Raw genomic sequence first — 115,343 nt, forward strand, 5'->3', positions numbered from 1 at the left:
TCTAGGGGATACGCACGGAAATGTCGTCCATCTATTTGAACGTGACTGCTCTGTTCAGCGCCGTCACCAAAAAGTAGTCGAAGTGGCACCTTGTGTGTCAATGACGACTGAACAACGGGAAAAAATTTGTCAAGCTGCCGTTCAATTGATGAAGCATGTTGGCTATATCAATGCCGGAACAGTGGAATTTTTAGTTGAAGGCGATAAATTTTACTTTATCGAAGTAAACCCTCGGGTCCAAGTGGAACATACAATCACTGAAATGATCACCAATTTAGATATCGTGACGACACAAATACTAATTGCACAAGGCAAGGATCTGCATAAAGAAATTGGGATTCCTGAACAAAAAGATATTCGCTTCGAAGGGGTTGCGATTCAATGTCGCGTGACAACGGAAGATCCAGCGAATAATTTTATGCCAGATACTGGTAAGATTGATACCTACCGTTCTCCAGGTGGATTTGGGGTTCGTTTGGATGTCGGAAATGCTTACGCAGGTGCGGTGGTAACCCCGTATTTCGACTCACTGCTTGTAAAAGTCTGTACACATGCGGCAACCTTTGATCAAGCGATTCAGAAAATGATGCGCTGTTTGAAAGAATTTCGTGTACGTGGGGTAAAAACAAACATTCTCTTCATGCGAAATGTCGTTTCTCATCCAGCCTTTCGTTCGGGTGAAGCCAAAACCACCTTTATCGACAATACGCCGGAACTATTCAATTTCCCTCGGATTCGTGATCGTGGAAACAAAACCATGAAGTATATCGGGGAAATTACCATCAATGGATTTCCGGGGATCGAAAAACAAAAGAAACCATTTTATAATGAGCCACGGATGCCACAACACATCCAAGCAACGCCTGATTTTGTCAGCGCCAAAAATATTTTAGATACGAAAGGTGCCGAGGGTGTCGTTGAATGGATCGGTCAACAAAACAATGTCTTACTGACGGATACAACCTTCCGAGATGCCCATCAAAGTTTGTTGGCAACTCGTGTAAGAACCCATGACTTTAAGAAAATTGCCGCGATGACGGAAGCTGGCCTGCCACAATTGTTCTCAAGTGAAATGTGGGGTGGAGCAACGTTCGACGTTGCCTACCGTTTCTTAACAGAAGATCCATGGGAAAGATTGCGGATGTTCCGGAAAAAAATGCCGAATACCTTGTTGCAAATGTTGTTTAGAGGCTCCAATGCTGTGGGATATTCCAATTATCCAGACAATGTATTGGAAGAATTCATCAAAGAATCTGCAGCGCAAGGAATTGATGTGTTCCGAATCTTTGATAGTTTAAACTGGGTTCCACAAATGGAGAAAAGTATTCAAGCCGTTCGCGATACAGGAAAAATTGCAGAAGCAACGATTTGTTATACCGGGGATATCAATGATCCGACCCGTCAAAAATATTCAGTACAATACTACAAAGATATGGCGAAAGAATTGCAAAACCTTGGTGCCCATATCATTGCTATCAAGGATATGGCTGGATTATTAAAACCGCAAGCGGCTTATCGTTTGATCAGTGAGCTAAAGGATACGATCGATGTGCCGATTCATCTGCATACCCATGATACGAGTGGAAATGGGATCATTACTTACTCAGCAGCTACTAAAGCCGGTGTTGACATCGTGGATGTCGCTATGTCAGCGGTCAGTGGCGCAACGAGTCAACCAAGTATGAGTAGTTTGTATTATGCACTATTGAACGGCGAACGCTGCCCAGAAATCAATGTAGACAACATCCAACAGTTGAACCACTACTGGGAAGATGTCCGCATGTACTATCATTCCTTTGAAAATGGCTTGAACGCACCTCAAACGGAAGTGTACAAGCATGAAATGCCGGGGGGACAATATACCAATCTCCAGCAGCAAGCCAAAGCCGTTGGTTTAGGCGAAAAATGGGATGAAATCAAAGAAATGTATCATGAAGTCAATATGATGTTTGGAGACATCGTGAAAGTGACGCCTTCTTCGAAAGTCGTTGGGGACATGGCACTCTTTATGGTTCAAAATGGCTTGTCTGAGAAAGATGTTTTTGAAAAAGGCGATACATTAAGCTTCCCTGAGTCAGTAATCACATTCTTCCAAGGTGAGTTAGGTCAGCCAGTTGGTGGCTTCCCGAAAGAATTACAGCGCATTATCTTGAAAGGACGCCCAGCCTTTACCGAACGTCCTGGAACATTCGCGAAGCCAGTTGATTTTGCTGATGTGAAGCAAGAACTAGCGGAGAAAATCGGCTATGAACCAAAACATGAAGAAGTCTTGAGCTACTTGATGTATCCGCAAGTCTTCCTTGATTATCGAAAAGCTTATGAACAGTTTGCAGATGTGAAAGTTCTTGATACTCCAACTTTCTTTAACGGCATGCGCTTAGGTGAAACGATCAATGTTGAATTAGAAAAAGGCAAAATCTTGATCATTCGTCTAGATGAGATCGGTGAGCCAGATATTGAAGGCAACCGAACACTCTTCTTTAACTTGAACGGACAACGCCGAGAAATCGTCGTTAAGGACAACTCAATCATCAGCTCTGTTCAAACGAAACGTAAAGCAGAGCCAACGAACAAAGAACAGATCGGTGCTTCGATGAGTGGCTCAGTTTTAGAAGTATTAGTCAAAAAAGGCGACCGGGTGGCACGTGGACAAACCTTGATGGTCACGGAAGCGATGAAAATGGAAACTTCGGTTGAAGCCCGCTTCTCAGGCGTAGTTGAACATGTGTATGTAACCGATGGGGAACCAATTCAGTCAGGAGATCTTTTGATTGAAGTCAAAGAGAAGTAAGGAGTCGATCCACAGATGAAGCGAAGAGGATTATTGTTTTGCGGCTTATTTGTCCTAGCCCTAATAATCGTGTATTTGCAGCCAGTTTTCATGCAAAACGCTTCAGATTCAAGAGTGACGATCGAAAACCCAATCAAAGCACCAACAAGCATGAATTACGAACCAATCGCAGCTCAAGGATTAGCTGAATTGATCGGGGAACCTGTTTCGGATTTCGAAGAAGTCTATGGTCTTCCAGTTCAAACATATCGATCAGGTTACGAGTTTGAAATTCGGGTCTACAATCAATTAGACGATCAACAGTATGTTGAGATCAATACCGATGGTGAAAGTGTGCAAGCAATCAAAGTAATCGGCGCCGGGGGCTCTTCCCTGGCACCTTTTACGATGGGCATGACCTTGACTGACTTGACGGAGTTGACCATGATCTATCCTAACTTTACCTTGACACAAAATGATCGTGCGATCAGTTTCGAATTGATGGAAGAAGATATGAACTACCGTCCATTAGTGGCTTTTGACAACGGGACATTTGCTGTTTTGTTCTTTGATCAGGAGACTGCCCAACTGCAAGCCGTCACTTACTTGGATCAGACCACATTACTTAAACTGGCACCTTATCCCTTGACGGAAGGGCAGCGACCGCTGTTTCAAGTTTCGCAAACAATTGACCAAGCCCAAGCCAACCTTGAAAAAGAGACCTTGGCGTTTGTTATCATCGATAAAATTCGCCAGCAAATCGGCTTAGACAGCTTCTCACAAGATACCCAAACACATCAAGAAGCAGCTGGACTTTTATTTAATTTGACGAATAACCTATCAGACTATTTGACTTCTCAACGAATCCATTCTTATCAACGAGCACTTTCTTCGGAAAAGACAAGTAATTTTGTCTTATCGAATGACGAATGGCGAGAGTTGTTAGCGGAAAAGGAATTGGAAGCATCTGCTTCAATCTTCGAAGCGCCTGTTTATGATCCAACTTTTACGATTTTGTCATGGTTCAGTAACCCAAGATTTACTGAGCGCCTTACCCATGAACAATCAGAAAAGATAGGAATTGCTTTTTCTGAAGCAAATATGGTAGTCTTAGTGCAAGAAGATGTGGAAGGGACCGAGGATAGTACGTCAGATGATTTACGATGAAGCCTTTTTTGAGATTGAAGATCAAATTGAAGCACTTGTGAAGGCAATCAGAGCAAGTGAAACGTGTAAAACCTATCAAAAAGCGAAACAGGTCATGCATCAAGACCCTGATGTTCAGACATTGATGCGATCGTTTTTAGAAAAAAAACTAGATTTTGAAAGAATTGAAGCTTTCGGTGAGTATGCGCCTGATTTCAAAGAAAAAAAACGGGCGTTGCGCACAGCCAAGCGGCAGTTGGATCTTAATGAACAAGTAAGTGAGTATCGCTGGAGTGAAACACAACTGCAGCGTTTGCTGGATGAACTGACTGTGGCGATCTCTACTTGTTTTTCTCCCTCTGTCAAAGTGGACGCTGGGAGTCCCTTTTTTCAATCAAAATCAAGTTGTGGAGGAAATTGTCATGCACGAGGATAAAGAGCCTTTTACGATGCAAAAGCGTCGAGGATTGATCGTATGGGTTTACAGCCTACGTCAACTAAAGAATTTGCGCCGTTTTGGTTTTGTTCATTATGTGTCACGCAAGATGAAATACGTGGTCATGTATTTGAACGAAGAAGAATACGAAAGCAAAAAAACAAAAATCGAGCAGTTTCACTTTGTTCGACAAGTTGAAGCTTCCTATCGACCAGATGTCGAAATGGATTTTGCTGAAAAAATTGGTACGTCAGCAGCCTATCCAGTGAAAGATGAAGGGTTTGATATCGAAGAAAAAAATACGATGATTCGATTGGCAGAAAACGTGTAATAAAAAAGTGGGGGTGCCTTGAGTCACCGCCATTTTTTTATTGCTATTTATAGAAACAGTGCTATATTTGTATTTACGAAGATCTTGGAGGGAAAAAAGCATGCGTGTAGTAGCCGGAGAATATGGTGGCCGCAGATTAAAAAGTCTCGCTGGAGACAACACTCGCCCCACGACAGACAAAGTAAAAGGGGCGATTTTTAACATGTTAGGGCAATATTTAGATGGAGGTGTTGTACTGGATTTATTCAGCGGAAGCGGGGGCTTAGCTATCGAAGCGGTCTCTCGGGGAGCTGATCATGCGGTTTGTGTCGACCGTAGTTTTCCAGCAACCAAAGTGATCCGCGAAAATATTGCTATAACCAAAGAACCCGAAAAGTTCACGGTGCTAAAAATGGATGCGAATCAAGCTTTACGGCAGTTTGCAGCTGAGGGACAAAGTTTTGACTATCTCTTTTTAGATCCACCTTACGCAAAGCAAGAGATTGTGCAACAAGTGGAATCAATGATGATAGACGGATTGATCCGCCCCTTTGCTTACGTAGTTTGCGAAACAGACAAGTCCATCGTCTTACCAGAACAAATCGGCTCGTTGCATTTGGTCCGTGCCCAAACCTATGGCATATCGGCAGTGACGATCTATAGAAATGAGGGATAACGTGAAAAAGATTGCTTTATTTCCAGGGAGTTTTGACCCATTGACATCCGGTCATGTTGATCTGATCGAGCGAGGAGCCACGCTTTTCGATGAATTGATCGTCGGCGTTTTTACAAACACCAATAAAAAAAGTTTTTTTACTAGTGAAGAAAAAGTTCATTTGATCGAAGAAGCCCTCGCCCATATTCCTAACGTCAAAATTCTGGCACAAGAAACAGAGCTAACAGTCACGATTGCGAAAAAATTAGGTGCCCAGTTTCTGCTTAGAGGCATTCGCAGTGTGAAAGACTATGAATATGAGCGGGACATTATGGAAATGAACCATCACCTAGAACCCTCATTAGAGACCGTCTTTCTTTTAGCAGACGCAAAACATAGTTTCATCAGTTCCAGTTTGTTGAAAGAGATCTTAACCTTTAACGGCGATGTTGCCGAATATTTACCTCAAAATATCTACGATGCTATAGTAAAGAAGCGTGATACCAATGAATCTTAAATCAACGATCAAATATGTTCTCTTGTTTGTTTTAGCGCTGATCATCGCCGCTTGTGCCTTTTTGCCGATTCCCTATTATATCGAGCAACCAGGAGCAACGATCGATTTAAAAGAGCTGATTACCGTCAATCAAAAAGAAGACACATCAGCCGGCTCCTTTTCTTTGACCAGTGTTGGAATTCGACAAGCTACCGTGTTCACAGCGATTGGAACGAAATTCAATGAATTCCAAGACTTGATCAGTGAGGAAGAACTTTTAGGCGGTGCGACAGATGAGGAGTACAACCGCATTCAACGCTACTATATGGAATCCTCGCAAAATAGTGCGATTGAGCAAGCATTAAAGCTGGCAGACTTACCTTATGAAATGACCTATAAAGGGGTCTATGTCATGGGGATCGATCCAAATTCCAGCTTTGCTGGGAAAATATCCGTTGGAGATACCGTCACCGCAGTCAATGGTAAAGAATTTAAAAGCAGTCAAGATTTTATAGACTACGTCCAAAGTCAAACCATTGGTGATGAAATCACCGTGACTTACTTGCAAGATGGCGAAGAAAAAGAAGCAACGGGCAAACTAATTGAACTGGAGAGCAATCAAAAAGCCGGTATTGGCATCTCCCTCGTCGATCATACAGAGATCACTTCTGATGAAGAGATCGTGATCGATTCTGGCAATATCGGAGGACCTTCCGCTGGTTTGATGTTCACCCTTGAAATCTATGAACAGTTGACCGGAGATAACCTACGTAAAGGTCACAACATAGCTGGGACAGGAACGATTTCAGCTGACGGAACCGTTGGTCGAATCGGTGGGATCGATAAAAAAGTAGCGAGTGCCAGTGAAAGTGGTGCAGAAATCTTCTTTGCCCCAGATGATGAAATCACTGACGAAGAGCGTGAAATAGATCCTTCCATCAAAACAAATTATGAAGAGGCAGTAGCAGCAGCGAAAAAGTTAGACACGGATATGAAAATCGTTCCGATCGCCAATGTCCAAGATGCCTTGGATTATCTAGCAACACTAAAAGAAGCAAATTAAAACGGCACTCGCCGTTTTTTTTTATTGTCTAAAGAATACAGTAGGCTCAAAGAAAAGGTTATGCTATACTTTTAGATAAGGAGTGTGAATCTAGTGGAATTAAAAAGACAACAACCGATCGTTGAAGCATATCATTTCGATATGAAACCGAAAGACAAAGAAATGGAAACCAAATTGAATGTCGGCTTTGCGCCGTTAAAAGTCAAAGATGAAGAATATATGGAAAAAAACAGTATTATTGGCGCCCGGCTAGAATTTCAATTAGTGTTCCCTGATTATGTTTTGTCAGGACGTGTCGGACAGGTCAATCATATTTTGAATCGTAAAGTCAATTCTGGAGAAGATCTAACAAAAGCTGAAACTGATCGTTTGGTTGAGCCATTGTTTGATATCGTCAAACGCCTGACGTATGAGGTGACAGAAATCGTGACCGACAAACCAGGACTCCAACTGAACTTCAATACCAACTCGAACCCCACACAAGAATCGACCGAAGAAGAAAAATAAGTTGAAATAGGAGGGATTTCCATTGTTTTCCAACCAAATGCAAGTGATGCTCTACGTTGATGATGTGACGAAAGCTGTCGAATTTTGGCAAGAATTAGGCTTTGTGATCATTGAACAGCAAACGATCGATGGAACATCCGTCGTCGAAATCGCTCCTTCAAAAGAGGCAGAGGTTCATTTTGTCTTATATGACCGTGAGTTCATCGAAACGCACTCACCTGAAGTCGCATTAAATTCCCCATCGATCATGTTTTTTGCTGAGGATATTACAGCTCTCTATAAAAAACTTTTAGAGATGGAAGCAGAAGTCGGCGAATTGATTCAGATGGAAGAACAGCTGGTTTTCAATTTTGCCGATCCGGATGGCAATTATTTTGCTGTTTCAGGAAAATAGGTTTTACCGATCGTAATCAATCATTCGTCTTTATGAACCCGACTCTATGCTGTCGAACCGTTCAAGACGAATGATTGTTTTTTGATTTTAATGCAAGACATTTTGCAGCCAAAGGGCTAAAATTGATAATAAGAGACTCAATTGCCTTTAAGGAGGGAATGACTATGCAAAACTATCTTTATGCAATCAGTGATATTCATGGAATGGCCGATCTTTTTAAAAGTCTTCTTGCGGAATATGATCCGAAAATCCATCAGTTGCTTTTGATTGGTGATCTAAATGACCGAGGACCAAAGTCCAAAGAGTGTTTAATGCTCGGAAAGAAATTAGTTGAAGAACATCAAGCGATTTATTTACGTGGCAATCACGAAGAGTATTTTCTGCAATTTCTAAATGCCCCAGAGGATTGGTTCGCCGCCTACGTACGCAATGGCGGCAAAGAAACGATTGAAAGTCTTTTACATTCAGGAGCTACTGAAGAGTATTCGCCAACGGAAATTGCCTTGATGATCCGAAGTAGATATGGAGACTTAATAGAGTTTTTGATGGAGCGGCCGCTTTATTACGAATGGGGGAAGTATCTTTTTGTCCATGCGGGCGTGGATTTAAGTAAAAAAGATTGGCGGAAGACCGCCGACCACGATTTTATCTGGATTCGCGAGCCATTTCATAAAGGAAAAAACCGTACAGGAAAAACGATCGTTTTTGGTCATACCATCACGCCAATGCTGCATGGAGATATGCAGACGACGGATCTTTGGCAACAAGACGACAAAATCGGCATCGATGGCGGGGCAGTATTTGGTGGATCGGTGCATGGCGTGATTTTTGATGACAAAGGGGTCCTTCAGGATATCGAATATCAAAATTTAGCAGGACCTTGGCAACCAGACTTTTAAAAGTCTTTTCTAAAAAGAGAAAAGCAGCCATTACAAGAGCCCCGAAGCAATGTTCCTTTCGTGCCTTCTTGTTTCCTCAATGGCTGACTTTTTTATGTTAAAATAGCAAAAGCAACAAAGGAAAGGTGAGAACGAATGGCAGAAATGAATCAAGAGGTACTTGATTTAGTGAAACAAGAACTAACCTCTTTTACCCAAAAACAAATCAGTACGGTGTTACAATTATTGCAAGAAGGAAATACCGTTCCGTTTATTGCCCGCTACCGTAAAGAAATGACGAATGGACTTGACGAAGTTCAGATTCGAGAAATCGAAGAGCGGTATCAGTACTTAGAAAACCTAGAGAAACGCAAGCAAGAAGTTTTGCGCTTGATAGAAGAACAAGAAAAGCTAACGCCTGAACTATCACAGGCGATTTTAGCTGCGACAAAAATGCAGGCCGTCGAAGACCTGTATCGTCCTTATAAACAAAAACGACGCACCAAAGCGACGATCGCCAAAGAAAATGGCTTGGAACCATTTGCTCAGTGGCTGTTAAGCTTCTCAAAAATAGGTGACGTACAAGAAAAAGCGACCGAATTTATGAGTGATGCTGTCCCTACTGTAGAAGATGTCTTGGCTGGCGCCCATGAGATCATTGCAGAAGGCGTTGGTGATACTGCAGAATTTCGAAGTTGGATTCGGAGCTATTATTCTAACAAAGGACTGTATAAGAGCACGGTCAAAAATGCTGAAAAAGATGAAAAAGGCATTTATGAAATGTATTACGATTTCCAACATCCTATCAATAAGATGGTTTCCCACCGGGTTTTAGCCACCAATCGTGGAGAAAAAGAAGACATTTTGAAGGTAACGCTTGTGGCAGATGAAGAAAAAATCATGGAGTACCTACGTCGGAAATTGATCACAAATAGTGATTCACCCGCAGCCAGTTTTGTCCAAACTGCTGCTGCTGACGCCTTGAAACGTTTTATCTTACCAGCGATCGAACGAGAGATCCGCAATGAGTTGACAGAAAAAGCCGACGAACAAGCAATTGCGATTTTTGGAGAAAATCTTCGCAATCTGCTGCTGCAGCCTCCGTTGAAGGGGAAAGTCGTTTTAGGGTTTGATCCAGCGTATCGAACGGGCTGTAAATTGGCCGTCGTTGATGAGACAGGAAAAGTATTAGCGATCGAAGTGATCTATCCCCATAAACCGGCGCCGATGAATAAACGAGAAGCGGCTGGACCAGCGTTTCGTCGCTTATTGCAAACCTATAAAGTTGAAATGGTCGCAATCGGTAATGGGACGGCGAGTCGAGAGTCAGAGCAATTCGTCGCTGAACAATTAAAATTGATCGATCAAGAGGTATATTATGTGATCGTGAATGAGGCAGGCGCTTCTGTTTATTCGGCCAGTCCGATCGCCCGGCATGAATTCCCTGATCTGCAAGTGGAAGAACGAAGTGCCATCAGTATTGGTCGCCGTCTCCAAGATCCCTTGGCAGAATTAGTTAAAATCGATCCACAATCGGTGGGCGTCGGGCAATACCAACATGACGTTTCGCAAAAGCGCTTAGCCGAACAATTGGATTTTGTCGTGGAAACGGTCGTCAACCAAGTAGGCGTTGATGTCAATACCGCAAGTGCGGCACTTTTACAGCACGTGGCGGGCTTAAATAAAACGACTGCCCAAAATATCGTGACCTATCGAGAAGAAAACGGGGTATTTACGCAGCGCAATCAACTGAAAAAAGTCCCTCGCTTAGGGCCAAAGGCCTATGAACAGGCGATCGGTTTTATGCGGATTCCTGGCGGAAAAGTCATTTTGGACAATACCGGGATTCATCCAGAAAGTTATGACACTGCCAAAGAAATTTTGGCGCTCGCGGATATTTCTCTAGCGGAGCTTGGGAAAGAACAATCGGAAGAAAATAAAGTGAAGTTGGCGCAAATGCGTCCAGCAGAACTTTCTGCTAAATTGTCTGTCGGGAAAGAAACCATCACAGATATCTTAAAAGCGTTAATGCAGCCAGGACGTGATATGCGGGATGAAATGCCAGCCCCATTATTGCGCAAAGATGTGTTGAGTATGGAGGATCTAAAACCGGGAATGGAATTGAAAGGAACTGTTCGAAATGTGATCGACTTTGGTGCTTTCGTCGATATCGGTGTCAAACAAGATGGACTGGTTCATTTGTCGAAGCTGAGCCGTTCGTTTGTAAAACATCCGAAAGACGTTGTTTCCGTTGGTGATGTCGTAACCGTTTGGATCGAGCAAGTAGATGTCAAAAAAGGCCGTATCAGTTTAACCATGATCGATCCAGGAAATGCTAAATGACCCAACAAGAATTGCAGCGTTTGGTGGAAGAGCTTTCGCTGTCTGTTTTCAATAAACCATTTACGCATCGAGCGGTATTTAATTCTCGCTTAAAAACAACCGGTGGCCGTTACCATCTAAGTGATCACCACTTGGATTTCAATCCAGTGATGCTCACAGAACACGGGATGGAGGTTTTTATCGGCATTATCAAGCATGAATTATGTCACTATCATTTGCATTTAGCAGGTCTTGGTCATCGTCACCAAGATCCTGCTTTTAAAGCATTGCTGGCAAAAACGGGAGGCCTGCGGTATGCACCTCCTGCCAAAAGGACAGCGAAACATCGCTATCGATGTCAAAATTGCGGCTGCGAGATTCGGCGGCAGCGGCGTGTGGATATCAAAAAATATGTTTGTGGAAAATGTCGTGGACGTTTGCTAGAAATAGGAAATGATGAGAAAAGTCAAGTCGAAAAATAAAACTCGTTGCTATTTTTTTCATTTTGTATGATAATGTAGGTCGTGTGACAACCTGATATTTGTCAATACACGCGTTTTTTTACGACGCGGATTTGAGAAAAGAGGATTATAATAATGGAAAATCAAAACAAAATACATCATTTTGTTGGAATCAAAGGTTCCGGTATGAGTTCATTGGCTTTGATTCTGCACGAAAAAGGCTACCAAGTACAAGGCTCTGATGTGGAAGAATATTTCTTCACTCAACGTGATCTAGAAAAAGCAGCAATCAAATTGTTGCCTTTCGATAAAGCAAACATTCAACCAGAAATGGTCATTATCCAAGGGAATGCTTTCCCTGACACCCACGAAGAAATCATACGGGCCAAAGAACTTGGTTTAGAAGTCACTCGTTATCATGACTTTATTGGCCAATTCATTCAGCCCTATACGAGTATTGCTGTGACTGGTTCTCACGGAAAAACCAGTACGACAGGATTGCTTTCTCATGTTTTAAGCGGCATCCGGCCAACAAGTTTCTTGATTGGCGATGGTACCGGTCATGGAGAGCCCGATGCGGAATTCTTCTCGTTTGAAGCTTGTGAATACCGCCGTCATTTCTTAGCTTATTCACCGGACTATGCAATTATGACCAACATCGATTTTGATCATCCGGACTATTTCCACTCGATTGACGATGTCTTCTCAGCCTTTCAATCGATGGCAAGTCAAGTAAAAAAAGGCATTTTTGCTTTTGGTGATGACGAGTACCTGCGTAAACTTGAAGCAGATGTCCCGATCTACTATTACGGCGTCAACGATAACGACGATGTTCAAGCAAAAAACATTGAACGCACCACCCAAGGTTCAGAGTTCGACGTCTTTATCCATGGTGAAAACATTGGCCATTTTGTCTTGCCAGCGTTTGGTCAACACAACATCAACAACGCACTCAGTGTGATCGCTGTGGCTTACAAAGAAGGATTGGACATGAAAGAAGTTGCCGCTGAGATGCTCTCATTCCCTGGAGTGAAACGTCGCTTCAGCGAAAAAATCGTAGCGGATATGACGATCGTAGACGATTACGCCCATCATCCTGCAGAAATCAAAGCAACGATTGATGGCGCTCGTCAAAAATATCCGGATAAAGAGATTATTGCTGTCTTCCAACCTCATACCTTTACCCGTACGATCGCTTTAATGGATGAATTTGCGGAAGCGTTAGATCTTGCAGACCATGTGTATCTATGTGATATTTTTGGATCTGCTCGTGAATCCCGAGGGGATGTTAAAATTGAAGATCTGGGCAATAAAATTCAAAGAGGCGGAACTGTGATCAAAGAAGAGAACGTTTCTCCGCTACTAGATCATCAAAATGCTGTCGTGATTTTTATGGGAGCAGGCGATGTGCAAAAATTTGAAACAGCCTATGAAAAACTACTAAGCAATACAACTCGTAACGTATTGTAATCAAAGACTCTTGTGGCGTGTTTGCTGCAAGAGTTTTTTACATCTGAAGTTTTTGCAAAAGCAGCACCGCGAACTTGCACTTTTGTCGGCATCTGATAGAATATACTCAGATGAAACTATTCTTTTTGGAGGAATTAAATTTTGAATATAGGAAAACCGCGAAAAATAGGGAAAAGTATTGAAGATATCGAGGAAGGCGATTCGTTATCCTTAACAGAATCGATCGAAGACAATCAACTGTTGTTATATTTAGGACTTACTAATGATGCAAACCCTTTGTATATTCAACATGACTACACGCAAAATACTGAGTATCAGCGTCCCATCGTACCATCCATCATGTTGATGGGGATCATCACCAGTGCCGTATCGAAACATTTGCCTGGTCCTGGCTCTCATGTAGTCAATTTTTCGGTGAACTTTATTGAACCTGTATATCATTATGAAACATTGACCTTTGAATTCGAAGTGATCAAAGTGGATAAAATGAAAGACGTGGTAACTATTTCGGTTGAAGCGATCAACACAGAAGATCATCGTATTTTAGATGCTGTGGTCATGGTCCAGCCGCCAAAAGCAGTAGCAGTAAATGAGGAGGAACAACAAGATGAATAATTTAAACAATGAAACCGTCCAAGCCCAAGGCTTAAATCGCTTTTATTCAAAAGTGTATTTATTCTTCGGCGTTGGGCTTGCGATCAGTGCGATTTCAGCCTATATTTTTGGGGAAGTCTTCAAAGCGCAAACCCTGCAATTTATCGACAATTTTCCGCTAGGATTTACCGGTCTTTGGATCTTACAGATCATTCTAGTTATTGTATTAGGGGTGAAGGCGCAGAAAAATCCGTCCTTGACCGTTGCTGGCTTTTTAGTCTATTCGCTCTTGAATGGATTGACCTTGTCTGTGACATTGATGATCTATGACTTTGGATCGATCGTGGGAGCATTTGTTTCAGCAGCCGTCACTTTTGGTGTCATGTCAGCATTTGGGATCATGACCAAACGTGATCTAAGTGTGGTTGGTCGTATCGGCTATGGTCTGTTGATCGGGATCATCATCTCAACGCTCTTGAATGTATTTATTTTACGCAGTCAACCGGTTGACTTTTTCTTATCGATCGTGACCGTCTTTGTCTTTATGGGAATCACCGCTTATGACAATCAGCAAATCCGCAATGTATACTTCGCAACGAATGGTGGCGCAAATACAGGAGTGGCCGTTTTCATGGCATTACAACTGTATTTAGACTTCATCAACTTATTCCTAGCGTTATTGCGAATCTTTGGCAAAAACAACTAAAAAAAGTGCGAGGAAACTCGCCTTTTTTTTTGTATAAAATGAGAGAGAAAACAAAGCAATTCATCGCTTTTGTGCCCGTTCTTTGATAGAATAAAGAAGAACTTTTTGAGAAAAGGAGTAATCAAATGCCAAAAAATAAATTACTACTCGTTGATGGGAATAGTGTGGCTTTTCGCGCGTTTTTTGCGTTGCATAATTCATTAGAACGGTTTAAAAATGCCAATGGGCTGCACACAAATGCCATCTATGCGTTTCATACTATGTTTGAAAATGTGATGGCAAAAGAACAGCCAACACATGTTTTAGTGGCTTTTGATGCTGGAAAAACCACCTTCAGGACAGCGATGTATGAAGATTATAAAGGTGGACGTTCAAAAACCCCTGGGGAATTTAAAGAACAAATGCCTTACATTCGCGAATTGATCAACGCGTTAGGTGTTCAATACTACGAATTAGATAACTATGAAGCCGATGATATCATTGGCACATTGGCAAATAAAGTCGATAAAGAGCTATTTGATGTCGTCGTTTTATCTGGCGATCGCGATTTGACCCAGCTGGCAACGGAGCACGTGAAAGTTGACATTACGGTCAAAGGCGTTAGCGAAATTGAAAGTTATACGCCCGCTCATGTGGCTGAAAAATATGACGGCCTAACGCCCTTACAAATCATCGACATGAAAGGACTAGCTGGCGATGCTTCCGATAATATTCCCGGCGTCACCAAAATTGGTGAGAAGACAGCCATTAAGCTTTTAAAGGAATATGGCTCCGTTGAGGGAATCTATGAACACATCGATGAAATGAAAAAAAGCAAGATGAAAGAAAACTTGATCAATGACCGTGAGATCGCCTTTCTTTCAAAACAATTAGCAACCATCGATGTGGATGCGCCCATTGAGGTCGATGTCGACAAACTGAAATATGAAGGCAAAGATTTAGAGAAATTGGTGCCATTCTACCAAGAAATGAACTTTAATAGCTTCTTAGATAAGCTGCAGATTACAGCTGAACCAGTTGAGATGGAAGACATTTTGTTTTCGGTCGTTGAAGAAGTAACGGAAGATATGTTCCAGGGAGACACAGCATTGTATGTCGAGATGATGGGGGATAACTATCATTTGGAAGACATTGTCGGTGTTGCTTGGGGCAATCAAGAAAAAATTTATGTCAGCAATCGTGAAGAATTGTTTGAAAGTCCAGCCTTTACCGATTGGTTAAAAGACGAGAAACGTAAAAAATTCGTCTATGATGCCAAACGCACGTACGTGGCGTTAAACCGGTACACGACAGCACCAAAGGGAATCGCTTTTGATGTTTTATTGGCAGCTTATCTTTTAGACACGAATGATACGAATAATGACATCGCAGGTGTTGCCGCTCACTATGGCTATGATGCGATCCAATCGGATGAAGCGATTTATGGAAAAGGAGCGAAAAAAGGGCTGCCGGCGGATGAGGAAGACTTCTTTGCTCATTTAGCCCGTAAAGTAGCGGCGATTACAAACCTAACACCAAAACTTACGGAAGAATTGGCAGCGAAAAATCAAACAGCGCTCTTTGAAGAAATGGAACTGCCTTTATCAATGATTTTAGCTGAGATGGAGATTACCGGCATCAAAGTTGATGCGTCTCGCTTGCATCAGATGAAGGGCGAATTTGCACAACGGTTGCATGAAATTGAAGAAAAAATCTACGCCGAAGCTGGAGAAACCTTCAACTTAAACTCGCCGAAACAACTGGGTGTGATTTTATTTGAAAAAATGGGCTTACCAGTTATCAAAAAAACCAAAACTGGCTATTCGACCGCAGTCGATGTGTTAGAACAACTAAAAGAGCAAGCACCAATCGTTGAAGACATTTTGACTTATCGTCAAATCGCTAAGATCCAATCAACCTATGTAGAAGGCTTATTAAAAGTGATCCAAGGAGATGGCAAAGTCCATACGCGATATGTACAAACCTTGACCCAAACTGGTCGTTTAAGTTCTGTCGATCCAAACTTACAAAACATTCCGATTCGTTTAGAAGAAGGTCGAAAGATCCGCGAAGCCTTTGTGCCACGAGAAACTGATTGGGTTATCTATTCCTCGGACTACTCTCAAATCGAACTACGGGTGTTGGCACATATTTCAGATGATACCCATTTGAAAGAAGCCTTTATCGAAGGTCAGGATATCCACTCAAGTACAGCGATGCGAGTCTTTGGTATCGAAAAAGCAGAAGATGTGACACCAAATATGCGTCGTCAAGCCAAAGCGGTCAACTTCGGTATCGTTTATGGTATTTCTGATTATGGATTATCACAGAATCTAGGAATCACCAGAAAAGCCGCCCAACAATACATCGATACGTATTTTGAAAAATATCCTGGTGTGAAAACGTATATGGAGGATGTGGTTCGTGAGGCGAAGGACAAAGGGTACGTTGAAACCTTGTATCATCGCCGTCGTTACCTACCTGATATCAATTCGCGCAATTTCAATATTCGGACTTTTGCTGAAAGAACCGCCATCAATACACCGATTCAAGGCAGTGCGGCGGATATCTTAAAGATTGCCATGATCGATTTGGCGAAACGTTTGAAAGAAGAAAAATTAGCAGCAACGATGCTGCTGCAAGTACACGATGAACTAGTCTTTGAAGTACCTGAATCTGAATTGCCTCGTCTTGACGCTTTGGTGAAAGAAGTGATGGAGCAAGCCGTTGCATTGCATGTCCCTTTACTGACAGACAGCAATTGGGGCAAAACATGGTACGATGCAAAATAAATGAGGTGAACAGAGGTGCCGGAATTACCAGAAGTTGAAACGGTCCGCAAAGGACTTGAAAAACTTGTTTTAAATAAAACGATCGAATCGGTTGAGATCCTTTGGCCGCGAATCATCGAAAGTCCTGAAGTACCGATCTTTTCGACACTTTTGAAAGGGCAACGTTTTGAAAAATTTGAACGACGTGGAAAATTTTTGATTTTTAAATTGACAGATTATGATCTGATCTCTCATCTACGAATGGAAGGCAAGTACGAGTATTTTGAGTCAGACCCGATTGTCGATAAACATACACATGTCATTTTCCATTTTACAGATGGCAGTCAGTTAAATTACCATGATGTAAGAAAATTTGGTCGTATGACCTTAGTGGATAAAGACCAAAGCGCAGCCTATAAAGGGATCATGCAATTAGGTCCTGAACCTAAGCCTGAATTGTTTTTATTAGAAGCATTTGAACAAGGATTGAAGCGTTCGAAAAAAGCCATCAAACCGTTATTGCTTGACCAAAAGCTCGTTACTGGTTTGGGCAATATTTATGTAGATGAGGCGCTGTGGCAAGCAAAAATCCATCCAGAGCAACCAGCGGATTCATTAATGCCAACTGAAGTAGATGTGCTGCATGAAGCAATCATCGATGTCTTAGAGCGAGCTGTTGAAGCAGGCGGAACTACCATTCGAACCTATCTCAATGCACTAGGAGAAGCCGGGAAATTCCAAATGTCATTAAATGTCTATGGCCAGACAGGCAATCCTTGTGGCCGATGTGGCACACCAATCGTCAAGATCAAAGTTGCCCAACGGGGGACGCATTTTTGTCCTCAGTGTCAAAAACTGCATGTGAGGTCCAACAAATGAGTTTTGTTTTAGGCGTCACCGGGGGAATCGCCACTGGAAAAAGTACTGCAGTCGCGCATTTTCGATCACTGGGTTTACCGATTATTGATGCCGATATCATCGCAAGAGAAGTCGTTGAACCGAATACGGAGGGCTTGCAGGCGGTGACGCAAGCCTTTGGTCCGCAGATTTTGACCGATGATGGGCACCTAGATCGACAAACCCTCGGTGCTTTGATTTTTAACGATCCAGAAAAACGCCGCATGCTGAATCAGACGTTATCTCCTTTTATTCGACAAGAGATTTTGTCTCAGATCGAAGAAAAAAAACAGGAAGTGCCATTGTTGATCGTTGACATTCCTTTGCTTTATGAAGCCGACTATGACCAATACATGGATCAAACCGCAGTCGTTTATGTGCCAGAAGCCATTCAAAAAGAGCGGTTGATGGCACGTAATCAGTTGAATGAGCAAGAAGCGCAACAACGAATCGACAGTCAGCTGTCAATTGAGAAAAAGAAACACCGGGCCGATATTGTCTTTGATAATCAAGGAACGATCGCCCAACTCAATCAGCAGATCGATGATTGGCTCGCATCTATAAATAAATAGGTAAGGCAGCAGGTTCCCTTTCACTAAAGGGAACCTGCTATTTTATCTTTCAATAGCAAACCTAGCCCTATCATTTCCAAAAACAACTGGCGCTGAAACATGTCGGAAACTGTTTGGTTTGGAAAGTAAGACGATCGTTTATGAATGGTTAAATATCAAAGTACCAGCCCTGATTTATTTTGGGGTCACGATCACGCGATTGCTGGAAAAGGGGTGAAGAACGATCGGCTGATCATAAAAAGAGGTGAGAACCTCCTCAGTAAAAATCGTCTCTCGTTGACCAGCGGCGTGGACTTTGCCGTTTTTTAACATCAGAAAATGAGTGAAAATCGGTAGTAGCTCTTCTGTATGATGGGTAACGTAAAGAAGAGTCGGCGTATTCGGCAGTTGTGAAAAAGCCTCCAGACGGGTTAGCAGTTCTTCTCGCGCAAATAGATCAAGGCCCGTACAAGGTTCGTCCAAAATCAGGATCTCTGGTTGTGCCATCATGGCCCGTGCGATCATGACAAATTGTTTTTCTCCTTGAGAAAGGACGTGATAGGAACGATGGATCAGATGAGTCAGCCTCAAGTCAGCCAAAAGTGCTTTTGCTTGGTCCAGTTGGTTTTCATCATAAGATTCATAAAGACCAATACTGGAATAAAGCCCGGATAGAACGATCTCTTCAGCCCGGTCTCGTCCATAAAACTTATTTTGTAAAGCAGAACTAACCCAACCGATGCGCCGTTGAAGATCCGGGACAGACGTTTTGCCGTATCGTTCACCTAGGACTGTTCGGTGACCAGAAGAAGGCCATAAAGTTCCTGTAATCAGCTGCAAAAGTAAACTTTTCCCCGCGCCATTCAGGCCTAAAACCGCCCAATGCTCATTTTTTTCCACTTGCCAATTGATGGTTTCTAATAAAAATTTTTGGTTGCGAATGATTGAAACCTGTTGAAAATCAAGGACTGTCATCGATAATCGAACCTAATCAGGTTCTTCACCTCCATTTATAAGAATATTCAGAAAATAATACCTACTATTATAACACATCAGTCCAAATTTCGCTGGTTGGTTGGTATCGCATTCATATCTTTTGTCAGAATTCAGAATGCTTGTTATGATGAAACTATACAGGAGGGATGATAACTATGGGTACTTTTAAAGACGAAAAAGATGTGATCGTTGGCAAGGCTAAAGAAAAAATCGGTGAGTGGACCAATAATGAAGAACTTGCCCATTCTGGGAAAGAACAAGCACACGAAGGTCAGATCAAGAAAGAGCACGATCAAAAAAGAGTCAATGAATTAGAAGATCAAAATGACGAGCGCGATGCCCGCAATGATCGAACTACCCCAGAAAATGTCAGCAGTGAAGAATTGTTGCGAGCTGAAAATCCTGATGCCAATAAAATTTCTTCTGCCGATCGTCGAGATGCAGACCAGCTGAAGCATTATACTGGAATTGAAGATAAATTATAACTGAACACGGATGCCTTCGTCTTCTAGACGAGGCATTTTTTTGTTAACCAGAGTGGATGAAGAGTCAAGAGACTACTGCTCAGTTGACAATTGCTCAACATCTCATTATAATCCATTAAGATCGCATAGAGAGAAGCAAAGAAATTGGGAGGTGGTCATCAAATGCTTATTTATGCATTGTGTACGACTGTCAAGAAAGTAGAACAGCCGCAATAGGAAACGGAAAATTAGAAAGAAGGCTTTTTTATGATCGAACCTTACCAATTTCATTCAATTAAACATCAAGTATACCAATTAGTTCGAACCTATCAATCGGTGAATGATCCTCGAACGATCAAAACGGTTGAAACGATGACCAAAGACGCCATAGAACATTTTTTTCCTGAAGAAGAAACAGCACCACGTGAAATTTTAGCTGCTTTCTTTCAACAGGGGATGACGATCAGTCGCAGCAATGAGCTGTTAACAGAACTCAGAGAGTACGTCCGACCCTTTCAGGTGCCGACAACAAAACAAATTGAAAAAATGTTTCAGAAAGTAAAAAAACTGAAAATACCTGATTTTGCTTCCGTTGATTTAAAAGAGACCACTTATCTTGCTTGGGATGATATCGGTAGTCAAAGCAAGTTTATGATCATAGCCACTGAGCAGGGATTTACAGGACTTCACGGTCATGTGTCAACCGAGGTCAAAAAAGGGATCTGTCCCTTGTGCCAGCATGAAGGAAATGTGTCGATGTTTCTTTCTTTGACCAAGAGCAACGGCGATGGAACATATACGAAACGCGGGAATTATATTTGCCGTGATAGCCAAAGGTGCAATCAGCAGTTGGAACAGCCAGCAAATTTGCATGATTTTGTTTCTTTGCTGCAAATGAAAGATAAATAACGAAATGAAACGGCAGAAATCTTTCTGCCGTTTTTTCTCATTGAAAAAAAACAACAGTTATAGCATTATTTAAATTTTGTATTAAATGAACAGAATAAACCACTTTGGCTATTGTACCAATGGATTTCATGTTATAATTAATCATATAAACCGATGACTTTACGTGAAAACGTAAGCGCATAAGAGAGAAAATGAGGTGGAACTATGCAATGTCCAAAATGTCATCATAACAATTCGAGGGTAGTTGATAGTCGACAAGCCGATGATGGACGTGTGATTCGCCGTCGTCGTGAGTGCGAAAATTGCGGCTATCGCTTTACAACATTTGAACGTATTGAAGAGGCACCCTTGCTTGTGATCAAGAAAAATGGTGCCCGTGAAGAATTCAACCGAGAAAAAATTTTACGGGGCTTGATTCGTTCTGCTGAAAAACGACCAGTGACAATGGATCAGATGGAAACAATCGTCGATCATGTGGAAAGTCGTGTCCGTGCTCTTGGTGAAAATGAAATATCTACGACACAAATTGGTGAGTATGTGATGGAAGATCTAGTTGATTTAGACGAGATCGCTTATATCCGTTTTGCCAGTGTATACCGTCAGTTTAAAGACATGTCAGTTTTCTTAAAAGAACTACAAGACATCGTCGAAAAAGCGAAAGAACCACAAGAATAGAGGGGGACAACAAGTGGGCAATAGTTTACCGAATCAATCGTACAAAGTGTTCAAAAGCCGTCCACTTACAACGGAAGGGAAAGACGCCCTCATTTATTTGTATCAACCAATTATTGAAAGTGATGCTTTAGCGTTGTATTTGACACTAGCAAGCGATGTCCAAGCCCAAAGCATTTCTGGCGAGGAGTCGATGACGACCGTGCATCTAGATATCTTGAATGCCATGAATGTCGGAATGTCTCGCTTCATAAAAGCCAAGCAAAACCTAGAAGGTATCGGCTTGCTGAAATCATATGAAAAAGCAGATTTGCAAAACGGATCCTCCTATCTGTATTGGCTGCAAGAACCGGTTCATCCGGCAGCGTTTTTTCAAGATGAATTGTATACCTATCTTTTGTTGGAAAGAGTCGGGGAGCGTAAATTTAATCAGCTGGTCAAGCTGTATCAACCAAAGCAATGTTCTTTAACCGATTATCAGGAAGTGACCCAATCCTTCTCAGTTGCCTATGGGTTAAATACCGCTCGTTTCGCCTCTCATGAAGAAACGTTACAGGCAGTCAGTAATTCTTTTCAAGAATCCAATGCAAACTTGGTGCTTGACGAAAAGCAATTGGATTGGGACTTTCTTTTATATGAAGCGCAACGTCGGTATATCCGTGCCGCTAATTTCACGCCGAGTTTTCGACAAAAGTTAGTTCTATATCATTCCTTATACGGCTATGATGTGTTGGAATTGTTGGATTTGATGGCGGACAATGTTTCTTTGACAACAGGAGAGGTCGATCAGAAGAAGTTGGAACAAGCGATCATGAAAAAATCGCGGCAGACCTTCACGAAAACATCGACAAGAGAAGATCCTCAAGCGGAAAGTCAGTTGCGCCGCTTCAATACCTTAAAACAGAATGGTTTTTCAGAAAATGATGTATTATTGATTCAAGAAAGTGAGAACAATGCACCGATCGCTTTTCTAAAGGCGATCAAAGCGGAGAAAAACAGTTTTATGACCGATTCAGAACAATGGTTGATCAAAAGCCTTGTCGAACGATCACCATTGCCGAATAGTGTGATCAATGTTCTGGTTCATTACGTTTTAGTAGTCCAAAACAATGCCGCTTTATCCGGAAATTATGTAAATAATATTGCCGCCCAGTGGTCAGAATTAAAAATCGGTACGGCAGAAGATGCGATCAAGCATGTTCGGAGCCTTGTTCGAAGTGCCAAGGAAAAACGCAGCCGACCACAAACAAGCGGCAAAAAAATCATTCGCGAAGAAAAGCTGCCTTCTTGGGCTGAAAAACCAGTGGAAGAGACAGCATTAACGCCAGAACGACAAGCAGAATTAGATAAAAAACTGCAAAACTACTTGCATAAGAAAGCTGGTGACAAGTAATGGAAGATGTTGGAAAAAACTTAGGGAAATTATTGGATAAACGCAATTACCGTGATCAGTTTTCATCAATGATGGCAGAAGTTTTGCAAGATCCTGATGTCAAAGCGTTTATTGCCGAAAATGAAGAAGCATTGACCGAAGCGGATATTCAAAAAAGCTATGCGAAACTGTATGAGTTCGTTCAAGAAAAGCGGAAATTCCGCATCAATGATCCATCCATGATCGCACCGGGCTATGAGCCGCGCTTAGCATTAAATTTTCATTTTATTGACGTCACCTATGTACCAACGAAAGAACTACTGGCATATCAAAAACAAGAAGAAATTCGCAGTCGCATCAAAGCGATGGATATGCCTAAAGATATACAAGAAGCAAGTTTTGCAGATTATCAGCAAACGCCTGGACGAATGGAGGCTATCGCAGCCGCCGTTGATTTTATTAGTGAGTTGACAGCGAATCCGCAAGAATTTCATAAAGGCCTTTACTTTGTAGGAAGTTTTGGGATTGGCAAGACTTACCTGCTTGGAGCAATCGCCAGAGATTTAGCAGAGGCGGGGTATACAACGACACTTGTCCACTTTCCAACATTTGCGGTAGAGATGAAACAAGCAATCGGCAAAGATCAAGTGGGGGACAAGCTGAATGCAGTGAAAAAAGCCCCAATTTTGATGATGGATGATATCGGTGCTGATGCGATGAGCAGCTGGATTCGCGACGAAGTCTTCGGTGTCATATTGCAATACCGCATGCAAGAACAACTGCCGACCTTTTTTACTTCGAATTTTACTATGCATGAGTTGGAACAGCATCTTTCGGTGACGCAACGAGGTGAATCCGAACCATTAAAAGCCAAGCGCATTATGGAACGTATCCGTTATTTGACACAAGAAATTCAAATGACTGGTAAAAACCGACGAAATGATGGCCAATAACTGACTATTACTGGAGGAAGAAGATGATGACAAAACAGGTAATAATAGGATTATCCTTTGCAGCAATGCTGCTTTTAACAGCTTGCGGCAATCAGGGAAACAGCGCTGCAAATGGGGAGACTGGAACTTCTGAAACTAGCGAGCAGACCAGTTCCGTATCAAATAGTACATCAGAAACGGAAACAGCCGCAATTTTTACTGGTGTTATCCAAGAAGATGCGATAGCAGGATCGGATGATACCTTTTCACTCTTTTTGAAAGAGGTGGCGGCAGTGGAAGATGACGATCAAGTCGTCCAAAGTTTTCAAAATGATGGGGTCATCCTACATGTCCCAGTCGAGGCTTATTCAGGAGATCTGGAGGAATTGACGGAAGGTGCTACCGTCCAGGTGACGTTGCAAGGCATACCGATCATGACGATGTCGATCCCGCCGCAAATTCCGGGCAACTCGATCCAAAAGGTTGAATTAGTGGAAGATTAATGCAATGTGCGCCTTGGCAATGGCACCACAGTCAAGACGCACATTTTTTTCTATTTTTGGAAAGCGTGATATACTACGAGAGAAGGAGTGACAATATGAACGAACATGCATTATCGGATCGTTTGGCTTGTGTGGGCGCACAAATTCCCGACCAAGCACGTTTCGCCGACATCGGTTCCGACCATGCTTACTTGCCTGTTGCATTGATGCTGCAGAACAAAATCTCTTATGCTGTAGCTGGAGAAGTTGTTCAAGGACCTTATGATTCTGCCAGCAAACAAGTGCGTAAGAACGGGTTAGCTGATAAAATCGTGGTTCGCTTGGCAGATGGACTGGACGCGATTCAACCTGAAGACAACATCGACACCGTTGTCATTGCTGGAATGGGCGGCACACTGATACGTTCGATTTTAGAAGAAGGTAGCCGGAAAAATCGCTTAGCGGGAGTCAAACGCTTGGTCTTACAACCGAATGTTGGGGAACGGACTTTGCGAGAATGGCTCGTTAGCAACAACTTTATAATCATTCATGAAGTACTTTTAGAAGAAAACGACAAAAACTATGAAATTATCGTTGCGGAAACTGGAAAAACGACGTATACGTCCCAGCAATTATTTTTTGGTCCTTGTTTATTAAAAGAAAAAAATCCAGTTTTCCTTAAAAAATGGCAACATGAATTAAAGCAACGACAACGCGTCATTAAAGAGTTAGAGAAAGCCAAAGAACCACCTGCTGAAAAAATCAATGAATTAAAGGATCAGATCGAATGGATCAAGGAGGTGTTGGCATGATTTCTGGTCAAGAATTTATCAAACGCTTTGAAGCATACTGCCCTTTATGGTTGGCAGAAGAAGGCGATCCTGTTGGTCTACATGTTGGCACATTAAACAAACCGCTCGAGCGAGTCATGATGACTCTTGATGTACGTCCAGAAGTGGTTGCAGAAGCCATCGAGAAAAAGATCGACTTGATCATTGCCAAACACCCACCGATCTTTCGGCCTTTGAACCGCTTACTGACAGATGATCCACAACAAAAGATGCTAATGGATCTCGTCAAGCATGATATTGCCGTTTACGCCGCCCACACCAATATGGATATTATTGAAGATGGTTTGAACGATTGGTTTTGTGAACTATTAGAAGTTGAACCCGACACGTATTTGAAGCAAACCCATCAAGTAAAAATGAAGAAGCTAGCTGTTTTTACCCCTGTTGAATCGGCACCAGCGTTACGAAAGGCATTAGGTAAAGCAGGTGCTGGTCAGCAAGGCAATTACCAAAATACCAGCTATTCCTTGATTGGCACCGGTCGCTTTACGCCACAGCAAGCGGCACATCCTGCCATTGGTGAGATCGGAAAAGAAGAACAGGTGCAAGAAGCGAAGACCGAAGTCATTTTTCCAGAAACGATCGAGAAAAAGGTGCTTTCGGCAATGATCGCTGCTCATCCTTACGAAGAGCCAGCTTATGATCTGTATGCCTTAGACAATTTGCCGAAAACCTATGGAATCGGACGGGTTGGCAACCTCGCTGAGCCTCTTTCCCTTGATCAGTTTGTCGAACGTGTCAAAGAGCGCTTTGGTTTGACTGCTTTACGCCTCGTCAGCTTTCCTGGTGCACCTGAAAAAATTCAGCGAATCGCCATTTGCGGCGGCAGTGGCCAATCGTTTTATTCGGATGCCTTACGCCATCAAGCGGATGTGTACATCACTGGCGATATCAGTTACCATTTCGCCCATGACATGCAAGCCAATGGGTTGATTGGGATCGATCCAGGGCACAATATCGAAAAGGAATGTATTCCTCGGTTTATTGAGAAATTCAACCAGTGGAAAGCAGAAGAGAACTGGGCTGTGACCTTTGTTCCTTCCACCACTTCAACAAATCCATTTGACTATAGATAGGAGAATCTTTTATGTACGAAAATTTATTGCCTCGCTTTTTGAATTATGTAAAAACAGAAACTCGCTCTGATGCGACAAGCACGACAACACCTTCTACCCAAACACAGGTCGCGTTTGCCAAAGAACTGCAAAAAGAACTTGAAGAATTAGGATTAAGCGATGTTCATTACAATGAATCAAATGGTTTTGTGATCGCAACATTACCAAGTAACGTGGATCATGACGTACGCTCCATCGGTTTTATCGCCCATATGGATACTGCCGATTTTAATGCAGAGAATGTTGATCCGCAGATCATCGAAAATTACGATGGCGAATCAACCATTAAATTAGATAAAGAAGGAAAATACACATTAAATACAAAAGATTTTCCGAATTTAGAAAATTATGCTGGGGAAACCTTGATCACTACTGATGGTACTACTTTATTAGGTTCTGATGATAAGTCAGGTATTGCAGAAATCATGACAGCCATGGAAATTTTACTTAAAAACCCAAAGATCAAACATGGGGAAATCAAAGTCGCATTTGGCCCTGATGAAGAAATTGGGGTTGGTGCAGATAAATTCGATGTTGAAGATTTCAATGTTGATTTTGCGTATACAATGGATGGCGGTCCAGTAGGAGAATTGCAATACGAGACCTTTAATGCGGCGCAAGCTGAAATTACGATCCAAGGAAAAAATGTCCACCCTGGAACTGCTAAAGACACCATGATCAACGCTTTGCAACTAGCAGTCGATTTTCAAAATGCGCTACCGGCTGATGAAGTTCCTGAGAAAACCGAAGGGACAGAAGGGTTCTTCCATTTGATGAGTCTCAGCGGCTCAGTAGAAGAAGCGAAAATGGCATACATTATTCGAGACCATGACCGGACCCGTTTTGAAGAAAGAAAAGCACAATTATTAGCGGTTCAAGAAAGCTTGAATGCCCGCTTTGATGAACCGAGAGTACACGTTCATCTATATGATCAATACTACAACATGAAAGAAATCATCGAAAAAGATATGAGTATCATTGATCTAGCAAAAGATGCGATGGAAGCAGTGGGAATCACTCCGATAACAGAACCTGTTCGTGGTGGAACCGATGGCTCGAAAATCTCCTATTTAGGGATTCCAACACCGAATATCTTTGCTGGTGGAGAAAATATGCACGGACGTTATGAGTTCGTCTCACTACAATCAATGATGAAAGCGACCGATGTGATTGTGAAAATCGCCGAACTGAATGCTCAAGCATAAACGTTGATTTTTGATTTGTTGGAATAAATGAAAAACTCTTGGGCTGGGAACTCTTCACGCAGGTCTTGCGTAAGACCCGGCCTTTTTAGGATGTGAATAGGATGAAAATTCTCGTTTTATACAATGATACAGCCGGGAAAAGTGAAGCAAAAGAAACAGCAGAAAAATTCCAAGCCTATGTGAAAGAACAAGGCGAAGAGCATCAAGCGTTCTTGCAGGCCTCAAATCCAGACGTGGATCCCAAAGACGTTCGAGAGGCTGCCGAAAAACACGCAGTCGATACGATTGTGATCATCGGTGGAGATGGGACGATCCATCATGGATTGCAAACCTTTAAAGAAAAGTTAGATGAGTTGAAGGTCGGCATCATTCCTGGTGGAACCGTAAATAATTTTGCCAGAATGTTGGGGATACCGGTGAAGCCCGAAGAGGCCTTCGAGACGATCTTAACGGGGGTTGAGCGATCGATCGACTACGGGACGGTCAATGATCAAGTCATGATCTCGACCATGACCATTGGTCTTCTGGCAGATACCGCCGCAGCCACTTCCCAAGAAGAAAAACAGCAATATGGGCCGTTAGCGTTTATGAAACGGTTCATTCATCTGTTGATCAAAAAGAAACAATACAAATTAGAAGTCATTGCTGACGAACGGAAATGGCAGGGGAAAACTCAATTACTGACGATCGTCATGTCGAATTCAGCAGGTGGGTTTAAGAACTTCGATGAAGAAGCAAAGCCTGATGACGGATTGTTTCATATCATTCTTTTGCCAAAACTGAATATTTTACGATTTATTTTGTATTTACCAAGAATTATTCGTGGTAGAATTGCCAAAGTACCAAGTGTTGAATATTTCACTGCCGCAAAGGTCTCAATAAAGGCCAAAGAAAAAACGGTTCATACTCGAACCGATGGCGACCCAACGGATGATCTACCGATTGAGATGAAAGTTATCAAACATGGTTTGACGATGCTGGTACCTGAAGAAGCACAAGAATCAAAATAATGATCCCTACGATCAATCATATGGAGGAAATGGATGAATGCACTGATTTACAATCCATTGTGGTTTTATTTAATTGCAGTCAATCTTTATCTTTTCTGTCTGATGGGGTATGATAAATATCAGGCAGTGAAACAAGGTTGGCGGGTTCCCGAAGCAAATCTCCTTTTTATGGGGGCGATTGGCGGAGGATTAGGCGGTTTAATTGCGCAACGCGTATTTCGCCACAAAACAAGAAAGAAGAAGTTTCACCTCTTTTTTGCTTTTGGCACCGTTTTTGCTATCCTGCTGATGGTCTTTTTTGCATAAATTCGGTATAACAAGCAAGGAGTTAATATGAAAACTAAAGTGAAGTTCGCCCTTAATTTACTTTTACTAGTAGGGATTCTGGGTGTGATGTATTTTTTTGTCCGTAACTCGATGATGGATATTTTGGCGGGGCTAAGAGAGACCAGCTTTCTCGTCGTCTTACTGGTTATGGGGCTTGGCACACTGTACCTAGTGATTGAAGGACGAACAGTCAAAGAGATTGCCGTGACTTTCCAACCGGAATTCACCACCAAGGCGGGGTTTCTGACCGTCTGTTACAGTGGTTTTTATCGGATTGTGACGTTTGGGGCAGGCACCTTAATCTCAGAGGTGAATTTTTACCGTAAAAATGGCTTGCAGTTGTCACAGGGCGTTGGGGTCACCACCTTACACATGGTGATGTATAAGTTCGCCATATTGACTTATGCAATCGCTGGGTTGATCATTCAATTTTCGCTATTCTATGACAATGCACCCAATATGATTTGGGTAATTTTAGCGGGGATCGTACTCGTTTTTTTGATCATTGCCGCTTTGTTAGCACTTTCGGTCAGCATCAACATTCAAGTCTTTTTCGTGATCGTCAGCAATAAGCTGTTCAAAAGTGCGACATTAAGAGGAATCGTTGACAAATGCAACACCCAAATTTATTCTTTACGAGAAACAGTCAATGCGATCATTACCGACCGCACCGCTTTCTTGCGTATCTATTTGTGGAATCTTTTGAAGATGCTGCCTTGGTATGTGATTCCTTATGTGATTCTTGTTGTGCAGCATCCAGAGATCGATTTCTTGTTGACGTTATCCTTCATCAGTTTTGCCGTCGTCTTGTCCGGGGTGATTCCAACACCGGCAGGGATCGGATCATTTGAATTTATTTATATGCTGCTTTTTGGTCCATTAGTTGGCACGGTCGATGCTGCGTCTTCCATGCTACTGTACCGTTTAGCAACATTCATTTGGCCCTTCATAATTGGTTTTGCTTATGTAATGAAAGAAAAACGCAAAGATATTAGCCAAGAGTTGACTGAATTAAGAAAAGAAAAAGTGGAAAGTTAAAAACACGCTTATCTTCGAATAGAGGATAAGCGTGTTTTTTTAGTCTTTCAAATCAATGATCCGATCAACAAAGGATTCATAAAACTCGCCTTCATGGGAAACGATCAAAACTGTTCCAGGAAAGGCCGCTAGGGTTTCTTCCAAATTGTTTTTCGTATCTTGATCGATATGGTTGGTCGGTTCATCAAGAATCAAGAAGTTACTTTTGATCAACATCATTTCGGCTAGTTTGACTTTTGTCTGTTCACCACCACTTAATAGCTTCAATTCTTCCTGGGCTAATTGGCTAGGTAAACCTGCCCGAGAAAGTTGCCGTCGCAATTCTTTGTTGGTGGCCTTCGGAAAAAGATCCTCAAGGTATTGAAGAGGGGTCTGCAATGGATATTCCCAGTCAAGGTCTTGAGAAAAGTAATTGAATTTTGTATGCTGTGGGTAAGAAACGGCCCCTTCAATTGCTGGGATCACACCAAGAATTGTTTTGATCAATGTTGATTTACCGATCCCATTAAATCCCCGTATAGCAATTTTTTCGCCATAGCGGATCGTTAGGTTGATCGGGGAGAGTAAGGGCTTTTGGTCGTATCCAATGACTAGATTGGTGGTTTCCAAGGCCAAGGTGGTAACGATTGGTGCCAAATCAAATCCTAAATGGGGTTTAGGGACATCTTGCGGTGGGGTCAAACGATCAATTTTTGCCAACTGCTTTTCACGACTCTTTGCCATCGTTGAACGAGAACCAGCTTTGTATTTACGAATATAGCTTTCGGTTTTCTTGATATGCTCTTGTTGTGCTTCGTATTGCTTCATATAGCTTTCATTTTGCAGCGTTTTTAGTTTTAATGCTTTGTCTAAATTCCCCGTATACTTAGAAAGCTTGCCAAATTCGATATCAATGATATGGGTTGTGATTTCGTTAAGGAATTGACGATCATGAGAAACGACTAAATAGGTACCAGTAAAGTCCTGTAAAAACTCAACTAGCCATTTGATGTGCTCATCATCTAAGTGGTTGGTCGGTTCATCTAAAATCAGCATGTCGGGTTTTTCTAGCAGCATTTTTGCCAAGATCAGTTTTGAGCGTTGACCACCACTTAAAGAAGCGAGGGGGGTATCCATTCCGAGAACAGAAATACCTAACCCTTCTGCTAAATCATCGATCAATGTATCCATTTGGTAGAAATTTCCTTGATCCAATTGATTTTGCAATTCGCCCGCTTTTTCTAAAAGCTTATCGTCGAGGCTTTCGCCATAAGAAGTATAAAGATCGGCAATCTGTTGCTCTTTTTCGAAGTCTTCTGCAAAGGCAGAGCGCAAAAAATCACGGATCGATTGCGTTTCATCAACATTGACGTATTGATCCAAATAGCCCATTTTCAAATTTTTCGGAAATTGGACGAAGCCATCATCGGGGAGAATTTCTCCTGTAATGATTTTGATTAAAGTACTTTTGCCAGCGCCGTTCCGTCCAATCAAACCGACTTTTTCACCACGGTTGATTTGAACGGAAACGTCTTCGTAAAGCAATTTGTCGCCAAATTGTTGGCTAATATTCGTTAATGTTAACATCATTTCCTCCATATAAAAAAGCTGTAAACAGTAGACGTTACAGCTAAGTAGATAATCTTACTGAATAAAAATCGCCAAAGAGCGATCAAAACGATCAGGAAAATCGATTGTTCCTGACCAATCAGGACCTAGCATACCATTGCTGCTTCCCATCTGTCAATTTTCATGAAAGAATACTGAAAAAAATCTTGATGTTCGAGGGAAATCTTTTGACCATTACTGACCAACGTTGTATAATAGAAGAGTAGAAAAAAGGATACTGCTTGCAGCGTACTTTTTTCTGACTACCATTTTGGGAGGGAAAAGTATGAACCCAGAAAAAATGACGACTACATTACAAAGTGCTATCGCTGAAGCCCAGCAGATTGCCATGACCCGTCACCATCAAGAAATTGATATTCCGCATTTATGGAAGATTTTATTGCAAGCCAATCAATTCGGCCGCAATTTTTACACGGACACAGGTCTCGATGTCGATGCTTTTGAAAAGGAAGTCGACCGACTATTAGATGAACTGCCTTCGGTTGAAGGAGGAAATGTTCGTTATGGTCAATCCATGAGTCAAAATCTGTTTCATCTTTTGTCTGAGGCAGATCAATTAAAAAATGAATTTCAAGACGAGTATCTTTCCACAGAAATCGTCCTTTATGCGTTGATGAAATTGAAAAATCATCCATTGACGGTGTATTTAAAGAAACAAGGAATCAGCGCGAAAGAAATCAAGCAAACGATCGAAACATTAAGAGGAGGGGATCGTGTGACCTCACAAAATCAAGAAGAACAATACAAAGCTTTAGAAAAATACGGCGTTGACCTGGTGCAACAAGTCCGCAGCGGAAAAATGGACCCAATTATCGGACGAGACGAAGAAATTCGCGATGTGATTCGCATCCTTTCTCGGAAGACAAAAAACAATCCCGTTTTGATTGGTGAACCAGGAGTTGGTAAAACAGCCATCGTTGAAGGATTGGCACAAAGGATCGTGCGAAAAGACGTCCCAGAAAACCTAAAAGACAAAACGATCTTTTCTCTGGATATGGGTGCCTTGATCGCAGGTGCTAAATTCAGAGGTGAATTTGAAGAGCGTTTGAAAGCTGTCTTACAAGAAGTGAAAAAAGCCGATGGACGCATCATTCTCTTTATTGATGAGATCCACAATATTGTAGGTGCTGGTAAGACGGAAGGCAGCATGGATGCTGGAAACTTACTGAAACCAATGCTGGCACGGGGAGAATTGCATACGATTGGCGCAACCACCCTTGATGAATACCGTCAATACATGGAAAAGGATAAAGCTTTGGAACGTCGTTTCCAAAAAGTGCTGGTACAGGAACCAACCGTTCAAGATACGATCTCAATTTTACGTGGGCTGAAAGAACGGTTCGAGATCCATCATGGCGTCAACATCCATGACAACGCGCTTGTTGCAGCGGCTACCTTATCTGACCGTTATATTACGGACCGCTTTTTACCAGACAAAGCCATCGATTTGATCGATGAAGCAAGTGCCACGATTCGGGTGGAAATGAATTCGATGCCTACTGAGCTCGACCAAGTTACCCGTCGTTTGATGCAACTTGAGATCGAAGAAGCCGCATTGAAAAAGGAATCCGATGATGCATCGAAAAAACGCTTAGGCATTTTACAAGAAGAATTGGCGGAATTGCGTGAAGAAGTCAATACCATGAAAATGCAGTGGGAAACGGAAAAAGAAGAAGTCAATGCAGTTTCCAACAAACGGGCAGAGATCGATAAAGCCAAGCATGAGTTGGAAGATGCTGAAAATAACTATGATTTGGAACGGGCAGCTGTTCTTCGTCATGGGACGATTCCACAACTGGAAAAAGAACTAGCTGAACTGGAAGAAAAAAATCAAGATGAAGGCATTCGGATGGTCCAAGAATCAGTGACCGAAAATGAGATTGCCCTAGTCGTTGGACGTTTGACAGGGATTCCTGTTGCGAAATTAGTGGAAGGCGAACGGGAAAAACTGTTGAAATTAAATGAGACCTTGCATCAACGAGTGATCGGACAAGACGAAGCCGTCGATGCCGTCAGTGATGCCGTCATTCGTTCACGAGCTGGCCTGCAAGATCCAAATCGACCATTAGGTTCCTTCTTGTTCTTAGGTCCGACCGGCGTCGGTAAGACCGAATTAGCGAAAGCGTTGGCGGTCAATCTCTTTGATTCAGAAGAGCATATGGTTCGGATCGATATGAGCGAATACATGGAAAAACATTCGGTGTCTCGCTTAGTCGGTGCCCCTCCAGGCTATGTAGGGTTTGAAGAAGGTGGCCAATTGACTGAAGCTGTTCGACGCAATCCATACACGATCGTCTTATTGGATGAGATCGAAAAAGCCCATCCTGATGTTTTCAATATCTTATTACAAGTGCTTGATGATGGCCGTTTGACAGATTCAAAAGGGCGAGTCGTTGATTTCAAAAATACAGTCTTGATCATGACTAGCAATATCGGCTCTCAAGTCTTGCTAGATGGCGTGACCGCAGAAGGGACGATCCCAGAAAACGTTGCTGAAAATGTCCGTAATCTCTTGAGAGGGCATTTTAAACCAGAATTCTTAAATCGGATCGACGACACGATTTTGTTCACACCGCTTAGTCTAAACGATGTGACAGGCATCGTCGACAAGATCATCGCACAGCTGTCACAACGACTGGAAGTCCAAGATATACTGTTGACGATCACTGAAGAAGCCAAACGCTGGATCGCTGAAAATGCTTATGAGCCAGCATATGGTGCGCGACCTCTCCGTCGGTTTATCACGAGAGAAGTCGAAACCCCATTGGCAAAAGAAATCGTTGCTGGCAGAGTCTTACCAAAGACCCAAGTCACGATTGAATTATTGAACGAACAGCTGGTTTTTGAAAATACGCCAATTACCGAGTAATAAAAAGATAAAAAATGGATAAATGCAAAACGATGGTTGCCGTTTCATTGGCAGCCGTCGTTTTTTTGCCGCTCAACATAAGACAAAAAAGTTCCCCTTGCTTGTTGTTTGGAGGAAATTCGCACTTCGATTATACTGTTCTTATGGAGTAGGAGAGGAATGAAAAGATGAATACTTTTTTTGAAACGTTGAATGAGCGAAAAGGGGAATTGCTGACAGCTGTCTTTGAGCATTTGTCATTGTCGATCATTGCGCTGCTGGTGGCGATCGTTATTGCTGTCCCGTTAGCCATTTGGCTGGTTAATCATAAACGGGCAGCGGAAGTCGGCCTACAAATAACGAGTGTGCTACAAACGATTCCATCACTGGCACTGTTAGGTTTATTGATTCCATTTGTGGGGATCGGAACGCCGCCTGCGTTGATCGCACTAGTTATTTATGCGTTATTGCCGATCTTTCAAAATACCTATATTGGCCTTTCGGAGATCGATCCATCAATCGAAGAAGCTGCGGCGGCATTTGGTATGTCTCGGATGCGCCGATTGATCAAAGTCGAATTGCCGATTGCCTTGCCTGTCATTATTTCGGGGATTCGCACGGCGTTGGTCTTGATCATCGGAACAGCGACTTTAGCCGCTCTGATTGGCGCTGGTGGGCTAGGTTCCTTTATTTTGTTGGGGATCGATCGGAATGCCCCTGAATTAACGTTGATCGGCGCGATCGGGTCTGCTTTACTGGCTATTATTTTCAGTACGTTGATCCGTTATCTACAACACCTGAAACCGCGCTATACCTTGATTACGCTGGCAGCGATCATCTTGCTGATTGGCGGCGTTTCTTTTTCACAGAGCGGATTTTTCGCGCCGAAAACCATTACCATAGCTGGGAAGTTAGGGTCTGAACCTGATATCTTGATCAACATGTACAAAGAATTGATTGAGCAAGAAGATCCTGATGCACAGGTTGAATTGGAACCTAACTTTGGGAAAACTTCTTTCTTATTCAGTGCTTTAGACAATGACCAAGTCGACATTTATCCAGAATTTACTGGAACTGTGTTGGAGAGTTTAGTGGATGTACCGGAAAAAACCGCTAGTCAAAAACTTGACTCTGACGAAACCTATACCGAAGCAGTCAATCTGTTAAAGGATCAGTTTGAGATGACCTTGCTTCAGCCGATGGCGTATCAAAATACCTATGCGTTGGCTGTGAAAAAAGAATTTGCTGAGGAAAATGGACTAACCACGATCTCTGATTTGAAGAAAATCGAAAATAAAATCAAAGCCGGCTTTACCCTCGAATTCATTGATCGGACGGACGGTTATGCGGGCATCCAAGAACTCTATGGGCTAGATTTTCCAAGTGTCCAAAGTATGGAACCAGCATTGCGTTATCAAGCCATCAATAATGGCGATATCAATCTACTGGATGCCTATTCCACGGACAGTGAATTGCGTCAATATGGCTTAGTTATTCTAGAAGACGATCAAGAACTATTTCCACCTTATCAAGGAGCGCCTTTGATGAAAGAAGCCTTTGCCAAGGAACATCCAGAAGTCGTCCGTGCATTGGAAAAGTTGGCAGGTAAAATCACCGAAGAACAAATGAGTGAAATGAATTATCAGGTCAATGTCGAAGGAAAAAATCCAGCAGAAGTCGCGCGTACCTTCCTGATAGATGAAGGATTAATTAAGGAGGGACAAGAATGACACCAATTATTGAATTTAAAAACGTCAGTAAAAAGTTTGATCAAAAAATAGTGATCGATCAATTAGATCTGAGCATCAATAAAGGGGAAATCTTTGTTTTGGTCGGTCCTTCTGGGAGTGGGAAAACGACGACTTTGAAGATGATCAACGCGTTGTCAGAACCAACGGATGGCGATATTTACTTCAAAGAAAAACGAATCAAAGAATACAATATCCAAAAAATGCGTTGGCAAATGGGGTATGTTCTCCAACAAATCGCCCTGTTTCCGACAATGGATGTGAAGCAAAATATTGAAGTGATCCCAGAGATGTTAGGGTGGTCGAAAAAAGATCGCTCAGAAGCCGTGGATCGTTTGCTGACACAGGTCAGACTTGACCCAGAGCAATACCGCCATCGAATGCCTAAAGAGTTGTCAGGAGGAGAACAGCAGCGGATAGGAATTTTAAGAGCGTTAGCTGCTAACCCAGAAATTATTCTGATGGACGAGCCCTTTAGTGCTCTTGATCCAATTTCTCGAAATTCCTTACAGGAGTTAGTCCTCGATTTGCACCAAGAGCTTGGGACGACGATTATTTTTGTCACGCATAACATGAAAGAAGCGGTAAAACTAGGTACGCGCATTGCTGTCATGAATCAAGGGAAGATCGTCCAATGTGATACACCGGAAGTGATTGTCTCGCAACCAAAAACTGCTTTTGTGAAAAGCTTTTTTGAAGAGACCGGTGAAGACGAAGCAAAACTGGTCACAGCAGGGGATTTGATGCGGATGAACTTTTTCAGCGATGAAGTCAACCCAGTGGCTCCTCAAATCGCTGCATCTACTACTTTAAATGAGTTGTATACCTTATTTGCAACTCATGACACGGTAGTGATTGAAGAAGAGCAGAAACTGGTAGGGAGTCTAAGTCGAAAAGATGTGTTTGCTTTCTTGAGTCGTGATCGAACGTAAAAGGTTCTTTATGGCTACTAGAAATGTCATATTTTTTTAAAAATCGATGATTTCTCTTGCTCAATGTAAAAATTCCACGTAAGATTGAGGAAGATATCTTTTGTCAGAATGCCAGAAACGAGCTTTGATAATGACAAAAGATGCAGTAAAGGAGCGAAAGAGCAGCTATGGTAAAAATCCTAAAAGAGAATTGGTTACTGCTTTTCTTTATCGTCGCCGTGGTTCTCATCCGTTTGTTTGTCCTGACGCCAGTTCAAGTCAGTGGCCATTCTATGGATCCAACTTTGGCCGATAAGCAGCGTTTGATTGCATCAAAAATTTCTTCATATGACCGCCAAGACATCGTGATATGTGTTGAACCAGATGATCCAAGCAAAATCGCTGTCAAGCGGCTGATTGGTTTACCCGGTGATACCATTGAAATGAAAGATGATGTCCTAACAATCAATGGAGAAGTATACGAAGAACCCTATTTAGATGATTTTAAAGAGAAATTTGCGGACGATCAATTACAAGACGAATATTCTTATCGCGAAATGTTTCAGCAAATCGCCGCTGGTGCCGAACACTTTACCGATGATTTCACGGTAACGGTTCCTGAAGGCAGCTATTTTGTGATGGGAGACAATCGTTTGATCTCTCGGGACAGTCGCAGTTTCGGGGTTGTAACAGAAGATCAAATGGAAGGGAAAGTGCTGCTGCGTTTTTGGCCTTTGAATCAAATCAAACTTTTCTAATCACAAAAAAACATTCTTGCCTATGCAGCGAAAACGCCGCAACTGGCAAGAATGTTTTTTTAGATGACCCAAGCGACAAATGCAACCATTGAAAAGAACATCGTCCAAACCGCAATAATAGCTGATGCGATAAAAATAATTTTGATTGATAAAGGTTGGACAAATTTTCGGGCATCTTTAGAGAACGCATAGGTGATCGATGAAAAAATCAAGCAGCATAAAATAAAAAACACTGTTAGAACCATAAGCCTCTCCTTTACTGACGCAATGTCAAATGAATAATGTAATTATAACAGACCATGGTTTTTTGGGGAAATAAAAATGATTAAACGAGGGAATTTTCTTGTAGTTGTAACCGTTTTATAGGGAAGTGTAAGGAAGGTCGAACCTTGTTAGACAGCGAATCCATAAAAATAAGATGTGTTATTTAAGTATTTTTATAAATTTTTCTTTATCAATAAAAGAACAAAAGAAAAAAGCTTGTTGAAAAACGATGGTTTCAACAAGCTTTTAAAGGTTGGTTATGATAATTTTTTAATCCGATAACTTTCAAAGTAATCAGGTTTGCCTCGTCCTTGAACATACGCGATCACGCCCATCAAAGCAGCACCAATCGTGTTGGTTAGTAAATCGCCCATCGTATCCATCAATGCTTCACGACCAATAAACGGGGTGCCATCTAAGGTTGCATAACGTTGGAGATTCATTCCACCAACAGAGTCGCAGATGAATTCCCAAAACTCCCAGAAAACACCACACAAGCCAGCAAAAGCAAAGCCCATCAGTAAAAATAACCAAGGCGAAACTTTTGAAACGGGCACTTCTTTTAGTAAGAGACAGATCAATCCATAGCCTACAGCCGTCAAGACCATTGGGCTTACCGCATGCAGAATTTTATCCCAGAAAGCAATGGTTTCGATCAAATGTAAGATCGTCCCCATGAATACGGAGATCAGCAAGAAAAACCAATAAAAGTAGACGGTGGCATTTGGTAGCTGGATTTTTAAGAACTTTTTACTCATTTCTGGGACAAAGATCAATAAAATCCCAAGTAAGGCTTGACCCAAGAAAATCAGTCCTTGTGTTTGCGGATAGACGCCACGGAAAAATTCCCACAAAGAAAAACAAAACACGAGAATACCGAAAATAGTGAATACCTTTTGCAGTCGCTGATAATTTTGCCCCATTTAGTTGTCCTCCGAAAGATAGTCTGCTAAGCCAGCTAAAAGGGCTGCTTCAGAGGAATAAATCTCACCGTTTAGCTTGATCAAACCCACCGTATAAAGATTGACATAGTGGAACTGATTTTCCGCAACGGTTTGTAATGCTGCCAGCTTTTGCTGATTATCGGCACCTTGTTGGCGATTATCTGTATAAAGCCCTAACACAGGAATGCCTTTTGCATAGGCGACACCGATCTCAGAGGCAACCCCAGCATCGATGGTCAAACCATCCAGCAAAGCGATCATCAAATCGCTTTCCAGTACTTTTTCGGTATCTGCCAACGCAATCATTTTGCTATCCGCGTAGGCGGACTTATCATTGATCGCGGCATTTTCTTGAGGTAAATAAATCTCCAGCTGCGGATACTGCTGACGAATCGACGCAACAAGTTCGGCGTTGTAGCGAAGGTCACTAGCAGCAAACAGGGGAGCAGCAAAATATAGTTTCATTAAAAAACACTCCTTAATCATTCATAGTTGTACGTTTTGTTGATTCGTTGTTTAGAAATAATCACTGAAATAGGCTTCCATATCAGGGATGATCGATTCTAGTAATGCCAGTGTTTCTGAATCGGTATTTAGCCGTTCCACACGCTCTAAGTAAGCTGGACGGCGGTAATTCATCAACAGACAAGACAATGTCTGAATATCCAGCTGGACAGCTTTTCCGATGGCTTCTCTTGAAACCACGATCTTTCCGTGATTGTATTGGACACCGAAGATTCCGTTGTTCCAATCGGCAACTGGGTCAGAAACAACAAAGTGAAAGGGTGTTTGAAAGGCTTCAAATGGGAAGTTTTTCAAAAACTGTTCAACATCGACGATCCGCGCCATGTAATAAGGCTCAATGGTTTCTTTGATTTGGCTATCATCCAGGTAGAAGGACAGGGGTTCATTTGAATAAATGTCTCCTTTGACCCAATAGACCATTGAGAAATGAGCAGAGATAAAATTCCAAAGACCATTGCGGGCTTCTTGATTTAAGTAGAACATTTCCTTTACATGGAAGACTTCTTCGGCTACCCAATAAAAAAGTACACCAGTCGGATGACCACTGGCATTGTAATAGACAGCCGCGGTGCGCTCTTCTTCATTTTCATAGCGCCAATACTCTTCCCAGTGAAAAGAGGTCCGCTGCAAGGCGCCATGGTTTTCCCGGGAGAATTGGTTATAGACAGTAAAGACATCAGGGTCATCTACTTCTTTGCGCTCTACGATCCCAGGGACTTCCTTGGTTTTCGGAAGCTGGGTATCACGAATTTTGAAGGTCAGCTTGTCGGACATGATCTCCCAGCCTTTGCGACGATAGTAGGGCACATTGTATGGATAAAGGTAGGAGATCCATTGCTGATCTTCCCGCATAGTTTCTAAGGCAAGCTTGATCAAGTCTTTCATCAGGCCATGTCCGGCATATTCAGGGTAGGTCCCAACACCGGTCACTCCGCCCATTTTGATCAATTTGCCGTGTATATTGACTTCACAAGGATAAACGGCGATTTGCGAGATCAACTTGTCTTCATTGAACCAGCCAAAGACCTTGGAAAGCTCTAAGATCGGGCGCTTAGATTTAATCATTTCCCGTTTGCTCTCATAGCCGCTTTCTTCAATATCCGATTCAGTGATCTGAAAAACGTAGCTTAACAGTTCATTGAACTGATCAACGTCTTTTTCATCCACCGCTCGAATATGTAGATTTTGATGAAAATTATTGTCCATTCTTTCAACTCCAATTTATTTACTAGCTCTAGTATAGCAAAACCTGAATGAATATGTCTAAATAACGGTTAAGAAAAATACTTTAACTATTGGCGTTTCGTTGGTATAATAGAAAAGCTGACTAAAAGAAATGAGGAACGTATCCATGAACATAGAAGAAATGAAAAAACGACAGGAGAAGATTCGTAATTTCTCCATTATCGCCCATATCGACCATGGGAAATCAACACTGGCGGACCGTATTTTGGAACAAACCCATACGGTGACGTCTCGGGAAATGCAAAACCAATTATTAGACTCCATGGATCTTGAACGTGAACGAGGAATCACGATCAAATTAAATGCTGTGGAACTTAACTATACCGCCAAAGATGGAGAAACCTACATCTTCCATTTGATCGACACCCCAGGGCACGTCGATTTCACCTATGAAGTTTCCCGCAGTTTGGCCGCTTGTGAAGGCGCCGTACTCGTCGTTGATGCGGCTCAAGGGATCGAAGCACAGACATTGGCAAACGTCTACTTGGCGTTAGACAATGATTTAGAGATCCTACCAGTTATTAACAAAATAGACTTGCCAGCTGCCGATCCTGAGCGAGTACGAACAGAGATCGAAGATGTTATCGGAATCGATGCCAGTGAAGCTGTTTTAGCTAGTGCCAAAGCAGGTATTGGGATCGAAGACATTTTGGAACAAATCGTTGAGTATGTCCCAGCTCCAGCAGGTGATATTGAAGCACCGTTAAAAGCGTTGATCTTTGACTCCGTGTACGATTCCTATCGTGGGGTGGTCTTAAACGTCCGCATTATGGACGGGATGGTCAAACCTGGAGATAAAATCAAAATGATGAGCAATGGCAAGACCTTTGACGTCACGGAAGTCGGTGTCTTTTCACCCAAAGCTATTCAACGAGATGCGTTGATGGTGGGCGATGTTGGGTATATCACTGCTGCCATCAAGACTGTTAAAGATACGCAAGTCGGAGATACGGTGACTTTAGCCAACAATCCAGCAGCCGAAGCATTGGAAGGCTACCGCCAAATGAATCCAATGGTTTATTGCGGATTGTACCCAATCGATACCTCACGCTACAACGACCTTCGAGAAGCATTGGAAAAATTACAACTGAATGATGCAGCATTGCAATTTGAGCCAGAAACCTCTCAAGCGTTAGGATTTGGGTTCCGCTGCGGCTTCTTAGGCCTATTACACATGGATGTCGTGCAAGAACGGCTAGAACGTGAATTTAACCTTGAGCTGATTACGACTGCACCATCCGTAATCTATCATGTCAACAAGACAGATGGCTCAATGGTCGTCGTTGATAATCCAGCAGAGTTTCCTGAACCAGTCACGATCGACAACGTGCAAGAGCCTTACGTTAAAGCACAAATCATGGTCCCTAACGATTACGTCGGTGCTGTAATGGAATTGTCCCAACGCAAACGGGGAGACTTTGTCACGATGGATTACTTGGATGATTATCGAGTAAACGTCGTTTATGAGATCCCACTATCGGAAATCGTCTTTGATTTCTTTGATAAATTGAAATCCAGCACCAAAGGGTACGCATCACTCGATTACGAAATGTCTGGTTACCGAACTAGCAAGCTAGTGAAGATGGACATCTTGCTGAATACTGAAAAAGTCGATGCGTTAAGCTTTATCGTTCACCGTGACTTTGCTTATGAACGCGGCAAAGCCATCGTTGAAAAACTGAAAAAACTGATCCCACGACAACAATTTGAAGTACCGATCCAAGCAGCCATCGGACAAAAAATCGTTGCGCGTTCCGACATCAAAGCCTTGCGTAAAAACGTATTGGCGAAATGTTACGGCGGTGACGTTTCTCGAAAACGCAAACTCCTAGAGAAACAAAAAGAAGGGAAGAAGCGGATGAAACAAATCGGCTCTGTCGAAGTACCGCAAGAAGCCTTCATGGCAGTTCTTAAGATGGATGAGGATGAACCGAAGAAATAGATTGTTTTAAATTGAAAAATCGATTAAAGGAATCTTTTCGTGTGGCAGAAAAAGTGTGACTAGTTGTTTATAACATTTGGCTCTTCGACATTTAGTGTTGGTAGAGAAAGATACAACTGAAAATTTAGTCATGACCAGTTAGGCAGAGTGCTTAACTGGTTTTTTTGGCTCTTTGTCAACAATGAAAATGGGACTGAAGAATCAATTGTGATTCATTAGTCCCAAAAATTATAGAGCCATGATTTCTTGCGAACAAATTGGAAATAAGCAAAAGGAAACAGGATGTAGAGACTATTTAGAAACGGTCTCATTCATTCTGTTTTTGTGTGTAGTTAGAACAGGTAGGTTAGCAGCATGATATCTTCATCCGTAAAATCAATGAATGAGAGATCAACTGCTTGATCAAGTTGCTTTTTGATTCGTTGAAATTTTTGATTTGCTAGTCTTTTATATGTGGATCGATCAATGGTAACTGACGAGTCGTGATCGTTCGCCATATACTTTTCTAAAAGACAGTTTCCTTGAAAAAGAAAGTCAAGAATGAGTTTATTTGAAAGCGTGATAGCTAAATCGCTGGCGATATGTTTTAAAAGCTTATATAAAACTTCATTGGTTTTAGCTGTATTTAGTCGTGAAAAAAGCTGATTAAAAAGTTCATAGTATTCGCTGTTTGTTCGTTCTGCACGATCATTCAAGGTATCGTCTGCCAAAAATTTCTTGTGCTCATTTTTTTTATTGATAATCGTTGAAGAAACGGAGACAACACTCATGATGTTTCCATTCAGAATACACAGAATATCATAGATATGGGCCATCGTCGGTGGGTAGGTAGTGAAGGTTAAGAGCCGGATTTCCAGGAGAATCTTATTGTCTATATCATTAGATGGGTCATAATCAGTGACTAGGACTGTTCCGCCACCGCGATCGATCGTTTTTAGATTTCTAGACATCTTTCTGACAAATGAATGAACCTCTCCCTTATCCATCGCCTCTGTTCGTCTGGAACTCATGGAAAAGATTGCTCTCTTTCCAATCAATTCGTTAAACCGCTGAGCCAAATGTTCCGCAATTCCATTGTCTCTGGCTGAAATCAGCATTGGGACTCTGACATCAGTTACTTTTTTGATCCCTAAAATAATCAGCTTCCGAATAAAAGTGGTTTTTGGCTCTGATATCCCTTTATGATACTTACGCAAGAAACGCTCGATTTTCTTGAGAATGCCAGTAATTCCTTTAAAATTATCGTCCTGTTTTGGAAAAATATAGTTCTCAATAGGGAAGCTTCCTCTAATAATTTCCGCGATCGTTTTGATAATGTAATTCTGTAAAATCGGATCTTTGATTAGCGGCGTCTCTGATAAAAAGTTGAATAAGCGTTTTTCCAAGGTATGCTGGTAGTCTTGCTCGCTATAAAAAACTAAATTTGTTGGCAAGGTATTAATCAAATGTTCGATCGTCTGCTTTTCAAAGATATGTGAGTCGATTAACCAATTCTCGGCTGGTGTACTGTTTAAGATTTCTAGTGTGGACAAGTTGGATTGAGTGGAAAAGGTAAGCCTTTCTGGAAATTTATCCCAAAAATGTTTCTCATCTCGTGGGCCTTCAACGTTTTGGTCAATTTTCTCAGATAAATGCCTGGTTGATACAAGAATTGTTGTACTGGCAGCACTCTCTATATTTCGATTGAAAAAAGCTTGAGAGATCGAATATAAGATCTCTTTTTTTATATAGGCAATGTTTGAACTGGCTGAAATAGCGGCAAGCGCTTGAATCACTTTTTTGGTAACCATAATTTCTCGTGAAATTTGTCTGCATTCTGTTAAATAAATGCTTGAAATAATTTCAACTTTTTCCTTTAAAAGACGTTCGCTAAATTTAGGGAAATATCCCACATAAGGACTGATTTCATAAAACTGTTCGATATTTTGCATATGAGGTGGTATCAGTAAAGCCACCAATGGTTGAGTGCCGCCTTCATTTTTATAATAAAAAGAGAGCTCATCGAGTTTTCTTGAAACATCTGATGCTGAAATGGAAGAATCTAGCTCGATGACCAAAAAAGAAGACAGACCTTCTTTTTTCCTTTTTAACTCTGGGAGAATATCAAGCTTGTTTTGTTCGGACCAAAGAGCATAGAAGATTTTTCTTGCAGATTTGGAAGTTTCTTTCCTTTTATTTTGCTCGATCAATTTTTCTAAAAAGAATTTTCTCCCGACGCCTTTTTCGCCTCTTAAAATAATTATTTTCAGCTCATTGCTTGGATAATAAAAGATCGGTAAAACATTTTGTACTACATTGTATAACGAACTCGTTTCACCAATGTCTAAAGCATCCAACTGAAATTCAGTCGCACTAAGAATTGATGTTTCATTTAGAAAAAGGTAGTTATTCAAGTGGTCATCTTTTTGAATTGTATGAGGCAAAGATAGATAGGGAAAATTCTTTGTCAAAACTTGAGTAGAAATGAATAAAGTTGGTCGTCCTTTTAGCTTGATCAGTTGTTTTTCTTGATGCAGCTTATTCAACATACGCGAAACATTGGAGCGATCAATTACTAAATCAACTGATAGAACCAATGCGCAACAGTCTGAAAAATCATAAGTACCCTGCATGATTTGCTCTTGAGTCATCTCTTCGATGCGATGGAGTAGTTTTTCCTGCTGAGTTGCCATAATTTCCTCCTAAATTTGTTGTATTTATCCAAGAATGCGCTTACACTGTTTTTCATAGAATTATACCACAAAATAATAGTTGGTGTTTCTATAGTGTAATATATTACTTTTAATGCTTTTATAAAGGTATTTTATTGTGGTACACAAAAGGTTTTTGGGAGATTTTGACTTGTGGTTTTGGATATGTGATAGTGAGGATGTTCTTAAAGGATGTAGTCTTAAATTTACCAGAGAGGAGCCGTTATTCAAGTAAGAGATTACAAACAATGCATAGGAGGAAACAGAAATGGAAAATTTAAAATTGACACGGATCGATTTTCGTTTGATCCATGGGCAGGTAATGACCAGATGGGTTAAGGAATACAACATTAAAGATATCGTGGTGATTGACGACAAATCAGCGAAGAGTCCCATCTTGAAAAAAATACTATTAAATGCGGCACCCTCATCGGTAAATGTTTTTGTAGAATCGATTGCAAGCGCTACCGAAAAATGGAAGCAGAATGATTTCCCTAAGAATAATTTACTTATTCTCTTCAAAGATACAAAAACAGCGGCCAAAGCATGGAAAGACGGAATTAAGTATACCTCGCTACAAATTGGCGGCATTGAAGGTTCCGGAAACAAAAAAAATATCAATAAAAATATTGTCATGTCAGAAGAGGATGTTCAGGACCTGGTTCCGCTACACGAAAGTGGGGTGCGAGTTTACGGACAACCTATTCCCGAAGATACGGAGTATGCATTTAAAAATATTTTAAGTAAGTTTTAAAAAAGGATTGTCTTTTCATTCAAGAAATTTCTTGAATGAACACTTTAATGAAATGATAGTAGGCATTTGAACAAGATTCATTAGTGCGAAGGAGGAAAAGAAATGGTTCAAGCATTATTTATGGGATTGTTAGCTCTGCTAAACGGGATTCAGTGGCCGCTAAGTTGGTGGCTGATCCGCGAACCGATTATGGCCGGGTTCTGGGTTGGGTTAATCTATGGCGATCCAGTTCAGGGAGTAATAATTGGAGCAACAATCAACGTGGCCTATCTAGGGTGGATTAGTGCAGGTGGGGCGAATGCTTCAGACCTATATTGGGCGGGATTACTTGGAACATTTGTTGCGATCCAAGGGGGGATGAGTATTGAGCAATCGGCTGCTTTCGCCATTCCGATTGGATTATTAGGAAATTATGTTCATGTAGCATACATGACTCTAGCGTCATTTTGGCCGACGCGAATGGATAAATTAGCCGACAAGGGTGATTGGAAAGGCATTCGCAAAATTCAAATGTTTGGTGGTCCGTTTATTGTGCTCTTCTTAAGAGCGTTACCGGTCTTCTTTATCGCCCTTTTTGGAAGCGAGTACATTCAGATTATTATTAATAGTTTGCCTGATTGGGCAATGAACGGTCTTGGAGCCGTCGGGAAAATTTTACCAGCTTTAGGGATGTCGATGTTGTTGAAATTTATGCTAAAAAAGGAACTTATCCCATTCTTTATCATTGGCTTCGCGATTGCGGCTTATACCGGCATGACAGACTTAATGATGTATGTCATCATCGCTGTGGCGATTGGTCTATTAATGTTAAAACTTGGCTTTGCGAAAGAAGAGGGGGAAACAGAGAATGGCTAAAGCATTAGAAAAAAAGGATATCAAAAAAGCAGCTGTCACTTGGTGGTTAACATCACATTTAACTTACAACTATCAACGATTACAGGCAGGCGCGATGACAACCGTTATGGGACCGCTTTTGAACAAGATGTACGAAGGAGACAAGGAAGAAATTACCGATGGATTGCAACGGCATATGCTGTATTTCAATACAGAACCTCGCTTGGGAGCCTTTCTACCAGGAATGGTGATCGCTTTGGAAGAAGGAATCGCTAATAATCCAACCGAAGAAATCGATAAATCGATGGTCACGGAAATTAAAACCGCGTTAATGGGCCCGTTAGCGGGAATCGGCGACACTGTTGTAGCCGGATTGTTGAAGCCAATCGTTCTAAGTGTGACATTAGGCTGGGCTTCACAGGGGCAGATTTGGGGAGCTTTTGCCTTTGGGATCATCTTTACGTTGATGGATTTTGCGATGACATACGGTATGTTTACACAAGGCTATAAGTTAGGGATGGACTCGATTGATCGTTTCTTAGAAGGACCATTCATCAAAAAAATGACTTCCTTTTTAGGAATCGTCGGCCTGTTCTGTCTAGGTGTAATGATCGTCAAATATGTCAGTGTTCAAGCAGTGTTAGAAGTGAAACTAGAGACGACAACTTTGTCAGTTGGTGAAACCTTGAATAAGATCATTCCAAGTTTCTTACCACTTGCCTTTACTTTTTTAGCTTATTGGTTGCAGGTCAAAGGACAAAGCGTCACTCGTGTGTTGTTGGTACTCTTCGCGATCGGTTTCCTAGGCGGTGCAATCGGGGTATTAGGATAAGGAGATAAACGTATGATTAAGTTGATTATTGTTACTCACGGACCTTTAGCTGATGCCTTCAAAGAAAGCGGTGCGATGTTTTTTGGAGATCAGGTAGATCAGGTAGCTACGATCGGATTGCTTCCAACAAAAAGCCCAGAGGTGTTAGAAGAAGAAATCAAAGCAGCTGTCGTCCAATCTGGAATGAAGGAATGTCTCATATTCGTTGACATTTTAGCTGGCACGCCATTTAATGTCGTAGCTCTCATGATTGAAGAGTTAAAAGAATATCATATTGAATGTTTTGCCGGGGTAAATATGCCAATAGTGATGGAAGCATTAGCTTCAAAGGAATCAATGAATGTAGCAGAACTAACAGAGCACATTGGAGAAATATCCGCTGCTACTATTGTTAATCTTCGACAGACATTAGAAATTTAAAAGGAGCGAATCGGAAAATGATAAAAGCAGAAAACACAATGCGAATTTTTAATACTGGTATAATGGCCGTTGTCCGCGTAGAAACGATTGAACGAGGGATCGAAGTTGCAAAAGGTTGTTTAGACGGTGGGGTTGATGTTATGGAAATCAGCTATACCAACAATAACGCTGGAGAAGTCATCCGAGCAATCAAAGCAACATTCGGTGATCAAATCTTGATCGGTGCCGGAACTGTTTTAGAAAGTACCACTGCACGCTTGGCAATCATGGATGGCGCGGAATTTGTTATTGCTCCAACTTATGATCAGGGCGTTCAAGAGCTGTGTAATTTGTATCAAATTCCTTACGCACCAGGGTGTACCTCTTATACAGAAATGATGGAGGCCTTGAAAAATGGTGCTTCATTTATTAAAGCCTTCCCAATTTCCAATTATTATGGCCCTAGTTTAGCGAAGGTAATAAAGGTTCCTGTGCCGCATACACCAATTTTAGCATCTGGCGGTGCAACTCTGGAAAACCTTCATGAATGGTTTGAAAATGGTGTGGATTGTATTGGTATTGGGGGACTCCTAACTAAAGGTACATCAGAAGAGATTGCACAAAATGCCCAGAAATTGACAGCTATAGTCAGTGAAGTTCGAGGAAAGTAAGAGGGGAATCAAATGAAAAAAACGGCGATCGTAAACGCGAATAGTTTTGGGAAATACTTTCCAGAATACATGGATCAGTTAAATAAACAAGTCGGGGAAACAAAACGTTTCAAATTTCCTTCAGACATCTCTCCTGAGGATTTAGCAGCTGAATTGAAGGATTTTTCCTTCATCATTATCGGGACCGAACCTAGATTGCCTAAAAGTTTTTTTGAAAAAATGCCTAAACTTCAATTGGTCGTACGCTTTGGGATCGGCTATGATAACGTGGATGTTATCGCGGCTAAAGAAAACAAGGTAATGGTCTCCAATATTCCGGCGTATATGGAAAGAGACGATGTTGCCGAATATGCCGTATCTTTGATTTTGACTGCAGCGAAATTAGTTACCTACACTGCTGAAAAAGTGAAAGAAGGTGAGTGGTCCAAAGATCGTGGACGATACTTAGGTCATCGCTTGAACAAGAAAACGATCGGCATTTGTGGTTTTGGAAACATTGGTACACGAGTTGCGGAGATTATGCAGGCATTTAACTGTAAGATAATTTGTTACGATCCGTATCTTTCTGTCGAAGAAGTGGAAAAACGCGGTGGAGAAAAGGTGGACTTTGACGAATTGTTGGCACAAGCAGATATCATCTCTCTGCACATGAACTGTACGGCTGAGAACAAAGGATTATTCAATAAGTCAGCCTTCAAGAAAATGAAAGCCAGCGCGGTTCTGGTTAATACTGCTCGAGGTGCTTTAGTAAATGAAGAAGATTTAGTGTTGGCATTAACGGCTGGCAAATTTGGTAGCTATGCCACTGATGTTTTAGAAAATGAACCTCCAACAGCTGATCATCCATTTATGAACCAAGAGAAAATTGTTTTGACACCTCATATTGGGGCTTATAATCATGAATGTAATGAAATGATGTGCGAAAGTGTCGTTGATGACATTGCTAGAGTTAATGCTGGTGGAGAGCCGAAACATTTGTTGGAAGGATAAAACTTAATTATTGAGCACGGAGATCTTAACTTATCAGTAATGATGGGAATAGAATAGATTCATTTGATTAGACATACATTATGGGATTAAAACTTGACCTAGAAATAGCAAGTGGAGAAATCGGTTTTAATCGTTCTGTATTTTCGGGCATAATAATCAAAGAATAAGGCCAACGATTGAGAAATAAATAAAAATAATCACTATCAGGAATGAATTGAATGGCAGACAAAAATTGATCTGCTCAGCCTATGAGATACATCCGGTTATCTAAGAGAAATAGTCAGAGCTGCAGAAAAAGCAAGTGAATGACAACGCTATTTCTTATGAGTGGTGTCGAAAGATGTGAAGACGTAGATCAATTTCATTTGTAACGAAAAAGCCCACTGAGATGTCAGTATCTCAATGGGTTTTTTGGTTTTATAAAAATGGCTCAAGAAAAGATTTGTTTTCCGGTCGTTTGCTTTCCTCTAAACTTGCAATACTTGTTAATAGAGAGAACAGATTGATTTTCGCCATTTTTTCTTCGACAGTTACTTGCAATTCATTATACGCACCATCCAGTACTTCTTGTATATTTGCACCAACAATGCAGTCTGGATTCGTTTTAGGATCGACTTGAATGAGATTTGTGTTTCCATGAATACTTTTATATATATCAAGTAGACTAATATCTTTGGGGTCCTTTGCTAAATAGGGCTTTGGTTTCCCAGTAGTTGTTCGAATCAGTCCAGATTTTTTTAAGTTTGCCATTATTTTTCTGACATTTGCAGCATTAGTTTCTACACTTTGAGCAATCATCTCACTTGAGAGCATATTAGTATCTTTATAGATGACGATATAACACATAATATGAATTGCATCACTGAGTTGAATAGAATATTTCAAGTGAATTCAGTCCTTTTTAGATTTTCTTCTTGACTTATCTTAACATACTATTTATTATATAGGTGTATCTTATAATTGTACAGCTGAATGTACGAACTAAAAAGGAGTGTTTTATATGACATATTTAGTAACAGGAGCTACTGGTGGTTTTGGAGGATATGCACTTGAATTCTTGAAAGATTTAGTTTCTAAAGATCAGATCTATGCTTTGGTACGATCTGAAGAAAAAGCAGCTACACTAAAAGAGAAAAGCTACAATGTAAGAGTAGGGGATTATTCTGACATCAATTCGTTGAGTAACGCTTTTGACGGCATTGACCGCTTGCTTTTTGTGTCTGGCGCACCAGGCAATCGTCAAGAAGAACATGCTAATGTGGTTAAGGCAGCCAAAGACGCTGGTGTTCAGTATATTGCTTATACAAGTTTTGCTGATGCAGATCACTCAACAAGTGCATTAGCTGCTGATCACATCTTTACTGAAAAACAAATCAAAGAAGCGGGAATTGCGCATACATTTTTACGTAATAACTGGTATTTAGAAAATGAAATGCCGATTATTGGCGGTGCTTTAGCTAGTGGGAAATTCGTTTACGCAGCTAAAGAAGGCAAAACCGGCTGGGCTTTGAAGCGCGAATATGCTGAGGTTGCTGCAAAAGCACTAGCAGGAACAGAATACCCTGAAATCCTTGAATTATCGGGCAGCCCTATTACTTATGCTGAATTAGCAGCAGCTTTAAAAGAAGCAACAAGGAAGGAAATCGAAGTAGTTTCATCTGATGATCAAACCTTTGTAGATAGTTTGACAGCAGGCGGTTTACCACAACCTGTTGCAGAAATGTTCTTGTCTTTCCAACATGATATTAAAAATAATCAATTAGATGTGACATCTAGTGACTTTGAACAAGCTTTGGGTAAGCCTTTGACGAGTCGCGTAGAAGCAATCAAAGAGTTGTTAAATTAGTCTTGCTATTTCCCGATTATCGAAAATAATCGGGAAATTTTTATAAAGAAGGTGTTGACGATGAACCATAGCGAAAAGAGGAAATGGCTGATTAACTATTTATTAGAGGAAAACAGTCACTTAAGTAAAATAGTAGATGCTAGCTCGGATGATCCGAAAGAACAAAATGATTTATTGCGATGCTTATTAAATATAAGAGAAGCGCGACCTATTCATAAGGACTTTATTGACATTCAAAATCAATTTCTTTTAGAAGAAAGAGCTGAAAATCAGATTTTTTCACTAAACGATGCGCAACAGTATACAAAAAACCTTTATCTCTGGCAAGGAGATATCACGAGGTTGGAAGTGGACGCCATCGTAAACGCTGCAAACGCACAGCTACTAGGATGTTTTGTTCCATTACACAGGTGCATCGACAATGCGATCCACTCTGCAGCAGGTATTCAATTAAGACTAGCATGCAAAGAAATCATGGACGCACAAGGGCATTTGGAAGAAACCGGCTATGCAAAAATCACCGACGGCTATAACTTGCCTGCCAAAAAAGTGATACATACTGTTGGGCCAATCATAAAAGATACCGTAACTAAAGAACACGTATCCTTATTGGCTGACTGTTATCGTCGCGTCTTGTTGCTTTGCGAAGAGTATCAATTGAAGAGCGTCGCTTTTTGTTGTATCTCAACAGGAGAATTTCGTTTTCCCAATGAGTTAGCTACAGAGATCGCTATCAAAACAACGCAAGAATATGTAACGCGTGTTCATTCACCTATAAAAATTATTTTCAATGTGTTTAAAGACATTGATAAGGAGTTGTACCATGAAAAACTACAACAATTATCAGAAAGTTTATCAAAAGATAACTGAAGCAGAGGCAATCGTTATCGGTGCTGGATCAGGCCTTTCTGCTGCTGCCGGGTTAACCTATTCTGGTGAACGGTTCAAAAAATATTTCAGAGACTATATTGATTATTATCATTTAACCGATATGTATTCTGCCGGATTTTATCCCTTCGATTCATTAGAGACGTATTGGGGTTATTGGAGTAAACATGTTTTTCATAATCGATATCAGCCTGAGGCTTTGCCGCTATATAAAGAGCTTCTATCTTTGGTAGAAGAAAAAAATTACTTTGTCATTACTACTAATGTAGATCATCAGTTCCAAAAGACGGGCTTTGATAAGAGACGATTATTTTATACACAAGGTGATTATGGGTTATTTCAATGTTCACGTGCCTGCCATAACAAGACGTACGAGAATGAATCATTGATTATGCAAATGGTCCATCAGCAGAATCAGTTCAAAATTCCCAAGCACCTCATACCATATTGCCCCAAATGTGGACAACCGATGCGGGTCAATTTACGGATAGATCAATTTTTTGTACAAGATGATGGTTGGGAAAGCGCAGCTAACCGATACAAAGAATTTCTAGAAAATTATTTAGGTACTAAAATCGTTTTTTGGGAGATCGGTATTGGTAACAACACGCCTTCCATTATAAAATATCCATTCCAAGAAATGACGAGGGCAACGAATCAGTCGACCTATATCGTCTGTAACCAACAAGCACAACGCATACCAGATGAACTCATGGATAAAACGATTATTCTACAAGGAAATATAGTTGAAACGATCAGAGAAATCGATAATTTTAGATAGGAGCGCATTCATGGACCATTCAAAAATGAAGACAGAAGATTATTTGAATTATTTAAAAAATGAGATTCATTCTACCGTTTTCGCCACAGTAGACGAAAACGGAAATCCGGTCACCAGAGTAATCGATATTATGTTGGTAAAAGAAACGAAGCTGTATTTTTTGACTGCAATATCCAAGCCGTTTTATAAACAGCTCAAAATGAACCCGGTCGTTTCCATCACAGGTATAGAAGGAGAAACATCAATGGAATCGTTTTCTATTACCTTACAAGGGAGAGTAAATGAAATAGGCTCTACCTATTTAGATGAAATTTTTGAGAAAAATCCTTACATGGCAAAAATATACCCCTCTGTAGAAGACCGAAATGTTTTACGAGTCTTTGAAATTTATAAAGGCGTTATGTCAATCTTTGATTTAAGCAAAAAGCCTATCTATCAAAACGCTAAATCTTTCGGATAACTCAAAGCAAAAGGAGACAATCACATGGCAAATAAAGTATCAGAAGAGGAAATGAACGAAGAAGAGTGGTTAAGCTGGTATAAGAAGCAGGAATTACCACAATATCCAAAACCAGCATTTACTGTTGACAATTTGATATTCAATGTCACGTCGGATGCAGTATACATTTTACTTGTCAAAAGAAAAAATCATCCTTTCAAAGGAAGGTTCGCTTTGCCAGGTGGCTTCGTTAACGAAGGAGAAAATATCATTAAGGCTGCCATCAGAGAGTTAAAGGAAGAAACGGGCGTGGAAGTGCAGGAAGTTTCTTTATTAGGTGTATATGGAGATAAAAATCGGGATTCCCGTGGATGGACTATTTCTGCTGTTTATATAACTGTTCTACAGCAGATGAAGACTCTTTATGCAGGAGATGATGCTTCTGAGGCTTTTTGGTATAGGGTTGATAAGGACAAAGTACTCTATCAATATGTTACGTCAAAAGAACGATCCTCTACGGAGAACTGGGAATCTCTTTTTGCTTTTGATCATGCGCAAATCATCCATGATGGATTTAAGTGGTTGAACGACGAATTAAGGCAAAGAGGCCTTTAACAAGTAGAAGCGATGTGGCTTAATTTTTTTCGAGTGGGGATAATTATTTATATGATAAAATTGATTGATCGCCGGGCGACTTACGCCATCTCTTTCCTGATATCCTCTAAAAACCATGGATAGTCAGTTTGGTTCCGATGTAATGAACTACTTCTGAGGATTTATCAGACTTAAAAGATGATGGCTTCAAATCCTCACTTCTTTCTCTTAGTAATAGTCAGCTTTGTTATAATCCTGTTTTACACAAAAGTAGTTGATTTATCTAGGAATAAGGTGGGTTAGACATAACTGGAATTGATAAGGAGGATCTGAACGAATAATCTACTTTGACGAATCTCATCTAGAAGAATAGAATGAAAGTATCTTCGTGAGAAGGTGCTTTTTTTATAGTAAAAAATGACCAAAAGAACTTAAATTATTTATTTTTATATGATTTCAATCTAATGATAGTTGGCTAAGTGATAGAGCTTTGGTTTCATAAAGAAAATCACACGATTTTGATTGGCAAAAGATAGGAGATGTTTTGTGCATGAAGGCATTGTACTTTAAAGAATTTGGCGATTCAGATGTGTTAACTTATGGTGAATTGCCTGATCCCGTCATTCAAGAAAATGAGCTAATGATAGAAATGATGTATATTGGGTTGAATTATGCAGATATTTATCGAAGAAAGGGCAGCTATCATATTGAATCCCGAGACCCTTTTATCAATGGCTATGAAGGAGTAGGGAAGATTGTTCAAAAAGGAACATCAGTCTCCAAATTTCAGCTAGGGGAAACGATTCTTTTTGTGGATGTTCCTTTTGCCAACGCAGAATTGGTGGCTGTTCCTGAGGAAAATGCCATCCGTATTCCATCTGGTATACCACCTAAATTAGCAGCCAGTATTGGTCTGCAAGGGTTGACAGCTGATTTTTTAGCTCATGATCTTGGCAATAATGTGAATAATAGTAAGGTCTTCGTCCATGGGATAAGTGGTGGTGTCGGACAAATTTTATCGCAACTATTAACCGCAGATGGTCTAGAAGTTTATGGCGTCACTTCTACGGAAGAAAAGCGACAACTGGCTTTAGACCAAGGAGCAAAACATGTCTTTTTAAGAAATACAGAATGGCAAGAAACCTATATTTCTTTCTTTGATACCGTTTATGATGGCATTGGGCATACATTAGCCGAAAGTGTCGACTTGCTCAAAAATAGAGGGAAGGTTATCTTTTTTGGCATGGCCGGCGGAAATCCGCCAGCGATCGACTTTATTCCCTTGTTATCAAAATCAAAAAGTATTTTGACAGGGGATCTGTGGGATTACTTGACAAGTTTTCAAGAGCGGGAGAGAAGAAGCACCCGACTGTTTACTTACTTTAGCAAGGATCAAATGAAAATCAGTCAACCAACCATTTTTTCCTTAGCTGACGGAAAAGCTGCCCATGATTATTTAGAATCTGGAAAAAGTGTCGGGAAAATTTTGCTGCAACCATAAGAAAGTAAAAAAGCTAAATGACTTTATCAGAAAAGATACACCGAATGTTTGCTAATTCACTAAATTATCTTTTTATATAATCGATACTTTTCTTATGATAAATCATTAAGGATAAAAATAAGTATAAAATGAGTAGAATATTGCAAGAATCTAATGTTTTCTGTTTCTTCAGTGAGAATCAGATAAAACTTTGTGATAAACAGTACATTTAATTTGAAAATATTTAATTACAGCAGTAAGATAAATATATCAAATACTTAAGGAGTGATATCTATGACAAACTATGAAGAAAAGGAAGCAAAAGCATTGGTAAAGATTGCCGAGGTTCTTGATAAGTTAGATGAGAATTTAGCTGAATTAGACACACTAGATGCTGACGCAAAAAAACATAGTATGAAGAAATGGATCGTTGAGAAAAAAGCGATTCACAAAATCAAAAAGATCGCACACGAAGCCGGTAAGTATGAAAAGTACGATGAAAAAGCACTACAAAAAGAAATTGATGAAGTTGAGAAGTATATGTAATTGAAGAAAAATAAGAAATTGTCTTCATTATTCAGCAATTGAAATCTGAATTGATAAAAGCCAGATTTTAATTGAAGATTTAGAATTGACGATGATCTCACTAAGCCCATGCTCTTATGAGTGTGGGCTTGTTTGCTGTACATATGATTAAACACGACAAGCTGAATAGGCATGGAAGATCATGTTCTACAACGACAAGATAAAACCTTAGTTAAAGGAAGACGGGGAAAAATCAAAAAAAACAAAGAAAGTCTGTTTTTTCGTTTTTTTCATCGACTTTCTCCATTTTTTTAGACAAGCTTTTCGCTTATTCTAAATTTATGAGCGGTATCAAAGTAAAAAGTTAACAAAACGTTTAGACCATTTGAAAATACCTTTGCAGAAAATAGTGACGAGAGATTTATGGCTGATAAGCAATTCGATTGCCTTTTACAACATAGTAGAAAGTTCTTTATTGAAGATAAAATAATAAACTATATAGATGAAACGGGTGATTACATGGAAACAACATTTTTCATTTCTAAAAATACTTCTGTTACGTCAAAACAGTTGGAAAATGAAGTGATTGGACATGCTTGCGAGATCTTGCAACGTGACATTTTAACCGTTGTGACAGACACGAGGAAGGCAAATAAAATTGAATTGGTTTTACTTGATGAAAAAAATGAAACGGATGCTTTTCATATACTTTTCGTATCGCCAGATAAAGTAAAAGTGTGTGCTGAAACACCGTTAGGATTAATGTATGGGGTTCTTGAAATCTCTCATAAAATTTTAGGTGTTCAACCCTTTTGGTATTTCATGGAGATTCCCCCAATAAAAAAGCCATTTATTGAATGGACAGGTTTTGACTTAACATTGCCTGATTTTGCAACGGACTATCGGGGCTGGTTCGTTAATGATGAGTTGCTGCTGGATCAATGGGAAGATAATGGTTCAAATGAATATGTATGGGAACGTATTTATGAAACATTGTTACGTTTAGGCGGAAATGTCATCATCCCTGGAACAGATAAGAACAGTCATAGACATCGAGAAAGTGCGCAAGCGATGGGGTTGATCTATACACATCATCATGCCGAGCCACTAGGCGCTGAGATGTTTGCTAGAAGGTATCCCAGTTTGAAGGCTTCATACGAGGAACATTTTGTGTTGTTTCAGGAATTATGGAAAAAAGCCTTACACGAGCAAAAAGGTACCAAGGTTATTTACACACTCGGTTTTCGTGGACAAGGGGATTGTCCTTTTTGGTCAGAAGATCTTGATCGACAGTGGTCTGCAGCGGAAAAAGCAGTAGTGATCAACGAAATCGTCCATCTACAATATCATATGGTTAAAGAAGTCGATCCTCATGCAGTATGCTCGATGAACATTTATGGGGAGATGACGGAATTATTTAATCTTGACTTACTTGAGCTTCCAGATGATGTGATTGAGATTTGGGCGGATAATGGTTATGGCAAAATGGTTTCTCGTAGACAAGGGAATCACGATCCACGAGATGAGGTGTTAACAAACACACCAAAACCAAATCAATCAAGAGGAATCTATTATCACGTTGCCTTTCATGATTTACAAGCATCTAATTTCTTGACGATCTTGCCTAATAGCCCAGAATTTGTTTCTAGAGAGTTAATGGCGGTTAGAGAAGTCAAGATGGATAAGTTTGTCTTAGTTAATACAGGTAACATAAAACCGCATATTTTGTTCTTACAAGAAATAGCGAATTTCTGGCGAGCAGATTATCAGTTACGAACCAATCAAGAGATAATTTTAGAGCATGTAACACAATACTATCAAAATCAGCAAGAAGAGATCCAAGCTGTCTATGAAGCTTACTTTGAAGCGGTTATCCGCTATGGAACACATGAGGATCAAACCGCTGGGGATGAGTTTGCCTGTTATTTGATTCGAAAAATTATTCAATCCTGGCTCAAGCAAGAAACAAAAATTCCGAGGTTAGAATGGTTGATGGGTGATCGGAAAATCAAGGAGCAAGTCACAGAAATTTTCTCTATGATAGGAGAAAAGATAGTAGCCTGGGAGAATCTATTGCTGAGATGCCAGCAGATTACATTATCCCTTCAGGATAAAAATCCGGAAAATGCTCGCTTTTTTAATGATATTTACCTCTCAGTAGCCGTTCAATGCAAAACATTAAAAGCACTGCTCCGTTTGTTAGACGCTTATCAGATGATTGATCGGGAAGAAATGGTTTTTGTATTTGTAAAAGTTTTCGATGCGTTAGAAGAAATCCATCAACTAATTCAAATACTGAAAGAAAATCCAAGTGATACATGGTATGATTTTTATGAAAACGATGGCTATACCAACCTAACATTGACAAAAGAGATGATTAAAAGTCTGTTGTCTTACATTCGCATCATTGGCGATGGTCCAGATCAAGACCAGTGGGAGAGAAAATATATTATGGACTCCACTGAATCAAGAGTTATGTTGCTTTCAAATACTAAAAAAGCGTTGACGGATGAAAAGTTAGCAAGAAAAATCAGAGTAAGTTTTAGAAAAGTTCGTAAATAATATTAATTTGAGATGAAACGCCATTCAAAAGTTAGACTTAATATCTTACTTTTGAATGGCGTTTCATCTAGTATGCAGTTTTTTATTAGAATTCATTAGGCGTGTTGGCCAATTCTAGCACCATATTATACCAAGCAACACCTGCATGTTGTGATTCTGACAGTCCTTCTAGTTGATAGCCATGCTTTTTGTAATATGGAATCAATGATTCTAAACAAGTTAAGGTGATTCCTTTTCTATTTTGAAGACGACATTGTTGTTCAAGAACTGACAGTAGTTTACTACCAATCTGGCAGTTTCTATAATCAGGAGCGACAGCTAAGCTAAGAATACTTTGGTAGCCACCAAAAGGCTGATTAGGACGAGTACTTTCAAAAAGATCGTCAGAGAGATAACGTTTAGAAATAATGGGTCCTACAACGTAGCCGATCGGATAATCCTTTTCATTTACTGCAACAATAAAACTGTCACTTATTGTAAGTATACGATCCATCATCGCAGATTTGGATGCTGCTTCATCCGCTGTAAATCCTGCATTTTCAATCTGCATGATTTGATCAATATCATCTTCTTTTGGTGGTCTGAAAAAAACGTTCATTCAATCACTCCTATAATATTTAGGAATAGTTTATCATATAATGATCCTATTAAAATCCATCTTACGCGCTTCTATTTTATTTTTGCTTGTCTAACGTTTTTTAACATAAATGCGTTGACTTTTTCGCCACATATTTGAGGAAAATCGAAAGATAAATGGAAAAGTCGTTAATAAATTATTGTTTACAACTTTCTTTCAAACTCTTTAATAAGCCTTAGAAATTTTATATGGAAAGATAATTAAAAAAAAGATTGGAGAGCCTTAGTGGTAAATCAACTTTATGATTTATTCAAAAATGAAGCTTTCTTCTTGTACCAGGAGTAATGCCATATGTTTCTTTAAATTTTTGGTAAAAGAAATTAATATTCTCAAATCCGACTTGTTGCGAAATATCAACGATATCCATGTCAGTTGAAAGTAAAAAACGATCAGCTGCCAAGATACGTTGATTGATTACAAGTTTTTTGTAAGAATAGCCGGTGTTTTTTTTTAAAAGATTGGACAGATAATTAGGATTAAGGTTGAATTGTTTCGATAATTCTGTCAAAGTCACATTTGCATAATTTTTCTCAATGTATTTCAAAATTGGAACAATCGGGCTCTTTCGATATCGATCAGAACGATCCGTATAAGAGTCTTGATAGATATTCACAAGATCCGAAATGATCAAACTCAACAACCCTTCACAAATGTCGGTATATGCTGTTGAACGATCGAACCATTCGCATAACAACTCTTTAAAAAAGAACTGTAGACGTGTCCTTGTTTCTGAAGCAAAATGAATAAATCGATCATGTTTCATTCCATGAGTGATGGCTTCAATAAAAAATGAAGTCAAAACGCTGTCCGAGGAAAAACGGTTGAAGAAATTTGCAGTTAAATAGTACTTGGGAATAATCAAATTAATGAGAATATCATTTTCGCCAAGCGGTTCAATCTTGTGAACAGTGTTTGCATCCATCAGCAAAATTTGCCCTTCATACAGAAAATGTGGCTCATTGTTAATGATCTGCTGACATTTTCCAGCATACATATAATTAAACTCGATCCAATCATGGCAGTGAATCGGATAATTTTGAAAACGAGAATGCCGTTTTATAAAAAAAGGCTGTTCTTGCGTAATCATCTGTGAATTTGTCAGTTCCATGCAAAGAACTTCTTGACCATTGACAACTACTTTTTTATAGTCGGAATAATCAGGTTTCAAATTTCCGTTTCGATACGCCTTTTCATGATTAGAAACCTTACGGATCAGCCTGTCTAGGGATAAATGGTCCATCGTTGCGCTCCTTTTTTATCGATTTTAACAATCAAGAATCAAGTAGTCAAATCTGTGTTTTTGTCAAAAACAAGTCAGGAATTGATATTCGCTTTCGCTAAAGAGTCTGTTATATTGATAACAAGTTGAAATTGAAGGCGCTATCAAATCAACAATAAATGATTGGAAGGAAATATTATGAAAGAAAAAATCACAGGTCATTTCGATAAATTAAGTCCTTTTTTTGACAAATTAGGCAACAATGCTTATTTAAAATCGATCTCCGGGGCGATGATGGGGACACTAGGTCCTATTTTGATCGGCTCGATCGCTGTTTTACTTCTAGTATTACCTAATAGTCTTCCAGCACTTTCATTTTTAGCTGGTTTCGCAAATGTTTTTAGCAAACTAAATCAAATAACTATTGGCTCGATGGCTGTTTATGTCGTGGTATTAATGGCTTATCATTTAGTGAAAAATCTACGTCCGACAGAAGATGGTATTTCTGCTGCTATTATCGCATTGCTTAGTTTCTTTATCATTACCCCTCTAGGTACAACGACGGATGAAGTCAGCGCAATTCCAGCTACTTGGCTAAGTGCACAAGGAGTATTTTCCGCAATGATCGTTGGTTTGGTAAGTGGAAGGGTATATATTTGGCTGAAAGACAAAGGTTGGACAATCAAAATGCCAGCAGGTGTACCTCCTATGGTAACAAAAGTGTTTGAATCAATTTTACCTACGATTCTTATCAGTGTGCTCTTCATTGTACTAAATTCACTCTTTGAAGCAACCAGCTTCGGCAACATGCATCAGTTTGTTTACAGTATCATACAAGAACCGCTTCAAGGGATCGGAGGATCAATCAGTGCAGTCATTCTGATCTCACTGATTCAACAGGTTTTGTGGTTTTTCGGTATTCATGGAACAAATGTCGTTATGCCGATCGTTCAAGCCCTGTGGATGGCAATGGACGTCGAGAACTTAAACGCTGTTGCGGCAGGCCAAACACCGCCAAACATTACTGGCTATGCATTCTTTATGATCATAACTTGGAGCGGTATGGGCTTAGGATTAGCATTATTAATGCTGCGAGCGAAAAGCAAGCAGTATCGAGAAACAGGGAAAGTCGCAATTGTTCCAGCTCTTTTCGGAATCACTGAACCATTGATTTTTGGTACGCCTTTGGTATTAAACTTTAAATTAGCGGTACCATTCATTACCAATAATAGCATTGCTTTAATTTTAGCTTATGTTTTAACACATTTTGGATTTGTCGCTCGTTTTACTGGTGTTACTGCCATTTTCGGTTTACCAATTGGGTTCCATGCTGCTGTTCAAGGGAAACTGTCGATTATCATCTTACAGTTGTTCATTCAACTGATTTTGTCCCCAATACTATGGTATCCGTGGTTTCGAAAGCTGGATAAAGAAACCTATCAATTGGAACAAGCCGCATTGAAGGAGCAAGTGTAAACCCGAAAAAGAAAGCGGCTAGTGTCGCTTTCTTTTTTCTATGTGGCAATACAAAGAGAAAAGAGGAGCACAATGAAGTATACCAATCCGGTTATCAAAGGATTTCATCCTGATCCGAGTATTTGTTTCGATGGAAAATCATACTATTTAGTCTGTTCAAGTTTCGAATATTTTCCTTGTCTGCCGATTTTTAAAAGCCAGGATCTACTCAATTGGCAATTTAAACAGTATGCGATTGATTGTCCAGATCATATCAATCTGAAAGAAATCAGCAACTCGATGGGACTTTTTGCCCCAACGATCCGCTTCTTTGAGGAAACATATTTTCTGATATGTACAAATGTCACTCAAGGGAATTTCATCTGCCATACGAAAAACCTTGACCATGGCTGGTCTGATCCAATCTGGATCAATTGTCCTTTTGGGATCGATCCCTCGCTTTCATTTATTGATGGCCGATTTTTCTTCCAACTTGCTGCATCAATGAAAGGGAAAAACAGCATTCTACAATTTGAAATCGATCCTTACAGCGGGAAAATGCTGACAGATCCGGTAGAAATCAGCCAAGGGTGCGGTGGACGCGACGCGGAAGCACCACATCTTTTCAAGAAAGACGAATGGTACTATCTTATATTGGCGGAAGGTGGCACAAGAGAAGGACATATGGTAACGATTCAAAGAAGTAAATCAATCAATGGTCCATATGAAGGAGCAAGTATGAATCCTATCCTCTCGAATAGAGATATCAAGTCGCCGCTTCAAGCCGTAGGGCATGCAGATTTCTTTCAAGATAAAGAAGGTTTTTGGTGGCTGACAGCTCTTGCGACTAGGCCCAAACGTCATTTTACCCTGCTTGGTCGTGAAACGATTCTATTACCTGTAGAGTGGATTGACGGTTGGCCAGTTGTCAACCAGACAGGGAACGCATCGGTTGAAGTTGAAACAGATCGTTTTTCAAAGAGCGTTAAGCAGCGGAATGAACCGGTACCTTTTCTCTGCAAGAAGTTGCAGAGTGTACGTTTGCCAATTGATTATACGTATGATACTGATTTGGTCATTGATAACTTACCGACCCGTTTAGGAACTTCTAAGGACGAGCCCATTGCCTTTTTGTCCTTAAGTCAAGCTGATACTGACTGCTGCTTTGAAACGACATTGATGGTTGACGAATGTCAGGAGGGAACTTTTGGCATAGCAATCTATAAGGATGACCTGCATTTTTGCCAATTCGGATTGCGAAAAACAAAACACCAAACAGAGCTTTTTTCCAGCAAAATCATCTTCGATTTACATCTGCATCGATCCAATAATTTAAAAGATAGAAACAGACTGACCCTGAAATTATCTGGAGACAGCAATAGCTACAATCTGCTGATTATAGATGGAACGAGTACTGTAGTGTTTAAAGATCAAATCGCTGTACGTCATTTTACAAACGAATGTTCTGACTCAAAATTTACCGGTGTCCAGTTAGGAGTTTTTGCAGAAGCAGCTACAGGAAAGACTCGCTTTATCACACCAGAACTAAGATATCAATAGAAAAAACTATGCGAGGAGTAATAATATGAAAAATCAAACACTGGTACAATTAGTCAACCAACTGACCTTAGATGAAAAAATCGGCCAATTGGTGCAGTTATCTGGAGAATTCTTTCACGGAAGCGATTTGTCTTTGGGTCCTCAGCAAAAACTTGGCATCGAACAACAAACCATCGATGTTGTCGGTTCAGTACTAAATGTCACAGGGGCTCAAGTAACTCGAAAGATTCAAACAGACTACTTAAGAAAAAGCCGACACAAAATCCCTCTATTGTTCATGGCAGATATCATTTATGGATACCGAACAGTCTTCCCGATTCCTCTAGGATTGGGAGCAACATGGAATCCGGCGTTGATTCAAAGCGCCTACCAAGCCGCAGCCCAAGAAGCAAGAGCGGCTGGCGCGCATGTAACTTATGCACCGATGGTCGACTTAGTACGCGATGCTCGCTGGGGCCGATGCTTGGAGTCGACAGGAGAGGATCCGCTGCTAAATGCTGATTTTGCGAAAGCGATGGTAGAAGGCATTCAGCAGGAAAAAGGGGGGGATCTGTTCGGAATCGCTGCCTGTGTTAAACATTTTGCTGCTTATGGAGCAGCAGAAGGCGGACGCGATTATAATACAGTTGATATGAGTGAACGCAAACTGCGTCAAGACTACTTAATCGGCTATAAAGCGGCTGTCGAGGCTGGATGCAAACTAGTCATGACTTCTTTTAACACGTATGATGGTATTCCCGCTACTGCTAATCAATTTCTGATCAAACAAATTCTAAGAGAAGAATGGCAGTTTGACGGAGTCGTTATTTCGGATTATGCAGCTGTTCAAGAATTGATTCCTCATGGGATTGCTGCGGATGATCGAGAAGCGGCCAAATTAGCGATCGAAGCAACAAATGACATCGATATGAAAACCCGCTGTTATGCGAAAGAGCTTCGTCCGCTGCTGGAAAGCGGTGCGATTGATCAGCGGTTGATCGATGACGCTGTGTATCGTGTCTTGAAACTTAAAGAGGATTTAGGGCTGTTTGAAGATCCTTTCCGTGGCAGTTCAGAAGAAGTAGAGGCTCAAATACTTTTATCCGAAGAGAACCGGCAACTTGCACGAAAAGTTGCCTCCGAAGCGATCGTTTTATTGCAGAATAAGCAAGAGGTACTTCCTCTTACTCCAAACAAAGAGAAAATATTACTCGTTGGTCCCTATGGTGACAACCAAGCAATGATTGGTTTATGGGCAGTACACGGAAAAACAGGGGATGTCACAACATTAAAAACGGCGCTCCAAAATGCAGTTACGGAAAAATATGTTCATTACGAACCAGGTTGTCCGCTTTTAGAAGATGATTCTATACTTGGAGACTTTGGCTATACTGCCAGCGGCAATTCCTCATCAGCTGCACAGCAAGATCTTTGGCTGAAAGAAGCGTTGAAATCTGGCACTGAGGCAGACATTATTCTTTTTGCTATGGGGGAACACAGTTTGCAAAGTGGGGAAGCTGGCAGTCGAACGGACCTTCATTTACCAGCTGTTCAAAGAGCTTTTATTAAAAAAATTACCGCTCTTGGTAAAAAAAATATCTTGATCAATTTCAGTGGTCGCCCACTGGTGCTAAAAGAAGAAACAAAACAAATGGATGCAATATTACAGGCATGGTTTCCTGGTACAGAAGGAGCACAAGCAATCGTTGATATACTTTTTGGGAAGGTCAATCCTTCTGGTCGTTTAAGTATGAGCTTCCCAGAAGATGTAGGGCAGCTGCCACTTTACTACAATCACTTCAATACTGGAAGACCATTGAACAGCAAGACACATACAGGACGTTTCGTTTCGAAGTATCTGGATTGCTCAAACGAGCCGCTCTTTCCATTTGGTTATGGGTTGAGTTTTGGGGAAGCATCATACCATTCGTTAAAATTGAGTGATTCAACCATGAATGAAACGTTGGAAGCTGAAATTACGATCCGCAACAATTCTGCTTACTCCAGATTGGAGACAGTCCAGCTTTATATCAGAGATCACGTTGGATCGGTAGTTAGGCCTGTGAAAGAATTAAAGAAATATCAAAAAATCTCTTTGTCAGCTTATGAAGAAAAAACCGTTCAGTTCACAATAACAAAAGAAGATCTTTATTATTATCAAAAAGACATGAATTATGGCGTCGAACCAGGAATGTTTACTTTGTTTATTGGAAAAAATTCATCTGAGGGCGAATCAACAACTTTTGAACTTCTCTGAATTTCCTTCGCTGGCCCAGATTAAACACTGAAAAACAAGATAGAACAATAAGAGATGAGACTTGGGAGAGCTGTAGAACAACAGGAATTGTTTTACGGCTTTTCATTGTGTTGATTTTGTGAGAAATTGGTAAAAGAAAATCTAAAAACGCTTCTAGCGTATTGCCCTAAAGTACACTTCAGGAAATATACTTAAAAAGTCAATCTGATTGATAATAAGAAAAAGGGGTAATATGATGAAAAAAATTTTGTATGGAATACTTTTTTTAGTGATCTTTCTCACCGGATGTGGTCAATCACAAAATGAAGAGACAGAAAATGGTGCGACGACTGACAATACAGCAGAAGTTGATGGTCTAGAAAGTGAACAAGTAGGGAATGGAGGGGTAGAAGCTACGATTGCCATAGCATACTTTACACGTCCAGAGAATTTAGAACAAGAGCCTGAGATCGAAGCTGTTTCAAGAGCCAGTTTTAATATAGTAGACGGTGAACTCGCAGGAGATGTGCGCATTTTGGCTGAAATGATCGCAGAGGAGACAGGTGGTGAAATATTCTCCATTCAGACAGTATCAGGCTATCCAAATATTTATGATGAACATACAGCTACAGCCACTGTAGAGGTGGAAGAGGATGCGAGACCAGAATTGATAGAGAATACTGAAGAACTAGAAAATGCAGACGTTCTTTTTATTGGATTTCCTATTTGGTGGAACCGGGCACCGAGAGCTATTTTAACATTTCTTGAATCAAATGATTTTAGCAACAAACAAATCGTTCCATTTGCAACACACGGTGGTAATGGATTAACAAATAGTCAAAATGAATTGGAATTGCTATATCCAGACTACGAATTTCTCCCAGGATTTGGGGTAAGAGGGGGAAATGTGGAAGCGTCTGAAACGAACCTGCAGGATTGGCTAACGGAAATTGGATTCTAGCTATTTCTTTAGGTATCAGCAGATGGATGATACCTTTCTTGAAAAATAAAATGAAACATAATATTGTTATGGTAAACTAAATTTAATCGGAAGTCACAGCTACAATGAAGGAACATAAGGATCTTCATCGCAGCTGATTTGTAAAAAAAATCTATTATTAACTTGCTACATGAGCTTGTATAGATATTTAGACTATCTCGGGTAAGAATAAGCATAACAAAAACCCACTTATCCTACGTCAAATGCCATAAAATAAATAGCTGATAAACCTGTTCGTTTGTGCGAACAGGTTTTACATGTCATTCCATAAAACGATCTTCTTAAAATTCTACAGTCTTCTCCGCTTTTTTAGCATGATTCGCTGAATTAGCGATTCTTTGTTATTATTAAAAATGAATAGACCAAGAAGTAGGATGATTCTTTTCATTGCTAAGAGTTAAAATGTTGCAAAAAAGAGGAGGCGATTTAGTGGAATTTCGTTTATTAAAATATTTCTTCACGATTGCAGAGGAAGGGACAATTTCTCAAGCTGCAGAAGTGCTCCACATCACCCAACCGACATTGAGCCGTCAATTAAAAGAATTAGAAGATGAATTAGGAACGGCTCTTTTCATTCGTGATAATCGTACAATGCTCTTAACGGAAGCAGGTCGTTTTTTAAGAAGCCGTGCCGAGGAGATATTGAGTCTAACGGATCAAACCTTGCAAGAGTTTGAAGCTCGTAAGAAACAGTTGTTTAGTGGTCATTTCACAATTGGCTGTGTGGAAGCAGATAATTCCGACACGCTTTCTTTGATGTTGGAAGAATTTATCAGTGACTATCCAGATGTCCGCTTTCATATTCACAGCGGCACAGGAGATGATATCAACGAGCGTTTGGAGAAAGGCTTATTGGATTTGGCGATTTTGATCGAACCTATCGAGATCGAGAAATACGAAAAAATCGTTCTACCAAGAAAAGAGACTTGGGGCATACTGACATCGGCTGATTCTTTTCTCGCCCATAAAGAGGAGATCACACCAGAAGATATCAAAGGGGTGCCTTTGCTAGTGTCAAGGCGCCCGGAAGTTCAGCAAATGTTCAGTCAATGGTCAAAAATACCAATAGAAGAATTACCGATCGTTGGAACATATAACTTGATTTTCAATGTCTTTTCCTTAGTAGAAAACCATGTTGGTTCGGCGTTGACCATCAGCGGAGCTGTCGGAGAACGTAGGGATGAAACGATCAAATTTTTGCCTTTAGTCCCTCAAATCGAAACCAGCTGTGTCTTGGTGTGGAAAAGAAATCGTGTGATGTCGCCGGTTGTGACGGCGTTCATTGCCCGCTTTCGTGACGCTTTTGAATAATTGCATCCTAAAAGCCAAAAGAAGTGGAGTGATCCGCTTCTTTTGGCTTCCACCTCTCCCTATGCTTCGTAAGCATAGGGACTTTTTATAGAAAGCATTATTCAACGGCTCCGCTTTGCCTTACTATTAAATATACCAAGAAGAGAAACCAAGGAGGTGACAAAATGCCGGCAATACTTGTGTATTCACGAGCAGGGGAGAATCTTATTGAAGGGCAGCGAAAAAAGCTGATAGTGGGAAATACGCGGGTTCTAGCAGAGAAAATAGCAGAGAAATTACAATGCCCGCTTTATTCTCTTGAACCGACTTATCCTTACCCTGAAAGCTATCAAGCAATGGTCGAGCTAGCAAAAAAAGAAAAGGCGGCTAATGATTTCCCCCTCTATCAAGAGGTATCGACAGCGTTTTTTAATGAACGGGTCTTGTTTATCGGTTTTCCCAATTGGTGGGGCACATACCCGATGATCCTAGCGAGTTTTTTAAAAGATCACCGATTGGAAGGGAAGATTATTTTTCCGTTTTGTACTCATGAAGGCTCAGGATTCGGCAATAGCATTGAAGACTTTAAAAAGACTTGTCCTGATGCAGTTGTTTATCCTGGATTAGCTGTTCGTGGTTCAAGAGTAGCTAAAGCGGATATAGCTATTCAAAATTGGTTAAATCAGTATTTCATTAAAATAGATGAAGGAGTCGATCGATATGGTCAAGAAACAAACAGCAGGAAGAGATAACTTAGGCAACTTTGCGCCGAAATTCGCGCAACTGAATGATGATGTGTTATTTGGTGAAGTTTGGTCACGTGAGGCAGAATTGGCTCCTCATACGAGAAGTTTATTGACGATATCTGCCTTGATTTCCGGTGGCAATTTTGAACAGTTGACTGCCCATTTGACGATTGGCAAGGAAAACGGGATCACTGTAGAGGAAATTGCAGAAGTAATCACTCATCTGGCTTTCTATGTTGGCTGGCCCAAAGCTTGGTCTGCTTTTAACATCGCCAAAACGGTTTATCAAGAAGAGTTAGCAGAAGTGGAGGAAAAATAAATGTCAAAAGCTGATGCAGCAAAAGAAGCAGGAATCTTTTTATTGGGCAACACAAATGATGCCTATGCGCAATATTTTAGCGGTCAGAGTTACTTGAATCCGTTAGTAGCTGATCCAGCGATTCCAGTCAACATTGGCAATGTGACCTTTGAACCGGGTTGTCGCAACAATTGGCATCGGCATATCAATGGTGGGTATCAATTGTTGTTGGTGACCGCAGGAAAAGGCTGGTACCAAGAAGCAGGTAAGAAACCGCAAAAACTTACTGTTGGGGATGTCGTAGTCATCAAGGAAGGGGTCAAACATTGGCATGGTGCAGCAAAAAATAGTTGGTTTGCCCATGTAGCGATTACTGCTGGTGCTTCAGAATGGTTAGAAGCAGTCAGTGATGAAGAATACGATCAATTGCCTGACGCATAAGTGATGGTAAGGCAGCCGTACTTGAAGGCGTGTAACAAATCTTATGAGGTCTCACCTGACTGGCAGCCAATACTGTGGCTAGTCAAAAGAGATCGAAGAGATCAATGTGAATGAATGTACGGTCGATTCGATGATTCAACCGGGGTAAATAGGAAAGAAAAAAGAAGCGTCCACTTGCACAACTAACGTGCGAGTGGACGCTTCTTTTTGTTTAGCCAAGATAAAATTCAATCAAGGTTTTTGCAATCAATTTTGTCATAGGATGACCTTTCGTAAAGCTTGATGCCAAATAGATCGTCCTTGATAAGGGAAAATCTGCTAGTTCACGTAAAACGAAAGGTGCCTCATCTTCATAACCCCAAGTAATTTTAGGAAAGAAGGTGATTCCTAGTCCTTGATTGATAAGGGAGCGCAGCGTCGCTGGATCGTCCGTCGTTGAGCCGATAGTCAAACTGATTTTTTTTGCTTCAAAAGCTTCGTCGATGGTTCTACGCAGCGGGCTGTTTTCAACCAGCATCAGCAAAGGCACGTGTTGGATATCGGCAACTTGCAAGTCTTTTTTTTCTGCCATGGGGTGCTTTTGGGGGATCGCCAGTAAGATGGGTTCCGTGAATATCGGCAGATTAGTCAAGCCGTTCTTTGGCTCTGAGGTAATGTAGAAGGCTTGTTCTTTGTTGGTCTCCTTACTGCCGTGCTGCTTGATCGAAAGTTGGATCTCAGGGTGCTTTTCAACGAATGTCGCCACCAAGTTAGGCAAGGAAACGGATGCGACTTCAGAGTAGATCGTCACCGCCGGGACCATTTCTCCATTTAAGGCTTGGATCGCACTCATTCCTTCGTCGAAACGTGCTAACGTCTCAACGACATAGGGATAAAATTCTTCAGCATACATCGTCAACTCGATATGCCGACCGGCATGATAGAACAAAGGAACGCCTAGTTCACTTTCTAGGTGTTTCATGGCACGGCTCAAGGCAGGTTGTGAGATGTATAATTCTTGTGCAGATTGGGTAATATTTTTCGATTCGGCTACTTTTTTAAAGTAGCGTAAATGATCAAGGTTCATCAGATACTCCTCTTTCCATACCTTTTGGTTATGGATATTCACGAAACTGGTATTTTTTATTATAACAAACTTCCGTTATTATGACACAGGAAAGAGAAATTGTTTAGGAGGTGTTTCATGAGTACAGGTTTCTTATACCCAGGACAAGGCAGTCAGACCAGCAAGATGCTTGAGGACGTGCCTGCCAGTTATTTCCATCGGCTAGAACAGGCGACAGGCTTTGATTTACACCCTGTATCGGGGGATCTCAAACAAGATACCGTCTCTATTCAGTTGGCCCTTTTAGTAAAAGCGGCTTTTTACACGGACCAGATGAAAGCATCTGGTGTGCAACCTCAGCTTGTGGCGGGGCATTCGATTGGCGCTTTTTCCGCTGCGTTAGCTTGTGAAAGCTTAAGTTTCGAAAACGCCGCTAGCTTGGTCTATCATCGGGCGACACTGATGAAAGAAGCCTATCCGACTGATTATGCCATGGGGGTACTGGTTGGTGTAACGAGAAGTGAAGCAGAAGCGCTCGTGGCAAATACATTTGATCCTGCTGCTCCCGTCTATTTATCAAATGAAAATTGCCCCATGCAGCATACGATCTCTGGTCATATCAAAGGCTTGCGCAAGACGCTAGCTCAAGCGAAAGATTATCATGCGCAAACCGCCAAACTTTTAGCAGTGCCTGTCCCGTCCCATTGTGTGTTGATGGCAGAACTCGTGAAACGGTTTGCGCCATTTATGAACACGGTATTCCTTGATGTGCCTATCTGTCCCTACCTCAAAAATACGGATGGTCGGATGACCATGAACCCTGAAGAGATCCGTCGAGATTTGCTGCAAAATATTGCTTTTCCGGTGCAGTGGAACAAGATCATGGATGTTGCCTACGAAGCAGGACTTGATTTGGCTCTTGAATTTCCTCCGGGCAATACCTTAACAAAACTGATCCAAGCAAAATTTGGTAAAAACAAAGCGATCCGTGTGATCAATTTGGATCAACATGGCATGGATGATGCTTTATTCCTATATCAAAAATGGAGATGAATACAATGGAAAAACCTGCAAGAAACTGGGCAAGTAAACGTGAAAAGAAAGCCCAAACCATGAAAAAAATCGAGCATCTTCTCGATGGAAAATATGTCCCAACGGAAGCAATCATTGGAGTCTTAGAACAGTTGATCCGTCCGGGAGACAAAGTGGTCCTTGAAGGCGACAATCAAAAACAAGCAAGCTTTCTATCAAAAAGCTTAGAACAAGTCGATGCTCAAAAAGTCAACAATTTGCATATGATCATGTCGAGTATCTCCCGTCCAGAACATTTGACGATATTTGAAAAAGGCATTGCAACGAAAATCGATTTTTCTTATGCAGGCGCACAAAGTACGCGCGTTGCCCAAATGATTGAAGACAAAACTATGAAATTAGGGGACATTCATACGTATTTGGAATTATATGGTCGCTTATTTATTGACTTGATTCCGAATGTGGTCCTTGTGGCGGCGGACAAAGCCGATCGCCAAGGAAATCTTTATACAGGTTACAATACGGAAGAAACGCCAACGATCGTCGAAGCAGCAGCCTTTAAAGATGGGATTGTGATCGTTCAAGTTAATGAAGTGGTCGATCGTTTGCCGCGGGTCGACATTCCCAGCGATTGGATCGATGTCGTCGTGGTAGCAGACCAACCGTATCAATTAGAAGCCCTCTTTACGAGAGATCCGCAAAACATTACGGAATTACAAATTTTGATGGCGATGATGGCATTAAAAGGAATCTATGCAGAACATGAAGTACAATCGTTGAATCATGGGATCGGTTTTAACACCGCTGCGATCGAGTTACTTTTACCAACCTATGGAGAAACGCTTGGAATCAAAGGAAAAGTAGCGAAAAACTGGGTCTTGAATCCTCATCCAACGATGATTCCAGCTATCGAATCTGGTTGGGTCGAAAGCATCCACAGTTTTGGTGGGGAAGTTGGTATGGAAAAATATATTGCCGCTCGACCCGATGTATTCTTTGTCGGAAAAGACGGCACGATGCGCAGCAATCGAGCATTATCACAAACTGCAGGTCAATATGCCATCGATATGTTTATCGGTTCGACCTTACAACTAGATTATCAAGGAAATTCTTCTACAGTGACGAAAGGCCGCTTATCTGGATTTGGTGGTGCACCAAATATGGGGCATAATCCGGGGGGCCGTCGGCATTCGACTCCAGCTTGGCAATCCTTGCGGGATGAAACAGATCCTTTAGCAAAAGGACAAAAATTAGTCGTTCAAATGGTTGAAACGTATGGTTCCAATAAAAAACCTGTTTTTGTAGAAACGTTAGATGCGTTGGCTGTCCAAAAGCAAGCTGGTTTAGCCAATGCCCCAATTATGATCTATAGCGAAGATACGACGCATATCGTGACAGAAGAAGGCATCGCTTATCTTTATAAAGCAAACTCAAAAGAGGAAAAACAAGCAGCCATCGCAGCCATCGGTGGTGTAACTCCACTAGGAATGACCAGCACAAAAGCTTCTCTGGATGCCTTGCGCAAAGCGGGAATCGTGAAATTACCAGAAGACTTAGGGATCAAACGCAGTGATGCCAAACGATCATTGCTAGCAGCTCAAACCGTTGATGATTTGATCGAATGGTCCGATGGGTTGTATGAACCGCCAATGAAATTCAGAACGTGGTCTTAATAAGAGCAAGAGGAGAGAAGAAGAGATGGAAAAATTAGCTTATACGTATCAAACAACGAAACCAGTCACCAAAAAAGTCCATGTTGGCGTGGTTGGTTCTGGTGACTTGGAAATTCTGCTTTTTCCAACGGACAAACAAGAAACCACCGTTTCAGTGTGTACAGGAAGTGACGGCTTTGGCGATGTGTGGCAAAATGTCTTGACGCGTTTTTTTGAGCGCTATCCAATCAGTGCGCAAATCGTGATCAACGACTTTGGCGCCACTCCCGGTGTGGTTTACCTACGATTAACCCAAGCAATGGAGGAACTAGCAGATGAAGAATAGTTTTGTAGAATTAAATGCCAGAGAACGGGTGCACGCCTTATTGGATGCCAAGAGCGGTCGTGAATTGATCGATCCATTCGACCAAATGATCGCACCCAATCTGGTGGCTCAAGACATCGTGCCACAAAGCGATGATGGGATCGTTGTGTGTCGTGGAACGATTTCTGGAGAAAACGTGGTCGTGATCGCTATGGAAGGAAAATTCCAAGGTGGCGGGATCGGTGAAGTTTCTGGTGCTAAAATCATCGCTGCATTGACGCATGTGTTGGAAGAAAACCAAAAGGGCAATCCGATCACACCGATCATCATCCTCGATACTGGTGGCGTACGCCTCCAAGAAGCGAATTACGGCTTATTGTCGATTGCAGAAATCGGCAATTTGATCGTTGCAATAAAATCGTATGTGCCAGTGATTGGCTTAGTGCCAGGTCGGGTGGGTTCTTTTGGCGGTATGTCGATTACCTCAGCACTTATGAGCTACTTGATAGCGACGAAGAAAGCCCGTATCGGTTTGAACGGTCCTGAAGTCATCGAACAAGAAGCTGGCGTGAGAGAATTTGATTCCAGTGATAAAGATTTGATTTGGAACACCATTGGCGCCAAACAACGTTTGGCAGCACAAATGATCGATGAACTAGTGACTGACAGTGTCGAATCGATCCAAGAAGCTGTGATTGCGGCGATGGTTAAAAAGAAAGACAGTCATCGCAGCGAAAAAAGTGGTTTTTATCTTTCTCTTTTAAACGAACTTGATCTATCAAAGCCGCTGACTATCGAGGCATACAATAAGGCTCTTGCAGCGCATAAAGCAACTGAAGTGGCACCTATTACTGTAACAGAAGGCAAAGAAGCTGCTGCTGACAGTATCGGTTATCACTGGTTTTCAGCATTGACGAATCTGCAATTCCCAACCTCAACTAGTGCAACTGTCTATGCAGCTGCATCTGACCTTTTTACTGAAGAAGTCGTTGTTACAGCGATCGTGCCAAACCCAACTAATCCGATGTATCGGGTACGCAAGGGAGAAGTTGGTTTAGTCGAAGGGTATGAGATGGGCCACCTGTTAGAAACTGTTTATCAAGAAGACAAAGAGAAAGCAGTCAAACGGCCAATCATTGCGGTCATCGATGTCCCTAGCCAAGCGTATGGCTACAATGAAGAATTGATTGGTATTCATTCAGCTTTAGCAAACAGTGCGGCAGCTTATGCCAAACTACGCCAAGCGGGTCATCCAGTGATCGGTTTTATCGCTGGTAATGCGATCTCTGGGGCTTTCTTAGCGCATGGCTTGCAATCAAGTCGTCTGATCGCACTAAATAGTGAAAAAATCACTGTTCAGGCAATGTCAAAAGAAAGTGCAAGTCGGGTCACCAAACGGTCGATTGCCGCGATTGAAGCCGCTGCGGAAAAAGTACCAAGTATTGCTTATGATATCAAAAATTATACGAAACTTGGGGCAATCTTCACTTTCTTATCCTCCATTACGGATCAGTCTGTCACCTCTGAAAGCAAAGCGACTGTAATTGAAGCGATCAATGAGGCGATTGATGATGTGCGTAAAACGAATGACACGATGTTGACCAGTCGCTACACCAATCCGATCGCTAAAAAGAGCGGCCGGCTGGAAACGAATAACGTATTTGAAAAAATGAATGCAGAATGGAATGAGTAACGAATGAACCGTGCCCACGATATCGTTCAATTAGATAAAGAAGTTCTTGATATGATTGATATTCCGAAATGGTTTTCTGAAAAAGAACAGCTTTTTGCGACCGTCCGTCGTGGGAAACCCAGCAACCCTAGCTATTTACCCGTGGGGTTGCGCGGGGAAAAGCGGCAAGAACGGTTTGCCTTTGAGGCACCCTGTAACATGATCAAACGAACGATCCATCCTTGGGAATTGACCAGTCGTGAGAGCTTCCGATTCAATGAAGTAGCCAATTATCCAGTTTACCGCAGCTATCAAAAAGCACGGCTTTTATTGAAGTACTATTCTTGGGGAATTGGTGGCAGTTTGGGTTTTGAATTAGCTGCAAAACAGGCAGCAATCAAGCCGACAAGTGATTTAGATCTGTTGCTTTATGCCGACACGAAAGAAAAGCTGCCATTGGAACTATTGGAAAAGCAGGCAGCCTTTTTTCAACAGATCGATGTTCAAGTTATCACAAAACAAGGCGGGTTTGCCTTAAAGGAGTATTTGGAACATCCATCAAAAAAAATCTTAGTAAAAACAGACGAAGGGCCAAAACTCACCACTGAGATTTGGTAATTATTAGAAAAGTGAGCGAAAAACATGTTTGAGAACAACGATTTAAAAATCAACATCAGTGATTTCCAAAAAGTATTTGCCGTGACAGCAGTAATGATGCAAACGATTTTGACTTTTGCCTTATCCAATACCCAAGATGAAAAGACTGCAGCATTCATCGGTACCTTTTATGTCTTGGTGAAATTTACCGCACCCCTGTTTATTTTTGCTATTGTTTATAACATGGTTAAGACAAGTCAACATCTGTCTTATCTAGAATTTTTGAAAGAAAAGTTTTTTGAACTTGTCGTGCCATATGTGCTTTGGACGACGGCTTATTTATGGCTCTTTCCCGCTGTCCAACAAGGAAAACTTTATACTGATACAGCAACGTTTTTACTGAAATATGTGACGGGGGATGCGGCGCCACACTTGTGGTATACGATCATGATGCTGCAGATCCAATTGTTGATGCCGTTTTTTGTCTGGTTAGGCTACAAAGTGTTGACGAAGAAAAAAGCTGTTTGGCCAGTATTGATCGTCGCAACTGCTTTGTATGTCGCTTGGTATGTGTTTTATGATCGCCAAGTTTTTGAAGGACCGCATCATGAAAGCTGGTATTTATTGGATCGGTTTGTCTTTAGCTTTGTGATCTATGGGATCTATGGCGAAGCCGCTTTGATTTATCACGAAACCGTCTATCGCTTCCTATACAAGATTCGCTATGCTTTCTTGCCAGTGGGTTTAGCATTGGGGCTATTATCTGCCAATCATCTGCTACATTATTCAGGTGATCTAAGTTTCGCTCATGCACCGTATTTAAATACATTGCAAAGCTTATATAGCTTAGTATTGATTTTTGCAGTCTTTATGTTTGTGTCAACTATGATCAAGAACAATGCCCCTCAGTTAGGGACATTTAAGTGGCTATCTACTTATGCGTATCGAACCTATCTTGCCAATGTTTTTGTCTTTCAAGTTTTGTTGCTATGCTTCAAAGATTTGTTGCTGCAACTGCCAATGGGCATCATGATCATCGTCGCTTATTTGGCAACTGCCAGCTGTGGTTTTTTAACAAGCTATGTTTTGCATGTTTTATGGGTAACGATCAAAGGTCAAATCAAAAAATAGAGGAGGAGTTGGATGTTTGCATTTGCTGTAGAAGAAAATTGTCGACGACTCGCCCAATTGGTAGAAGAAGCCTTGATTGCAGAAGTGACATTGTCCCCAAAACCTGGGTTAGTGGATGCCATTGATTCAGGTGCCCATCACGATATGGATCAAGCACTCTTTCTGCGATCAGCTCGAGCATTGACGCCATACTTTGAAGAAATGGCCTTGGTGTCTTGGGGAAGCAGCATGTCTCAAGAGTTGCGGGAAGCAATCGCTGCAATCGGTCGGAAGGCAGAACAGGCGATGTTGGCAGCCACTGGTGGCATCAACACTCATAAAGGAGCCATTTGGGCATTAGGCTTGCTCATCAGCGCCGTCAGTAGCCAACTTAGTCGCAAACAGCGGATTTTTTTGCCAGAAGTCTTTTCTGACATCCAGCTTCTCACTGCATTTCCTGATCGTGCGCTGACTCAACAAACGGAAAGTCATGGCAAAACTGTTCAAGCCAAATATGGACATCTCGGTGCGTATGGGGAAGCTGCTGCTGGGTTCCCCCATGTTCAAATCGCTCTAGCGGATTATTTTTCTCGGGATTGTTCCAATGAGACTGAAAAAAGGCTCCACATGCTGTTGGCGATCATCGCTACACTGGACGATACGTGTATTTTATACCGCAGCAATCAAGAGGTACTGGCACTGGTTCAGCAACTCGCACAAAAAGCCAATCAGCAAGCGTTGCCGAACCCAGCATTTCATGCACTAGCAGCCTTCTGCCAGTCAGAAAATGTGTCTCCAGGCGGCAGTGCTGATCTGTTGGCTGCCAGCTTCTTTTTATTGTCCATCAACTCGGTTTTATCCGTAAACGAAGGAAAGACCGTTTACCAATAACTCTTTTCCTTAGAAGAAAGCCAACGATTCTTCTAAGGATTTTTTGTTTCATTTTTTCGCTCGATTAAGAAAAATAAAATCTCTTGCTATTTGCATAGTTTAATGATTAGATAATTCTTAGGCACTACTGAAATGCTTCGTTGCTCCATTGCAACGAATAAAGGAGTTACAGATGAAATACTATAATGCTTTTCTTCAAAATCTTGTGTTGCGGCGCTGGACGGTCCTGTTTATGCTTGCGGGCATTCTTTTTTTGTTTCGCAGTATGATGACCATTCTTTTGCTGACCTTTATCTTTACGTATTTGATTTATCGGCTGGTTCTTTTGCTCCATCGAAAAAGTCATCTGCCCATTAAGCTTACGAGCATCCTGACTTACAGCTTGATTGTTTTTATTCTTTATTTAGTAGCAACAAATTATGTACCAATCATCATCAAACAATCCGTCCAATTAGTCAATTCCGTTGCTGATTTCTACCAACGGACAGACTCCAATAATGAATTGATCGAATATGTCTTGAATTTATTGCAAACCAGTGAATATATTCAGAAATTACAAAGCGGCGTTCTAGTCGTGATCAATTATCTGTATAATTTCGGTGAGTTGGCATTGACGGTGCTGATCTCATTTCTGCTTAGTTTCTTCTTTATGATCGATAACAAAAAGACCGTTGCGTTTTCTCGGCTATTTTTGCAAGGGCGAGGGGCGTGGTTCTTTGAAGATGTTTACTATTTAGGAGCTAAGTTTACGCGTGCTTTCGGAAATGTGATTGAGACGCAGTTGGTGATCGCCTTAGTTAATACAGCAATCACTGTCTTCGCCTTAGCGGTGATGGGCTTTCCGCAGCTGTTGAGTTTGGCGTTGATGATTTTCTTTCTCAGCTTGATTCCTGTTGCTGGTGTGATCATCTCGTGTATTCCATTGACGTTTATTGCGTATTCTATCGGCGGATTTAATGACGTGATCTACATTCTATTGATCATAGTGTTTGTTCATGCGTTGGAATCCTATATCTTAAATCCCCGCTTGATGGCCAATAAAACAGAGATCCCGATGTTTTACACGTTTATTCTCCTGTATCTTAGCGAACATCTCTTTGGCTTGTGGGGCTTGATCATCGGGATCCCATTGTTCACCTTCTTTTTAGATTTAATGAATGTGAAAGAGATTCCGCGATTGCGTAAAAAAACCGATGACACCTTGCAGGACCAATAAAAATGATTGCTGTAAAGGATGGCAATTGATAGAAAAAACCATCTCTGCCGATGAAAGGCGAGATGGCTTTTTTATTTCGCAGCAATTTTTTTCGTAAAGGAGACAAAGCAGATTGCTGAAGAGGTGCTTTGAAACCTGCCTGTTTGGGAATACCCCAAAGAATGATAAAAGTGAACCAGCTTGGGTTCTTGCAGGATCGTATTCAAATGTATCGTATCTGTTTGTACGTTCCTTTCAATCAAGGTCATTGCTTGTCTACCGATCCCGCGGTTCTCGTAGGAGGGAAGAAGGGCGATGGAAGATAGCTTCGTCGTATGCTCCTGCTCAACCGTCAGTTTTAGGAAGCCCACGGTTTTCTGAGCGGTCATGATTAAATAATAAGTGGTATTCGACGCAGAAAACTTTGCGTTTAGCTTCTCAAAACTTTGTAAATAGGGAGAAGTTTCTCCATCTTGATAACGGAGAAAGAGAGATTTGAAGGCAGCTTTTTGTATCAAGTAGATAGAAAGTAAATCGGAAAGCTTCGCTTCTTTAAGCTGAATGAGCATGCACACCTCCATAAAAAGTCAGACATCATTTGTTGAAAGACATTGATTCGGTATAGAAGGTCCTGATGAAAAAGCCATCGAAGAGCAGTCTTTCATTGGCTCGTTTCCGTTTTGATCCTTCCCTCAACCAGAGGTTCAAAAACGAAGAGATCCGCAGGGCTTCGTGCCAACGGTGTTTTATTGAAAAAGATCATTTATCGATGTAACCAAGTCGTCATAGGTTTGACCGGTAGCGATTGCATAAACGGAAAGCAAAAAGACGAGGGCTGCTGCCAGCACGTAAAAAATTCGGAGGCGATAACCGTCACCTGTCCGGCGATTTTTTACAAAAGTAAAAATCGTCACAGCTAGATAAGCGAAGGTCAATAAACAAATAAGATAAGTAATAATTTCTGGTGTCATGGGCGTTTTCCTTTCTTTTTCTATTTGTATAAAAATATACTCAATAAATATAATATAACCATTTCGATACCGTCAAAGAAAGCGCTCAATTTTTGATACAAAAAACTGACCGAGTGGTAGCCACTGGTCAGTTCTATTCAAAAACGATGGGTCATGATCTTAATTGTCTTTTTTTTCCGCATCTAGCAAGCTTCTTAGTTCATCTGCTAAAGCGATACAGGCAATACTATCCGTTAAGGACATCAGGGAATTTTCGAGTTGTCCTTGTGCAAGAGCGGTGTGAACTGCTTGAATCTCTGAATGGAAATCATCGATCTCGTACCCAATATCATAGACCGTGTCTTCTTGGTCAATCGTCACGGTAAAAGAAGCGGGGCGATGGAAGTTGGGGATCGTGATTTTCCCTTTTGTTCCTTGTAATTCCGCCACCGTCTCTTTTGTTTGGTCAAATCCAGTCTCAATCACTGCAACAAAGTCTTCACTGACAAAGCGTGCTTCAACATAGGTATCAACCCCAGTTTCATAAAGGCTGTAATCGATCATTTCGGCAGTTAAATTTTCTGGTGAAAAATCTTGGATAAAGGCTAAGTTATAGATCCCCATATCCAGTAAAGCACCCCCTTGTTTTGGCAGATAATGGTAAGAACTGCCTTCGACTGGTAAATGGCGGCGAAAAGTAGTCGTGACACTTGTTAGCTCACCGATATGACCACCATCCACAAGTTCTTTTAGTTTGCGATACGCTGGGGTGAAGCGTGGCTTCATAGCTTCCATAAAGAAGACTTCGTGTGCTTGAGCTTGTTTTTGTACATCGCGCATTTCTTGTGCAGTCAAGGTTGCTGGTTTTTCACATAAAACAGCTTTTTTCGCTTGAAAGGCTTTGATGATCCATTCATAATGATACAAATGTGGCAAAGCAATATAAACGACATCGATAGTTGGATCATCTAATAGGTTTTGGTAGTCATCAAAGACGGCATCACACGGAAATTTTGCTTGAAACGCTTGCGCTTTTTCCATCGTACGACAAGCAACCCCATAAAGCTGGGCGTCTTGAAAATTTTCTAAACTTGCAGCAAAGCGATTGGCGATATTTCCGGCACCAATAATTCCCCAATTGATCATTTCATTTCCCTCTTTTCTTCAGTTGACGGGTATTCTGAGAGAATCCCTGATTCCAAAACAGATTGTTTTTTTCTTAACTCGACAATATTTTTTTGATATTCTTTGGCATACATCAATGCAAACAGTGAATCTAAAATATACTCAAAGGCGACCTGTGAAGAAAAGGTACCGACTTTGAGAAAATCACGTTCATCATGAGAAGCGATGATCGCATGGGTCGCTAATGGGATGATTTTCGCATGGGCGTTGCCAGAGATTACGATCACTGGTACCCCAACATCACGAAAGTGTTGCATGATTTTTTCGTATTGTGTATTTTTCCCACGATAGGTAATAAACACGGCACAATCATTTTGCGTGACGTTCGATGCATTCCACGCATCATCCCCATATTCATCCGCAATGATCAGATACTTATTGATTTTGACCAACTTATTTTGAAAACTTCTTGCCCGGATCTGAGAATCACCGCGAGCAAATAAGAAAATCCGCTGCGCAGCTTCCAACGATTGCACCACTGCTTCCATCGTTTCTGGGGCAACCTGAGCATGAGTTTTGTGGATCGAGTTGATCGTTAGATCGGCCATTTTTTTCAAAATATCAGGTGTTTGATCCTTGGGCGAAAAGGGAAAATTCGCGTCAACAAAGGTTGGATTGAACATCTGATTATGGGCAATTTCAGCCAGACCTAAGCGAAAACTTTTAAATCCTTCATAACCCATCTTTTTGGCTAGACGAATGACGGAAGAGTGGGATGTGTACGTATGCTTGGCGATGACTTCAATCGTCAACGAAGGCACATCATTGATATTTTGCAAAATATAATCGGCAATCCGTTTCTCCGTATTGGTCAATCCTTCTTGAAGCCGTAATTTATCTCCTAATAACATCAAACCACCTCTTTCTAATCATAGCCTAGGACAAAGAAAACCAAAAGCAAAAACTGCGCCTTTTTGGCAATTTGGTAAAAATGTTCAGAACCACTCAGCAGTTTGCGAAAAAGTCTGGTCAAAAGAACCTGTTTTTGGCAAAAGACTTCTCATTTCGAAGGATATCAGCAATAATCAAGCTATCAATTCATAGGAGGCGTCACAATGTTAACTATCGCATATCTCGGAAACGGAAAAAGCACCAATCGCTACCATCTGCCTTTTTCAACCAAGCTGCAGGATAAGATCAAAGTAAAGACGATCTATTCACCAAGCGGCAAGCTGACCTGGCCAACACTAGAAGGCGTTCATTACACCTCTGACTTAGAGGATATCTACCGTGATCCTGAAATTCAATTAGTTGTGGTCACGACCCCCAGTCATTTGCATTATGAATTAGGCAAGGATGTCTTGCTCCATGGGAAAAATGTCTTGATCGAAAAACCTTTTACGGAAACTTCGGCACAAGCAAAGGAATTGTTCGCACTGGCGCAAGAGAAAGGCTTATTTGTGCAATGCTATCAAAATCGCCGCTTTGATTCCGATTTTTTGACTACGCAAAAAGTGATCGAAAGCGGCGTGCTCGGAGATCTCTTAGAAGTAGAGATGCATTATGATTATTTTCGTCCAGAGATTCCACGGTCAGTGACCGAATTTTCATTGAATACTAGCTACTTGTACGGACACGCTTGTCATACACTGGACCAAGTGATCTCCTATTTTGGGCAACCAGACGATGTCCATTATGAGGTTCGGCAATTGCTTGGAAAAAATCGCATGAATGATTACTTCGATTTGGATCTGTTTTATGGTCGAATGAAAATCTCTGTCAAATCTAGTTACTTCCGATTAAAAGAGCGGCCTAGTTTTGTCGTTTATGGCGAAAACGGCGTTTTTGTAAAACAAACGAAGGATCGACAAGAAGAGCATCTAAAACAGTTTTATCTCCCAGATCATGCCGATTTTGGGATTGATTTGCCAGAGCACTATGGCACACTAACTTATATGGATGCTAACGGTGACTACCATGAAGAAAAAGTCATCTCTGAAATTGGTGATTATAGCCGTGTGTACGAGGGCGTCTATGAAACGATCATCCATGGCAAAGAGAAAATCGTGAAAGACGAAGAAACGATTTTACAAATCGAAATGCTAGAAACAGGCATCAATCAAATGATCACTGAGTCATAAGGCAGAGTGATTACGAGGCTTTTGACAAACAAAGCGCCTGAAGGCATCAACTGACTCAACGTAAAGGAGTAGATACGAATCGAATCTTCAGAAATCCTGCAAGAAGAACAGCAGCTGCAGTTTGATCATTTTGACAATGACCTCGCATTGCGATTGGTAATTGCCATTGATCAGTACGTTAAAAGGAACTACCCAAAGCCTGTAGGGATCAAAGTTGTTCATCATGGCTTGCCGATCATTCGATTTTTAATGGCAGGGCGAAAAGAAAGCCCTTGGCTTGAAAGAAAAGAACGAACGGTACTAGAAAGCGGGCATAGTTCACTATACGTCTATGCGCAAAAAGATAGAGATATACAATTTGCTAAATGGGCACAAGACGAACATTATGCAGTTTGTGGTGGTGGTTTTCCAATTATCGAAGATAGAGAAGTCACTGGTGCTATCTGTGTGTCAGGTTTGGCCCATTTAGAGGATCATAAAGTGATCACCGAGGTATTGAAACAAATGATCTAAGAAGATAGAAAAGGGGAAGCAAGATGAACTTAGCGATTTTAGGGGCAGGCATGATCGTCCATGATTTTTTGACGGTGGCAGGGGATGTCCCGCAGCTTGAACTGTCCGCTATTTTTGGGACAGAAAATGATTTAGAGAAAATGAATCACTTAAAACAGCAATACGGGATTCAAACCGTCTATACAGAGTTAGGGGCATGTTTGGCGGATCCCTCCGTTGACACCGTGTATGTCGCATTGCCCAATCATTTGCATTATTCCTTTGCCAAAGAAGCGATCCTCGCTGGCAAACACGTCATTTGTGAAAAGCCATTTACGTTGCAGACACGAGAATTAGTAGAATTAACAGAATTGGCTGCTGCCCATGGGGTGCTTTTGATGGAAGCCATCACGAATCAGTACTTAGCCAACTACCAAGGAATAAAAGCGCAGCTTGAAACATTGGGAGAGCTGAAAGTGATTGAATGCAACTATTCGCAATATTCTTCTCGTTATGATTCATTCAAAGAGGGAATCGTTTTACCTGCATTTAACCCAAAAATGGGTGGTGGGGCATTGATGGATATCAATATCTATAATATTCATTTTGTGGTCGGGCTTTTAGGAAAACCTAAAAGTGTCCGCTATTTTGCTAATGTCGAAGAGGGGATCGATACTTCTGGCATGCTGTTTTTAGACTATGAACAAACAAAAGTCGTTTGTATTGGCGCCAAAGATTCGACAGCGACGATTCGCTCAACGATCCAAGGGACGAAAGGATCGATCATCGTCAATGGACCGACGAATATGCTTGCCAGCTATGACGTTGAATCGGTCAATGGGGCAAAAAGCCATCAGGATCAAAGCGTTCACGGACATCGTATGTTTGAAGAATTTGCCCGTTTTGCACAAGCCATTCACGAAAATGATCATGCCTTTGTCAAGGAACGCCTTGCACATAGCAAGCTGGTGATGGAAGTAGTGGAAAAAGCATTGGCAGATGCCCAGATCGTATTAGGATAATCGCATCAAGGTGGAAAGACACCAGCTTCTTAGAGAAGTTGCTGGTGTCTTTGTGTGTTGTCTTATTTTTTCTTCTTTAAACTCAATAAGGTTAGTGGGATACCCAAGGTGAGGTAGCCGACAATCGTCATCAAACAGACGACTAGCCAAAAGTTATCTACTGCTAGAAACGCAATCAGGCCATAGGCCACCAGAATCGAGAGAAAATAAAAAAGAAAGAGCTGAAAAAAACGTTTAAAACTCACAGTCATTCATTCTCCTTTGTCGTTAAACTGACAAGAAAAGTATACCATATCAAACGCAATTTTAAGGGATGATTGTGATCATTCGCTGGAGCCGTTAAAGGCGAATTGTTTTGTGGGCTGACCGTGATTCGCTATACTTGAAGGGAAGAGAAAGAGCAGGATTTTTTAAGAGAAGGAGGAGACAGATGAAAAAGGTGGATGTACTGATTATCGGAGCGGGTCCAGCTGGTACGGCTGCTGCCTACGGGTTAAAAGCCAAAGGAAAGACAGTGGCGATCGTCGAAGCTGATTTATGGGGTGGCACGTGCCCCAATCGCGGGTGCGAACCGAAAAAACTACTGATGCGAGGCGTAGAAGTCAAAACAGAGGCGAAACGTATGCAAGGCAATGGCGTTCAAGGGCAGGTAGCCATTGATTGGCCGGCACTGATGGCGTTTAAGCGCTCGTATACTGATCGTGTGCCGGAGTCAACCAAACAAGGGTTACTGGCAGAAGGGATCACTACTTACTACGGACAAGCCACTTTTCGTGATGCCCATACGGTCGTCGTGGGTGCAGAAGAGATTCAAGCAGAAAAAATAATCATTGCGACAGGACAGCGTCCAGCCGTACTACCAATCGTCGGCAAGGAGCATCTACAAAGCAGTACTGATTTTCTTTCCTTTGAAAAGATGCCAGCAACGATTGCTTTCATAGGTGCTGGGTATATTACCTTCGAATTGGCAATGATCGCTCAAGCAGCAGGTGCTGAAGTTCATGTGATCCATCATAATGACCAGCCGCTAAAAGGATTTGATGCAGAATTAACCACAGAAATGGTTCGCTCAATGCAGGACCAAGGCGTTTCGTTTCACTTTAATCAGAATACACAGCGAATCACGAAAGAACAAAACCACTATACGATTCAGACACAAGCAGTGTCTCTCACAGTAGAAGCAGTGATTGGTGCCACGGGACGCAGACCCAATAGCGATCAGCTGCAACTGGAAAAGGCAGGGGTAGAAACGTCAAAACAAGGGATCGTAGTAAATGAGTTTTTACAGACTAGTCAAAGACACATCTATGCCATCGGGGATGTGCTCGCGAAAAAGCAGCCCAAACTGACCCCTGTTGCCAGCTTTGAAGTCGCCTATCTTGTCGAGCATATAGATGACCAGAAAATGCCTATCCGTTATCCGCTGATCCCTACACTAGTTTTTGGTGCGGAAAAACTGGCAAGAATCGGGATCAGTGAGCAAGAGATTGCCGATCATGCCTCAGAATATCATAGCGAGGTGATGGATCTTTCTTCTTGGTACACCTATCGACGAATCAATGATCAAGAGGCAAAAATCAAATTGGTTTATGACACATCTGATACCATCGTTGCTGTCACGATTTTTTCTGCACTGGCGGATGAGTTGATCAACCACTTCGTTTTTGTGTTGGAAAATCAGCTATCGAAAGAAGCACTGGCACAAATGATTTTTGCCTACCCCACACCTGCTAGCGATTTGTCCTATTTTCTATAAATAAACAAACAAGCCTGCGCTAGTTTCCGCTAGCACAGGCTCTAAATTATTATGTCCGTATTGACTATAGTCCGTGAACCTTAAATGAACCTTAAAGTTAGGCTGGGTTTCATTTAAGCAATGTCTTTGTTTTCTAGTAACCCTAGGTTTAGGCTTTTTTTGAAAGCCGACGGACAGCAACAATCAGTAAGATCGATGACAAGAAGAGTCCGACCAAATAGATGATGAAAATAGAATCTGGCTCATAGTGCCGATAATTGAATATTTTTACCATAAAAAAGAGAAACGGGATCGCTGCAATAAGGGTTGAAACGAAACGTTTCCGCCATTGTATGAAAAACGATCCAATCACTAGAAAAAGACAAAACGGGATCCAAAAGACCAAATGTCCGATAAGTTCGATTTTTCACACCTCCTAGCAAGTAAAATCATCATAACGTTTCTTCCTAAAAAGCAAGCGTGAATGAAAAAATAATCTCATTAGGCATGTATGAAATTATGAGTGGAGTCTTCTGAAAAGTTCACAAGAAATCTGAGAATTTCAAAAGGAAATGAAAAAACGGGCGGTTAGGAATGTCCCAATAGTCCGAGACAAGAAAGCACCTCTTGCAGCATTCGTTTTCACTTGAATCCTGCAAGAGGTGCTCTTCCGTAGAAAATCTGGTGCTTTATTCAATTGATATCAAAGAAATGATTAGGAAGGAACGGCAGTCTTTTTTTATGGCAAGATATTCTTACTATACAAAAGGGAAATGATCATACCTATATCCAATAGATCCTTATAATAAAATCCTTTCAGTGGACCAAAGTGTAAGAAAAATCCGAGAATCAGTAATACAAACAGCAGCAGGAAGAGCAGGTTGAAAATGGTCATCAAGCGAAAACTGAAATGCCAATTACTCAAGAAATACTGATATTTGGCTGCTCTGTAAATTTTGTTTTGAATTGGAATTTTCTTGAGTGCAGGGATCGATTCATGATAGGACGTAAATAATTCGTAGTCTTTTTTCGTCAGCACTTCTGAGAAAATGTGCGTCCCCGCTTGAAAGTCGAAATAGCCCCAATGGAATTGTTCTTTATCCTCTGGTGATTCGTGCTTCATCAGCTTTCTTGGCTTGATGGTGAACGCCTTGATGTTCTCATAGGGGTAACTGAAATAGGTGTTACTTTCTAAATAGTCGATGATGACCAGAAAAAGCATTCGGGTTTCTGTGAAAACCAACAAACGATTGCCGCGGGTATCATGAAAGATGTCACGGTATGCTTTTGCTTTCTCAGTTGTTGCATACGCATAGGCGCCAAGCCCTTGGTTGGCGAAGGCGAGGTTTCCATCTGGCGTCAAAGGCAGATAGCCAAGAATCGTTTCGTCTTTTGCTAAAAGCGTCCGAAGCTCCTCTAATAGATCTTGCAAGAAAACATATTGTTTGGACAGCTCGAAGGTTGTTGCTTTTTCTTGTTCAGTTACTTTTATCAGTGATTTATTTTCATTTAAGACTAACTGTTTAAAATCCATCGATAGTCATCCTTTCTTTTAAGCGTTTGCGGCCACGGGAAAGACGATTGTAGATTGCTGAGACATTTAAGTCCGTCTGCTCTGCGATGGTTTCGGGTGATTCCTGATAAAAATAGTAGAGCAGAAAGATCCTTTGATCAAGGGCTTCAAGGTCTTCAATAAAGCCCAAAAAGTTTTCCTTTGTTAAAGGTGATTCTTCAATAGCTAGTTCCTGCTCATCAACAGGTTTTTCTTCCAATGAGCGCTTGTTCAACTTTCGCTTGTGGTCAATCGCACGACTACGACTGATCAAAAGCAGCCAAGTAATCAAGCGGCTTCTGTCAGGTTGATACGCAGCAATCTTTTGCCAAACCTCGTAAAAAACTTCGTTCGCTACATCTTGGCGCTCGCTCACTTCATGCGGTTGGGAGAGGACACTATGAATCGTCCTCAGCATGCTATCACCATAAACAGCTAACAGTTCTTCTAAGCCGGCATAGTCTTTCTTTTTGATTCGTTCAATGATTTCTTCATCCTGCACCTTTTTCACCCCTTCACACTATATACGAAGAATGTTTGCCTTTTCTATCAGAAAAAGAAAAAAACCTCTGTTAACGAGGTTCATGTTCTTTGGCCAGAAGATCTGTTGCCAAGCGCTGGGCCAAATATTCCCAAAGAATGCCGCCAAAAAAAGCGCCTATCATATAAAGAATGACTGCTTGCAGCTCCAATGGATTATTTGCTAGCCAGAAAGAAAATAGCGAGCCGATGATGAATAGGTAGCTGCCAAAAAGCACTTGCCGCCACGAGCGTTTTTTAACAAACTTGCTAATGAGAAAGGTTGAAAGGATCATCAAGAGAATTTGGATGAATGCCAGCGAAGGCAAAAGTGCAAAGTCAGAAACAACCATTTCCCAAAATTGTTGAATCAAGAAAAAGAAAGCAAAGAGAATGAGCCCGCGTGAGAATATACTAAGCCGCAAGGAAGATATTTTTTTTCGCATTGGTTTACTCCTTGAAAGGTTTTCTTTATTATAGCAAATTTTTAGTTAAACAATGTAAAAAGATGAACGAGAAGGTCTGCAAAAAACTTCTCCTAAGTATGCGCTCTTTTAGTATACTTGAAAGAAACGAGTGGATGGACTCGATACATGAGGAGGATTGCATGCCAATGATTCTTTTTGCACCTGCGGTATTCAACTTGGCTGAAACGACACGGATGATCGAAGTCGCTAAACAAATGCAAGGAAATCACCACTGTGAGTTCTTTGGTTTTTCAAAGACCTTTGCTTCACTTATCATTGAAAGTGGTTTTACGTACCATTTATTGACGCCGACTCTTACAGAAAAACAAGAGGAACAGATTATAAAATTAGATCAACTGCGCTCATTCAAAAATCCCTTCACCAAAGAGATGGTTGCTGCGCGTATTCTGAGCGAAAAAAAACTGGTCGACAAGCTTGCTCCTCAGGTGATTGTAACTGGATCGAATGTCACGATCTTTCTATCTGCTCGCAGCAAACAGATTCCCTTAGTCTACGTAAAACCCTATGCGATGAGTGATCCCTTTTTTCGATCAGATAGCGCGTTTATCCCTTCTAGTTTGCGTTTCTTCGGACCGTTAAGGAAACCACTTTGGTATTGGACAAGAAAACAATTGGTAAAATCCCGCTGGATGCCCCGAGCATTCAAACACGCTGCCCAAACAGAAAAACTTTCTATGCCTGAAACGAGCTTACGAATGATGGACGCTGATTTAAATCTCATCACCACTCCTGAACGCTTTATAACAAAAGAGCTGCTGCCAGATAATTATCGAATCGTGGGGCCGATTTTTGCCAAGATGGGGGCGTCCTTGCCAGAAGAAGTGTTGACTTTTATTGAACAAAAGCGGCGGGAAAGAAAACGAATCGTTTATTTTGCAATGGGCAGTTCGGGGAATCCGCGCATGGTGCGAAAAATCTTAGCTTTCTTACAAAACCGTCCGGAACTAGCGATCATTGCTCCGGTTACGCATCTACTCAAGGGGAAACACAACGTCTCAGAGAATTTGTTCCTGACCGAATATCTGCCAAGTCATCTATTGCATGAGCATATCGATTTTTCTTTTATCCATGGTGGGGAAGGGACTGTTCAAACAGCTTGTGCCTCTGGGAAGCCGTTTATCGGAATCGGGATGCACTATGAGCAAAGCTGCAATATTCAGTACTGCGTGGCGTATGGCAATGCAATTGCACTGACAAAACCAGTAACTGAGAAAAAGCTGGAAACTGCTCTGACAGAGGTTGGAGATCTGAAGATTTGCCAACAAGCCTGCCAGCTAAAGAATCATTTCCCGACAAATGGTCCTCAGAAGGCGATGCAGGAGATTGAGCACTTTTTAGAAATAAACAATAGTGATTATCATTGAGATAATCACTATTGTTTAATAGAGATCTAATAGCATCAGCAAACCTGGGACCCACGTAGTGAAGATACCGCAAGCGATCGCAAAATAATGAATCTTACGACCAAAGTTTACCTTCACGATCGTATCCAAAAAGCCGCAAAACCATAATGCTCCCCATGTTAACCAAATCAGTGCAAAAAGGGGATCTTGCTCCCATTGCCAAGAGACCCAGGCAAAAGGCAAGGTATTGATGGCTACGAATAGCGCAAAAATTCCATAAATCCGTAGATCCAAACCAAAGAGATAAATAATTCCTACTAGTAAATACGTGAAGGCAAAGAGAAAGCCTGTGCCTGCTTCATAATAAGCACCTTGGAGCATATAGATTAGATTGATAATGAAAGATAACGAACCTGTAAAAAGATTAATTAAAGCAAGTGAACGATAGTCAATGTGAAGTAAACTTCCCCAGCCGTTGATTATCAAAGTAATTCCTACAAAAAATAAGCCGATCCCTAACATAAAATCCTCCTTTACTTAAATTTAGAATAACAAATTCCAAGAAAAAATAATACCTTTATTTATTTTTATGTCAATAAAAAGGAAAATAATTTTCAAATTTACTATTTTTTGCTGTTAAATTTGATAAAATCAATAACAAAGAGCGCTGCTTGCCGATGTTTTTCTCGTTAAGGGGAAAATTCCAGCGTTTAAAAGGAACTTTAACTCGTTGGAAGAATGGGAAAAGAGAGAGGAACAATAGATTTTCAGTGTATTAATTGGACAAAAAGCTGACGAGGCAGTAGCTTATCGGTTTTTACGAATTTGCAGCAGTGAAGACTGTTTTGCGGAAAGGAGGAATTATGCCGAGAAAAGATCGAATCTTACTTTTTATTGACGAATATATGCAAGCTCAAGGTTGCGCACCTACCATACGAGAAATCTGTGCCAATGAAGAGATAAAAACAACTTCTTTGGTTTATCGTCATTTATTGCGTCTTGAAAAAAGAGGCCTGATTTACCGAGCTTATCGCTTTAAGTCACGTTCGGTTCGTTTTACAGACGAAGGGAAGGCCTATGTCAAAGTGTTGCGACAAGCACAAGCCAACGAAGAATAAATAAAACCAAAATAAAAAAGCCTAAGGCTTTTTTATTTTGGTGCACGGTAGCCGGCAGCTTCCGCTTCAGCGATGGTTTTGAACCATTCTTTCGGGTTGGTAGTATCCTCGTAGTATTTAGATCCGGGCAAATGATAGATGCCGCTTCTTGATCCTTTGATCAAACCGTTTCCTTGTTGATCGACATATTCTTTCTGTTTTTCCTCTGTTTCACTGCTTTGAGAAGTGGCTGTTGTCGTGTTGTTTTCACTACTTGTAGCATTCTTCGGCTGCGTCATATCTTCGTTGGAAATCTCGCTGCTACCATCCGCATAGTTGATTGTGACACCATCTTGGATGTTGAAGATATAATAGTTGAATTGGATCGTATCCTCGCCAATAGATTGGGCTTGCATCTGTACCCCACGGGCAACCAGCTCGTCATCGCGATAGATCGGGGTGACGGAATATCGGACATAATGATTTTTATCTTGCTTGAGATAATAGTTGATATCCATTTCTAAGCGCAACATCTCGGGATTGTTCAACTGACTTGTCCCTGTGATCAGATTCTTCCAGTTTGCATTTTCGCCAGCTAAAGCAAAGCCAATCAAGTGGGTTCGATTATATAAATATTTCCCATTGGGGAGCTGTTTATTACGCCAACCTGTCGGTTTCACACTGGAAATATCGCCACGCTTTTCCGTGGGCATCAAGGATTGATTCAACATTGCTTCAGCAGAGGTCGCACGATTGAGGTGATCGAGGTCGCCGTATGCTTCCCAGGCGCCATTTTCAAGGGAAAGATCATCTTCTGAAAACTCAGGAATGTTCTGATTGACTTCAATCGTTTGGGTGCCTTGGTAAGTTAACTGTGCCAGCTCATCTGCACGAATATCCTTAGCAGAAGTGACTGCCACTTCTGATGATGGTGTTTTGTGATTTGGGAATAGATCATTACTGTGTAGGAAACTAAATCCGACTGCTGCGAGTGCGAGAAGCGCAGTGACCGATCCGATAAATGTTTTTTTCTTTGCCATCTTTTTTTGCCTCTCTTTTCATTGATGTATAGTTAGCATAAACGGGGAGTAAAAAAACTGCAACCCATTCATCATACCATTTGCATGGAGCGTTTTACAGAACTTTCAGGTTTCTTTTGCTTTTTGATCTCAAATGTTCTTAACCCACTTTCTTTACCAAGGGAACATGCCTGAACGGTTTTTTTTATTTGCAAGTCAAATTTTTCATGTTTTAAAAAAACTATGTGATATAATGAATAAAGTTGTTGCTATTTCCCTTTGATGCTTGTTTTAATAACAGGCATCTCCAGCTGCGGAACGAAATTTCAGCTGTATAGCACGCAACCTTCAAACGAAAGAAATCTGGACAATTTTCTGAACGATTTCCTTTCTTTCTTTGAGCAAAATTACAGGAGAAGGAGTGTATCCCATGAACCAGCAAGAAACCATCTTACATTATTTAAATCAGAAAGACTCTGAAAAATTAAAAGAACTCGTATCAGGAATGGAAGAGCTGCCGCTGTTACAATTGTTCAGCAATTTATCCGCGGATGAAAAAGTGATCGTTTTCCGACTATTACCGAAAGATAAAGCACTTATCCTGTTTGAAGATTTGACACCAGCTACACAACAACACTTATTACGCTCTTTCACCGATGAACGGGCAACCGAGTTTGTGAACGAAATGGCACCAGATGTCCGGGTAAGACTCTTGGATGAGTTGCCAGCGACCGTAACACAAAAACTTTTACAATCAATGGCACCGGATGAACGTGCTGCAACAAACCTCTTATTAGGGTATGAGGCTGAGACTGCTGGACGTTTGATGACACCGGAATTCATCACATTGAAAAAAAATATGACGGTCAATCAAGCGTTAGAAAAAGTGCGAATGCAAGCCAAAGAAAAAGAAACGATTTATACGCTTTATGTTACTGATCAAACGAAAACATTAGAAGGTGTTTTGTCGCTGAAAGATCTCTTAATGGCGCAAGGGGATCAACTCATCAGTGAAATCATGTCCCAAAAAGTTATTTATGTTACCACGGACACGGACCAGGAAGAAGCGGCACGTTTGCTAAATGAACTAGATATCATTGCGCTACCAGTCGTAGACAAGGAATCGCGAATCGTTGGGATCATCACTGTCGATGACGCCATCGATGTCATCGAGCAAGAAACGACAGAAGACATGTTTAATGCCGCTGGTTTAGTCGATGTTGCTTCTAATGAAGCAGACCGTAGTAACGTTCTGATCAACGGCACCCTTTGGCAAATTTGGAAAGTCCGATTGCCGTTCCTAGTGATCACTTTGGTTGCCGGTCTTTTAGCTGGGGTAGTCATTGATGAATTTGAACAAACATTGGAATCGGTGGCAGCCGTTGCGATTTTTATCCCTTTGATCATGGATATGGGTGGAAACGTTGGTACACAGTCCTCAACTGTTTTTGTTCGCGGGATGTCATTAGGGCATATTGATCTTTCGACCTTCACTCGCCATTTCTTTAAAGAAGTTTGGATCGGCTTAAGTCTAGGATTGATCGTAGGGGTCATCTCTGGGGCTGCTGCATCACTTTGGCAAGGAATCCCGATGTTAGGTGTGGCTGTTGGTATTTCGTTAGTTTTTGCCATGACCTTAGCCGCAGCACTTGGCTTCTTAGTCCCGTTTGTACTGATTAAACTAAACATCGACCAAGCAGCCGGTTCGGCACCGATCATCACATCGATCAAAGATATCGCCGGCTTGTTTATCTACTTCGTTTCAGTAAATGTTCTTTTGGGTCATTTGCTTTAGCATACTGTCCGTTCCGGTGGTATAATAAAGCGACATCACATGATGAGCACAACATAGAAAGGGGAAATGCCTTATGACAAATCAAATGAAGCAACATCAACTCGGAGGTTTCTCTTTTTAAGTGCGGCCTCCTAACTAACTGGAGGGAAATCATGGAAAAACAAGGAATTGTGGTCTTTCAGGCCAAAGATATTGCAAAAGTCCGCTTGACCACAGGAGAAGAATGTTTAGCAACGGTTTCAGGAAAATTTCGCCAACAGGCACTAGCGCCAAAGGATTATCCGATCGTTGGTGATTTTGTACAAGGACAGGTGTACGATCAAGATCATTTCTTGATTGATGCTTTGCTGCCACGAAAAAGTTTTTTACAACGAAAAGTAGCTGGAAATCGCACGGACGAGCAAGGCATTGCGGCGAACATCGACACAGTTTTTATTGCAACTAGTGCCAATGAAGAATTCAATTTGGCTCGGTTAGAGCGCTTTGTAACGATCGCTTGGGACAGTGGGGCTAATCCGGTGATTCTCTTGACCAAAGCCGATCAAGTTACTGCTGATAAAAAAGCAGAGCTGCTGCAAGCATTAAACGATGCATTTGGTGTGAAAACATTTGCTACGTCCATTTTTGAACCAAACGAATTGCTGATGGAAACGTATTTTTCTGACGGACAGATCAGCGCATTTATCGGTTCATCTGGGGTCGGAAAGTCCAGCTTATTAAATCAGCTTATGGCGCAAGACGTACAAAAAACCAATGACATAAGAGAGGATAGTCGAGGACGACATACGACGACGAGTCGCCAGTTGTTCACTCTGTCCTCTGGCGCAATGATCATCGATACTCCTGGTATGCGGGAAGTTGGCATCAGTACCGTCCGGTCAGCTTCGATCGACCAATCTTTTGAAGCGATCAGCCAGTATGCTGAAGGTTGTTTCTTCAGAGACTGTCGTCATGAAACAGAACCGAAATGTGCGGTCAAAGCAGCTATTGCTGCCGGTGAACTTTCAGAAGAAGCTTTCGCCCGCTATCGTAAAATGGAAAAAGAACTGGCGTATTTGAAGCGAAAAGAACAGATCAAAGAATTGAAAAAGTAAAAGTTAGCACTCCTTTCTTTAAGAGGAGTGCTTTTTTGTACGTGTTAAGAGAGTCTTTTTGAGTAAAGAAGAGGGACGTAGACAATGTCCTTGTGTTTTCACGAAAAGGCGGCCAATTCCACAGGGCACTACATGCTAAGTGGTTGAACTAAGCTAAGAACGCCTGTCTGGTTGCAAGCTACCGTCAAGAAAGGCAGTATAAAAAAACACAGTGGGGTGTTTTCCCACTGTGTTTTGAGCAATGATTTGCCCCTGCCAAGGTATTTCAAGTATAAAGCGTTGATTCTTAAATAGCAACTCGAAAAAAATCGCCTCATTCAGCAGAGCGTAAAATTTTTGCCATGGCTTTTCCTTTCGCCAGTTCATCGATCAGTTTATCTAGATAACGAATTTCTTGAACCATTGGCTCTTCGATCTCTTCTACCCGAATGCCGCAAATGACACCAGTGATCTGCTTTCGTGCGGGATTGAGCTGAGGGGCTTGACTAAAAAAACGTTCAAAAGAAAGCTCTTCATTCATCTGTTGCAGCGTTTCTTGGTCATAACCGGTCAGCCAGGTAATAATCTGATCTACTTCTTCTTTTGTTCGATTTTTCCGCTCTGCTTTGGCAATATATAGGGGATAGACTTTCGCGAAACTCATTTGGGTGATCTTTTGATTTTTCATGATATACTCCTTTAGTCTTTACACAAAGTATACTTTATTTTCTTCGTTTTGCCGAGATTTTCGACACTTGCTGTGTGTCAAAAATAGGCGAGGGGACTAAAGAATGATCTTTTCTTCTTGTTCACGAAACCCTAGAACTTTTTGACGTGACTCGCCATCCCAATAGAGTAAGTCCAAATTCTTATGCAGCATTAGCTGTGTATATAATTCTTTCAGCGTCAGAGCGGGTTTTTTTGGTTCAAAAAATAAAATCAATTGGTTATGGCTATCTTGGGCGATCGTCGTAAAAGGAATCAAGTTTTCTTTGTACATTAAATAAATTCCTTGGTAATCTGCTGCACTCGACGACGTTGTCAGTGCTGTCAAGAGGTCTCTTGCTCTCATAATGAACCCGCCTTTACTGTTTTTTGTCGATAGGCATCGATATCCAACATGATTTTTGTTTTGCCGTACACCGTATACTTTTGCACCACGAATTGACGGCGCTTATTCCAATAGCCGCCCACGGTTAGAAACATGCCGTCATCAACATCCCCTAAAAAATTCAAACTGTGTTTCGCAATCAAACAGTTGGTGGTACCTAGTGTAAAGCGGACCAAAGGGGAGGGGGCAAAGGAGACGATTCTTATTTTTGAGACAGATCCTTTTTGTGTTTCCATCATTTCTTCCTCCTTTAGTTTAAGTAGTGTAAACAGTTGTATTATTCGCTGAGATCAAACCATTTTCTTTCTTCGTAGAAAGCAACGTGACGAATCTCATCATAATGGATTTTTTCCGTTGTTTCTCCCGTCAAATAAATACCTAATGGGTCATAACCGCTGATTTTCCCGATAATATCTGGAGGATAGCCGCCTTCTTCATTAACTTCTTCTCGTTGGATCGCCACAGTTAGGTTCTTTTTCATGGCTTCAAATAAACACTGATTGATTTCTTCCGTTGTGAGTGACGGCTTAGGTGGACAATCAAACTTACGTGTCGGTTCCTCTTCAATTTCAGTTGTATGCTCAGATAAAAAGAATCCTTGCCACTTTAGCTTTTTTCGATCTTCATATGGTTGTAGCATACCCATAGCAATCACCTCTTATCTATATAATACAAACATACGTTCTCTTTTGTAAAGCGAACAGATTTTTAAATTTCTGATTCTTCTATGAAACATCTAAAAAGGGCATCAAACAAGGGGCTAGTGGTGGGTATCGTTTTTTTTCACTATATCTGTTATAATTTATCCTGAAGCGACGATGAACGATTTGGAAAATAGCTGGCGAAAAAGGAGAATAGTATGTCTGGATTAATCGTGGTCCTGCTTACGATCTACTTTGCAAGTAGGAAAGATAAAGAACAGTGGCTTTTTGATCGCAAACGATTGACTATTCTGGCGCTTATGTTTGTGATCGTCGGCATAAGTTTGGGCTTAAATGACAAAATAATGAAGGATCCTCTGAACCAAAATATTAGAAGTGATTTACTGTTTAATTATTCGTTTCCCTTATTGATATGTATGCTAGGTTTATTTATCAAAGAAATACCACGGTGGGGACGGATCGTGACTTTGTCATTTGGCTTTATGATTTTCGGGTATTTAGCTTTGCACTATTTGATAGGGTTTCATAACCCGTATTGGGAAAATCTACAGCTAAGTCCATTGTATTGGCTGCCAAGTGACTAGCCATACGAAAGTATCGCCAATGGAAACGCAAAAAAAGCACTCAATAAAGGGAGTGCTTTTTTTCGGCTAAATAACTGCAGCAAGGTGTTTCTTTTCCCAAAAAAATAGGTTAGACCTAAGTAACGAGGGGATCATATAAGGAGAAGTCATGACTGTTTAAATCAAAACGATTGATTCTTGACTAAACCGTGTCTTTTGATCATTGCCAAAGTAAAATATGCGATGAGCGTTCCTGCAATACCAAAAAGTAAATCGATTCGATCAGGGGTGTTCATAAAGCCGAAGACAGTCTCACTCAATAGATTGGCAATGAGCAAAAGCAGGGTCAATAGCGTGACGGCTTTAAATGGCGCACCTACAAGAAGCCAAAAGTACCCCAGTAAGCCAATAATCAAACTAATCGAAAAATTGGAGATATGAAGATAAAAGTCAGCATACCTCGAAGTAAAGAAAGAAATGTCCAAGTACTTTGATAAATAGAGGAAAAGGGCTGTGAACACAAAAAGCAAGTAGAGGAGTGACGCACATAGTTTTGGTAAAAAGGCTAGCTTTAATTGCTTCTTCTTTTTCATTTTTATTCTCCTTTTTAGGAATTGTCAGCCATACTTATGAAATTGCTTTTATCGGGTATTAATTCTACAAATGGAAAAAAGTTGCAAACCAGGCAAATCAGTGGTCTGCGCCTCATTAATAGTAAAATGAGGTGAGGTGATAAAATGACAATAATAAACAATGAGCGATTATGGTTAGGCTTAGGGGTAGAAATTATTTTGCTCATATCATTCAGCATGATTATGTATTTCATCCTGACAGTGGCAATTTGAAGCAAAGTCCGTTCACCAGTCAACGAAATGGAAAAATAAGCTTCTGGATAGCTGCTGGTTTGATTTTACTTGCCAACGAAATATCCTAAGTTATCTACCTGATTTTAGGGTTCTTTTTTATAGAATCATGTAACGGGTATTTGTTAGCATTTGCAACATCTAAGCACTAGTGTTAGAACTTTGAAACGGATTGGCTATATATGAATAAAGTTCGAGAAAAAAGCTCAAAGATTTTCAAAATGATTATAGCATACAATCAAACCGATTGGTTCGTAAATCAAGGCTAAGGCTGATAGCTTGAATCTGTATTTGCTGAGATAAAGAAAGTAGGACGACGAATCCGCAAGTACTTGCTACCAGACAGTTATCAATCTGTTAATCAGCAAATCAAAAAAAGAATCTGAAGAACATGTAAAACAAGAAATTCTTAGTTTTAATTGAATTTTAGGTGCATTAGCGACAATCTACTGATAAAAGTCATTCGGAGGGAGGTAAAATGATACAAAATTGTCTTGAACTATTTAGAATGGCACGAACCCTTTTTTGAATGTATCTTTGTATAATATATATTATGTAAACTAAAATAAAAAATTTTTTGAACACCGTATTTAGCTAGTAATTGTGCGACTCTCCTCCCTCTTATTCATGATTATTTCCTTCAAATTAACCTAATTAGCAGCATAATCCAAAAAAAACGGTTATTTAAGCGATAGTTTAAGATTTTTGTTTATTTTACGACTGACAAGAAAATCAATTGACAAATTATATCTGTACCTTTGTCTGTATTTGATCTTGTTGATCCTTGAATCTTTGAATTCAAACATTGCTTGCAACTGCTGGCCAATCTCAATGAATCACTCAGTGCTTAATGAATCGCTGTTCACGATTTTATCAGTAATGATTCGTACATAACCCAGCCAAATTTGTGCTAACTAATAGCCTAATGAGAATCTTGATCACAGGCAAACCAGCAACGATAAACAACAAAAGTTGAGTTGCGTTCAGTTTTCACCTAAACGGATCCGATTCCCATAGCGAGTCCTAATCAAGGGATCACAGTCATCTAAGTACAATTTTCTTTTTGTTGCTGCTAATAAAGCAATGACAGCTACGGAAAGTTTCAAACGGAAAGTTTCAAACTATGTAATACAGGATCGCCGAAAAGACAATGATCAAAACGACCAAAACAATGATTAGTTGATTTAAACGTCGAATAAGCAGGTTTTTCTTATTTTTTTCAAATTCTTTTCCTTCATTTCGATAATATTCTCTATCTTTTGTTCCCACGAGCGCCAACTCCTTTTCCCTGATTTTATCACTATCCTGAAAACAATGGGTGCAATCAAGGTGTTTTGTACAATAAATGGCAGTATTTTGTTAGAGCTTACCATCGTATACGTATAGAGACTAAATAAGACGACTGACGAGTTCCAAGTGATTCATAACCGCAGCTTTCCGAATAACGCCCATACCTGGAAACGACCTTTGCTGATAGGCAGCAATTAATAGCTGCAGCCCAGCTGTTTGTGTAGGATACTCTTCTTCATGCTGTAACAAAGCTTCCATGACTTCGAAAAACTTTTCTTTCTGATTTGGTAATTCTTCCTCAGAAAATAAGTGAACGATTCGCAAATCTTGCTCAGTTGTCGGATAGATCCAATGCAAAACCAACCGCTTTGAGGGATAACTGTGCTCATAATAAATTTTGCTATCGACAGAAAAATCACTAAACCCAGCATAACCCAATTTTTGATAAAGATGATGGGTTTTTGAAAACCCTTCGTCCGGACATTCTGTATAAAAACTATTTTTAGGTAAACGTGTAAACGGATCTTCCATCAGTAGTTTCGGGCCGTTGATTTTATTTAACAAACGAAACTCTTTGCCTACCAGCACCGGCAGTGTATTTTCCCGCCAATCACTAGCGAGTGCTGGGTCCGCTTGATGAACGATCCAAAGATCAGGCGTTTCTTCCACTGTTTCAATGGGTCGATCTACGATCATTGCTTTAGGGGCAGCAACATTTTGCAACTCTGATAACCCCTCTGCAGTCAGAAAAGCCCCAGCCTGTGGATTGCGAACAAGATAAAAAGGATGCTGCTTCCTTTGAAACAGGTCAATGGTCGTCCAAAACGTTTTTGATTGCTTGACCGGTTCAATGATCGGCTGGATCGCTTCTGACAAGCGATCTTGTTCCAACAGTGCTTTCAACGCCAATAAATCAAATTGTTTTCCACGAATATACGGGAAGTACATCTTCTTCTCTCCTTCTTACTTGCCTGATAAAAAACGTTTTTCCAGCGCTTCATAGGCTGCTCTCGTAGCGGCCAATTCTTCTTTCAAGGCTTCGATCGCTTGCATCTGAGTATCTTCAATAAATCGATCATAGTAATTGACTCCACCACCGAACAAGTCATACTCAGGCTGGCGTTTCTTCAGTTCTTGGTACAAACGTTCTGTTGAAAATACCCGCAATCCTCGAGCAGTCTGTTTTGCTTTGCCGACTTCTCTCGCTTGTGCCGAAATCAACCGAAACAATAAGCCATTTTCTGGAACCTGCAGCTCTTGCCGTTGGGGTTTCTTTTCGACACTGAAATACCCTTTGCTGCCCGTTTCTTTTTCAAGAAATGCATGATAGACCAAAACACCAATTGTAGGTGCAATCTGATCTTTGACTTTTTCATACAATGACTTGGGTAAGACAAAATAATTATAATTCCCAATAAAGGATAGTTTTGCTTTTGAGCGAAAATCTGCCAAACTAACTTTGAGTTCGTAGCAACGCCATTCAAATGTATTTTCAGTCGTCAAGCGACAACTCAAAGTATCCACGATGCCGTGATCATCTGGCATGACTACCTCTTCTACCACAATATCACTGTTTTCACGACAATAATAATAAAGTGCCTCTTCCATTTCTAAAGTTAAGGATGTCTTCACAAATTCACGACCTTTATCTTGTTTCACCTATTATAAAACATATGTTCGCATTTTAAAAGAGGGAAATAAAAGCAACCTATCATCCCCTCACTCATTCGGGCATCCGTTACCGAGAATCTCTTCAACCGTCCTCTTTGTACCGCGGAATCGTAACAAAAAAAGCAGCAAGAGCACACCAAGTTGCGTGATTAATAGACCTTTAAAGGGAAATTCAAAAGTAAAGCCTGCGGGAAGATGAAAGAAATGAAAAAAATCCTGCAGTGCTTTTTGACTAAGCCACAAACCGCTGACAAGCCCTATCAAACCAATAACAATGCTTTGAATGCCTACAAAGAAAAGCTCTTCTAAGGTGACCACCAACGGAGACTGTCCTAACAACAACCGAATACTCAGGGATTGCTGCTCCTCCCCCATCAAATGAAAACGATACATGTGATTGCAGTGCCATAAAAAGGCGGCGATCAATCCTATAGCTAGAATGCTAAGTACGAAGCGCAGCAAATGCAAAAAGAAAAGCCAACTGGCATATGTGAGATCCATCTGATTCTCACCACTATTTGTTTCGTAGTGCAGCCATTGGTGAAAAAAAACTAGCCAATTCTCTGCAAAGATAGCAATGATCAGTAGAAGAATCGCCAATACACCACTCATCAGCAAACTGCGCCTACGAAGTGCTGCGTGCCAGCCGAATTGGCAAGGATAGTAGAAGTACCGCCATTTGTTCATGATAGCCCTCCTTTTGGCGTCTATTTTACAGAACTTTTCAAATTTAGACAAACATCTTCTTGTTTACATAATATAATTATGAACAAAAAAGAGTGCGGCACGTAGCCCACACTCTTTTCCTTTTAGCTATCGACGTCTACAAATACCTTGTCAGCAGCTGCAACAAGCGCTGCGGAAATTCTGTTAGATTGGAAAGATCAATAAAGCGTTCTTCCCCATAAATCGCTTTGATCACCTCTTTGTCTTGGCCAATGGCAGCTGCCAGAAACAGCACCCCTTGTCGTTCATAGTCAGCGATCACTTGCTGAATATCTTCTTTGGCTTTTACCCCTGTATAATCAGGAAGAGCTTTTGGCTGGCCATCACTGATATTCAAGAGTAATTTAGTGGTTGCCGGCTGATGAGCGAGCTTTTCAGCTAGCACGCGCAAGACAGCCCCATCACGGTTATTTTGCCGAGGCTTCATTGTCATGAGTTTCTCTGGCACAAATTCAAAGCCTTCATTAAATTCTTTGTAAGCAAAAAGCGAGGTTTTTTCACGAGCGGTCACGTCCGCTGTATCGCCATAGATCATCAATGGCAAAGATAAACGTTCGGCAAAAGCATTCACCGCTAAGACCGCCTGTTGCGCATACAATATCCGATCTTCTCGAATCATCGAACCCGATTCATCGATGCGCAAAGCAAGAGCTAAGGAAGGCTGTTCATGAGGTGGATTCTTCTTGTCAAAGGTCCGGAAATCTTGATACGCAACCTTGCTGGCATCAAAGCGTGTGCCGCTGTACTTACCTTTACTGTATGCCGAAGCTTGTTCATTTTCCAATACTTCTTGGGTTTGCTTGATCAATGACTCTACGATCGGCAGCAACGGCTGCAAACGCTGTTGGGCTTCAGTCGCTTTTTCTAAATCGACGGGTGGTCGATGAACGATCAGCCCTTCTTTGGCATGGATTGATTCTTTCAATGCTTGTCGTGCTGTCTTTGATGCCGTGGTTTTCTTTTCTTTCTCCTGGGTTTCATACGCTTCGATCGACAAAGAATGAGCAGCAGGAGCTGCCTCTTGTGCCTCACTCCCAGCTTTTGCTTGGCCATCATGACTATTGCGTTCCAGTTCTTCTGAAAACGTCGCCTCAGTTGCTGCGCTTTTCGCTTCTTGTTTGTCAGAATCACTGGTTTCCATCGTTTCCGCCTCAGTTTCTTGATTGGGCGTCTCAAGGACTTGTTCATTTTTTAGGACGGGCGTACCTTCTTCCACTACATTGCGCTGGTCCGCCTCTTCGCTGCTGATTCGACGCCCTTTGATTTGTTGTTTAAAAGCATTTAGTGGTTGTCCAGAAAACAAAAGTCGCAGTTGCGCCAATAACCCTGAAGCTTCTAGTGCCTGTTGTAACAGAGAAAGCTCATTTGGATCGGTGGTGATTTTGTATAGCACTTTGCTATCAATTGCAGTAAAAGGATCTTGTCCTTGTTTGACTGCATTTAGCCAATAAAAATAGGAACGCATGCCCGCCACCCCTTTGATGGCATTGGCTTTGGCGGTCACGTCTAGCAAGCGTATGATCTCAGCCATTTTCTCCGCAGTCGTTTTGTCTGGATAATTGGTTTTGGCAATGCCTCGCTGCACCATGACTGCCAGCTCAGGTAAATCCATTTTTTCAGCATGCTGCATCCGGTCTCGCAAGGATTCGTTCAAGGGGCGGTTGCCTTGGTAATTCCGATTCGTTGTGATGATCACCACACAGTCAGGGTGTCGTCGGACGAAGCCAGTCGGGATATTCAGCATTCCATTTTGTTCAAGGGCCGAGTTTAGTGCCACTAGTACCGAAGCATCACGAATGACCGTTGGCTCTTGAATCTCAAGCAAGTAGCCTTTTTCCAGCGCCCGTACGATTTCGGAGGGATAAAATTTGTATTGAATCGTAGGTTGTTGATCACTGGTTTCGATTCGTTCGATCAGTTCTGCAAATTTCGCCCGTGCCCGCTCACGAGTCAGGGAAAAATGCCGCTGGATCAACCCCAAAACATCTTCAAAACAATCACTTTGATAAATCGCATCCAGCAAGTCCTTGTCCTCTTCTTGGTCGGTGTTGATCACTGGTAATAAAGCACCAAACACATCTGACTTATCCATATCCGCAAAGCAGGTGATTTTGGTGTAGGGCAGTTGCAGGTCGGCAGAAAGTGCCTTTGCCAACTGGGTCTTGCCGGAACCAGCATCGCCTTCCAACAACACATTGAAGATCTTCATTTCTGGATCCGTCCAGTTCAACGCGATCTCTGAAGCGATTCGCAGTTCTTCGGCACTGGTCTGATGACTTTGTGGTTTCTTCCAAATCATTGTTTGTTCTAATTTGCTAAAAGCGCGTCCTTTCGTTATGACAAAAGACGGTTGAATTTGTGTCATGGTAATCTGCTCCTTTTCTTAATAACCTAGCTCATCCAAAAGCCGTTTTAGGATTTTGAAGCGTTCACCATAAAGTTCGCCATCTTTTTGCAAGGAATCATAAAAAAGTAGAATGTCTTCATCGATCTTAGGATTTTCGGTGTCTACTTCAACGGTCATACGATTTCCTTGTAAGCCAATGATCTCGATCAACGGATTTTCAGGATCGTAAAACTTTTCATGGCGATAAGCCTCTTGAAAATACAAACTGGATTGCGCCACTAAGATTGCTAGATCTAAGATTCTAGTGAGCGGTAGTTCTTCTGACTGACGAGACCATTTTTCACCTGTGTGGCGCCAAACCTTGCCTGAGATATCGACTTTTCCCCGGTCGTTCCATTGTGCCAATCCGAGGGAAAGGCCTTTTGCATCCGTATGTAACGCATTTTTTCCGTCAACAGTATCATAGTCTTCCACTTTAATGACGGGCTTATGTTTCAAGTTTTCTGGTATTTTCATTGTTCTCACTCCTTGTTTAGTAAATTACTAATTTACTAGATAGAGTAAGTATAATGAGGAAGCTAGTTTGGGACAAGCAAAAGGTCTTTTCTAGTAGCTAGGGACAGATGTCTATAGAAAAAGCACTTGATAAGAAGTATCTAAAAACAAACGCTCTTAAAAAGTGCTTTTTTAAGACGCATTACTTCACTAGCTCAATTGATTGAAAAAAAGGCGCAATTCTTGCTTTCTCTGACTTGCAAGTTGGGCTTTGGGAATGCCTTGGATCGCCCCTTCAATACCATAGAGCATATGGAGGCAAGCGCCCGCATCACATTGTTGGCGGATCGTCACAAAAATGGCTTCGGCCGTTTTTGTGCGCAATTGTTCAGGGGTACTGATGCCGATACGAACCAGGTGATCCGCTAAAACTTGGCCTACATTTGGTAACTTTTGCAGTTCATTCATAGGTTTCTCCTTTTTGATTGTTGTCATCCTGCCCGTCTTCCTCTTGACGAATCAACGCATAGAGTTTCATATCTAACAGCTGATGGTTTTTCTCCGCATGCTTTCGCAAAACGCCTTCTAATGTAAAACCTGCCTTTTCCAACACACGACAAGAGGAATGATTCTTCGCAAAAGATTCAGCAGAAATACGAACGATAGTTGAAGTAGTAAATATATAGTCACATAGTTGTTGAACGGCTTGTGTCATCAAATCTTTTCCCCAGTACTCTTGTGCAATAGAGTAGCCAATCTCAGCCGTTCTATAATGGATATTTTCTTTGCGAACAGCACGGATACTGCCGACTGCTCGGTCATCCACAGTGATTGCAAAGGCAAATTCTGCTTCTTCCACAGATCGAATATAGGCTTGTGCATCTGCGACCGTATACGGGAATGGCAACCCCTCCCGTAAATAATCGTGGATGGATTGATTATTTAACGCATGGGCTAAATCTTGCGCATCGCTCATTTGCCACCTTCTTAAGGAACACTTCATAGCAATTCCTCCTTTGCCAGTCCTTCATTTTGCTCCTATTGTACGAGTTTGTGTGATTTTTTACAAGCGAATCTCAAAAAAGCAGAAAAAAGAACCAGCTAGACGAACGTCTAACTGATTCTTACATACATTGTCTTGAGGAGATAATGGCGTGAATAAACATAGAAAAATAAAAATTATTGCGCTGAAATAGCGATGCCAATGGCTTTTTCCCCTAAATGCGTGCCGATAACTGGTCCGAAGTGACCAATCTCAATTTCTGCATTTGGGTATTTCGCTTGAAGCTTCGCTTTTTCTTCTTTCGCTACTTCTAAATTATTGGCGTGGATTACATAAAATTTAACAGGCAATGCGATTTCTTGCTCCCGTTGACCAATGATATCTTCCGCGCGATTGAATGCTTTTTTGCTGGAACGAATGCGCTCGTAAAGCACAATTTTTCCTTGATCAAAGGTCAAAATCGGTTTGATTTTTAATAATCCGCCAATCAAGGCTGCTCCATTGGTTAAGCGACCGCCACGAACCAAGTTATTCAAGTCGTCAACGATCAAATAGGCATAGGTATTGTCTCTGATAGTGTCCAGATGGGAAATGATCTCTTCTACGGTTTTGCCTTGACTTGACAGATCAAGAGCGGTTTCTACCATGTGCCCCATCGGCATACTTGTGATTTTCGAATCGTAAGGAATGATTTGAACGCCTTCGATTTCATCGGTAATTCCATAAAGCGTTCCGATAAATCCAGAGATACCGCTTGATAAGTGGATACTAATGATCGTGTCGTAACCGCGATCTTTCAATGACTCATATAAGGCTAACACTTCTCCTAATACCGGTTGAGAAGTGGTTGGGAATTCTTTGCTGTTTTTCAACAAAGCGTAATACTCATCAGCTTCAATGTCGATGCCCTCATTGTAGACTTTTCCATCTAAAATAACAGGGATCGGTATGATAAACAAATCTTCATGGTTTTTGATCCGTTCCGGCAGATAAGCTGTACTGTCAGTAACAACGGCTAATTTCATTCTTTTTCCTCGTTTCAACAAATTTCAAACGTCATTAATAATATAGCATAAATTTACTTACTTTCAAATGGTTTTCAGAACTTTTCATTCTGCTTACTCATTAAGAAAATTCCTGATCGCTTGTTGATTGGTTTCAAGATTGACGACTAACACACTTCCGGCACTCGCACTTGAACCGTATTGCCAAGAGTCAGCGACTGGGACAGTCAAGCTGTCGACTCCTCCCGCCCCTCGAGCAATCGAGAAGGTATTTTTTAATAGGAAAGACATTGGCAGGTTGGTGGAAGCATAGCCTAAGACTTTTCCAGCTGCATAAGGCAATTTTAAAATAGCTAAAGGATTTTTCATTTCGCTAAAGATCGCATCCATTACTTGCTGCTGTCGTCTTACACGACCGAAGTCACCTTCTTCGTCCATCCGAAAGCGTGCGTATTGCAACAGCTCAAGCCCATTCATTTGTTGTTGCCCTTGCTTGATGGCAACTTCAAGATTTTTACTCATATCTTTTTCCGCGTTGATAGCAACGCCTGAGGGAAACAATGTGTCGATCACTTTTTCAAAGGAACGAAAGTCAACTTTTGCATAATAGTTGGTTTCTAGCCCGAAGTTCTCCGCTAACGTTTGTCTAACCAAATCAGCACCACCAAAGGCATAAGCCGCATTGATCTTGTTTTCGCCATAACCGGGAATCGTAACTAAAGTATCCCGCATAAAGGAAAGTAGCTTCGGTTGCTTACTGGGACCATCTAATTGCAAAACCATAATAGTGTCTGCTCGTCCAGCTTCTCCTTCACGACTATCACTACCAATGAGCAATATATTCCGAGCACCATTTGCAGCGGCCGTACCATTAAAGGTCTCTTCATCAGTCGTAGCAAAAGCAGCGTCACTTCTTGCGACTTGCTGACCGACAAGAAACGCAATCAATGAATAGGCAAAAAGCACCAATAGTACCCGAACCACAATACGCAGAACTGGGTGCTTCCGCTTTTTCTTTTGTTTGGGTTGCTTGGTCTTCTTAAGCTTTGGCGGTTTTTGTTTGCTTTGTTCCTGGCTTTGATGCATCGCAGGCCTCTGAGCAGATAGCGGAGGGATCGCGCTTTTTCGTCCCTCAGATTTTATTGCTCCTACTTGTGACTGTTCTCGAGAACTTTGAGCCGCACGAGAGTCGCTTGCCCTAGGATGCTCGGTGTTTTGATAAGGAATGTCTCCTACTCGCTCATCAGCAGAAGAAGTAGAATCACTCGGTCTGACGCGCTGGTTTCTTCTTTTGGCTTCTCGACGGGCAAAGATACTTTCTTTGGCTGCCTGACTGGATTCCTTTTCTAGCCGTTCATGCAGTTTTTTATTTTTTTCCATCCTGCTCATTGCTTCTGATCCTCCAACTAAAAAATAGCTCTCTGTCTATAAGGATACCCTAGACCTTATAGAAAGAAAGCTATTTTCTGAAATTTTAACCTTTTTCTAGGAAATTTCTTCATATTTTACCTTAGATGCTTTGATGCACCTTGTCGTATGCTCACAAATCCTGCTTGCTCATAAAATGATTTCACTTGGTTTGCCGACCAAAAGTTTAGTGAGAGATCATCGAAGCCTTTTTCCAGCGCAACGTTTTCAGCAAATGCCAACAATTGTTTTCCAATATGCATCCCTTGGTACCGAGGGTCAACAGCGATCGCTGCAATTTCCAGCCACTTTCGTTCATGCATCATCGCATTTTGTGGCAAACAGACCTCTTGAAGATGCACAAAGCCACAAGGCTGGTCCGCCAACCAAGCGATAAAAAAGTGGTGGCTTGGCTCTTGCAGCTGCTGTGTGATTGCTTGTTCAAATCTTGACTGATCAAAGGGCTTAAAAATCGTTGGGTACCATTGATGGTGCTGTGTTTGGATCTCTTTATGAAACGTTGCTAAAAGGGTTTCATCTTGGCTAAATTTTATTTTGACTTGAGTCATTTTTTGTCACTTCCTCAACAACATTTACGGAATACACGCCGAGAAGATGGACTTGACCACCCAACAACTGAATCTCTTCAAAAGCATTTACAATCAGTTGCCACGGCTTGTCCATCACCAGATCGATCACGAAAAAGTATTCCCCTAAGGTGGTTTTTGAAGGCCGCGATTCAATTTTGCTTAAATCAATTTCTCGCCAGCCAAAGGTTGCTAAGATTTTGTGCAAGATCCCCGGTCGGTTTGCTGGGAGCGTCACAAAAATCGTTGCTTTCTCAGCAGTCTGCTCTGGTAACTGGGTGTTTGCTGCTTTCTTCGTCAAAACCCAAAAACGGGTTTGATTAAAGGCAACATCTTGAATATTGGTTTCTTTGATCGTTAATTGATAGGCCAATGCCGCTTCTTTGGAAGCAATCGCCGCAACTGCTTCTTCTGGATGTTTTGCTACGTAGGCTGCTGCAGTCGTTGTGGAAGCAACCGCCTCAACAGTAGCTCCAGCAAATCGGGCTTCGATGAAGTCGGCACATTGCGCTAAGGCTTGCGGATGAGAAATAATCTTAGTGATGGGACGATTGTCTTTTGATGTTTGCTGAGAAACTAACAATTGATGATTGATCGGTAAAATAATTTCCTGTTCGATGCTCAACTGATTTTGACGAAACAGTGTATCAATAGTGGCATGAACGGACCCTTCTAATGAGTTCTCGTTCGGAACGACCGCGCGATCGATCACGCCGTTAGCTAGCGCTTGAATACAAAGTGGAATCGATCCATAGGGGATACAGGTATTTTCCGGATAAGCTTCTTGCGCAGCTAAATGCGTAAAGGAACTTTTCGGTCCTAAATAACCAATCTTCATTTTATGCACCCGCTTTGATCAAAATTTCCTGTACGATTTCTTCTGGTGCTTTGTTCGTCGTTTCAACGATCAATGAAGCAGTTTCTTCATAAAGAGGGATCCGAGGACGGTAAACAGCCAATATTTCTTCTGGTGATTTTGAGACGACTAAGGGACGAATGCTGCCATTATCCGCCTTTAAGCGATGAATCAGCTCCTCGGGATCTGTTTTTAAATACACGACGAGCGGCATCTCTTTTAAAAGTTGACGATTTTCTTCTTTTAATACGATGCCCCCACCAGTGGAAATAATTTGTTCCTTTGCCAAAGTTTTAGCTAAAATATCCGTTTCGATTTTGCGAAAGGCTTCTTCACCGTGTTGGTCGAAAAATTCTTGAATGGTCATGCCGATCTCAGCAACGATCAAGTCATCAAAATCCACATGAGACTGTTTCGTTTCTTCAGCCAAAAGACGACCAATCGTGGTTTTTCCAGCACCCATAAATCCAATTAATATCACTTTTTTCACTCGCTGTTTCCTCCTTTAGCCAAACGTGCGACATCCTCAAAAAAATCAGGATAAGAAACTGCTACGGCTTCGGCTTTTTCTAATTCTACCTCTTCATCTGTCAATAAGGCGGCAATTTGCAGCATCATGCCGATGCGATGGTCCCCCCGACTTGACACACGTCCACCATGCAAAGGGGTTGGACCGTTGATGATCAACCCGTCCTCGGTGGGAGTGATGTCCGCCCCAAGTTTTGTCAACTCTTCGGCAGTTGCATCAATTCGGTTGGTTTCTTTTACTTTCAGTTCTTCCGCATCTTTGATCACCGTTTTGCCATGAGCCTGCGTGGCTAACAACGCAATGATCGGCAATTCATCGATCAAGCGTGGGATAATATCGCCAGCGATGGTTACTGCCTGCAAGGTAGAACTTCGAACGGTAAGGTCAGCTGATTGATTCTGATCGTCTTGATTGGAACAAGCAATCGAAGCACCCATCTCCTCTAGCACGTCAAGAATTCCTGTACGAGTGGGGTTGATCCCGACATTTTTTAAAACGATCTCACTTTCTGGCATAATCGCGCCGGCTGTTAGGAAAAAAGCAGCGGAGGAAATATCACCAGGAACAATTACTTCTTGTCCTTGGAGTGTTTGAGGTCCCGTCACAGTGATCGTTTTGCCTTGTGTTGTGATGACGCCACCGAATTGACGGATCATTTCTTCAGTATGGTTACGGCTCGCCTCTTTTTCAATAATCGTCGAGGTACCTTGTGCTTGCAATGCCGCAAAAATCAGCGCCGATTTTACTTGGGCACTTGCTACGGGCATCTGATAATTGATGGGCTGTAAAGAAGCAGTACCATTAACGGTGATCGGTGGGAACTCCGTCTGCTCATGCCCTCTCACATTGGCACCCATTTCTCTTAATGGCAGCATCACTCGGTTCATCGGACGTTTATTCAAAGAGTTATCGCCGAATAAGGTGGTTGTAAATGGCTGTCCAGCCAAAATCCCCATCATTAAGCGAATCGTTGTACCAGAATTGCCGATATCAATTGGGTCTTGGGCAGGCTTAAGGCCATTAAAGCCCTGTCCTTCAATCGTGATCGTCTGACCGTCATCATGGATTGGAACGCCTAATGATTGAAATGCATGAAGGGTGCTATAGCAGTCTTCTCCACGCAAGAAATTACGGACAATCGTTGTCCCTTCGGCTAACGCCCCGAACATGATACTACGATGCGAGATTGATTTGTCAGCAGGGACTGCTATCGTCCCTTTTAGATGTGTTGCTTTTTTTAGTTTCATAACGGCCTCCTATTTTTTTCGACATGAATAGGTCGTCTTTTTTTGAATCAGCTGCTCTGCTTGCAGCAAATCATTTTGCGTTTTGAATGAAATCTGTAAAACACCAATAATATCTTCTCGAGTTTCAAGAATTTTCAAGTTGATCAAAGAGAGCTGATGTTCGCTCAATAGCCCCGTCACTTCAGCGACAACGCCGGGATGATCCGGTACATCGATGAATAGATCATAGAATGCTGGGATCGCCCCATTTTGATGAACCGGCAATTGATCCCGTGTTTCCTTCGCGGATTCAAAAAACCGAAAGATCGCCCGTTCGTCTTTTTTCTGCAACCAGTGAGCCATGGTCGTCATTTGTTTTTGCCACTCATCGATCAGCTGCAGCAGCTCCTGTCGATTACTCAATAAGATATCGGTCCACATACGAGGATCTGAAGAAGCAATGCGAGTGATATCGCGAAAACCGCCTGCTGCAAGTTGCTGTGCTCTAGGGTGTTCGTGGTTGAAGGCATCTGCCTGATTGACTAATCCCGAAGCAATAATATGAGGCAGATGGCTCAACATCCCTGTGATTTGATCATGCTCTTGGGGAGCAAGTGCCACATATTTGGCTCTAGTGCCGCGAAAAAGCTCTTGTAGTTCTTCCACCCGCTGACTTTTCGTCGGTGTGAAGATATAGTAAGCATTCTCGAAAAGGTTCTCATCGGCTGCTGTGATCCCTGATTTATGAGAGCCAGCCATCGGATGGCCCCCAATAAAATCAAAGGAAAAGGACTCGGCAAATTGCGTGATTTCCGCTTTGGTACTGCCGGTGTCTGTTACTAGCACCGAAGGCTTTAATGAAATTGCCCCCAGTTCGGCAAGATAGTTTTTGGTGATCTCTACCGGCAATGCCAACAAAATCACGTCGGCACGGACAGCACCTTCAGAAAATGAAGGGGGCACTTCGTCTACTAAATTTGTTGCTAATGCGATCTCATTGGTTTCCTGACAATCCCACCCCATCAAATGCACTTGCGGATGTGCCTTTTTGATACATGTTGCTAAGGAAGCGCCGATCAATCCTAGACCGGCGACGAAGATATTTTGGCTCATGAAAAGAATCCTCATTTCTACTGGAATTTTTTGCTGTTTCTTTAATCAGTAGGTTAACAAGTATTCTCGATACGCCTGAACAGATGCGGTCAATTCTTCGAAAGAATCACTTGGAAACTTTTCTAATAGTTCATTGGCCACCACTGTTGCCACCACACTCTCACAAACAACACTAGCTGCTGGTACAGCGGTGCTATCTGAGCGTTCGACGCTTGCTTTATACGGTTCTTTGCTGTCGATATCAACACTTTGCAACGGCTTGTACAAGGTCGGGATCGGCTTCATAACCCCGCGAACCACAATTGGTTCCCCGTTCGTCATGCCGCCTTCAAAACCACCTAGGTTGTTGCTGCGACGGGTGTAGCCCCGTTGTTCGTCCCATAAAATCTCATCCATGACTTTAGAACCCGGTAAAACACCTGCCTCAAAGCCAACACCGAACTCAGCACCTTTAAAGGCGTTGATACTGACCACGGCTTGGGCAATCTTCGCATCAAGTTTTTTGTCCCATTGCACGTAACTGCCAAGACCAGCAGGAACGCCGCCAACAAGCACTTCCACTACGCCGCCGATCGTATCACCATTTTTCTTCGTTTGATCGATCAACTGTTTAATTTCTTCCTCGACAGATGGATCTAAGACTCTTACTTCCGAGGCTTCAGAGCGTTGTGCGATTTCTTTGACAGTCAAGCCTTCTGGAATTTCTGCTTTGATGCCGCCTAACATCGTTACATGACCTGCCACATCGATGCCAAGCTCCTTCAAAATTTTCTTCGCGATTGCGCCGATGGCTACCCGCATAGTCGTTTCCCGGGCAGATGAACGTTCCAGGACGTTTCGTAGATCTTGATGGTGGTATTTCATGCCGCCGACCAAGTCAGCATGACCAGGTCTTGGTCGTGCCACTCGTCGTAGTTTGCGGTCTTTTTCTGGTACCTCTTCGATTGCCATGACCTTGGTCCAATTTTTCCAATCTTTGTTCTCGACCACTAAAGTCACAGGAGAGCCTAATGTTTTTCCATGACGGATACCGGAAGTGATACGGACTTGGTCTTTTTCAATCAACATCCGTCCCCCACGACCATAGCCGGTTTGTCGTCTCGCTAATTCAAAATTGATGTCTTCTGCTGTTAATGGCAATCCTGCCGGTAACCCTTCGATAATGGCGGTCAACTCTGGTCCATGTGATTCGCCTGCTGTAATATAACGCATGATCCGTTACCTTCCTTTCTTATACTAGGTAGTCTTTGATTTTTTCAGTCGGGATCGTCACGATTTTCGCCTGACCGATCGCTTCTAATAGAATAATCTTCAATTGTTGCCCGCGGGCTTTTTTATCATGAGTGATTGCTTGGTATAATTGCTCTTTATCTATTTCCCTTGGTGTAATCGGCAAGTGAAACTTCTCAACCATTTCTGTAAGTTGCTGGGTCGTACCTTTTGGTGTTAATCCGGTGACTTCTGCATGTCGGGTGATCATAATCATCCCCATCGCAACGCCTTCTCCGTGACTTGTCTCAAAAGCAGCCGTTCTTTCTAAGCCATGACCGATCGTATGACCGAAGTTCAGTGTCAGACGACTACCATGATCAAAGGGGTCTTCTTCCACTACTTTTTGTTTAACCTTTAAAGAAGCTGTGATCACATTTTCAGCGTGGGCCAACAAATCGGCTTCATCTTTCAAACCTGCTAACGTTTGCCAAAGTTCAGGATCTGCAATAGCGGCTGACTTGATGATTTCAGCAATGCCTTCTTGGACGCGTTTAAGCGGCAAACTTTCAAGTAAATCTGGATCGATCATCACACCGGCTGGTTGGGCAAACGTGCCAACGAGATTCTTGGCACTGCCAGTATTTACAGCTGTTTTTCCGCCGATACTTGAATCGACCTGTGCCAATAACGTCGTCGGAATCTGCAAGAAATCAATGCCGCGCATATAAGTAGAAGCAACAAATCCTCCGAGATCACCGATCACACCGCCACCAAGGGCAATGATCCCATCGCTTCTGGTCATTCCGAATTGGGCAAGACCATCATATAAACTAGCTGCTTGCTCTAGTGATTTGCTTTTTTCGCCGGCTGGTACGATTAACAGTGTCGCTTCAAACCCGGCAGCGGTTATGGAATCAACGATTTGTCCGCCATACAGGGGTGCGACATTGCTGTCTGTAATGACGGCAATGCGCTGTTTGTCCCACAACTGTTGTACCCAGGTTCCGACTTTTCGAAACGCCCCTCGTTTAATGAGGATATCATAGGAATGGTCTTCTAAGTGAATGTGTAACATTGATTTTTGCACCTC

The 115,343-nt window shown here is 41.4% G+C and carries 118 protein-coding genes (1 of these 118 only partly in view); 74 read left to right on the top strand and 44 right to left on the bottom strand.

Annotation, left to right across the window (positions count from 1 at the left end):
* The 18 genes from IGI89_RS12735 to coaE all read left to right on the top strand — a co-directional run.
* Window positions 1-2,791, top strand: the 3' portion of a protein-coding gene (locus tag IGI89_RS12735; protein ID WP_005235747.1) for a pyruvate carboxylase. The gene continues 638 nt to the left of window position 1, outside the view; 2,791 of the gene's 3,429 nt are visible here — the last part of the coding sequence; its start codon lies off the left edge, out of view; the stop codon is at window positions 2,789-2,791.
* 15 nt (window positions 2,792-2,806) lie between these two features.
* Window positions 2,807-3,937, top strand: a complete 1,131-nt coding sequence (locus IGI89_RS12740; protein ID WP_430600978.1) for a CAP-associated domain-containing protein — start codon at window positions 2,807-2,809, stop codon at window positions 3,935-3,937.
* A complete protein-coding gene (locus IGI89_RS12745) occupies window positions 3,924-4,352 on the top strand; it encodes a YlbF family regulator (RefSeq protein ID WP_430600977.1) in 429 nt (142 codons plus the stop codon). The genes IGI89_RS12740 and IGI89_RS12745 overlap by 14 nt, the downstream gene beginning before the upstream one ends.
* On the top strand, window positions 4,339-4,683 hold the full coding sequence (locus IGI89_RS12750; RefSeq protein ID WP_005235753.1) for a YlbG family protein: 345 nt from the start codon (window positions 4,339-4,341) through the stop codon (window positions 4,681-4,683). Before IGI89_RS12745 ends, IGI89_RS12750 begins: the two co-directional genes overlap by 14 nt.
* Window positions 4,684-4,783: 100 nt before the next feature.
* Window positions 4,784-5,338 (top strand): 16S rRNA (guanine(966)-N(2))-methyltransferase RsmD, encoded by a 555-nt coding sequence (gene rsmD, locus IGI89_RS12755; protein ID WP_430600976.1) that lies wholly within the window; start codon window positions 4,784-4,786, stop codon window positions 5,336-5,338.
* A 1-nt stretch (window position 5,339) separates the two neighbouring features.
* On the top strand, window positions 5,340-5,834 hold the full coding sequence (coaD, locus tag IGI89_RS12760) for a pantetheine-phosphate adenylyltransferase (protein WP_005231326.1): 495 nt from the start codon (window positions 5,340-5,342) through the stop codon (window positions 5,832-5,834).
* Window positions 5,824-6,876 (top strand): SepM family pheromone-processing serine protease, encoded by a 1,053-nt coding sequence (locus IGI89_RS12765; protein ID WP_005235759.1) that lies wholly within the window; start codon window positions 5,824-5,826, stop codon window positions 6,874-6,876. Before coaD ends, IGI89_RS12765 begins: the two co-directional genes overlap by 11 nt.
* Before the next feature lie 93 nt (window positions 6,877-6,969).
* Window positions 6,970-7,383, top strand: a complete 414-nt coding sequence (locus IGI89_RS12770) for a DUF1149 family protein (RefSeq protein ID WP_008380094.1) — start codon at window positions 6,970-6,972, stop codon at window positions 7,381-7,383.
* Between the two features lie 22 nt (window positions 7,384-7,405).
* Entirely contained in the window at window positions 7,406-7,777 is a 372-nt protein-coding gene (locus tag IGI89_RS12775; protein WP_005235761.1) for a VOC family protein, read from the top strand.
* A gap of 164 nt (window positions 7,778-7,941) precedes the next feature.
* Window positions 7,942-8,676: a metallophosphoesterase family protein gene (locus IGI89_RS12780; RefSeq protein ID WP_034878541.1), complete on the top strand. Its 735-nt coding sequence runs from the start codon at window positions 7,942-7,944 to the stop codon at window positions 8,674-8,676.
* A 135-nt stretch (window positions 8,677-8,811) separates the two neighbouring features.
* Window positions 8,812-10,998 carry a Tex family protein gene (locus IGI89_RS12785; protein WP_430600975.1) on the top strand — a complete coding sequence of 729 codons (2,187 nt, stop codon included), beginning with the start codon at window positions 8,812-8,814 and terminating at the stop codon, window positions 10,996-10,998.
* The gene (locus tag IGI89_RS12790) at window positions 10,995-11,459 is read left to right on the top strand and encodes a SprT family protein (RefSeq protein ID WP_008380085.1); all 465 of its coding nucleotides are present in this window, start codon (window positions 10,995-10,997) and stop codon (window positions 11,457-11,459) included. The genes IGI89_RS12785 and IGI89_RS12790 overlap by 4 nt, the downstream gene beginning before the upstream one ends.
* A 114-nt stretch (window positions 11,460-11,573) precedes the next feature.
* The gene (murC, locus tag IGI89_RS12795; protein WP_005235767.1) at window positions 11,574-12,908 is read left to right on the top strand and encodes a UDP-N-acetylmuramate--L-alanine ligase; all 1,335 of its coding nucleotides are present in this window, start codon (window positions 11,574-11,576) and stop codon (window positions 12,906-12,908) included.
* A gap of 141 nt (window positions 12,909-13,049) precedes the next feature.
* Window positions 13,050-13,523 carry a MaoC family dehydratase gene (locus IGI89_RS12800; protein ID WP_005235769.1) on the top strand — a complete coding sequence of 158 codons (474 nt, stop codon included), beginning with the start codon at window positions 13,050-13,052 and terminating at the stop codon, window positions 13,521-13,523.
* A complete protein-coding gene (locus IGI89_RS12805; protein WP_005235771.1) occupies window positions 13,516-14,208 on the top strand; it encodes a Bax inhibitor-1/YccA family protein in 693 nt (230 codons plus the stop codon). Before IGI89_RS12800 ends, IGI89_RS12805 begins: the two co-directional genes overlap by 8 nt.
* 125 nt (window positions 14,209-14,333) lie before the next feature.
* Window positions 14,334-16,979 carry a DNA polymerase I gene (gene polA, locus IGI89_RS12810; protein WP_005235779.1) on the top strand — a complete coding sequence of 882 codons (2,646 nt, stop codon included), beginning with the start codon at window positions 14,334-14,336 and terminating at the stop codon, window positions 16,977-16,979.
* A 15-nt stretch (window positions 16,980-16,994) separates the two neighbouring features.
* Window positions 16,995-17,837, top strand: coding sequence for a DNA-formamidopyrimidine glycosylase (mutM, locus tag IGI89_RS12815; RefSeq protein WP_008380077.1), 843 nt, complete (start codon window positions 16,995-16,997; stop codon window positions 17,835-17,837).
* Window positions 17,834-18,427: a dephospho-CoA kinase gene (gene coaE / locus IGI89_RS12820; RefSeq protein WP_438735717.1), complete on the top strand. Its 594-nt coding sequence runs from the start codon at window positions 17,834-17,836 to the stop codon at window positions 18,425-18,427. Before mutM ends, coaE begins: the two co-directional genes overlap by 4 nt.
* A gap of 174 nt (window positions 18,428-18,601) precedes the next feature.
* Here coaE and IGI89_RS12825 read toward each other — a convergent pair whose 3' ends face one another.
* Window positions 18,602-19,381 (bottom strand): ABC transporter ATP-binding protein, encoded by a 780-nt coding sequence (locus IGI89_RS12825; protein WP_438735718.1) that lies wholly within the window; start codon window positions 19,379-19,381, stop codon window positions 18,602-18,604.
* Between the two features lie 176 nt (window positions 19,382-19,557).
* Here IGI89_RS12825 and IGI89_RS12830 point away from each other — a divergent pair, with 176 nt between their 5' ends.
* The 12 genes from IGI89_RS12830 to IGI89_RS12885 all read left to right on the top strand — a co-directional run bounded on the left by IGI89_RS12830 (window position 19,558) and on the right by IGI89_RS12885 (window position 29,779).
* On the top strand, window positions 19,558-19,887 hold the full coding sequence (locus IGI89_RS12830; RefSeq protein WP_008380072.1) for a hypothetical protein: 330 nt from the start codon (window positions 19,558-19,560) through the stop codon (window positions 19,885-19,887).
* A 246-nt stretch (window positions 19,888-20,133) separates the two neighbouring features.
* A complete protein-coding gene (locus IGI89_RS12835) occupies window positions 20,134-20,775 on the top strand; it encodes a FusB/FusC family EF-G-binding protein (RefSeq protein WP_438735719.1) in 642 nt (213 codons plus the stop codon).
* Window positions 20,776-20,979: 204 nt separating this feature from the next.
* Window positions 20,980-21,450 (top strand): transcriptional regulator NrdR, encoded by a 471-nt coding sequence (gene nrdR, locus IGI89_RS12840; protein ID WP_005226004.1) that lies wholly within the window; start codon window positions 20,980-20,982, stop codon window positions 21,448-21,450.
* Between the two features lie 13 nt (window positions 21,451-21,463).
* Window positions 21,464-22,840, top strand: coding sequence for a replication initiation and membrane attachment family protein (locus IGI89_RS12845; protein ID WP_315041874.1), 1,377 nt, complete (start codon window positions 21,464-21,466; stop codon window positions 22,838-22,840).
* A complete protein-coding gene (dnaI, locus tag IGI89_RS12850; protein WP_016611842.1) occupies window positions 22,840-23,772 on the top strand; it encodes a primosomal protein DnaI in 933 nt (310 codons plus the stop codon). The genes IGI89_RS12845 and dnaI overlap by 1 nt, the downstream gene beginning before the upstream one ends.
* A 23-nt stretch (window positions 23,773-23,795) precedes the next feature.
* Entirely contained in the window at window positions 23,796-24,254 is a 459-nt protein-coding gene (locus IGI89_RS12855; RefSeq protein ID WP_016620078.1) for a hypothetical protein, read from the top strand.
* 95 nt (window positions 24,255-24,349) lie between these two features.
* Complete coding sequence (locus IGI89_RS12860; protein WP_438735720.1) at window positions 24,350-25,045, top strand: tRNA (adenine(22)-N(1))-methyltransferase; 696 nt, start codon at window positions 24,350-24,352, stop codon at window positions 25,043-25,045.
* The gene (locus IGI89_RS12865; RefSeq protein ID WP_303393850.1) at window positions 25,042-26,160 is read left to right on the top strand and encodes a Nif3-like dinuclear metal center hexameric protein; all 1,119 of its coding nucleotides are present in this window, start codon (window positions 25,042-25,044) and stop codon (window positions 26,158-26,160) included. Before IGI89_RS12860 ends, IGI89_RS12865 begins: the two co-directional genes overlap by 4 nt.
* A gap of 11 nt (window positions 26,161-26,171) precedes the next feature.
* Entirely contained in the window at window positions 26,172-27,404 is a 1,233-nt protein-coding gene (gene pepT, locus IGI89_RS12870; RefSeq protein ID WP_429969824.1) for a peptidase T, read from the top strand.
* A 101-nt stretch (window positions 27,405-27,505) separates the two neighbouring features.
* Window positions 27,506-28,414 (top strand): diacylglycerol/lipid kinase family protein, encoded by a 909-nt coding sequence (locus tag IGI89_RS12875; protein ID WP_008380060.1) that lies wholly within the window; start codon window positions 27,506-27,508, stop codon window positions 28,412-28,414.
* Between the two features lie 33 nt (window positions 28,415-28,447).
* On the top strand, window positions 28,448-28,720 hold the full coding sequence (locus IGI89_RS12880; protein WP_005235800.1) for a DUF1294 domain-containing protein: 273 nt from the start codon (window positions 28,448-28,450) through the stop codon (window positions 28,718-28,720).
* 27 nt (window positions 28,721-28,747) lie between these two features.
* Entirely contained in the window at window positions 28,748-29,779 is a 1,032-nt protein-coding gene (locus tag IGI89_RS12885) for a lysylphosphatidylglycerol synthase transmembrane domain-containing protein (RefSeq protein WP_016620081.1), read from the top strand.
* A 39-nt stretch (window positions 29,780-29,818) separates the two neighbouring features.
* Here IGI89_RS12885 and IGI89_RS12890 read toward each other — a convergent pair whose 3' ends face one another.
* Entirely contained in the window at window positions 29,819-31,345 is a 1,527-nt protein-coding gene (locus IGI89_RS12890) for an ABC-F family ATP-binding cassette domain-containing protein (protein WP_061054206.1), read from the bottom strand.
* A 307-nt stretch (window positions 31,346-31,652) separates the two neighbouring features.
* Here IGI89_RS12890 and clpB point away from each other — a divergent pair, with 307 nt between their 5' ends.
* The 4 genes from clpB (at window position 31,653) to lepB (ending at window position 37,652) form a co-directional block, all read left to right on the top strand.
* On the top strand, window positions 31,653-34,256 hold the full coding sequence (gene clpB / locus IGI89_RS12895; RefSeq protein ID WP_042890726.1) for an ATP-dependent chaperone ClpB: 2,604 nt from the start codon (window positions 31,653-31,655) through the stop codon (window positions 34,254-34,256).
* A gap of 167 nt (window positions 34,257-34,423) precedes the next feature.
* On the top strand, window positions 34,424-35,965 hold the full coding sequence (locus IGI89_RS12900; RefSeq protein ID WP_429969825.1) for an ABC transporter permease/substrate-binding protein: 1,542 nt from the start codon (window positions 34,424-34,426) through the stop codon (window positions 35,963-35,965).
* Window positions 35,962-36,915, top strand: a complete 954-nt coding sequence (locus IGI89_RS12905; RefSeq protein WP_429969826.1) for an ABC transporter ATP-binding protein — start codon at window positions 35,962-35,964, stop codon at window positions 36,913-36,915. The genes IGI89_RS12900 and IGI89_RS12905 overlap by 4 nt, the downstream gene beginning before the upstream one ends.
* 167 nt (window positions 36,916-37,082) lie before the next feature.
* Entirely contained in the window at window positions 37,083-37,652 is a 570-nt protein-coding gene (gene lepB, locus IGI89_RS12910) for a signal peptidase I (RefSeq protein WP_008380056.1), read from the top strand.
* A 59-nt stretch (window positions 37,653-37,711) separates the two neighbouring features.
* Here the strand turns inward: lepB and IGI89_RS12915 are convergent, their stop codons facing one another.
* The 4 genes from IGI89_RS12915 to IGI89_RS12930 all read right to left on the bottom strand — a co-directional run bounded on the left by IGI89_RS12915 (window position 37,712) and on the right by IGI89_RS12930 (window position 40,591).
* Entirely contained in the window at window positions 37,712-37,897 is a 186-nt protein-coding gene (locus IGI89_RS12915) for a hypothetical protein (RefSeq protein ID WP_005226019.1), read from the bottom strand.
* A 276-nt stretch (window positions 37,898-38,173) separates the two neighbouring features.
* Window positions 38,174-38,839, bottom strand: coding sequence for a hypothetical protein (locus IGI89_RS12920; protein WP_008380055.1), 666 nt, complete (start codon window positions 38,837-38,839; stop codon window positions 38,174-38,176).
* Window positions 38,840-39,325 (bottom strand): nucleoside 2-deoxyribosyltransferase, encoded by a 486-nt coding sequence (locus IGI89_RS12925; RefSeq protein WP_429969827.1) that lies wholly within the window; start codon window positions 39,323-39,325, stop codon window positions 38,840-38,842. It abuts the gene before it with no gap.
* 51 nt (window positions 39,326-39,376) lie between these two features.
* Window positions 39,377-40,591, bottom strand: a complete 1,215-nt coding sequence (locus IGI89_RS12930; protein ID WP_438735721.1) for a GNAT family N-acetyltransferase — start codon at window positions 40,589-40,591, stop codon at window positions 39,377-39,379.
* A gap of 145 nt (window positions 40,592-40,736) precedes the next feature.
* Between IGI89_RS12930 and lepA the strand changes: the two genes are divergently transcribed.
* The gene (gene lepA / locus IGI89_RS12935) at window positions 40,737-42,572 is read left to right on the top strand and encodes a translation elongation factor 4 (RefSeq protein WP_005235823.1); all 1,836 of its coding nucleotides are present in this window, start codon (window positions 40,737-40,739) and stop codon (window positions 42,570-42,572) included.
* Between the two features lie 332 nt (window positions 42,573-42,904).
* On the opposite strand, the gene IGI89_RS12940 is transcribed toward lepA, so the two are convergent.
* Window positions 42,905-45,202 (bottom strand): transcriptional antiterminator, encoded by a 2,298-nt coding sequence (locus tag IGI89_RS12940; RefSeq protein WP_438735722.1) that lies wholly within the window; start codon window positions 45,200-45,202, stop codon window positions 42,905-42,907.
* A 328-nt stretch (window positions 45,203-45,530) separates the two neighbouring features.
* On the opposite strand from IGI89_RS12940, the gene IGI89_RS12945 reads away from it, so the two are divergent.
* The 6 genes from IGI89_RS12945 to IGI89_RS12970 all read left to right on the top strand — a co-directional run bounded on the left by IGI89_RS12945 (window position 45,531) and on the right by IGI89_RS12970 (window position 49,742).
* Entirely contained in the window at window positions 45,531-46,016 is a 486-nt protein-coding gene (locus tag IGI89_RS12945; protein ID WP_005235828.1) for a PTS system mannose/fructose/N-acetylgalactosamine-transporter subunit IIB, read from the top strand.
* 102 nt (window positions 46,017-46,118) lie between these two features.
* A complete protein-coding gene (locus IGI89_RS12950) occupies window positions 46,119-46,871 on the top strand; it encodes a PTS mannose/fructose/sorbose/N-acetylgalactosamine transporter subunit IIC (protein ID WP_005235830.1) in 753 nt (250 codons plus the stop codon).
* Window positions 46,864-47,682: a PTS system mannose/fructose/sorbose family transporter subunit IID gene (locus tag IGI89_RS12955; RefSeq protein ID WP_005235832.1), complete on the top strand. Its 819-nt coding sequence runs from the start codon at window positions 46,864-46,866 to the stop codon at window positions 47,680-47,682. The genes IGI89_RS12950 and IGI89_RS12955 overlap by 8 nt, the downstream gene beginning before the upstream one ends.
* A 12-nt stretch (window positions 47,683-47,694) precedes the next feature.
* Window positions 47,695-48,102 (top strand): PTS sugar transporter subunit IIA, encoded by a 408-nt coding sequence (locus IGI89_RS12960; RefSeq protein WP_438735723.1) that lies wholly within the window; start codon window positions 47,695-47,697, stop codon window positions 48,100-48,102.
* 17 nt (window positions 48,103-48,119) lie between these two features.
* A complete protein-coding gene (locus tag IGI89_RS12965) occupies window positions 48,120-48,752 on the top strand; it encodes a ketohydroxyglutarate aldolase (RefSeq protein ID WP_005235836.1) in 633 nt (210 codons plus the stop codon).
* A gap of 12 nt (window positions 48,753-48,764) precedes the next feature.
* Window positions 48,765-49,742: a D-isomer specific 2-hydroxyacid dehydrogenase family protein gene (locus tag IGI89_RS12970; RefSeq protein WP_087664112.1), complete on the top strand. Its 978-nt coding sequence runs from the start codon at window positions 48,765-48,767 to the stop codon at window positions 49,740-49,742.
* A gap of 417 nt (window positions 49,743-50,159) precedes the next feature.
* Here IGI89_RS12970 and IGI89_RS12975 read toward each other — a convergent pair whose 3' ends face one another.
* On the bottom strand, window positions 50,160-50,627 hold the full coding sequence (locus IGI89_RS12975; RefSeq protein WP_008380035.1) for an Rrf2 family transcriptional regulator: 468 nt from the start codon (window positions 50,625-50,627) through the stop codon (window positions 50,160-50,162).
* Between the two features lie 115 nt (window positions 50,628-50,742).
* Here IGI89_RS12975 and IGI89_RS12980 point away from each other — a divergent pair, with 115 nt between their 5' ends.
* The 8 genes from IGI89_RS12980 to IGI89_RS13015 all read left to right on the top strand — a co-directional run bounded on the left by IGI89_RS12980 (window position 50,743) and on the right by IGI89_RS13015 (window position 58,857).
* A complete protein-coding gene (locus IGI89_RS12980; RefSeq protein ID WP_438735724.1) occupies window positions 50,743-51,588 on the top strand; it encodes an SDR family oxidoreductase in 846 nt (281 codons plus the stop codon).
* A gap of 60 nt (window positions 51,589-51,648) precedes the next feature.
* Window positions 51,649-52,458, top strand: a complete 810-nt coding sequence (locus IGI89_RS12985; RefSeq protein ID WP_429969844.1) for a protein-ADP-ribose hydrolase — start codon at window positions 51,649-51,651, stop codon at window positions 52,456-52,458.
* Complete coding sequence (locus IGI89_RS12990; RefSeq protein WP_244731704.1) at window positions 52,412-53,257, top strand: SIR2 family NAD-dependent protein deacylase; 846 nt, start codon at window positions 52,412-52,414, stop codon at window positions 53,255-53,257. Before IGI89_RS12985 ends, IGI89_RS12990 begins: the two co-directional genes overlap by 47 nt.
* Window positions 53,258-53,267: 10 nt before the next feature.
* A complete protein-coding gene (locus tag IGI89_RS12995; protein ID WP_429969845.1) occupies window positions 53,268-53,717 on the top strand; it encodes a pyridoxamine 5'-phosphate oxidase family protein in 450 nt (149 codons plus the stop codon).
* Window positions 53,718-53,741: 24 nt separating this feature from the next.
* Window positions 53,742-54,311, top strand: coding sequence for an NUDIX domain-containing protein (locus tag IGI89_RS13000; RefSeq protein WP_430600973.1), 570 nt, complete (start codon window positions 53,742-53,744; stop codon window positions 54,309-54,311).
* A gap of 529 nt (window positions 54,312-54,840) precedes the next feature.
* Window positions 54,841-55,791, top strand: coding sequence for a zinc-binding dehydrogenase (locus tag IGI89_RS13005; RefSeq protein WP_218193063.1), 951 nt, complete (start codon window positions 54,841-54,843; stop codon window positions 55,789-55,791).
* 273 nt (window positions 55,792-56,064) lie between these two features.
* On the top strand, window positions 56,065-56,316 hold the full coding sequence (locus IGI89_RS13010; protein WP_074535924.1) for a hypothetical protein: 252 nt from the start codon (window positions 56,065-56,067) through the stop codon (window positions 56,314-56,316).
* Window positions 56,317-56,814: 498 nt separating this feature from the next.
* Entirely contained in the window at window positions 56,815-58,857 is a 2,043-nt protein-coding gene (locus tag IGI89_RS13015; protein WP_429969987.1) for a glycosyl hydrolase 115 family protein, read from the top strand.
* A gap of 85 nt (window positions 58,858-58,942) precedes the next feature.
* On the opposite strand, the gene IGI89_RS13020 is transcribed toward IGI89_RS13015, so the two are convergent.
* Together IGI89_RS13020 and IGI89_RS13025 are read right to left on the bottom strand one after the other, a co-directional pair.
* Window positions 58,943-59,455: a GNAT family N-acetyltransferase gene (locus IGI89_RS13020; RefSeq protein WP_400450936.1), complete on the bottom strand. Its 513-nt coding sequence runs from the start codon at window positions 59,453-59,455 to the stop codon at window positions 58,943-58,945.
* Between the two features lie 289 nt (window positions 59,456-59,744).
* Window positions 59,745-60,734 (bottom strand): AraC family transcriptional regulator, encoded by a 990-nt coding sequence (locus tag IGI89_RS13025; RefSeq protein WP_429969847.1) that lies wholly within the window; start codon window positions 60,732-60,734, stop codon window positions 59,745-59,747.
* A gap of 177 nt (window positions 60,735-60,911) precedes the next feature.
* Here IGI89_RS13025 and IGI89_RS13030 point away from each other — a divergent pair, with 177 nt between their 5' ends.
* The 8 genes from IGI89_RS13030 (at window position 60,912) to IGI89_RS13065 (ending at window position 69,718) form a co-directional block, all read left to right on the top strand.
* The gene (locus tag IGI89_RS13030; protein ID WP_400450940.1) at window positions 60,912-62,189 is read left to right on the top strand and encodes a PTS sugar transporter subunit IIC; all 1,278 of its coding nucleotides are present in this window, start codon (window positions 60,912-60,914) and stop codon (window positions 62,187-62,189) included.
* Window positions 62,190-62,261: 72 nt separating this feature from the next.
* Window positions 62,262-63,728, top strand: a complete 1,467-nt coding sequence (locus IGI89_RS13035) for a glycoside hydrolase family 43 protein (protein ID WP_061054200.1) — start codon at window positions 62,262-62,264, stop codon at window positions 63,726-63,728.
* On the top strand, window positions 63,721-65,964 hold the full coding sequence (gene bglX / locus IGI89_RS13040; RefSeq protein ID WP_429969988.1) for a beta-glucosidase BglX: 2,244 nt from the start codon (window positions 63,721-63,723) through the stop codon (window positions 65,962-65,964). Before IGI89_RS13035 ends, bglX begins: the two co-directional genes overlap by 8 nt.
* Before the next feature lie 235 nt (window positions 65,965-66,199).
* On the top strand, window positions 66,200-66,904 hold the full coding sequence (locus IGI89_RS13045) for a flavodoxin (RefSeq protein ID WP_061054198.1): 705 nt from the start codon (window positions 66,200-66,202) through the stop codon (window positions 66,902-66,904).
* A gap of 468 nt (window positions 66,905-67,372) precedes the next feature.
* Entirely contained in the window at window positions 67,373-68,254 is an 882-nt protein-coding gene (locus tag IGI89_RS13050) for a LysR family transcriptional regulator (protein ID WP_420657547.1), read from the top strand.
* A gap of 164 nt (window positions 68,255-68,418) precedes the next feature.
* Window positions 68,419-68,985 carry a flavodoxin gene (locus IGI89_RS13055; protein ID WP_429969848.1) on the top strand — a complete coding sequence of 189 codons (567 nt, stop codon included), beginning with the start codon at window positions 68,419-68,421 and terminating at the stop codon, window positions 68,983-68,985.
* On the top strand, window positions 68,954-69,298 hold the full coding sequence (locus tag IGI89_RS13060) for a carboxymuconolactone decarboxylase family protein (protein WP_061054196.1): 345 nt from the start codon (window positions 68,954-68,956) through the stop codon (window positions 69,296-69,298). Before IGI89_RS13055 ends, IGI89_RS13060 begins: the two co-directional genes overlap by 32 nt.
* Entirely contained in the window at window positions 69,299-69,718 is a 420-nt protein-coding gene (locus tag IGI89_RS13065; protein ID WP_061054195.1) for a cupin domain-containing protein, read from the top strand.
* Window positions 69,719-69,929: 211 nt separating this feature from the next.
* Here IGI89_RS13065 and IGI89_RS13070 read toward each other — a convergent pair whose 3' ends face one another.
* Window positions 69,930-70,784: a LysR family transcriptional regulator gene (locus tag IGI89_RS13070; RefSeq protein WP_042890734.1), complete on the bottom strand. Its 855-nt coding sequence runs from the start codon at window positions 70,782-70,784 to the stop codon at window positions 69,930-69,932.
* A 117-nt stretch (window positions 70,785-70,901) separates the two neighbouring features.
* On the opposite strand from IGI89_RS13070, the gene IGI89_RS13075 reads away from it, so the two are divergent.
* From IGI89_RS13075 to IGI89_RS13110, 8 genes are all read left to right on the top strand, one after another.
* Complete coding sequence (locus IGI89_RS13075) at window positions 70,902-71,816, top strand: ACP S-malonyltransferase (protein ID WP_430600972.1); 915 nt, start codon at window positions 70,902-70,904, stop codon at window positions 71,814-71,816.
* Window positions 71,817-71,821: 5 nt separating this feature from the next.
* Window positions 71,822-73,468: a malonate decarboxylase subunit alpha gene (gene mdcA, locus IGI89_RS13080; protein ID WP_194188465.1), complete on the top strand. Its 1,647-nt coding sequence runs from the start codon at window positions 71,822-71,824 to the stop codon at window positions 73,466-73,468.
* A gap of 25 nt (window positions 73,469-73,493) precedes the next feature.
* Window positions 73,494-73,793, top strand: a complete 300-nt coding sequence (locus IGI89_RS13085; RefSeq protein ID WP_005226050.1) for a malonate decarboxylase subunit delta — start codon at window positions 73,494-73,496, stop codon at window positions 73,791-73,793.
* Window positions 73,783-75,465 (top strand): biotin-independent malonate decarboxylase subunit beta, encoded by a 1,683-nt coding sequence (gene mdcD / locus IGI89_RS13090; protein WP_438735725.1) that lies wholly within the window; start codon window positions 73,783-73,785, stop codon window positions 75,463-75,465. The genes IGI89_RS13085 and mdcD overlap by 11 nt, the downstream gene beginning before the upstream one ends.
* A 3-nt stretch (window positions 75,466-75,468) precedes the next feature.
* Window positions 75,469-76,062 carry a malonate decarboxylase holo-ACP synthase gene (locus tag IGI89_RS13095; RefSeq protein WP_016611804.1) on the top strand — a complete coding sequence of 198 codons (594 nt, stop codon included), beginning with the start codon at window positions 75,469-75,471 and terminating at the stop codon, window positions 76,060-76,062.
* A gap of 24 nt (window positions 76,063-76,086) precedes the next feature.
* The gene (locus tag IGI89_RS13100; RefSeq protein WP_438735726.1) at window positions 76,087-77,172 is read left to right on the top strand and encodes an acyltransferase family protein; all 1,086 of its coding nucleotides are present in this window, start codon (window positions 76,087-76,089) and stop codon (window positions 77,170-77,172) included.
* A gap of 12 nt (window positions 77,173-77,184) precedes the next feature.
* A complete protein-coding gene (locus tag IGI89_RS13105; RefSeq protein WP_438735727.1) occupies window positions 77,185-78,042 on the top strand; it encodes a triphosphoribosyl-dephospho-CoA synthase in 858 nt (285 codons plus the stop codon).
* Between the two features lie 172 nt (window positions 78,043-78,214).
* Window positions 78,215-79,258, top strand: coding sequence for an AI-2E family transporter (locus IGI89_RS13110; RefSeq protein WP_008379977.1), 1,044 nt, complete (start codon window positions 78,215-78,217; stop codon window positions 79,256-79,258).
* Window positions 79,259-79,329: 71 nt separating this feature from the next.
* On the opposite strand, the gene IGI89_RS13115 is transcribed toward IGI89_RS13110, so the two are convergent.
* From IGI89_RS13115 to IGI89_RS13130, 4 genes are all read right to left on the bottom strand, one after another.
* Complete coding sequence (locus tag IGI89_RS13115; protein WP_008379975.1) at window positions 79,330-79,806, bottom strand: GNAT family N-acetyltransferase; 477 nt, start codon at window positions 79,804-79,806, stop codon at window positions 79,330-79,332.
* Window positions 79,807-79,983: 177 nt separating this feature from the next.
* On the bottom strand, window positions 79,984-80,208 hold the full coding sequence (locus IGI89_RS13120) for a hypothetical protein (RefSeq protein ID WP_005235901.1): 225 nt from the start codon (window positions 80,206-80,208) through the stop codon (window positions 79,984-79,986).
* A gap of 159 nt (window positions 80,209-80,367) precedes the next feature.
* Window positions 80,368-81,333, bottom strand: coding sequence for a Gfo/Idh/MocA family protein (locus IGI89_RS13125; protein ID WP_087664130.1), 966 nt, complete (start codon window positions 81,331-81,333; stop codon window positions 80,368-80,370).
* Window positions 81,330-82,223, bottom strand: coding sequence for a MurR/RpiR family transcriptional regulator (locus IGI89_RS13130; RefSeq protein WP_196044528.1), 894 nt, complete (start codon window positions 82,221-82,223; stop codon window positions 81,330-81,332). The genes IGI89_RS13125 and IGI89_RS13130 overlap by 4 nt, the downstream gene beginning before the upstream one ends.
* A 204-nt stretch (window positions 82,224-82,427) precedes the next feature.
* On the opposite strand from IGI89_RS13130, the gene IGI89_RS13135 reads away from it, so the two are divergent.
* The 3 genes from IGI89_RS13135 to IGI89_RS13145 all read left to right on the top strand — a co-directional run bounded on the left by IGI89_RS13135 (window position 82,428) and on the right by IGI89_RS13145 (window position 84,967).
* Window positions 82,428-83,453 (top strand): Gfo/Idh/MocA family oxidoreductase, encoded by a 1,026-nt coding sequence (locus IGI89_RS13135; RefSeq protein ID WP_430600970.1) that lies wholly within the window; start codon window positions 82,428-82,430, stop codon window positions 83,451-83,453.
* 114 nt (window positions 83,454-83,567) lie between these two features.
* Window positions 83,568-83,966 (top strand): heme-binding protein, encoded by a 399-nt coding sequence (locus IGI89_RS13140; RefSeq protein WP_429969990.1) that lies wholly within the window; start codon window positions 83,568-83,570, stop codon window positions 83,964-83,966.
* A gap of 23 nt (window positions 83,967-83,989) precedes the next feature.
* Complete coding sequence (locus IGI89_RS13145; protein ID WP_438735728.1) at window positions 83,990-84,967, top strand: Gfo/Idh/MocA family protein; 978 nt, start codon at window positions 83,990-83,992, stop codon at window positions 84,965-84,967.
* Window positions 84,968-85,029: 62 nt separating this feature from the next.
* On the opposite strand, the gene IGI89_RS13150 is transcribed toward IGI89_RS13145, so the two are convergent.
* Window positions 85,030-85,218, bottom strand: a complete 189-nt coding sequence (locus tag IGI89_RS13150; protein ID WP_005226063.1) for a hypothetical protein — start codon at window positions 85,216-85,218, stop codon at window positions 85,030-85,032.
* Between the two features lie 179 nt (window positions 85,219-85,397).
* Between IGI89_RS13150 and IGI89_RS13155 the strand changes: the two genes are divergently transcribed.
* A complete protein-coding gene (locus IGI89_RS13155) occupies window positions 85,398-86,723 on the top strand; it encodes a dihydrolipoyl dehydrogenase family protein (RefSeq protein ID WP_438735729.1) in 1,326 nt (441 codons plus the stop codon).
* 242 nt (window positions 86,724-86,965) lie between these two features.
* On the opposite strand, the gene IGI89_RS13160 is transcribed toward IGI89_RS13155, so the two are convergent.
* The 4 genes from IGI89_RS13160 to IGI89_RS13175 all read right to left on the bottom strand — a co-directional run bounded on the left by IGI89_RS13160 (window position 86,966) and on the right by IGI89_RS13175 (window position 89,219).
* Window positions 86,966-87,133: a hypothetical protein gene (locus IGI89_RS13160; protein WP_005235914.1), complete on the bottom strand. Its 168-nt coding sequence runs from the start codon at window positions 87,131-87,133 to the stop codon at window positions 86,966-86,968.
* Between the two features lie 308 nt (window positions 87,134-87,441).
* On the bottom strand, window positions 87,442-88,236 hold the full coding sequence (locus IGI89_RS13165; protein WP_005235915.1) for a hypothetical protein: 795 nt from the start codon (window positions 88,234-88,236) through the stop codon (window positions 87,442-87,444).
* On the bottom strand, window positions 88,226-88,765 hold the full coding sequence (locus tag IGI89_RS13170; RefSeq protein WP_005235917.1) for a sigma-70 family RNA polymerase sigma factor: 540 nt from the start codon (window positions 88,763-88,765) through the stop codon (window positions 88,226-88,228). Before IGI89_RS13170 ends, IGI89_RS13165 begins: the two co-directional genes overlap by 11 nt.
* Before the next feature lie 61 nt (window positions 88,766-88,826).
* Entirely contained in the window at window positions 88,827-89,219 is a 393-nt protein-coding gene (locus tag IGI89_RS13175) for a hypothetical protein (RefSeq protein ID WP_005235919.1), read from the bottom strand.
* Window positions 89,220-89,380: 161 nt separating this feature from the next.
* Between IGI89_RS13175 and IGI89_RS13180 the strand changes: the two genes are divergently transcribed.
* The gene (locus IGI89_RS13180; RefSeq protein ID WP_042890743.1) at window positions 89,381-90,625 is read left to right on the top strand and encodes a glycosyl transferase; all 1,245 of its coding nucleotides are present in this window, start codon (window positions 89,381-89,383) and stop codon (window positions 90,623-90,625) included.
* Between the two features lie 15 nt (window positions 90,626-90,640).
* Here IGI89_RS13180 and IGI89_RS13185 read toward each other — a convergent pair whose 3' ends face one another.
* Entirely contained in the window at window positions 90,641-91,126 is a 486-nt protein-coding gene (locus tag IGI89_RS13185; RefSeq protein ID WP_005235922.1) for an AmiS/UreI family transporter, read from the bottom strand.
* A gap of 341 nt (window positions 91,127-91,467) precedes the next feature.
* On the opposite strand from IGI89_RS13185, the gene IGI89_RS13190 reads away from it, so the two are divergent.
* The gene (locus IGI89_RS13190; RefSeq protein ID WP_016620130.1) at window positions 91,468-91,722 is read left to right on the top strand and encodes a LexA family protein; all 255 of its coding nucleotides are present in this window, start codon (window positions 91,468-91,470) and stop codon (window positions 91,720-91,722) included.
* Between the two features lie 32 nt (window positions 91,723-91,754).
* Here IGI89_RS13190 and IGI89_RS13195 read toward each other — a convergent pair whose 3' ends face one another.
* Complete coding sequence (locus IGI89_RS13195) at window positions 91,755-92,741, bottom strand: DNA/RNA non-specific endonuclease (protein WP_420657561.1); 987 nt, start codon at window positions 92,739-92,741, stop codon at window positions 91,755-91,757.
* Between the two features lie 409 nt (window positions 92,742-93,150).
* On the opposite strand from IGI89_RS13195, the gene mgtE reads away from it, so the two are divergent.
* Both mgtE and rsgA read left to right on the top strand, forming a co-directional pair.
* Window positions 93,151-94,515 (top strand): magnesium transporter, encoded by a 1,365-nt coding sequence (mgtE, locus tag IGI89_RS13200; protein ID WP_016611788.1) that lies wholly within the window; start codon window positions 93,151-93,153, stop codon window positions 94,513-94,515.
* A 152-nt stretch (window positions 94,516-94,667) separates the two neighbouring features.
* Window positions 94,668-95,609, top strand: a complete 942-nt coding sequence (gene rsgA, locus IGI89_RS13205) for a ribosome small subunit-dependent GTPase A (protein ID WP_016611787.1) — start codon at window positions 94,668-94,670, stop codon at window positions 95,607-95,609.
* Window positions 95,610-95,922: 313 nt separating this feature from the next.
* On the opposite strand, the gene IGI89_RS13210 is transcribed toward rsgA, so the two are convergent.
* The 4 genes from IGI89_RS13210 to IGI89_RS13225 all read right to left on the bottom strand — a co-directional run bounded on the left by IGI89_RS13210 (window position 95,923) and on the right by IGI89_RS13225 (window position 97,345).
* Entirely contained in the window at window positions 95,923-96,276 is a 354-nt protein-coding gene (locus tag IGI89_RS13210) for a DUF2200 domain-containing protein (RefSeq protein ID WP_008379942.1), read from the bottom strand.
* A gap of 96 nt (window positions 96,277-96,372) precedes the next feature.
* A complete protein-coding gene (locus tag IGI89_RS13215) occupies window positions 96,373-96,660 on the bottom strand; it encodes a hypothetical protein (RefSeq protein ID WP_008379940.1) in 288 nt (95 codons plus the stop codon).
* Window positions 96,657-96,935, bottom strand: a complete 279-nt coding sequence (locus IGI89_RS13220) for a hypothetical protein (protein ID WP_016611786.1) — start codon at window positions 96,933-96,935, stop codon at window positions 96,657-96,659. The genes IGI89_RS13215 and IGI89_RS13220 overlap by 4 nt, the downstream gene beginning before the upstream one ends.
* Before the next feature lie 41 nt (window positions 96,936-96,976).
* Window positions 96,977-97,345 (bottom strand): hypothetical protein, encoded by a 369-nt coding sequence (locus IGI89_RS13225; RefSeq protein ID WP_008379938.1) that lies wholly within the window; start codon window positions 97,343-97,345, stop codon window positions 96,977-96,979.
* A gap of 213 nt (window positions 97,346-97,558) precedes the next feature.
* Between IGI89_RS13225 and IGI89_RS13230 the strand changes: the two genes are divergently transcribed.
* Complete coding sequence (locus IGI89_RS13230; RefSeq protein WP_301388649.1) at window positions 97,559-97,945, top strand: hypothetical protein; 387 nt, start codon at window positions 97,559-97,561, stop codon at window positions 97,943-97,945.
* A 161-nt stretch (window positions 97,946-98,106) separates the two neighbouring features.
* On the opposite strand, the gene IGI89_RS13235 is transcribed toward IGI89_RS13230, so the two are convergent.
* The 18 genes from IGI89_RS13235 to aroB form a co-directional block, all read right to left on the bottom strand.
* On the bottom strand, window positions 98,107-98,517 hold the full coding sequence (locus tag IGI89_RS13235) for a hypothetical protein (RefSeq protein ID WP_429969217.1): 411 nt from the start codon (window positions 98,515-98,517) through the stop codon (window positions 98,107-98,109).
* 1,386 nt (window positions 98,518-99,903) lie between these two features.
* On the bottom strand, window positions 99,904-100,056 hold the full coding sequence (locus IGI89_RS13240; RefSeq protein ID WP_008379912.1) for a hypothetical protein: 153 nt from the start codon (window positions 100,054-100,056) through the stop codon (window positions 99,904-99,906).
* Between the two features lie 120 nt (window positions 100,057-100,176).
* Entirely contained in the window at window positions 100,177-101,025 is an 849-nt protein-coding gene (locus IGI89_RS13245) for a sce7725 family protein (RefSeq protein ID WP_315042372.1), read from the bottom strand.
* Window positions 101,026-101,040: 15 nt separating this feature from the next.
* Window positions 101,041-101,709, bottom strand: coding sequence for a hypothetical protein (locus IGI89_RS13250; RefSeq protein WP_315042369.1), 669 nt, complete (start codon window positions 101,707-101,709; stop codon window positions 101,041-101,043).
* An 87-nt stretch (window positions 101,710-101,796) separates the two neighbouring features.
* The gene (locus IGI89_RS13255; RefSeq protein WP_034872646.1) at window positions 101,797-102,435 is read right to left on the bottom strand and encodes a hypothetical protein; all 639 of its coding nucleotides are present in this window, start codon (window positions 102,433-102,435) and stop codon (window positions 101,797-101,799) included.
* Window positions 102,436-102,571: 136 nt separating this feature from the next.
* A complete protein-coding gene (locus IGI89_RS13260) occupies window positions 102,572-104,839 on the bottom strand; it encodes an AAA family ATPase (RefSeq protein WP_438735730.1) in 2,268 nt (755 codons plus the stop codon).
* Window positions 104,840-104,857: 18 nt separating this feature from the next.
* Entirely contained in the window at window positions 104,858-105,337 is a 480-nt protein-coding gene (locus tag IGI89_RS13265) for a DUF6530 family protein (RefSeq protein WP_005235941.1), read from the bottom strand.
* Between the two features lie 189 nt (window positions 105,338-105,526).
* Window positions 105,527-105,784 carry a TfoX/Sxy family DNA transformation protein gene (locus tag IGI89_RS13270; RefSeq protein ID WP_005235943.1) on the bottom strand — a complete coding sequence of 86 codons (258 nt, stop codon included), beginning with the start codon at window positions 105,782-105,784 and terminating at the stop codon, window positions 105,527-105,529.
* A complete protein-coding gene (locus IGI89_RS13275) occupies window positions 105,777-106,319 on the bottom strand; it encodes a GNAT family N-acetyltransferase (RefSeq protein ID WP_275626681.1) in 543 nt (180 codons plus the stop codon). The genes IGI89_RS13270 and IGI89_RS13275 overlap by 8 nt, the downstream gene beginning before the upstream one ends.
* Before the next feature lie 176 nt (window positions 106,320-106,495).
* Entirely contained in the window at window positions 106,496-107,344 is an 849-nt protein-coding gene (locus tag IGI89_RS13280; RefSeq protein WP_005235946.1) for a DegV family protein, read from the bottom strand.
* A 93-nt stretch (window positions 107,345-107,437) separates the two neighbouring features.
* Window positions 107,438-108,712, bottom strand: coding sequence for an LCP family protein (locus IGI89_RS13285; protein WP_061054173.1), 1,275 nt, complete (start codon window positions 108,710-108,712; stop codon window positions 107,438-107,440).
* A gap of 116 nt (window positions 108,713-108,828) precedes the next feature.
* Window positions 108,829-109,299, bottom strand: coding sequence for a GNAT family N-acetyltransferase (locus IGI89_RS13290; protein ID WP_005235950.1), 471 nt, complete (start codon window positions 109,297-109,299; stop codon window positions 108,829-108,831).
* On the bottom strand, window positions 109,274-110,155 hold the full coding sequence (gene pheA / locus IGI89_RS13295) for a prephenate dehydratase (RefSeq protein ID WP_194188439.1): 882 nt from the start codon (window positions 110,153-110,155) through the stop codon (window positions 109,274-109,276). The genes IGI89_RS13290 and pheA overlap by 26 nt, the downstream gene beginning before the upstream one ends.
* Before the next feature lies 1 nt (window position 110,156).
* The gene (locus IGI89_RS13300) at window positions 110,157-110,663 is read right to left on the bottom strand and encodes a shikimate kinase (protein WP_008379901.1); all 507 of its coding nucleotides are present in this window, start codon (window positions 110,661-110,663) and stop codon (window positions 110,157-110,159) included.
* Window positions 110,660-111,949, bottom strand: coding sequence for a 3-phosphoshikimate 1-carboxyvinyltransferase (gene aroA, locus IGI89_RS13305; RefSeq protein ID WP_194188438.1), 1,290 nt, complete (start codon window positions 111,947-111,949; stop codon window positions 110,660-110,662). The genes IGI89_RS13300 and aroA overlap by 4 nt, the downstream gene beginning before the upstream one ends.
* A 9-nt stretch (window positions 111,950-111,958) precedes the next feature.
* Window positions 111,959-113,041, bottom strand: a complete 1,083-nt coding sequence (locus tag IGI89_RS13310) for a prephenate dehydrogenase (protein WP_194199735.1) — start codon at window positions 113,039-113,041, stop codon at window positions 111,959-111,961.
* 45 nt (window positions 113,042-113,086) lie between these two features.
* On the bottom strand, window positions 113,087-114,253 hold the full coding sequence (aroC, locus tag IGI89_RS13315) for a chorismate synthase (RefSeq protein WP_016620144.1): 1,167 nt from the start codon (window positions 114,251-114,253) through the stop codon (window positions 113,087-113,089).
* 19 nt (window positions 114,254-114,272) lie between these two features.
* On the bottom strand, window positions 114,273-115,328 hold the full coding sequence (gene aroB, locus IGI89_RS13320; protein WP_086316124.1) for a 3-dehydroquinate synthase: 1,056 nt from the start codon (window positions 115,326-115,328) through the stop codon (window positions 114,273-114,275).
* Between the last annotated feature and the right edge of the window lie 15 nt (window positions 115,329-115,343).

Origin of the sequence: Enterococcus sp. AZ141 (assembly GCF_051714385.1) — a bacterium.
Lineage (GTDB): Bacteria > Bacillota > Bacilli > Lactobacillales > Enterococcaceae > Enterococcus_D > Enterococcus_D entomosocium.

What these genes read in the sequence shown, in the direction of transcription:
- IGI89_RS12740 (WP_430600978.1), top strand. Translation starts at nt 2,807, where the DNA reads ATGAAGCGAAGAGGATTATTGTTTTGCGGCTTATTTGTCCTAGCCCTA.
- IGI89_RS12745 (WP_430600977.1), top strand. Translation starts at nt 3,924, where the DNA reads ATGATTTACGATGAAGCCTTTTTTGAGATTGAAGATCAAATTGAAGCA.
- IGI89_RS12750 (WP_005235753.1), top strand. Translation starts at nt 4,339, where the DNA reads ATGCACGAGGATAAAGAGCCTTTTACGATGCAAAAGCGTCGAGGATTG.
- rsmD (WP_430600976.1), top strand. Translation starts at nt 4,784, where the DNA reads ATGCGTGTAGTAGCCGGAGAATATGGTGGCCGCAGATTAAAAAGTCTC.
- IGI89_RS12765 (WP_005235759.1), top strand. Translation starts at nt 5,824, where the DNA reads ATGAATCTTAAATCAACGATCAAATATGTTCTCTTGTTTGTTTTAGCG.
- IGI89_RS12780 (WP_034878541.1), top strand. Translation starts at nt 7,942, where the DNA reads ATGCAAAACTATCTTTATGCAATCAGTGATATTCATGGAATGGCCGAT.
- IGI89_RS12785 (WP_430600975.1), top strand. Translation starts at nt 8,812, where the DNA reads ATGGCAGAAATGAATCAAGAGGTACTTGATTTAGTGAAACAAGAACTA.
- IGI89_RS12790 (WP_008380085.1), top strand. Translation starts at nt 10,995, where the DNA reads ATGACCCAACAAGAATTGCAGCGTTTGGTGGAAGAGCTTTCGCTGTCT.
- murC (WP_005235767.1), top strand. Translation starts at nt 11,574, where the DNA reads ATGGAAAATCAAAACAAAATACATCATTTTGTTGGAATCAAAGGTTCC.
- IGI89_RS12805 (WP_005235771.1), top strand. Translation starts at nt 13,516, where the DNA reads ATGAATAATTTAAACAATGAAACCGTCCAAGCCCAAGGCTTAAATCGC.
- polA (WP_005235779.1), top strand. Translation starts at nt 14,334, where the DNA reads ATGCCAAAAAATAAATTACTACTCGTTGATGGGAATAGTGTGGCTTTT.
- coaE (WP_438735717.1), top strand. Translation starts at nt 17,834, where the DNA reads ATGAGTTTTGTTTTAGGCGTCACCGGGGGAATCGCCACTGGAAAAAGT.
- IGI89_RS12825 (WP_438735718.1), bottom strand. Translation starts at nt 19,381, where the DNA reads ATGACAGTCCTTGATTTTCAACAGGTTTCAATCATTCGCAACCAAAAA.
- IGI89_RS12830 (WP_008380072.1), top strand. Translation starts at nt 19,558, where the DNA reads ATGGGTACTTTTAAAGACGAAAAAGATGTGATCGTTGGCAAGGCTAAA.
- IGI89_RS12835 (WP_438735719.1), top strand. Translation starts at nt 20,134, where the DNA reads ATGATCGAACCTTACCAATTTCATTCAATTAAACATCAAGTATACCAA.
- nrdR (WP_005226004.1), top strand. Translation starts at nt 20,980, where the DNA reads ATGCAATGTCCAAAATGTCATCATAACAATTCGAGGGTAGTTGATAGT.
- dnaI (WP_016611842.1), top strand. Translation starts at nt 22,840, where the DNA reads ATGGAAGATGTTGGAAAAAACTTAGGGAAATTATTGGATAAACGCAAT.
- IGI89_RS12855 (WP_016620078.1), top strand. Translation starts at nt 23,796, where the DNA reads ATGATGACAAAACAGGTAATAATAGGATTATCCTTTGCAGCAATGCTG.
- IGI89_RS12860 (WP_438735720.1), top strand. Translation starts at nt 24,350, where the DNA reads ATGAACGAACATGCATTATCGGATCGTTTGGCTTGTGTGGGCGCACAA.
- IGI89_RS12865 (WP_303393850.1), top strand. Translation starts at nt 25,042, where the DNA reads ATGATTTCTGGTCAAGAATTTATCAAACGCTTTGAAGCATACTGCCCT.
- pepT (WP_429969824.1), top strand. Translation starts at nt 26,172, where the DNA reads ATGTACGAAAATTTATTGCCTCGCTTTTTGAATTATGTAAAAACAGAA.
- IGI89_RS12875 (WP_008380060.1), top strand. Translation starts at nt 27,506, where the DNA reads ATGAAAATTCTCGTTTTATACAATGATACAGCCGGGAAAAGTGAAGCA.
- IGI89_RS12880 (WP_005235800.1), top strand. Translation starts at nt 28,448, where the DNA reads ATGAATGCACTGATTTACAATCCATTGTGGTTTTATTTAATTGCAGTC.
- IGI89_RS12885 (WP_016620081.1), top strand. Translation starts at nt 28,748, where the DNA reads ATGAAAACTAAAGTGAAGTTCGCCCTTAATTTACTTTTACTAGTAGGG.
- IGI89_RS12890 (WP_061054206.1), bottom strand. Translation starts at nt 31,345, where the DNA reads ATGTTAACATTAACGAATATTAGCCAACAATTTGGCGACAAATTGCTT.
- clpB (WP_042890726.1), top strand. Translation starts at nt 31,653, where the DNA reads ATGAACCCAGAAAAAATGACGACTACATTACAAAGTGCTATCGCTGAA.
- IGI89_RS12900 (WP_429969825.1), top strand. Translation starts at nt 34,424, where the DNA reads ATGAATACTTTTTTTGAAACGTTGAATGAGCGAAAAGGGGAATTGCTG.
- IGI89_RS12905 (WP_429969826.1), top strand. Translation starts at nt 35,962, where the DNA reads ATGACACCAATTATTGAATTTAAAAACGTCAGTAAAAAGTTTGATCAA.
- lepB (WP_008380056.1), top strand. Translation starts at nt 37,083, where the DNA reads ATGGTAAAAATCCTAAAAGAGAATTGGTTACTGCTTTTCTTTATCGTC.
- IGI89_RS12915 (WP_005226019.1), bottom strand. Translation starts at nt 37,897, where the DNA reads ATGGTTCTAACAGTGTTTTTTATTTTATGCTGCTTGATTTTTTCATCG.
- IGI89_RS12920 (WP_008380055.1), bottom strand. Translation starts at nt 38,839, where the DNA reads ATGGGGCAAAATTATCAGCGACTGCAAAAGGTATTCACTATTTTCGGT.
- IGI89_RS12925 (WP_429969827.1), bottom strand. Translation starts at nt 39,325, where the DNA reads ATGAAACTATATTTTGCTGCTCCCCTGTTTGCTGCTAGTGACCTTCGC.
- IGI89_RS12930 (WP_438735721.1), bottom strand. Translation starts at nt 40,591, where the DNA reads ATGGACAATAATTTTCATCAAAATCTACATATTCGAGCGGTGGATGAA.
- lepA (WP_005235823.1), top strand. Translation starts at nt 40,737, where the DNA reads ATGAACATAGAAGAAATGAAAAAACGACAGGAGAAGATTCGTAATTTC.
- IGI89_RS12940 (WP_438735722.1), bottom strand. Translation starts at nt 45,202, where the DNA reads ATGACTCAAGAGCAAATCATGCAGGGTACTTATGATTTTTCAGACTGT.
- IGI89_RS12945 (WP_005235828.1), top strand. Translation starts at nt 45,531, where the DNA reads ATGGAAAATTTAAAATTGACACGGATCGATTTTCGTTTGATCCATGGG.
- IGI89_RS12950 (WP_005235830.1), top strand. Translation starts at nt 46,119, where the DNA reads ATGGTTCAAGCATTATTTATGGGATTGTTAGCTCTGCTAAACGGGATT.
- IGI89_RS12955 (WP_005235832.1), top strand. Translation starts at nt 46,864, where the DNA reads ATGGCTAAAGCATTAGAAAAAAAGGATATCAAAAAAGCAGCTGTCACT.
- IGI89_RS12960 (WP_438735723.1), top strand. Translation starts at nt 47,695, where the DNA reads ATGATTAAGTTGATTATTGTTACTCACGGACCTTTAGCTGATGCCTTC.
- IGI89_RS12965 (WP_005235836.1), top strand. Translation starts at nt 48,120, where the DNA reads ATGATAAAAGCAGAAAACACAATGCGAATTTTTAATACTGGTATAATG.
- IGI89_RS12970 (WP_087664112.1), top strand. Translation starts at nt 48,765, where the DNA reads ATGAAAAAAACGGCGATCGTAAACGCGAATAGTTTTGGGAAATACTTT.
- IGI89_RS12980 (WP_438735724.1), top strand. Translation starts at nt 50,743, where the DNA reads ATGACATATTTAGTAACAGGAGCTACTGGTGGTTTTGGAGGATATGCA.
- IGI89_RS12985 (WP_429969844.1), top strand. Translation starts at nt 51,649, where the DNA reads ATGAACCATAGCGAAAAGAGGAAATGGCTGATTAACTATTTATTAGAG.
- IGI89_RS12990 (WP_244731704.1), top strand. Translation starts at nt 52,412, where the DNA reads ATGAAAAACTACAACAATTATCAGAAAGTTTATCAAAAGATAACTGAA.
- IGI89_RS12995 (WP_429969845.1), top strand. Translation starts at nt 53,268, where the DNA reads ATGGACCATTCAAAAATGAAGACAGAAGATTATTTGAATTATTTAAAA.
- IGI89_RS13000 (WP_430600973.1), top strand. Translation starts at nt 53,742, where the DNA reads ATGGCAAATAAAGTATCAGAAGAGGAAATGAACGAAGAAGAGTGGTTA.
- IGI89_RS13005 (WP_218193063.1), top strand. Translation starts at nt 54,841, where the DNA reads ATGAAGGCATTGTACTTTAAAGAATTTGGCGATTCAGATGTGTTAACT.
- IGI89_RS13010 (WP_074535924.1), top strand. Translation starts at nt 56,065, where the DNA reads ATGACAAACTATGAAGAAAAGGAAGCAAAAGCATTGGTAAAGATTGCC.
- IGI89_RS13015 (WP_429969987.1), top strand. Translation starts at nt 56,815, where the DNA reads ATGGAAACAACATTTTTCATTTCTAAAAATACTTCTGTTACGTCAAAA.
- IGI89_RS13020 (WP_400450936.1), bottom strand. Translation starts at nt 59,455, where the DNA reads ATGAACGTTTTTTTCAGACCACCAAAAGAAGATGATATTGATCAAATC.
- IGI89_RS13025 (WP_429969847.1), bottom strand. Translation starts at nt 60,734, where the DNA reads ATGGACCATTTATCCCTAGACAGGCTGATCCGTAAGGTTTCTAATCAT.
- IGI89_RS13030 (WP_400450940.1), top strand. Translation starts at nt 60,912, where the DNA reads ATGAAAGAAAAAATCACAGGTCATTTCGATAAATTAAGTCCTTTTTTT.
- IGI89_RS13035 (WP_061054200.1), top strand. Translation starts at nt 62,262, where the DNA reads ATGAAGTATACCAATCCGGTTATCAAAGGATTTCATCCTGATCCGAGT.
- IGI89_RS13045 (WP_061054198.1), top strand. Translation starts at nt 66,200, where the DNA reads ATGAAAAAAATTTTGTATGGAATACTTTTTTTAGTGATCTTTCTCACC.
- IGI89_RS13055 (WP_429969848.1), top strand. Translation starts at nt 68,419, where the DNA reads ATGCCGGCAATACTTGTGTATTCACGAGCAGGGGAGAATCTTATTGAA.
- IGI89_RS13060 (WP_061054196.1), top strand. Translation starts at nt 68,954, where the DNA reads ATGGTCAAGAAACAAACAGCAGGAAGAGATAACTTAGGCAACTTTGCG.
- IGI89_RS13065 (WP_061054195.1), top strand. Translation starts at nt 69,299, where the DNA reads ATGTCAAAAGCTGATGCAGCAAAAGAAGCAGGAATCTTTTTATTGGGC.
- IGI89_RS13070 (WP_042890734.1), bottom strand. Translation starts at nt 70,784, where the DNA reads ATGAACCTTGATCATTTACGCTACTTTAAAAAAGTAGCCGAATCGAAA.
- IGI89_RS13075 (WP_430600972.1), top strand. Translation starts at nt 70,902, where the DNA reads ATGAGTACAGGTTTCTTATACCCAGGACAAGGCAGTCAGACCAGCAAG.
- mdcA (WP_194188465.1), top strand. Translation starts at nt 71,822, where the DNA reads ATGGAAAAACCTGCAAGAAACTGGGCAAGTAAACGTGAAAAGAAAGCC.
- IGI89_RS13085 (WP_005226050.1), top strand. Translation starts at nt 73,494, where the DNA reads ATGGAAAAATTAGCTTATACGTATCAAACAACGAAACCAGTCACCAAA.
- mdcD (WP_438735725.1), top strand. Translation starts at nt 73,783, where the DNA reads ATGAAGAATAGTTTTGTAGAATTAAATGCCAGAGAACGGGTGCACGCC.
- IGI89_RS13095 (WP_016611804.1), top strand. Translation starts at nt 75,469, where the DNA reads ATGAACCGTGCCCACGATATCGTTCAATTAGATAAAGAAGTTCTTGAT.
- IGI89_RS13100 (WP_438735726.1), top strand. Translation starts at nt 76,087, where the DNA reads ATGTTTGAGAACAACGATTTAAAAATCAACATCAGTGATTTCCAAAAA.
- IGI89_RS13105 (WP_438735727.1), top strand. Translation starts at nt 77,185, where the DNA reads ATGTTTGCATTTGCTGTAGAAGAAAATTGTCGACGACTCGCCCAATTG.
- IGI89_RS13110 (WP_008379977.1), top strand. Translation starts at nt 78,215, where the DNA reads ATGAAATACTATAATGCTTTTCTTCAAAATCTTGTGTTGCGGCGCTGG.
- IGI89_RS13115 (WP_008379975.1), bottom strand. Translation starts at nt 79,806, where the DNA reads ATGCTCATTCAGCTTAAAGAAGCGAAGCTTTCCGATTTACTTTCTATC.
- IGI89_RS13120 (WP_005235901.1), bottom strand. Translation starts at nt 80,208, where the DNA reads ATGACACCAGAAATTATTACTTATCTTATTTGTTTATTGACCTTCGCT.
- IGI89_RS13125 (WP_087664130.1), bottom strand. Translation starts at nt 81,333, where the DNA reads ATGATCAATTGGGGAATTATTGGTGCCGGAAATATCGCCAATCGCTTT.
- IGI89_RS13130 (WP_196044528.1), bottom strand. Translation starts at nt 82,223, where the DNA reads ATGTTATTAGGAGATAAATTACGGCTTCAAGAAGGATTGACCAATACG.
- IGI89_RS13135 (WP_430600970.1), top strand. Translation starts at nt 82,428, where the DNA reads ATGTTAACTATCGCATATCTCGGAAACGGAAAAAGCACCAATCGCTAC.
- IGI89_RS13145 (WP_438735728.1), top strand. Translation starts at nt 83,990, where the DNA reads ATGAACTTAGCGATTTTAGGGGCAGGCATGATCGTCCATGATTTTTTG.
- IGI89_RS13150 (WP_005226063.1), bottom strand. Translation starts at nt 85,218, where the DNA reads ATGACTGTGAGTTTTAAACGTTTTTTTCAGCTCTTTCTTTTTTATTTT.
- IGI89_RS13155 (WP_438735729.1), top strand. Translation starts at nt 85,398, where the DNA reads ATGAAAAAGGTGGATGTACTGATTATCGGAGCGGGTCCAGCTGGTACG.
- IGI89_RS13165 (WP_005235915.1), bottom strand. Translation starts at nt 88,236, where the DNA reads ATGGATTTTAAACAGTTAGTCTTAAATGAAAATAAATCACTGATAAAA.
- IGI89_RS13175 (WP_005235919.1), bottom strand. Translation starts at nt 89,219, where the DNA reads ATGCGAAAAAAAATATCTTCCTTGCGGCTTAGTATATTCTCACGCGGG.
- IGI89_RS13180 (WP_042890743.1), top strand. Translation starts at nt 89,381, where the DNA reads ATGCCAATGATTCTTTTTGCACCTGCGGTATTCAACTTGGCTGAAACG.
- IGI89_RS13185 (WP_005235922.1), bottom strand. Translation starts at nt 91,126, where the DNA reads ATGTTAGGGATCGGCTTATTTTTTGTAGGAATTACTTTGATAATCAAC.
- IGI89_RS13190 (WP_016620130.1), top strand. Translation starts at nt 91,468, where the DNA reads ATGCCGAGAAAAGATCGAATCTTACTTTTTATTGACGAATATATGCAA.
- IGI89_RS13195 (WP_420657561.1), bottom strand. Translation starts at nt 92,741, where the DNA reads ATGGCAAAGAAAAAAACATTTATCGGATCGGTCACTGCGCTTCTCGCA.
- mgtE (WP_016611788.1), top strand. Translation starts at nt 93,151, where the DNA reads ATGAACCAGCAAGAAACCATCTTACATTATTTAAATCAGAAAGACTCT.
- rsgA (WP_016611787.1), top strand. Translation starts at nt 94,668, where the DNA reads ATGGAAAAACAAGGAATTGTGGTCTTTCAGGCCAAAGATATTGCAAAA.
- IGI89_RS13210 (WP_008379942.1), bottom strand. Translation starts at nt 96,276, where the DNA reads ATGAAAAATCAAAAGATCACCCAAATGAGTTTCGCGAAAGTCTATCCC.
- IGI89_RS13215 (WP_008379940.1), bottom strand. Translation starts at nt 96,660, where the DNA reads ATGAGAGCAAGAGACCTCTTGACAGCACTGACAACGTCGTCGAGTGCA.
- IGI89_RS13220 (WP_016611786.1), bottom strand. Translation starts at nt 96,935, where the DNA reads ATGGAAACACAAAAAGGATCTGTCTCAAAAATAAGAATCGTCTCCTTT.
- IGI89_RS13225 (WP_008379938.1), bottom strand. Translation starts at nt 97,345, where the DNA reads ATGGGTATGCTACAACCATATGAAGATCGAAAAAAGCTAAAGTGGCAA.
- IGI89_RS13230 (WP_301388649.1), top strand. Translation starts at nt 97,559, where the DNA reads ATGTCTGGATTAATCGTGGTCCTGCTTACGATCTACTTTGCAAGTAGG.
- IGI89_RS13235 (WP_429969217.1), bottom strand. Translation starts at nt 98,517, where the DNA reads ATGAAAAAGAAGAAGCAATTAAAGCTAGCCTTTTTACCAAAACTATGT.
- IGI89_RS13245 (WP_315042372.1), bottom strand. Translation starts at nt 101,025, where the DNA reads ATGTACTTCCCGTATATTCGTGGAAAACAATTTGATTTATTGGCGTTG.
- IGI89_RS13255 (WP_034872646.1), bottom strand. Translation starts at nt 102,435, where the DNA reads ATGAACAAATGGCGGTACTTCTACTATCCTTGCCAATTCGGCTGGCAC.
- IGI89_RS13260 (WP_438735730.1), bottom strand. Translation starts at nt 104,839, where the DNA reads ATGACACAAATTCAACCGTCTTTTGTCATAACGAAAGGACGCGCTTTT.
- IGI89_RS13265 (WP_005235941.1), bottom strand. Translation starts at nt 105,337, where the DNA reads ATGAAAATACCAGAAAACTTGAAACATAAGCCCGTCATTAAAGTGGAA.
- IGI89_RS13270 (WP_005235943.1), bottom strand. Translation starts at nt 105,784, where the DNA reads ATGAATGAACTGCAAAAGTTACCAAATGTAGGCCAAGTTTTAGCGGAT.
- IGI89_RS13275 (WP_275626681.1), bottom strand. Translation starts at nt 106,319, where the DNA reads ATGAAGTGTTCCTTAAGAAGGTGGCAAATGAGCGATGCGCAAGATTTA.
- IGI89_RS13280 (WP_005235946.1), bottom strand. Translation starts at nt 107,344, where the DNA reads ATGAAATTAGCCGTTGTTACTGACAGTACAGCTTATCTGCCGGAACGG.
- IGI89_RS13285 (WP_061054173.1), bottom strand. Translation starts at nt 108,712, where the DNA reads ATGAGCAGGATGGAAAAAAATAAAAAACTGCATGAACGGCTAGAAAAG.
- IGI89_RS13290 (WP_005235950.1), bottom strand. Translation starts at nt 109,299, where the DNA reads ATGACTCAAGTCAAAATAAAATTTAGCCAAGATGAAACCCTTTTAGCA.
- pheA (WP_194188439.1), bottom strand. Translation starts at nt 110,155, where the DNA reads ATGAAGATTGGTTATTTAGGACCGAAAAGTTCCTTTACGCATTTAGCT.
- aroA (WP_194188438.1), bottom strand. Translation starts at nt 111,949, where the DNA reads ATGAAACTAAAAAAAGCAACACATCTAAAAGGGACGATAGCAGTCCCT.
- IGI89_RS13310 (WP_194199735.1), bottom strand. Translation starts at nt 113,041, where the DNA reads ATGAGCCAAAATATCTTCGTCGCCGGTCTAGGATTGATCGGCGCTTCC.
- aroC (WP_016620144.1), bottom strand. Translation starts at nt 114,253, where the DNA reads ATGCGTTATATTACAGCAGGCGAATCACATGGACCAGAGTTGACCGCC.
- aroB (WP_086316124.1), bottom strand. Translation starts at nt 115,328, where the DNA reads ATGTTACACATTCACTTAGAAGACCATTCCTATGATATCCTCATTAAA.